At 69.8% G+C, this 113036-nt stretch carries 102 protein-coding genes, 2 tRNA genes, 2 pseudogenes and 1 riboswitch (2 of these 107 running past the window's edge); of the genes and pseudogenes, 46 read left to right on the top strand and 60 right to left on the bottom strand.

Going from position 1 to position 113036, the window contains the following annotated elements:
* The 3 genes from AC3ENX_RS02415 to AC3ENX_RS02405 all read right to left on the bottom strand — a co-directional run.
* A protein-coding gene (locus tag AC3ENX_RS02415) for an FtsB family cell division protein (RefSeq protein ID WP_434810238.1) crosses the window boundary here: on the bottom strand, window positions 1-117 show its 5' end (the start). The gene continues 384 nt to the left of window position 1, outside the view; only the first 117 of its 501 coding nucleotides appear in the window; its start codon is at window positions 115-117; its stop codon lies off the left edge, out of view.
* Between the two features lie 28 nt (window positions 118-145).
* A complete protein-coding gene (gene eno, locus AC3ENX_RS02410) occupies window positions 146-1426 on the bottom strand; it encodes a phosphopyruvate hydratase (protein ID WP_434810237.1) in 1281 nt (426 codons plus the stop codon).
* Between the two features lie 96 nt (window positions 1427-1522).
* Window positions 1523-2197 (bottom strand): O-methyltransferase, encoded by a 675-nt coding sequence (locus AC3ENX_RS02405; protein WP_434810236.1) that lies wholly within the window; start codon window positions 2195-2197, stop codon window positions 1523-1525.
* A gap of 129 nt (window positions 2198-2326) precedes the next feature.
* On the opposite strand from AC3ENX_RS02405, the gene AC3ENX_RS02400 reads away from it, so the two are divergent.
* Window positions 2327-2800 carry a DUF4442 domain-containing protein gene (locus AC3ENX_RS02400; protein ID WP_434810235.1) on the top strand — a complete coding sequence of 158 codons (474 nt, stop codon included), beginning with the start codon at window positions 2327-2329 and terminating at the stop codon, window positions 2798-2800.
* Window positions 2801-2840: 40 nt separating this feature from the next.
* Here the strand turns inward: AC3ENX_RS02400 and AC3ENX_RS02395 are convergent, their stop codons facing one another.
* The 5 genes from AC3ENX_RS02395 to nhaA all read right to left on the bottom strand — a co-directional run bounded on the left by AC3ENX_RS02395 (window position 2841) and on the right by nhaA (window position 7754).
* Entirely contained in the window at window positions 2841-3008 is a 168-nt protein-coding gene (locus tag AC3ENX_RS02395) for a methionine/alanine import family NSS transporter small subunit (protein ID WP_434810234.1), read from the bottom strand.
* Entirely contained in the window at window positions 3005-4564 is a 1560-nt protein-coding gene (locus tag AC3ENX_RS02390; protein WP_434810233.1) for a sodium-dependent transporter, read from the bottom strand. The genes AC3ENX_RS02395 and AC3ENX_RS02390 overlap by 4 nt, the downstream gene beginning before the upstream one ends.
* Window positions 4565-4658: 94 nt before the next feature.
* Window positions 4659-5912 (bottom strand): histidine--tRNA ligase, encoded by a 1254-nt coding sequence (gene hisS / locus AC3ENX_RS02385; RefSeq protein ID WP_434810382.1) that lies wholly within the window; start codon window positions 5910-5912, stop codon window positions 4659-4661.
* 31 nt (window positions 5913-5943) lie between these two features.
* Window positions 5944-6561: a nucleoside triphosphate pyrophosphohydrolase gene (locus tag AC3ENX_RS02380; protein WP_434810381.1), complete on the bottom strand. Its 618-nt coding sequence runs from the start codon at window positions 6559-6561 to the stop codon at window positions 5944-5946.
* Between the two features lie 29 nt (window positions 6562-6590).
* Window positions 6591-7754 carry a Na+/H+ antiporter NhaA gene (gene nhaA, locus AC3ENX_RS02375; RefSeq protein ID WP_434810380.1) on the bottom strand — a complete coding sequence of 388 codons (1164 nt, stop codon included), beginning with the start codon at window positions 7752-7754 and terminating at the stop codon, window positions 6591-6593.
* A 110-nt stretch (window positions 7755-7864) separates the two neighbouring features.
* Here nhaA and AC3ENX_RS02370 point away from each other — a divergent pair, with 110 nt between their 5' ends.
* Entirely contained in the window at window positions 7865-10534 is a 2670-nt protein-coding gene (locus tag AC3ENX_RS02370; RefSeq protein ID WP_434810232.1) for a phosphoenolpyruvate carboxylase, read from the top strand.
* A gap of 15 nt (window positions 10535-10549) precedes the next feature.
* Here AC3ENX_RS02370 and AC3ENX_RS02365 read toward each other — a convergent pair whose 3' ends face one another.
* Together AC3ENX_RS02365 and mfd are read right to left on the bottom strand one after the other, a co-directional pair.
* Window positions 10550-11149 (bottom strand): gamma carbonic anhydrase family protein, encoded by a 600-nt coding sequence (locus tag AC3ENX_RS02365; protein WP_434810231.1) that lies wholly within the window; start codon window positions 11147-11149, stop codon window positions 10550-10552.
* A 23-nt stretch (window positions 11150-11172) separates the two neighbouring features.
* The gene (mfd, locus tag AC3ENX_RS02360) at window positions 11173-14700 is read right to left on the bottom strand and encodes a transcription-repair coupling factor (protein ID WP_434810379.1); all 3528 of its coding nucleotides are present in this window, start codon (window positions 14698-14700) and stop codon (window positions 11173-11175) included.
* Window positions 14701-14826: 126 nt separating this feature from the next.
* On the opposite strand from mfd, the gene AC3ENX_RS02355 reads away from it, so the two are divergent.
* A complete protein-coding gene (locus tag AC3ENX_RS02355; protein ID WP_434810230.1) occupies window positions 14827-15312 on the top strand; it encodes a hypothetical protein in 486 nt (161 codons plus the stop codon).
* Between the two features lie 6 nt (window positions 15313-15318).
* Here the strand turns inward: AC3ENX_RS02355 and pth are convergent, their stop codons facing one another.
* On the bottom strand, window positions 15319-15903 hold the full coding sequence (pth, locus tag AC3ENX_RS02350; RefSeq protein ID WP_434810229.1) for an aminoacyl-tRNA hydrolase: 585 nt from the start codon (window positions 15901-15903) through the stop codon (window positions 15319-15321).
* Window positions 15904-15981: 78 nt separating this feature from the next.
* Window positions 15982-16611, bottom strand: coding sequence for a 50S ribosomal protein L25/general stress protein Ctc (locus AC3ENX_RS02345; protein ID WP_434810228.1), 630 nt, complete (start codon window positions 16609-16611; stop codon window positions 15982-15984).
* Window positions 16612-16809: 198 nt separating this feature from the next.
* Here AC3ENX_RS02345 and AC3ENX_RS02340 point away from each other — a divergent pair, with 198 nt between their 5' ends.
* A complete protein-coding gene (locus AC3ENX_RS02340) occupies window positions 16810-16932 on the top strand; it encodes a hypothetical protein (RefSeq protein WP_434810227.1) in 123 nt (40 codons plus the stop codon).
* Here the strand turns inward: AC3ENX_RS02340 and AC3ENX_RS02335 are convergent.
* Window positions 16920-17417, bottom strand: a complete 498-nt coding sequence (locus tag AC3ENX_RS02335) for a gluconokinase (RefSeq protein ID WP_434810226.1) — start codon at window positions 17415-17417, stop codon at window positions 16920-16922. The genes AC3ENX_RS02340 and AC3ENX_RS02335 overlap by 13 nt on opposite strands.
* Window positions 17418-17543: 126 nt before the next feature.
* On the opposite strand from AC3ENX_RS02335, the gene gndA reads away from it, so the two are divergent.
* The 3 genes from gndA (at window position 17544) to AC3ENX_RS02320 (ending at window position 21443) form a co-directional block, all read left to right on the top strand.
* Window positions 17544-18992, top strand: a complete 1449-nt coding sequence (gene gndA, locus AC3ENX_RS02330) for an NADP-dependent phosphogluconate dehydrogenase (protein ID WP_434810225.1) — start codon at window positions 17544-17546, stop codon at window positions 18990-18992.
* A 223-nt stretch (window positions 18993-19215) separates the two neighbouring features.
* Window positions 19216-19953 (top strand): response regulator transcription factor, encoded by a 738-nt coding sequence (locus AC3ENX_RS02325; RefSeq protein ID WP_434810224.1) that lies wholly within the window; start codon window positions 19216-19218, stop codon window positions 19951-19953.
* Window positions 19954-19964: 11 nt separating this feature from the next.
* Window positions 19965-21443 carry a sensor histidine kinase gene (locus tag AC3ENX_RS02320; RefSeq protein ID WP_434810223.1) on the top strand — a complete coding sequence of 493 codons (1479 nt, stop codon included), beginning with the start codon at window positions 19965-19967 and terminating at the stop codon, window positions 21441-21443.
* An 81-nt stretch (window positions 21444-21524) separates the two neighbouring features.
* On the opposite strand, the gene AC3ENX_RS02315 is transcribed toward AC3ENX_RS02320, so the two are convergent.
* From AC3ENX_RS02315 to AC3ENX_RS02285, 7 genes are all read right to left on the bottom strand, one after another.
* The gene (locus AC3ENX_RS02315) at window positions 21525-23078 is read right to left on the bottom strand and encodes an FAD-dependent oxidoreductase (RefSeq protein ID WP_434810222.1); all 1554 of its coding nucleotides are present in this window, start codon (window positions 23076-23078) and stop codon (window positions 21525-21527) included.
* A 9-nt stretch (window positions 23079-23087) separates the two neighbouring features.
* Complete coding sequence (locus AC3ENX_RS02310; RefSeq protein WP_434810221.1) at window positions 23088-23957, bottom strand: FAD:protein FMN transferase; 870 nt, start codon at window positions 23955-23957, stop codon at window positions 23088-23090.
* Window positions 23957-24445, bottom strand: coding sequence for an FMN-binding protein (locus AC3ENX_RS02305; RefSeq protein WP_434810220.1), 489 nt, complete (start codon window positions 24443-24445; stop codon window positions 23957-23959). Before AC3ENX_RS02305 ends, AC3ENX_RS02310 begins: the two co-directional genes overlap by 1 nt.
* Before the next feature lie 138 nt (window positions 24446-24583).
* Complete coding sequence (locus AC3ENX_RS02300; RefSeq protein ID WP_434810219.1) at window positions 24584-25612, bottom strand: ribose-phosphate diphosphokinase; 1029 nt, start codon at window positions 25610-25612, stop codon at window positions 24584-24586.
* A complete protein-coding gene (gene glmU, locus AC3ENX_RS02295) occupies window positions 25590-27059 on the bottom strand; it encodes a bifunctional UDP-N-acetylglucosamine diphosphorylase/glucosamine-1-phosphate N-acetyltransferase GlmU (RefSeq protein WP_434810218.1) in 1470 nt (489 codons plus the stop codon). Before glmU ends, AC3ENX_RS02300 begins: the two co-directional genes overlap by 23 nt.
* A gap of 1 nt (window position 27060) precedes the next feature.
* Window positions 27061-27132: transfer RNA gene (locus tag AC3ENX_RS02290), tRNA-Gln, on the bottom strand.
* Between the two features lie 75 nt (window positions 27133-27207).
* Window positions 27208-30825 (bottom strand): glycosyl hydrolase 53 family protein, encoded by a 3618-nt coding sequence (locus tag AC3ENX_RS02285; RefSeq protein WP_434810217.1) that lies wholly within the window; start codon window positions 30823-30825, stop codon window positions 27208-27210.
* A gap of 206 nt (window positions 30826-31031) precedes the next feature.
* Between AC3ENX_RS02285 and AC3ENX_RS02280 the strand changes: the two genes are divergently transcribed.
* Complete coding sequence (locus tag AC3ENX_RS02280; RefSeq protein WP_434810216.1) at window positions 31032-31529, top strand: MarR family winged helix-turn-helix transcriptional regulator; 498 nt, start codon at window positions 31032-31034, stop codon at window positions 31527-31529.
* A 94-nt stretch (window positions 31530-31623) separates the two neighbouring features.
* Here the strand turns inward: AC3ENX_RS02280 and AC3ENX_RS02275 are convergent, their stop codons facing one another.
* From AC3ENX_RS02275 to rsmA, 6 genes are all read right to left on the bottom strand, one after another.
* Window positions 31624-33441, bottom strand: coding sequence for an ABC-F family ATP-binding cassette domain-containing protein (locus AC3ENX_RS02275; protein ID WP_434810215.1), 1818 nt, complete (start codon window positions 33439-33441; stop codon window positions 31624-31626).
* 32 nt (window positions 33442-33473) lie between these two features.
* Entirely contained in the window at window positions 33474-33779 is a 306-nt protein-coding gene (locus AC3ENX_RS02270) for a WXG100 family type VII secretion target (protein WP_434810214.1), read from the bottom strand.
* Between the two features lie 121 nt (window positions 33780-33900).
* Window positions 33901-35193, bottom strand: coding sequence for a GNAT family N-acetyltransferase (locus tag AC3ENX_RS02265; protein WP_434810213.1), 1293 nt, complete (start codon window positions 35191-35193; stop codon window positions 33901-33903).
* Complete coding sequence (locus AC3ENX_RS02260) at window positions 35190-36149, bottom strand: 4-(cytidine 5'-diphospho)-2-C-methyl-D-erythritol kinase (RefSeq protein ID WP_434810212.1); 960 nt, start codon at window positions 36147-36149, stop codon at window positions 35190-35192. The genes AC3ENX_RS02265 and AC3ENX_RS02260 overlap by 4 nt, the downstream gene beginning before the upstream one ends.
* On the bottom strand, window positions 36125-37198 hold the full coding sequence (gene mgrA, locus AC3ENX_RS02255; RefSeq protein WP_434810211.1) for an L-glyceraldehyde 3-phosphate reductase: 1074 nt from the start codon (window positions 37196-37198) through the stop codon (window positions 36125-36127). Before mgrA ends, AC3ENX_RS02260 begins: the two co-directional genes overlap by 25 nt.
* Window positions 37199-37207: 9 nt before the next feature.
* A complete protein-coding gene (gene rsmA / locus AC3ENX_RS02250; protein WP_434810210.1) occupies window positions 37208-38059 on the bottom strand; it encodes a 16S rRNA (adenine(1518)-N(6)/adenine(1519)-N(6))-dimethyltransferase RsmA in 852 nt (283 codons plus the stop codon).
* A gap of 235 nt (window positions 38060-38294) precedes the next feature.
* Here rsmA and AC3ENX_RS02245 point away from each other — a divergent pair, with 235 nt between their 5' ends.
* From AC3ENX_RS02245 to AC3ENX_RS02235, 3 genes are read left to right on the top strand one after another with little or no spacing between them, the layout of a single operon-like run.
* Window positions 38295-39917: a glycosyltransferase family 2 protein gene (locus tag AC3ENX_RS02245; protein WP_434810209.1), complete on the top strand. Its 1623-nt coding sequence runs from the start codon at window positions 38295-38297 to the stop codon at window positions 39915-39917.
* Window positions 39914-40636 (top strand): HlyD family efflux transporter periplasmic adaptor subunit, encoded by a 723-nt coding sequence (locus AC3ENX_RS02240; protein WP_434810208.1) that lies wholly within the window; start codon window positions 39914-39916, stop codon window positions 40634-40636. The genes AC3ENX_RS02245 and AC3ENX_RS02240 overlap by 4 nt, the downstream gene beginning before the upstream one ends.
* On the top strand, window positions 40636-42630 hold the full coding sequence (locus AC3ENX_RS02235; RefSeq protein WP_434810378.1) for a glycosyl hydrolase: 1995 nt from the start codon (window positions 40636-40638) through the stop codon (window positions 42628-42630). The genes AC3ENX_RS02240 and AC3ENX_RS02235 overlap by 1 nt, the downstream gene beginning before the upstream one ends.
* On the opposite strand, the gene AC3ENX_RS02230 is transcribed toward AC3ENX_RS02235, so the two are convergent.
* From AC3ENX_RS02230 to AC3ENX_RS02220, 3 genes are all read right to left on the bottom strand, one after another.
* The gene (locus tag AC3ENX_RS02230; protein ID WP_434810207.1) at window positions 42609-43496 is read right to left on the bottom strand and encodes a TatD family hydrolase; all 888 of its coding nucleotides are present in this window, start codon (window positions 43494-43496) and stop codon (window positions 42609-42611) included. The genes AC3ENX_RS02235 and AC3ENX_RS02230 overlap by 22 nt on opposite strands.
* Window position 43497: 1 nt before the next feature.
* Window positions 43498-45066 carry a methionine--tRNA ligase gene (metG, locus tag AC3ENX_RS02225; protein ID WP_434810206.1) on the bottom strand — a complete coding sequence of 523 codons (1569 nt, stop codon included), beginning with the start codon at window positions 45064-45066 and terminating at the stop codon, window positions 43498-43500.
* A gap of 61 nt (window positions 45067-45127) precedes the next feature.
* Window positions 45128-46144: a LacI family DNA-binding transcriptional regulator gene (locus AC3ENX_RS02220; RefSeq protein ID WP_434810205.1), complete on the bottom strand. Its 1017-nt coding sequence runs from the start codon at window positions 46142-46144 to the stop codon at window positions 45128-45130.
* Between the two features lie 180 nt (window positions 46145-46324).
* Here AC3ENX_RS02220 and AC3ENX_RS02215 point away from each other — a divergent pair, with 180 nt between their 5' ends.
* The 4 genes from AC3ENX_RS02215 (at window position 46325) to AC3ENX_RS02200 (ending at window position 52340) form a co-directional block, all read left to right on the top strand.
* Window positions 46325-48346, top strand: coding sequence for a beta-galactosidase (locus AC3ENX_RS02215; RefSeq protein ID WP_434810204.1), 2022 nt, complete (start codon window positions 46325-46327; stop codon window positions 48344-48346).
* A 144-nt stretch (window positions 48347-48490) separates the two neighbouring features.
* Window positions 48491-49735: a sugar ABC transporter substrate-binding protein gene (locus AC3ENX_RS02210; protein ID WP_434810203.1), complete on the top strand. Its 1245-nt coding sequence runs from the start codon at window positions 48491-48493 to the stop codon at window positions 49733-49735.
* A 68-nt stretch (window positions 49736-49803) separates the two neighbouring features.
* The gene (locus AC3ENX_RS02205) at window positions 49804-51432 is read left to right on the top strand and encodes an ABC transporter permease subunit (RefSeq protein ID WP_434810202.1); all 1629 of its coding nucleotides are present in this window, start codon (window positions 49804-49806) and stop codon (window positions 51430-51432) included.
* Entirely contained in the window at window positions 51432-52340 is a 909-nt protein-coding gene (locus AC3ENX_RS02200) for a sugar ABC transporter permease (RefSeq protein ID WP_434810201.1), read from the top strand. Before AC3ENX_RS02205 ends, AC3ENX_RS02200 begins: the two co-directional genes overlap by 1 nt.
* Window positions 52341-52430: 90 nt before the next feature.
* On the opposite strand, the gene rsmI is transcribed toward AC3ENX_RS02200, so the two are convergent.
* A complete protein-coding gene (gene rsmI, locus AC3ENX_RS02195; protein WP_434810200.1) occupies window positions 52431-53252 on the bottom strand; it encodes a 16S rRNA (cytidine(1402)-2'-O)-methyltransferase in 822 nt (273 codons plus the stop codon).
* Window positions 53253-53274: 22 nt separating this feature from the next.
* Here rsmI and AC3ENX_RS02190 point away from each other — a divergent pair, with 22 nt between their 5' ends.
* Window positions 53275-54867, top strand: coding sequence for a dolichyl-phosphate-mannose--protein mannosyltransferase (locus AC3ENX_RS02190; protein ID WP_434810199.1), 1593 nt, complete (start codon window positions 53275-53277; stop codon window positions 54865-54867).
* A 20-nt stretch (window positions 54868-54887) separates the two neighbouring features.
* Here AC3ENX_RS02190 and AC3ENX_RS02185 read toward each other — a convergent pair whose 3' ends face one another.
* Complete coding sequence (locus tag AC3ENX_RS02185; RefSeq protein ID WP_434810198.1) at window positions 54888-55715, bottom strand: aldo/keto reductase; 828 nt, start codon at window positions 55713-55715, stop codon at window positions 54888-54890.
* 65 nt (window positions 55716-55780) lie between these two features.
* Between AC3ENX_RS02185 and hrpA the strand changes: the two genes are divergently transcribed.
* Entirely contained in the window at window positions 55781-59674 is a 3894-nt protein-coding gene (hrpA, locus tag AC3ENX_RS02180) for an ATP-dependent RNA helicase HrpA (RefSeq protein ID WP_434810197.1), read from the top strand.
* Window positions 59675-59711: 37 nt separating this feature from the next.
* On the top strand, window positions 59712-60662 hold the full coding sequence (locus tag AC3ENX_RS02175) for a quinone oxidoreductase family protein (protein ID WP_434810196.1): 951 nt from the start codon (window positions 59712-59714) through the stop codon (window positions 60660-60662).
* A gap of 13 nt (window positions 60663-60675) precedes the next feature.
* Here the strand turns inward: AC3ENX_RS02175 and AC3ENX_RS02170 are convergent, their stop codons facing one another.
* Window positions 60676-62007: a M20/M25/M40 family metallo-hydrolase gene (locus AC3ENX_RS02170; protein WP_434810195.1), complete on the bottom strand. Its 1332-nt coding sequence runs from the start codon at window positions 62005-62007 to the stop codon at window positions 60676-60678.
* A gap of 44 nt (window positions 62008-62051) precedes the next feature.
* Here AC3ENX_RS02170 and AC3ENX_RS02165 point away from each other — a divergent pair, with 44 nt between their 5' ends.
* The gene (locus AC3ENX_RS02165) at window positions 62052-63029 is read left to right on the top strand and encodes a Gfo/Idh/MocA family protein (protein ID WP_434810194.1); all 978 of its coding nucleotides are present in this window, start codon (window positions 62052-62054) and stop codon (window positions 63027-63029) included.
* Here AC3ENX_RS02165 and AC3ENX_RS02160 read toward each other — a convergent pair.
* Both AC3ENX_RS02160 and AC3ENX_RS02155 read right to left on the bottom strand, forming a co-directional pair.
* Entirely contained in the window at window positions 63017-63412 is a 396-nt protein-coding gene (locus AC3ENX_RS02160; protein ID WP_434810193.1) for a DoxX family protein, read from the bottom strand. The two genes, AC3ENX_RS02165 and AC3ENX_RS02160, sit on opposite strands and share 13 nt — an antisense overlap.
* Entirely contained in the window at window positions 63409-64143 is a 735-nt protein-coding gene (locus AC3ENX_RS02155; RefSeq protein WP_434810192.1) for an NAD-dependent deacylase, read from the bottom strand. Before AC3ENX_RS02155 ends, AC3ENX_RS02160 begins: the two co-directional genes overlap by 4 nt.
* A gap of 31 nt (window positions 64144-64174) precedes the next feature.
* On the opposite strand from AC3ENX_RS02155, the gene AC3ENX_RS02150 reads away from it, so the two are divergent.
* The gene (locus AC3ENX_RS02150) at window positions 64175-65473 is read left to right on the top strand and encodes a DUF4921 family protein (RefSeq protein ID WP_434810191.1); all 1299 of its coding nucleotides are present in this window, start codon (window positions 64175-64177) and stop codon (window positions 65471-65473) included.
* Window positions 65470-66672 carry a class I SAM-dependent methyltransferase gene (locus AC3ENX_RS02145; protein ID WP_434810190.1) on the top strand — a complete coding sequence of 401 codons (1203 nt, stop codon included), beginning with the start codon at window positions 65470-65472 and terminating at the stop codon, window positions 66670-66672. The genes AC3ENX_RS02150 and AC3ENX_RS02145 overlap by 4 nt, the downstream gene beginning before the upstream one ends.
* A 54-nt stretch (window positions 66673-66726) precedes the next feature.
* Here AC3ENX_RS02145 and AC3ENX_RS02140 read toward each other — a convergent pair whose 3' ends face one another.
* The 3 genes from AC3ENX_RS02140 to AC3ENX_RS02130 form a co-directional block, all read right to left on the bottom strand.
* On the bottom strand, window positions 66727-67185 hold the full coding sequence (locus AC3ENX_RS02140) for a DUF3817 domain-containing protein (RefSeq protein ID WP_434810189.1): 459 nt from the start codon (window positions 67183-67185) through the stop codon (window positions 66727-66729).
* Between the two features lie 203 nt (window positions 67186-67388).
* Window positions 67389-67790: a DoxX family protein gene (locus AC3ENX_RS02135; RefSeq protein WP_434810188.1), complete on the bottom strand. Its 402-nt coding sequence runs from the start codon at window positions 67788-67790 to the stop codon at window positions 67389-67391.
* Window positions 67787-68197 carry a MarR family winged helix-turn-helix transcriptional regulator gene (locus AC3ENX_RS02130; RefSeq protein WP_434810187.1) on the bottom strand — a complete coding sequence of 137 codons (411 nt, stop codon included), beginning with the start codon at window positions 68195-68197 and terminating at the stop codon, window positions 67787-67789. Before AC3ENX_RS02130 ends, AC3ENX_RS02135 begins: the two co-directional genes overlap by 4 nt.
* Window positions 68198-68300: 103 nt before the next feature.
* On the opposite strand from AC3ENX_RS02130, the pseudogene AC3ENX_RS02125 reads away from it, so the two are divergent.
* A pseudogene (locus AC3ENX_RS02125) lies at window positions 68301-68429 on the top strand (glyoxalase); the annotation flags it as partial.
* A 178-nt stretch (window positions 68430-68607) separates the two neighbouring features.
* Here the strand turns inward: AC3ENX_RS02125 and AC3ENX_RS02120 are convergent.
* The gene (locus AC3ENX_RS02120) at window positions 68608-69057 is read right to left on the bottom strand and encodes a VOC family protein (protein WP_434810186.1); all 450 of its coding nucleotides are present in this window, start codon (window positions 69055-69057) and stop codon (window positions 68608-68610) included.
* 102 nt (window positions 69058-69159) lie between these two features.
* On the opposite strand from AC3ENX_RS02120, the gene AC3ENX_RS02115 reads away from it, so the two are divergent.
* Window positions 69160-70137: a helix-turn-helix transcriptional regulator gene (locus AC3ENX_RS02115; protein ID WP_434810185.1), complete on the top strand. Its 978-nt coding sequence runs from the start codon at window positions 69160-69162 to the stop codon at window positions 70135-70137.
* A 641-nt stretch (window positions 70138-70778) separates the two neighbouring features.
* On the opposite strand, the gene nrdF is transcribed toward AC3ENX_RS02115, so the two are convergent.
* Genes nrdF through AC3ENX_RS02095 form a run of 4 tightly spaced genes read right to left on the bottom strand, consistent with a single transcriptional unit; the run spans window position 70779 to window position 74620 of the window.
* Window positions 70779-71756 carry a class 1b ribonucleoside-diphosphate reductase subunit beta gene (gene nrdF, locus AC3ENX_RS02110; RefSeq protein WP_434810184.1) on the bottom strand — a complete coding sequence of 326 codons (978 nt, stop codon included), beginning with the start codon at window positions 71754-71756 and terminating at the stop codon, window positions 70779-70781.
* Window positions 71757-71802: 46 nt separating this feature from the next.
* Window positions 71803-73935, bottom strand: coding sequence for a class 1b ribonucleoside-diphosphate reductase subunit alpha (gene nrdE, locus AC3ENX_RS02105; protein ID WP_434810183.1), 2133 nt, complete (start codon window positions 73933-73935; stop codon window positions 71803-71805).
* A gap of 5 nt (window positions 73936-73940) precedes the next feature.
* A complete protein-coding gene (gene nrdI, locus AC3ENX_RS02100; RefSeq protein WP_434810182.1) occupies window positions 73941-74372 on the bottom strand; it encodes a class Ib ribonucleoside-diphosphate reductase assembly flavoprotein NrdI in 432 nt (143 codons plus the stop codon).
* A gap of 17 nt (window positions 74373-74389) precedes the next feature.
* Window positions 74390-74620 carry a redoxin NrdH gene (locus AC3ENX_RS02095; protein WP_434810181.1) on the bottom strand — a complete coding sequence of 77 codons (231 nt, stop codon included), beginning with the start codon at window positions 74618-74620 and terminating at the stop codon, window positions 74390-74392.
* 386 nt (window positions 74621-75006) lie between these two features.
* Between AC3ENX_RS02095 and AC3ENX_RS02090 the strand changes: the two genes are divergently transcribed.
* Window positions 75007-76212, top strand: coding sequence for an MFS transporter (locus AC3ENX_RS02090; RefSeq protein ID WP_434810180.1), 1206 nt, complete (start codon window positions 75007-75009; stop codon window positions 76210-76212).
* A 132-nt stretch (window positions 76213-76344) separates the two neighbouring features.
* A complete protein-coding gene (locus AC3ENX_RS02085) occupies window positions 76345-77100 on the top strand; it encodes an alpha/beta fold hydrolase (RefSeq protein ID WP_434810179.1) in 756 nt (251 codons plus the stop codon).
* Window positions 77101-77104: 4 nt separating this feature from the next.
* On the opposite strand, the gene AC3ENX_RS02080 is transcribed toward AC3ENX_RS02085, so the two are convergent.
* Window positions 77105-77509: a pilus assembly protein CpaE gene (locus AC3ENX_RS02080; protein ID WP_434810178.1), complete on the bottom strand. Its 405-nt coding sequence runs from the start codon at window positions 77507-77509 to the stop codon at window positions 77105-77107.
* Window positions 77510-77570: 61 nt separating this feature from the next.
* Here AC3ENX_RS02080 and AC3ENX_RS02075 point away from each other — a divergent pair, with 61 nt between their 5' ends.
* Genes AC3ENX_RS02075 through AC3ENX_RS02065 form a run of 3 tightly spaced genes read left to right on the top strand, consistent with a single transcriptional unit; the run spans window position 77571 to window position 79683 of the window.
* The gene (locus AC3ENX_RS02075) at window positions 77571-77960 is read left to right on the top strand and encodes a DUF4260 family protein (RefSeq protein ID WP_434810177.1); all 390 of its coding nucleotides are present in this window, start codon (window positions 77571-77573) and stop codon (window positions 77958-77960) included.
* Window positions 77957-78496, top strand: coding sequence for a TetR/AcrR family transcriptional regulator (locus AC3ENX_RS02070; protein ID WP_434810176.1), 540 nt, complete (start codon window positions 77957-77959; stop codon window positions 78494-78496). Before AC3ENX_RS02075 ends, AC3ENX_RS02070 begins: the two co-directional genes overlap by 4 nt.
* Window positions 78497-78516: 20 nt before the next feature.
* Window positions 78517-79683, top strand: coding sequence for an acyl-CoA dehydrogenase family protein (locus AC3ENX_RS02065; RefSeq protein ID WP_434810175.1), 1167 nt, complete (start codon window positions 78517-78519; stop codon window positions 79681-79683).
* Window positions 79684-79692: 9 nt separating this feature from the next.
* On the opposite strand, the gene AC3ENX_RS02060 is transcribed toward AC3ENX_RS02065, so the two are convergent.
* Window positions 79693-80439 carry an NUDIX hydrolase gene (locus tag AC3ENX_RS02060; RefSeq protein WP_434810174.1) on the bottom strand — a complete coding sequence of 249 codons (747 nt, stop codon included), beginning with the start codon at window positions 80437-80439 and terminating at the stop codon, window positions 79693-79695.
* A gap of 4 nt (window positions 80440-80443) precedes the next feature.
* Entirely contained in the window at window positions 80444-80716 is a 273-nt protein-coding gene (locus tag AC3ENX_RS02055; RefSeq protein ID WP_434810173.1) for a metal-sensitive transcriptional regulator, read from the bottom strand.
* Between the two features lie 34 nt (window positions 80717-80750).
* Between AC3ENX_RS02055 and AC3ENX_RS02050 the strand changes: the two genes are divergently transcribed.
* The 4 genes from AC3ENX_RS02050 to AC3ENX_RS02035 are packed head-to-tail and all read left to right on the top strand — an operon-like array spanning window position 80751 to window position 83768.
* A complete protein-coding gene (locus AC3ENX_RS02050) occupies window positions 80751-82022 on the top strand; it encodes a DUF445 domain-containing protein (RefSeq protein WP_434810172.1) in 1272 nt (423 codons plus the stop codon).
* 41 nt (window positions 82023-82063) lie between these two features.
* Window positions 82064-82408, top strand: coding sequence for a gamma-glutamylcyclotransferase family protein (locus AC3ENX_RS02045; RefSeq protein ID WP_434810171.1), 345 nt, complete (start codon window positions 82064-82066; stop codon window positions 82406-82408).
* On the top strand, window positions 82408-83301 hold the full coding sequence (locus tag AC3ENX_RS02040; protein WP_434810170.1) for an arginase family protein: 894 nt from the start codon (window positions 82408-82410) through the stop codon (window positions 83299-83301). The genes AC3ENX_RS02045 and AC3ENX_RS02040 overlap by 1 nt, the downstream gene beginning before the upstream one ends.
* The gene (locus tag AC3ENX_RS02035; protein ID WP_434810169.1) at window positions 83298-83768 is read left to right on the top strand and encodes a SixA phosphatase family protein; all 471 of its coding nucleotides are present in this window, start codon (window positions 83298-83300) and stop codon (window positions 83766-83768) included. The genes AC3ENX_RS02040 and AC3ENX_RS02035 overlap by 4 nt, the downstream gene beginning before the upstream one ends.
* Before the next feature lie 15 nt (window positions 83769-83783).
* On the opposite strand, the gene hutI is transcribed toward AC3ENX_RS02035, so the two are convergent.
* From hutI to hutH, 3 genes are read right to left on the bottom strand one after another with little or no spacing between them, the layout of a single operon-like run.
* On the bottom strand, window positions 83784-85028 hold the full coding sequence (gene hutI, locus AC3ENX_RS02030) for an imidazolonepropionase (protein WP_434810168.1): 1245 nt from the start codon (window positions 85026-85028) through the stop codon (window positions 83784-83786).
* A complete protein-coding gene (gene hutU / locus AC3ENX_RS02025) occupies window positions 85025-86695 on the bottom strand; it encodes a urocanate hydratase (RefSeq protein ID WP_434810167.1) in 1671 nt (556 codons plus the stop codon). Before hutU ends, hutI begins: the two co-directional genes overlap by 4 nt.
* 59 nt (window positions 86696-86754) lie before the next feature.
* Window positions 86755-88335, bottom strand: a complete 1581-nt coding sequence (gene hutH, locus AC3ENX_RS02020) for a histidine ammonia-lyase (RefSeq protein WP_434810166.1) — start codon at window positions 88333-88335, stop codon at window positions 86755-86757.
* Window positions 88336-88442: 107 nt separating this feature from the next.
* On the opposite strand from hutH, the gene AC3ENX_RS02015 reads away from it, so the two are divergent.
* Window positions 88443-89159, top strand: coding sequence for an IclR family transcriptional regulator (locus AC3ENX_RS02015; RefSeq protein WP_434810377.1), 717 nt, complete (start codon window positions 88443-88445; stop codon window positions 89157-89159).
* 203 nt (window positions 89160-89362) lie between these two features.
* Here the strand turns inward: AC3ENX_RS02015 and AC3ENX_RS02010 are convergent, their stop codons facing one another.
* Window positions 89363-89845, bottom strand: a complete 483-nt coding sequence (locus AC3ENX_RS02010) for a YbaK/EbsC family protein (protein ID WP_434810165.1) — start codon at window positions 89843-89845, stop codon at window positions 89363-89365.
* A 16-nt stretch (window positions 89846-89861) separates the two neighbouring features.
* Here AC3ENX_RS02010 and AC3ENX_RS02005 point away from each other — a divergent pair, with 16 nt between their 5' ends.
* Window positions 89862-91157, top strand: coding sequence for an NAD(P)/FAD-dependent oxidoreductase (locus AC3ENX_RS02005; protein ID WP_434810376.1), 1296 nt, complete (start codon window positions 89862-89864; stop codon window positions 91155-91157).
* Window positions 91158-91164: 7 nt separating this feature from the next.
* On the opposite strand, the gene AC3ENX_RS02000 is transcribed toward AC3ENX_RS02005, so the two are convergent.
* Window positions 91165-92466 carry an MFS transporter gene (locus AC3ENX_RS02000; RefSeq protein ID WP_434810164.1) on the bottom strand — a complete coding sequence of 434 codons (1302 nt, stop codon included), beginning with the start codon at window positions 92464-92466 and terminating at the stop codon, window positions 91165-91167.
* Window positions 92458-92559: riboswitch (TPP riboswitch) on the bottom strand. It overlaps the preceding gene by 9 nt.
* A gap of 36 nt (window positions 92560-92595) precedes the next feature.
* On the opposite strand from AC3ENX_RS02000, the pseudogene AC3ENX_RS01995 reads away from it, so the two are divergent.
* From AC3ENX_RS01995 to AC3ENX_RS01980, 4 genes and pseudogenes are all read left to right on the top strand, one after another.
* Window positions 92596-92715: pseudogene (locus tag AC3ENX_RS01995) on the top strand (ubiquitin carboxyl-terminal hydrolase family protein); the annotation flags it as partial.
* Window positions 92716-92918: 203 nt separating this feature from the next.
* Entirely contained in the window at window positions 92919-93986 is a 1068-nt protein-coding gene (locus tag AC3ENX_RS01990; protein ID WP_434810163.1) for a Glu/Leu/Phe/Val dehydrogenase family protein, read from the top strand.
* Window positions 93987-94102: 116 nt separating this feature from the next.
* Window positions 94103-95689, top strand: a complete 1587-nt coding sequence (locus AC3ENX_RS01985) for an AMP-binding protein (protein ID WP_434810162.1) — start codon at window positions 94103-94105, stop codon at window positions 95687-95689.
* A 30-nt stretch (window positions 95690-95719) separates the two neighbouring features.
* Window positions 95720-96046, top strand: a complete 327-nt coding sequence (locus AC3ENX_RS01980; RefSeq protein WP_434810161.1) for a hypothetical protein — start codon at window positions 95720-95722, stop codon at window positions 96044-96046.
* Between the two features lie 21 nt (window positions 96047-96067).
* Here the strand turns inward: AC3ENX_RS01980 and AC3ENX_RS01975 are convergent, their stop codons facing one another.
* Entirely contained in the window at window positions 96068-97324 is a 1257-nt protein-coding gene (locus tag AC3ENX_RS01975; protein ID WP_434810160.1) for a glutamyl-tRNA reductase, read from the bottom strand.
* A 42-nt stretch (window positions 97325-97366) separates the two neighbouring features.
* On the opposite strand from AC3ENX_RS01975, the gene hemE reads away from it, so the two are divergent.
* From hemE to hemL, 5 genes are all read left to right on the top strand, one after another.
* On the top strand, window positions 97367-98416 hold the full coding sequence (gene hemE, locus AC3ENX_RS01970) for a uroporphyrinogen decarboxylase (protein WP_434810375.1): 1050 nt from the start codon (window positions 97367-97369) through the stop codon (window positions 98414-98416).
* An 11-nt stretch (window positions 98417-98427) separates the two neighbouring features.
* Window positions 98428-99660: a protoporphyrinogen/coproporphyrinogen oxidase gene (locus AC3ENX_RS01965; RefSeq protein ID WP_434810159.1), complete on the top strand. Its 1233-nt coding sequence runs from the start codon at window positions 98428-98430 to the stop codon at window positions 99658-99660.
* Window positions 99661-99951: 291 nt separating this feature from the next.
* The gene (hemC, locus tag AC3ENX_RS01960) at window positions 99952-100881 is read left to right on the top strand and encodes a hydroxymethylbilane synthase (protein WP_434810158.1); all 930 of its coding nucleotides are present in this window, start codon (window positions 99952-99954) and stop codon (window positions 100879-100881) included.
* Between the two features lies 1 nt (window position 100882).
* Window positions 100883-101848, top strand: coding sequence for a porphobilinogen synthase (gene hemB, locus AC3ENX_RS01955; protein ID WP_434810157.1), 966 nt, complete (start codon window positions 100883-100885; stop codon window positions 101846-101848).
* Window positions 101836-103155: a glutamate-1-semialdehyde 2,1-aminomutase gene (hemL, locus tag AC3ENX_RS01950; RefSeq protein ID WP_434810156.1), complete on the top strand. Its 1320-nt coding sequence runs from the start codon at window positions 101836-101838 to the stop codon at window positions 103153-103155. The genes hemB and hemL overlap by 13 nt, the downstream gene beginning before the upstream one ends.
* Before the next feature lie 112 nt (window positions 103156-103267).
* Here hemL and AC3ENX_RS01945 read toward each other — a convergent pair whose 3' ends face one another.
* From AC3ENX_RS01945 to galU, 8 genes are all read right to left on the bottom strand, one after another.
* On the bottom strand, window positions 103268-104545 hold the full coding sequence (locus AC3ENX_RS01945) for a DUF6895 family protein (protein ID WP_434810155.1): 1278 nt from the start codon (window positions 104543-104545) through the stop codon (window positions 103268-103270).
* Window positions 104542-104799 (bottom strand): hypothetical protein, encoded by a 258-nt coding sequence (locus AC3ENX_RS01940; protein ID WP_434810154.1) that lies wholly within the window; start codon window positions 104797-104799, stop codon window positions 104542-104544. The genes AC3ENX_RS01945 and AC3ENX_RS01940 overlap by 4 nt, the downstream gene beginning before the upstream one ends.
* A gap of 111 nt (window positions 104800-104910) precedes the next feature.
* Entirely contained in the window at window positions 104911-105459 is a 549-nt protein-coding gene (msrA, locus tag AC3ENX_RS01935) for a peptide-methionine (S)-S-oxide reductase MsrA (RefSeq protein ID WP_434810153.1), read from the bottom strand.
* A gap of 49 nt (window positions 105460-105508) precedes the next feature.
* Window positions 105509-105982, bottom strand: coding sequence for a magnetosome magnetite crystal formation protein family (locus tag AC3ENX_RS01930; protein WP_434810152.1), 474 nt, complete (start codon window positions 105980-105982; stop codon window positions 105509-105511).
* Between the two features lie 76 nt (window positions 105983-106058).
* Window positions 106059-106134 (bottom strand) — tRNA-Ala (locus AC3ENX_RS01925).
* A 52-nt stretch (window positions 106135-106186) separates the two neighbouring features.
* Window positions 106187-107137: a large exoprotein gene (locus AC3ENX_RS01920; RefSeq protein ID WP_434810151.1), complete on the bottom strand. Its 951-nt coding sequence runs from the start codon at window positions 107135-107137 to the stop codon at window positions 106187-106189.
* Between the two features lie 92 nt (window positions 107138-107229).
* Window positions 107230-107859, bottom strand: coding sequence for a GNAT family N-acetyltransferase (locus AC3ENX_RS01915; protein WP_434810150.1), 630 nt, complete (start codon window positions 107857-107859; stop codon window positions 107230-107232).
* Between the two features lie 37 nt (window positions 107860-107896).
* On the bottom strand, window positions 107897-108775 hold the full coding sequence (gene galU, locus AC3ENX_RS01910; RefSeq protein WP_434810149.1) for a UTP--glucose-1-phosphate uridylyltransferase GalU: 879 nt from the start codon (window positions 108773-108775) through the stop codon (window positions 107897-107899).
* 90 nt (window positions 108776-108865) lie between these two features.
* On the opposite strand from galU, the gene AC3ENX_RS01905 reads away from it, so the two are divergent.
* Genes AC3ENX_RS01905 through mscL form a run of 3 tightly spaced genes read left to right on the top strand, consistent with a single transcriptional unit; the run spans window position 108866 to window position 110249 of the window.
* Window positions 108866-109459, top strand: coding sequence for a 5-formyltetrahydrofolate cyclo-ligase (locus AC3ENX_RS01905; RefSeq protein WP_434810148.1), 594 nt, complete (start codon window positions 108866-108868; stop codon window positions 109457-109459).
* A gap of 15 nt (window positions 109460-109474) precedes the next feature.
* Window positions 109475-109786: an FmdB family zinc ribbon protein gene (locus AC3ENX_RS01900; protein ID WP_434810147.1), complete on the top strand. Its 312-nt coding sequence runs from the start codon at window positions 109475-109477 to the stop codon at window positions 109784-109786.
* A gap of 55 nt (window positions 109787-109841) precedes the next feature.
* A complete protein-coding gene (mscL, locus tag AC3ENX_RS01895; RefSeq protein ID WP_434810146.1) occupies window positions 109842-110249 on the top strand; it encodes a large conductance mechanosensitive channel protein MscL in 408 nt (135 codons plus the stop codon).
* Between the two features lie 249 nt (window positions 110250-110498).
* Here mscL and AC3ENX_RS01890 read toward each other — a convergent pair whose 3' ends face one another.
* A protein-coding gene (locus AC3ENX_RS01890; RefSeq protein WP_434810374.1) for an AAA family ATPase crosses the window boundary here: on the bottom strand, window positions 110499-113036 show its 3' portion. The gene runs 1104 nt beyond the window's last position; only the last 2538 of its 3642 coding nucleotides appear in the window; the start codon falls outside the window, past its right edge — the gene reads right to left on this strand; its stop codon occupies window positions 110499-110501.

Here is a 113036-nt window from a genome sequence, read left to right as displayed (position 1 = left end):
GAACGCCGAGAAGCGGATGCCGCCGACCCAGTCGCGCACGTCGACGCGGCGTCGCTCGTTCGACGGCGCGCCGGAACCGCTGCGGACAGCAGAAGGGGGAGCCGGTCGTCGTGTCACGGCTCCCCCTTCTGTCTGGTGCGGTCTGTCAGCCCTTGAAGCGCGGGAAGGCTGCGCGGCCGATGAACTCCGCCGCGTCACCCAGCTCTTCTTCGATGCGCAGAAGCTGATTGTATTTCGCGACGCGCTCGCTGCGTGCGGGCGCGCCGCTCTTGATCTGACCCGCGTTGACCGCGACCGACAGATCGGCGATCGTCGTGTCTTCGGTCTCACCCGAACGGTGCGAGAGCATCGTGGTGTACCCGGCGCGGTGCGCGACCGAGATCGCGTCGAGCGTCTCGGAGAGCGTGCCGATCTGGTTCACCTTGACCAGGAGCGAGTTGGCGGCACCGCGGGCGATGCCGTCGGCCAGACGCTGCGGGTTGGTGACGAACAGGTCGTCGCCCACGAGCTGGACCTTGCTGCCGAGCTTCTCGGTGAGCGCGGTCCAGTTGTCCCAGTCGTCCTCGGCGAGGGCGTCTTCGATCGTGACGATCGGGAAGCTGTCGACGAGGTCGATGTAGTAGTCGGTCAGCTCGTCGGCGTTCCAGTCCTTGTTGTCGAGGCGGTATACGCCGTCGTTGAAGAACTCCGTCGCCGCGACGTCCAGACCCAGGGCGATCTCGGAGCCCGGCTTGAAGCCGGCCTTCTCGATCGCCTTGACGAGGAACTCGAGGCCCTCACGGTTGCTGGGGAGGTCGGGGGCGAAGCCACCCTCGTCGCCGAGGCCCGTGGCGTAGCCCGCAGCCTTCAGCTCGCCCTTGAGGACGTGGTAGACCTCGGTGCCCCAGCGCAGCGACTCGGAGAAGCTCGACGCGCCGATGGGCGCGAGGAAGAACTCCTGCATGTCGATGCCGTTGTCGGCGTGCTCGCCACCGTTGATGACGTTGAACAGCGGAACGGGCAGCACGTGCGCGTTCGGGCCGCCCAGGTAGCGGAACAGCGGCAGGTCCGAGCTGTCAGCAGCGGCCTTCGCAACGGCGAGCGAGACGCCCAGGATCGCGTTGGCGCCGCAGCGGCCCTTGTTCTCGGTGCCGTCGACACCGATGAGGATCTCGTCGACGACGCGCTGCTCGCTGGCATCCACGCCCTCGATCGCCGGGCCGAGCTCGTCGATGACAGCCGCGACCGCCTTGAGCACGCCCTTGCCGCCGTAGCGGCTCTTGTCGCCGTCGCGCAGCTCGTACGCTTCGAATGCGCCGGTGGAGGCGCCGGAGGGGACGGCCGCGCGCTGGACGATGCCGTCGTCGAGCAGCACCTCCACCTCGACGGTCGGGTTGCCGCGCGAATCCAGGATTTCGCGGGCGCCTACAGCCTCGATCAATGCCACAGGGGACTCCTTGCTTGTGGAGGATGAATCTCGGAGCGTCGTCGGTCCGCACCCGAGTCTAGTGATCAGCGCGGCCCGCCGCAGTCCCGTGTCGCTTCAGCGCACGATGGCCACAGCGACGCCGTCCCACCCCTTCGCGTCGAGGGTCTGCAGCGCGGTCGCATCGAAGCGCGGATCGGTGCCGAGCATCTCGAGGCCCGCGCGCACGCCGACGATCTGCGAGTCGGTCGTGTGCGCGTCGGCGACCTTGCCAGAACGTGCCACGTTGTCGACGACGATGACGGTGCCGGGCCGCCCGAGCCTGGCCGCCCAGTCGAGGTAGATCGTGTTCGATTCCTTGTCGGCGTCGATGAAGACGAGGTCGAACGGCGCCTCCCCCGAAAGCCGCGGCAACACGTCGGCGGCGCGACCGATCTCGATGCGCACCCTGTGTGCGACGCCCGCGCGCTCGAGGCTGCGCCGCGCCACGGCCGCATTGTCGGGCTCGGCCTCGATCGTGACGACCTCGCCGCCCTCTGACACGGCCCGCGCCAGCCAGATCGTGGAGTACCCACCGAGCGTCCCGATCTCGAGCACGCGCCGTGCCCCTGCGATCCGCGCCAGGAGGTGCAGGAACTTCGCGTTCACCGGCGCGACTTCGATTGCCGGCATCCCCGCCTCGTGCTGGGCGGCGACGGCCGCTTCGAGGTCGGGGTCGTGCCCGACGAGCGTGTCGGCGAAGTAGCGGTCGACGGCCTGCCAGCCCGCAGGCGTGGGTGTCGGTTCGGTCATGGCACCAGCCAACCCGCCCCGCCTCGGACGCGTCAAGCTCCCAACGCGACGGCATCACGTCGGCATTCGCATTGTGGTTGTCACACAAGCGATGGCTCGAGAGACAGTGGACACCCGCACACTTGCGGCATGCGCATCACGCCCCGTCGTCTCGCCATCGGTATGAGCCTCTGGATCCCGAACCTCTGCGCGGGCATTCGCGTGCGCCGCTTCTCGGAGGACTGGACCGAGGCGGTCGTCGAGCTTCACGTGAACCTGCTCACCCGCAACTACGTGAAGACGGCGTTCGGCGGATCGATGTCGGCGATGACCGACCCGTACTTCTTCATGCTGGTCATGCATCAGCTCGGCCGCGACTACGTCGTGTGGGACACGAAGGGTGAGATCGAGTTCGTCAAGCCCGGCCGCGGCGTGCTGACGGCGCGCTTCGAGGTGTCCCCTGCGAAGGTCGCCGACCTGCGCGAACGCGCCCACGGCGGCGCGAAGGTGCTCGAGTGGTTCGAGACCGACATCACCGACAGCGACGGCGACGTCGTCGCGCGCGTTCGACGCGAGGTCTATGTGCGCGAGAAGCAGCGGGTCACGGCAGCGAAAGCCGCCTGAGCGTTCACCGGCTCCATCAGGCCCGGTTCCGTGAGGGCGCTCACGTGTCGTGCTGGATCACGCCGGCATCCTCACGGTGGTCGTCGGTGCCGCCCGGCGGGTAGTCGGTCAGCTCGGGGCGACGGGCGAGCATGAGTGCGCTCACCAGCAGCCCGCCCCACACGATCACGAGGGCGAGCACCAGGAAGGTGATGGCGATCGGGGTCATCGACGGACCTCCTTCTCGAACGCCGGCCAAGGCGTGAAGTCATCGGGCTTCCGGCGCCACGGCAGGAACGTCATGACGGCCGCCGCGATCACGAGGAACACCACGGTGCCCCAGCCGAAATACAGCAAATAGTCGGCGGGGTAGCCCTCGTAGCCGTCGACGACGAGTGTGATGATCCGCTGGATGAGCATGTAGCCCAGCACGATCGGTGCAACGACGGCCAGCAGCAGCACCCACACGCGACCGACGCGGAAGGTCGAGAGCCGGTTGAGGTGCGAACGCAGTTCCTCTCCCCGCCGGAACACCCAGATGACGAGGATCGTGACGAGGATCGCCGATGCGACGATGCCGATGTTGTTGGCCCACTGGTCGACGGTGTCGAGGGTGATGAGCCCCGTCGTGGTCGAGAAGCCGAGAATCGACAGCACGGCCGAGCCGCCGCCGATGATGAGAGCCGCCGAGCGGGGCGTCAGCCCGAACTTCTCCTGCACGGCGGCGGAGACCACCTGCAGCACCGAGACGAGCGATGTGAAGCCGGCGAGGGCGAGCGCGCCGAAGAACAGCACGCCGAAGATCGTGCCGCCCGGCATTTCGGACACGATCGCCGGGAAGGTGACGAACGAGAGGATGGGGCCTGCGATGCCGTCCAGCTCTGACACCTCCACGCCCTGCTCGAACGCGAAGAACCCGAGCGTCGCGAACACGCCGATGCCGGCGAGGATCTCGAACGACGAGTTCGAGAACGCGACGACCAGGCCCGGCGTGGTGAGGTTCGAACGGCGCTTGCGGTACGACGCGTAGGTGACCATGATGCCGAACGCGATCGACAGCGAGAAGAAGATCTGGCTGTACGCCGCGATCCACACGTTCGGATCAGCGAGTGCCGAGAAGTCGGGCGTGAACAAGGCGTTCAGGCCATCCGCCGCACCGTCGAGGAACAGGGCACGGACCACGAGCGCGACGAAGGCGATCAGCAGCACCGGCAGGGCGATCACGTTGACGCGCTGCAGCCCCTTGGCGACGCCGAGCGCGAGCACGATGATCGTCGCGATCCACACGAGTGCGAGCGGAATGAGCACGCTCGGCACGAACGTCATGCTCAGGCCGGGGTCGGAGACCTGCAGGTAGTCCTTGAGGAAGAACGCCTCGGGGTCGTCCCCCCAGCGCAGGTCGAACGAGAACACGAAGAAGCTCAGCGCCCAGGCGATGACGGCGGTGTAGTACAGCCCGATGACAAACGCGATCGCGACCTGGAACCACCCCAGCGATTCGAGCCAGCGGCCACGAGGGCCCCCGAGTCGGCGGAACGCCGTGGGTGCGGATCCGCGGAAGCGGTGACCGATCGCATAGTCGAGGAACAGGATCGGAATACCGGCGGTCAGCAGCGCGACGAGATACGGGATCAGGAACGCCCCGCCGCCGTTCTCGTACGCCACCCCCGGGAAGCGCCAGATGTTGCCGAGGCCGACTGCCGACCCGATGGCCGACAGGATGAACCCGACCTGCCCGGTCCACTGCTCACGTGCCTGCGGCGGGGCCGCATTGGTCTGACTCACGTCGCTCCTTCCGGCCGCCCAGACGACGCGACGGCGCGTGGACGCACGCTACCAGTCCTGCTGTGCCCGGTCGAGACGACCCGGGGCGGCAGCGTCAGTCCAGCGGCTTGACCTCGAGGTCAGCGCGTGCAGCGCCGGCACGGACGGTCGCGAACGCGGTGTAGCCGTCCTGGGCCGCCCGCTCCAGCAGCCCCTTCAGGTTCTTCGTGCGCTGCTCGAGCCGCACCCGCGCTCCCTCGGCCACCAAGGCGCTCTTCAGCGCGACCAGTTCGGCGACCGGAACGTCACGATCATGGACGAGCACGATCGCCGCGCTCCCCTGCTCGTCGCCCGCCGCGACGAGGTCGACGATGCGCTCGAAACCGATCGAGAAGCCGACGGCCGGAACGTCCTGGCCGAGGAACCGACCGATCATGCCGTCGTAGCGACCACCGCCGCCGAGCGAGGAGTCGACACTCGGGTGGGCGAGTTCGAAGATCGTGCCGGTGTAGTACCCCATGCCGCGCACGAGAAACGGATCGAACACGAGCGGAACATCGCCGCCCCGGGCTCCCGCCACCGCGTCTCCAATGGCGATGAGGGCGTCGACGGCCTCGTCGGCGATCCCATCAGGCAGGGCGGCGCGGATCTGCTCCGCACCGAACGGGCGCGCGATGAGCAGCTGCGGACGGGTCAGGAACGCATCGAAGGCGTCGACGGCGGCATCCGTCGCGCCGCGCTCGCGCAGCTCAGCGGTCACGCCGTCGGGACCGATCTTGTCGAGCTTGTCGATCGTGATCAGCACACCTGGGCGCTCGTCGGGCGAGAACCCGAACACGTCGAGCATCCCATCGAGCAGGCGGCGGTCGTTGATACGGATGCTGCCGCCTTCGAGCCCGAGCGCGTCGAGCGTGTCGAGGCTCGCGACGATGAGCTCGGCCTCCGCGCGACCGGACGCGTCACCGATGATGTCGATGTCGCACTGCATGAACTGGCGATAGCGCCCCTTCTGCGGGCGCTCTGCCCGCCAGACCGGTGCGATCTGGATCGACCGGAACACCGTCGGCAGCTGGCCGCGGTTGGTCGCGTAGAAGCGCGCCAGCGGCACCGTCAGGTCGTAGCGAAGACCCAGGTCGCTGAGCGCAGCCTGGTCGTCGGCGCCGGCGCGCACGGCGTCGGCATCCAGCCCTCGCTTGAGGATGTTGAAGGCGAGCTTCTCGTTGTCGCCGCCGATACCCGCGTGCAGTCGGGCGTGGTCCTCCATGACCGGGGTCTCGATCTCGTCGAAGCCGTGGGCGCGGTAGCGCTCGCGGATGACGGCGAGCACGCGCTCGCGGCGGGCCTTGTCGGCGGGGAGGAAGTCGCGCATGCCGCGCGGCGGGTTCACGGTGGGCACCGGACTATTGTTCCAGGTCGGCGGGCCGCTCCCCCGCTTCTGCCGTGCGCACGTCTCCCTCGAGGCCACGAAGTCGCTGCCGCAATGCGCGTTCGGCGTCCCAGCCGTTCGCGCGCGCCGTCGCCACGAGTGCCAGCAGCGCCTCGCCCAACTCCGCCTCGCTGCCGACCGGCTGCGTGGGCGTGGCGCCGACCCCGACAGCGGTCGCCTTGCCCAGCAGCTTCTGCGCGAGGGCGAGCGAAGGCATGTGATGCGAGACCCCGTCGAGCACGCTCGTGCGGGTGCGCTTCTCGGCCGCCTTCGCCGCGTTCCAGTGCACGAGTACCTCTTCGGGTGTCGTCGCCACGGCATCCGCGAAGACGTGCGGATGACGCCGCACCATCTTCTCGACGAGGCCGTCTGCGACGTCGTCGATGGTGAACGGCGCGGCCTCGTCGCGCGAGGCGATCTCGGCGTGGAAGAGCACCTGCCACAGGAGGTCGCCGAGCTCTTCGCGCAGATCGTCACGCGTGCCGGCTTCGACGGCGTCGATCAGCTCGGCCGCCTCCTCCTGCAGGTAGGGCACGAGATCTTCATGCGTGATCTGCTGCGACCACACGCACCGGTCGCGCACCGCGCGCATCGTCTCGGCGGCCTGCCGCAGCGGATCGGTCACGCCGGCTGCTCCTGCGCGACGGCGATCCGGCGGTGGTGCATCGCGCGCCACGACACCAGCACGCCCGACAGAATCAGCGAGACCATCGAGCCTGCGAGCACACCGAGCGTCGCCTGATCACGGATCTCCGCCTCGCCCGCGAATGCGAGCTCGGAGAGCAGCAGCGAGACGGTGAACCCGATTCCGCCGAGCGCGCCGGCCGCGAGCAGATCGCCGACGGCAAGTGGCGGCGGATCGCCCTCGTGGCGGCCGACGCGCTGCGAGATCCACCCTGCGGCGGTGATGCCGACGATCTTGCCGATGGGGAGCGCGACGAGCACGCCCCAGAACGCGGGCGACAGTTCGCTCGCGCGCACCGCGGGGATCGCGACGGATGCCGAGGCGAACGCGAACAGCGGCAGCACGATCGCATTGACCCACGGCTCGAGATGGTGACGCGCTTGCAGCGCCGGCTGCTGGATCATGACGAGTCCGAGGGCGACGCCCGCAATGGTCGCGTGCACGCCCGACTGGTACACGAAGTACCAGGTGAGGATACCGACGAGCACCAGCGCGATGCCGGCCGGGACGCGGCCGCGTGTGTCGAGCTGGCCGCTCAGGATGCGGAAGATGACGACGCCGACGACCGCGAGCCCCAGGTACAAGAAGTTCACGTCGCTCGTGAACAGCACCGCGATGAGCACGATGCCGACGATGTCGTCGAGGATCGCGAGCGCCAGCAGGAACACGCGCAAAGCCGACGGCAGCCCCTTGCCGAACACGGCGAGCACTCCCAGCGCGAACGCGATGTCGGTCGCCGTCGGGATCGGCCAGCCCGACGCGGCATCGGTGCCGTGTGCGAAGGCGAGGTAGGCAGCGATGGGCACGAGCACGCCGCCGGCAGCGGCGATCGCAGGACGGAGGGCCTTCTTGGCGGAATTGAGCTGACCGCTGGTCAACTCGAACTGCAACTCGACGGCCACGACGAAGAAGAAGACCGCGAGCAGTCCGTCGGCGATCCAGTGGCCGACATCCATCTGCAGCAGGCCGGGGATGCCGACGTACGCGTGTTTGACGGCCTGCACCCCGTCGGCGATCGGAGAGTTGGCGAGGATCAATCCCAGCGCCGCGGCGGCGAGGAGGATGATCGCGGGGAAACGTGCAGAGCGCAGCAGGCGCATAGGAGCCTTTCCAGGGTCGATGAGCAGGAATGCCGACCAGACTTCCCGGCGCACCAGCATCCAGCGTAACGCGTGATCGGCGGGAAACACGGGCGCACTAGCGTGGAGGGATGCGTGAACCCACCCCGACCGAAGCCCTCGATCTGGTCGGCCGTGCCGACGCCGAGCAGGAGCTGCCCGAGCAGATGCGCGCCGACGTCCGCCTGCTCGGCTCACTCCTGGGCCGCGTGCTGCGCGAGAGCGGATCGGCGGGACTGTACGAAGACGTCGAGCGACTCCGGCAGGCCACGATCGCCGCGTACACCGACGAGTCCCCCGAGGCGTTCGAGCATGCCGCCGCGATCGCCGATTCGTTCTCGGTCGACCGCGCCGACGAGGTCGCCCGCGCCTTCACCGCCTACTTCCACCTCGCGAACCTCGCCGAAGAGAGTCAGCGCGTCCGCGTCCTGCGCGAACGCGACGGACGGCCCGACCGGGAGCAGGTGACCGACTCGGTCGCCGCGGCCTTCGTACGGCTCGCCGCCGAAGTCGGCGACGACACCGCACTGCGTCGACTGCAGAACATGCGCTTCCACCCGGTCTTCACGGCGCACCCGACCGAAGCGCGCCGGCGTGCGGTCTCGACCAGCATCCGGCGCCTGGAGACGCTGCTGGGCGAGCACGACTCGGCGATCGACGGCGGCGCCGACCAGCGCCGCGCCGAGCGCCGCATGCTCGAAGAGATCGACACGCTGTGGCGCACTGCCCCGCTGCGCGCAGAGAAGCCGACGCCCGTCGACGAGGTGCGCTCGATCATGGCCGTCTTCGACGAAACGCTCTACACGGCGATCCCGCACGTGTACCGCCGTGTCGACGACGCCCTTCAGGGGCCCGGCGCCGGCAGCCGCTCCCCCGTCGTCCGCCCCTTCGTGCGCCTGGGTACCTGGGTCGGCGGCGACCGCGACGGCAACCCCTTCGTCACGGCGTCGGTCACCAAGAAGGCCGCCGCGATCGCGTCGGAGCATATCCTCATCGGACTCGAGCGCAGCGCCTCGCGTATCGCGCGAGGCCTCACCCTCGCCGCCGACACGACGCCACCGTCGGACGCCCTCGTGCTGCTGTGGGACCGCCTGGCGGCCGCCGACGAGGATGCCGCGAGCGACATCGTCACCCGAGCGCCCGGCGAGCCGCACAAGCGCGTCATGATGCTCATCGCCCGGCGCATCGCAGCAACCCGCGACCGTGACGCAGACCTCGCGTATCGCAACCCCGAGCACCTGCTCACCGACCTGCGCACCGTGCAGGCGTCGCTCGTCGCCGCGGGGGCGCCCCGACAGGCGTACGGGCATCTGCAGCAGCTGCTCTGGCAGGTGGAGACCTACGGCTTCCACCTCGCCGAACTCGAAGTGCGGCAGCACTCCGCCGTGCACGCGAAGGTGCTCGCCGAGTGCGAGGCAGGCGGCGCGCTCAGCGACCAGGCCCGCGAGGTGCTCGACGTCTTCCGGGCGATCGCGCAGATCCAGAAGCGCTACGGCCCGCGCGCCGCCGGTCGCTACATCGTCTCGTTCACGCAATCGGCCGAGGACCTCGTCACGGTGTACCGCCTCGCGCGTCATGCCGTCGGCGCAGAGGGCACCCTGCCCGTGCTCGACGTCATCCCGCTGTTCGAGACGTTCGCCGACCTCCAGGCGGCACCGCAGATCATGGCCGAGGTCGTGCAGCACGAAGCGTTCGCGCAGCGACTGGCCGAGACCGCCAACCGACTCGAAGTGATGCTCGGCTACTCCGACTCGTCGAAGGACGTCGGCCCCGTCGCCGCGAACCTCGCCCTGTACGACGCGCAGGCGAAGATCTCGGCGTGGGCGCAGGAACAGGGCATCGAACTCACCCTCTTCCACGGCCGCGGCGGAGCGCTCGGTCGCGGCGGCGGCCCGGCGAACTCCGCGATCCTCGCGCAGCCGCCGCACTCCGTCGACGGCCGCTTCAAGCTCACCGAGCAGGGCGAGGTGATCTTCGCGCGCTACGGCGACCCCGCCATCGCGATGCGCCACATCGACCAGGTCGCCGCGGCGACCCTGCTCGCATCGGCGCCCTCGAACGAGAAGCGCAACCGTCAAGCTGCGCAGCGCTACGCCGAGGTCGCATCCGCGATGGACAGCGCATCCCGCGAGCGCTTCTTCTCGCTCGTGAAGGCGGACGGGTTCGCGCAGTGGTTCGCGACGGTGACCCCCATGGAGGAGATCGGCCTGCTCGCGCTCGGTTCCCGCCCGGCCCGCCGCGGACTGTCGGTCGAGTCCCTCGAAGACCTCCGGGCGATTCCGTGGGTGTTCGCGTGGTCGCAGGCGCGCATCAACCTTGCCGGCTGGTTCGGGCTCGGCACGGCACTTGAGGCCGTCGGCGACGAGGCGCTGCTGCGGCGGGCGTACGAGGAATGGCCACTGCTTCGCACCATGATCGACAACGTCGGCATGTCGCTCGCGAAGGCCGACCCCCGCATCGCCCGCCGCTACCTGGCGCTCGGTGATCGCGACGACCTCGCCGACCTCGTGATGGACGAGATGCTGCTGACCCGCGACTGGGTGACCCGCATCGTCGGCGGCGACGGACTGCTCGCCAACAAGCCCGTGCTGCAACGCGCGGTCAAGATGCGCAGCCCCTACGTCGACGCGCTCTCGCTGCTGCAGTTGCGTGCCCTGCGCGCGCTGCGCTCCGACGAATCCGAGCAGGCGCCCCCGCACTGGCAGCGGCTGCTGCTGCTGTCGGTCAGCGGCGTGTCGGCGGGTCTGCAGAACACCGGGTGAGTCACCGAGTTCGGGTCAGTCGGCGGGGCGGTCGAGCGCGTGGCGCGAGAGCGCGGCAGCGTAGCGCTCGGTGAGCTGAACCATCAGGTCGGGGGTGTCGCGGTCGAGACCGAAGACGAACCCCGGAAAGTCGAGTTCCTGCTGCAGTTCCCAGATCTCGTCGTGCCGGTCGGGTGAGAGCATCCGCGCCGGGTCACCGACGGCGACCCAGCCGATCGGCACGACCGAGCCCTCCGGCAGCACCGTGCGCAGGTGCACGACCGCGTTGATGCGCACCTCGCTGCGCCGCCCGATGCGTGCACCGTTGAAGATGCGTGTGCCGGTCGCCAGGAACACTTCGTCGGCGATCGTCGCGCCCGCCACCGATGCCATCGGCCCGACGAGCACGTGCGACCCGATGTGCACGGGATGCACGGCGCTGGCGCGCACGAGTGCGTTCTCCATGACGATGACGTTCTCGCCGAGGGTCACGGGGCCGCCCTCGGCCGTGATCACGACGCCGTGCAACACCTGGCTGCCGGCGCCGACCGTCACGTCGCCCGAGATGACAGCCGTCGGTGCGATCACGGCGTCGGGGTGGATGCGGGGCCGCGCCCCGAGGTGCTCGTAGCGCATGGCGCCACAATAGCGGCTGCGGTTCAGGCCGCGGGCTCGGGATCGGCGACCGGCAGCGGGAACATCTGATCGAGCAGTTGCCTCACCCAGGCGATGAGGTCGGCGTCTGCGAGCGGCGCGCCGTCTGCCGTCGGCAACGGCACGATCATCGCCTCCCCACCCGAGAGCACCTTGGCCTTCGGGTGCAGGCGCTGCAGGCGGACGCGCATGGAATCGGGCAGTCGCGCGGGCGCGATCCGGAGGTTCGGTCCCATCGCGACGACATCGGTGAGCTGCGACTGGGCGACTCGACGACGAAGGCGAGCGACCGAGAAGAGACCCTCGACGGATGCCGGCGGTTCACCGTATCGGTCGCGCAGCTCTTCGATGACGAGGTCGATCGCATCGTCTTTCGCGCTGATCGCCGCGGCGGCCGACAGCTTCTGGTACGCCTCGAGGCGCAGTCGTTCGCTGTCGATGTACGACTCGGGCACGCGCGCCTCGACGGGAAGTTCGAGGCGCAGCTCGGCCGGGCCCTCGGTCTCTTCGCCGCGGAAGGTCGCGACGGCCTCCCCGATCATGCGCAGGTACAGGTCGAAGCCGACGCCGGCGATGTGACCGGCCTGCTCGGCGCCCAGCAGGTTGCCGGCGCCGCGGATCTCGAGGTCTTTCAGCGCGACCTGCATGCCGCTGCCGAGGTCGTTGTTGACCGCGATGGTCTCGAGTCGGTCGGCTGCCGTCTCACTGAGGGGTTTCATGTCGTCGTAGAGGAAGTAGGCGTAGGCGCGCTCGCGGCCACGCCCGACGCGGCCGCGCAGCTGGTGGAGTTGGCTGAGCCCGTACTTGTCGGCGCGATCGATGATGATCGTGTTCGCGTTGGAGATGTCGAGGCCGGTCTCGATGATCGTCGTCGAGACGAGGACGTCGGCCTTGCGCTCCCAGAAGTCGTCGACGACCTGTTCGAGCTGGTGCTCCCCCATCTGGCCGTGCGCGACGACGACCCGCGCCTCGGGCACGAGTTCGGCGAGCTGCGATGCGACGCGCTGAATCGACTGCACGCGATTGTGGACGTAGAAGACCTGCCCTTCACGCAGCAGCTCACGACGGATGGCCGCGGCGACCTGCTTGTCGTTGCGCGGTCCGACGTAGCTGAGAATGGGATGCCGGTCCTCGGGCGGGGTCTGGAGCGTCGACATCTCGCGGATGCCGGTGACGGCCATCTCGAGCGTGCGGGGAATGGGTGTCGCACTCATCGCGAGGATGTCGACGTTGGTCTTGAGCTTCTTCAGCGCATCCTTGTGTTCGACGCCGAAGCGCTGCTCCTCGTCGATGATCATGAGGCCGAGGTCTTTGAAGACCACCTTCTCGGTGAGGATGCGGTGGGTGCCGATGACCATGTCGACGCTGCCGTCGAGCAGCCCCGTGAGGGTGTCGCGCGCCTCCTTGTCGGTCTGGAAGCGCGAGAGCGGGCGCACTTTGACCGGGAATCCCGCGTAACGCTCCGTGAAGGTCTCGAGGTGCTGTTTGACCAGGAGGGTCGTGGGCACGAGCATCGCGACCTGTTTGCCTTCCTGAATGGCCTTGAACGCGGCGCGCACGGCGACCTCGGTCTTGCCGAAGCCGACATCGCCCGACAGGAGCCTGTCCATCGGAATCGGCCGCTCCATGTCTGCTTTGATCTCGTCGATCGTCTGGAGCTGATCGGCAGTCTCGGCGAACGGGAACGCTTCTTCGAGCTCGCGCTGCCACGGTGTATCGGGGCCGAAAGCATGCCCCTTCGACGACATGCGCGCCGAGTACAGCTTGACGAGTTCGACGGCGATGTCGCGCACGGCCTTGCGCGCCTTGCCCTTGGCCGCCGCCCAGTCGCTGCCGCCCATCTTCGACAGCACCGGGGCTTCGCCACCGACGTAGCGCGAGAGCTGGTCGAGCTGATCGGTGGGCACGAACAGCTTGTCGCCCGGGTACCCTCGCTTGGACGGCGCATATTCGAGCACGAGGTACTCGCGCGTGGTCTTGACCGCATTGCGTCCACCCGAGGACACCTCGCGCTGCACGAGTTCGACGAACTTGCCGATGCCGTGCGTGGCGTGCACGACAGGGTCGCCGGGATTCAGCTGCAGCGGGTCGACGACGTTGCGTCGGCGCGACGCGAGCTTCTTCACGACGCGTGTGTCGCCGCCGATCGTGCGCCCGTAGAACTCCGATTCGGTGAGCACGGCGAGCCGGGCCTGCGGAATCTGGAATCCGCGTTCGAGGCGCGCGACAGCCAGGTGGGCGACGCCCGGTTCTGGAGCGGCCTCAAGGCCGTCGACGACGCGCGAAGCGACGCCTCGCTCCGACAGGACATCGTGTGCGCGGTCGACGAGACCCGAGCCGGTCGCGGTGACGACGACGCGCCAGCCGTCGGCCAGCAGCGCCTGCACGTGCCCGACGGCGCCGTCCACGCTGCCCTGGAACGACGGCACCGGGGTGCCGGGAACGCGGAGCGTGCCGTCCTCGTCGCTGAGCCCTTCGGCGACGGCGTCGGCCGCGCCGGAGTCGAACGCGCTGAAGGACCACCAGCGCCCCCCGCGATCGGCCGCGGCCTGACGCAGGTCGGGCAGCGTCAAGAAGTCGCCCGCACCGAGGTCGACGGGCGTGTCGGCGCCGGCAGTGGCGGCGCTCCACGCGGCGTCGAGGAACTCACGGTTCGTTTCGCCGAGCGTGAGGGCGCGCGTCACGGCGCGCTCCGGATCGAGAAGCGCCACCGGCGCGCCATCGGGCAGGTAGTCCAGCAGGGGTACGACGCTGTCGACGAGTGCCGGCAGGAGCGACTCCATGCCCTCGACGGGGATGCCTTCGGACATCTTCTCGAGCATGCCGCGAAGGCCCGGGAATCGGTCCTGCAGCGCGAGTGCGCGCAGCCGGACGTCCTCGGTCAGCAGCAGTTCGCGGCTGGGCGGCAGCTCGACGAACTGCACGTCGCCTGGCAGGGAGCGTTGGTCGGCCACGGAGAAGGCGCGGATCTGATCGACCTCGTCGCCGAAGAACTCGACGCGGAACGGGTGGGCCGATGTCGGCGGGAACACGTCGAGGATCCCGCCGCGCACAGCGAACTCCCCGCGCCGCGCGACCATGTCGACGCGGTGGTACGCGAGTTCGACGAGCCGCTTGACGGTCTCCTCGAGTTCGAGGCCTCGCGCGCCCACGCGCAGTTCGACGACGCCTGCCGAGACGAGGCCTGCGGCGAGCGGTTGCAGCGCTGCGCGCACCGACGCGGTGACGACGACGGGGCGACCGGTGTCTGCGAGCCGTCGCAGCACTTCGAGGCGGCGGCCGACGGTCTCCGTGCTCGGACTCAACCGTTCGTGGGGCAAGGTCTCCCACGCCGGAAAATGCACGACGTCGACGCCCGGCAGCAGGGCCTCGAGCGCGGTTCCCAGTGCTTCGGCACGGCGTCCTGTGGGCGCGACGGCGAGCATCGTGGCGGTCTCGCCGGCTGCGCGACGTCGCTCGAGCAGTGCGGCGATGAGCGGTGCATCGAGCCCCTCGACGAGCGAGAATTCCGCATCGGTGCGGGATGCCGCCATCGCCGGATGCAGCGCGTCTTCCTGCGCGAGGGCGCGCACGATCCCGGGAACTGTCACCGCAGAAGTCTACGCGGCAGCCCCGACACCCGGCCCGACCGACCGTGCGGCGCCTCTTAAGATGGGCGCATGACCCAGCCTCCGCCGCCGAGCGGGCCCGCGCCGGGGTTCACCGCCCCCGCCGCGCCGTACACGTATCCGACCGCGGCCGCGCCCGCGCTGCCACCGGTCTACGCCCGTGTTCCCGAGCCCGCCGGCCCGGCGACGCTCGGCGTGATCGCGCTGGTGCTCGCGGCGCTCGCGACGATCGGCGCAGGGATCATCGGTGTGGTGGTCGCGCTTCGCGTCGCCGCGACGGTCGGGCCAGATCTGGCCGCCTCAGGCACGTTCGACCCACGCCTGTTCAGTCCCGTTGCGGGTGACGTGCTGGCGGGTGAGCTGGCGTTCTGGATCGGCACGGCACTCGGCGTGGCCGGGTTCGTGCTGGGGTGGGTCGCCGTGGCCCGGCGCCGCGGGCGCGCGTTCGGGGTGGTGGCGATCGTGATCGCCGCGCTGGGCCCCGTCCTGTTCATCGGCGCGGTCGCCGCGATCCTCGGCGTCGCCAGCGCCGGTTGATCCGGCTCAGTCGCGCGGCGCGTGGTAGCGCTGTTGCGCTGAGGTGAGCCCCTCGTCGATGAGCTGCTCGACGGCGTCGGCGGCATCGGCGATGAGGTGCGTGAGCGTTGCGCGCTCGGCGCTCGAGAAGGGGTCGAGCACCCAGTCGGCGGGGTCCTGGCGGCCGGGAGGCCTGCCGATCCCGACGCGCACCCGAGGAAAGTCCGGGGTGCCCAACGCTTTGGCGACGTCGCGCACGCCGTTGTGACCGCCGTGGCCGCCGCCGGTCTTGAGCTTGAGGGTGTCGAAGGGGATGTCGAGTTCGTCGTGCACGACGACGATGCGTTCCGCGGGCACCCCGTAGAACTTGGCCAGCGCCGAGACGGGGCCGCCCGACACGTTCATGAAGCTGTTCGGCTTGGCGAGCACCATCTTCGCCGCGCCGGGGCGCAGCCATGACTCGGCCGCGCGGGCGTTGCTCTTGTGGGCTCGCAGCGTTTCGCCGCGGCGGGAGGCGAGTTCGTCGACGACCATCTGACCGACGTTGTGCCTCGTCGCCTCATAGCGCTGGCCGGGGTTGCCCAGCCCGACGACGATCCAGGTGTCGACCATCGGCATCCTCTCGAAGACGACGCCCGCCGCCACCTGGTGCGGCGGCGACGGGCGTCGTGCGTGTGTGCGTGTCCGCGATTACTCGGCGGCCTCGGCCTCGGCCTCGGCTGCCTCGGACGCGTCGCCCTCGGTCTCCTCGGTCGCCTCATCCTCTTCGACCGGTGCCGGCGGCAGCGTGACGGCGACGATGAGGGTCTCGGGGTCGGCGACGAGCGCGGCGCCCTTGGGCAGGGTGAGGTCGGCGGCGGTGATGTGCGCGCCCTCCTCGAGGCCCTCGACGTCGACGACGACGTGCTCGGGGATGTGGGTGGCCTCGACCTCGAGCGTGACCGAGGTGTGCTCGAGGGTGGCGATCGTGCCGGAGAAGGGCTCACCGGTGACGGAGACGGGCACGTCGACCTGGATCTTCTCGCCCTTCTTCACGACGAGGAGGTCGATGTGCTCGATGATCTGGTGCACGGGGTCCTTCTGGACGTCCTTGACCAGCGTGAGCTGCTGCTTGCCGTCGATGACGAGCTCGAGCAAGGCGTTCGCGCGGCGCACCAGCAGGCTGACCTGGTGGCCGGGCAGCGCGACGTGCACGGGCGAGGTGCCGTGGCCGTAGATGACGGCGGGGATCTGACCTGCGGCGCGCAGGCGGCGGGCGAAGCCCTTGCCGAACTGCTCGCGCAGTTCGGCGACGACCTTGGTGTCGGTCTCAGTCGACATGTCTGTTTCTCCTTGCGGGCTGTTGCAGCCCAGATACGGGGTCTGTGGTTCGACTCGAACGCGTGCGCGTGAGGAAAGCCGCAAGTGCCTGCTTCACCGCGTCGATCACGGATGCAGATGCATCCCTCGCCGAAGTTCGTCCTCAGTCTACCAGCGACCCCGATACGATGAACACGCCCGATCGAGGAGGAGAACCCCATGGACTACGGCTGGATGTCGCACGCGCTCGGCTGGCTCATCGGCGTCATGTCGGTGTGCGCCACGATCGGCGCGTTCGGAGCGCTGTGGTCGCTCGGCCGTTCGGGCAGCTACAAGGACTGATTCGTCCGCACGCTGCGCACCGCTGCGACACGCGCGACGAGCCCTTCGAGGGCTCCGGTGCCGTCGATGCGCATCCCCGCTTCGTCCGTGGCGAGCGGTTCGAGCAGCTCGAGCTGCGATGCCAGGAGCGCCGGCGGCATGAAGTGGTCGCGTCGCGACATCCGCTCGTGCAGATCGGTCGCGGGCACGACCAGTTCGACGAACCACGCGTCGACGCAGGTCTGACGGATGCGGTCGCGATACGACCTGCGCAACGCCGAACACGCCACCACCGAGGGCGCCGTGCGCACGAGCGTGTGTGCGACGGCATCCAGCCACGGCTCGCGGTCCGCGTCTTCGAGCGGCACACCGGCCCGCATCTTGGCGATGTTCGCCTTCGGGTGCAGGTCGTCGCCGTCGGTGAAACGTGCCCCCAGCCGCGCCGCGAGCGCGGCTCCGACGAGCGACTTGCCCGATCCGCTCGGGCCCATCACGACGATCCGCATGGGGTCATGCTGTCACGTGGCTTCTGCTCACACGGCCTGCCGCGCCGCGGTGAGCGTCACGCCCCCGCGGTGTAACACGCACATGCCAGCATCTAGGCTGGAAAGCGACCGGAGACAGGAGTACGAGTGACCGAGAACGCAGCGAACATCGGCGTGGTCGGGCTTGCGGTGATGGGGTCGAACCTCGCCCGCAACCTGGCATCCCGCGAGGGCAACACGGTGGCGGTGTTCAACCGCAGCGCGGAGAAGACCGAGCACCTGGTGGCCGAGCACCCCGAGGCGGAGTTCGTCCCGGCCTTCTCGTACCAGGAGTTCGCCGCGTCGCTGCAGCAGCCGCGCACCGCGATCATCATGGTCAAGGCCGGCCGTCCGACGGATGCCGTCATCGATGAGCTCATGAACGTGTTCGAGCCCGGCGACATCATCATCGACGGCGGCAACGCGCTGTTCACCGACACGATCCGCCGTGAGCAGACCGTGCGCGAACGCGGCTTCAACTTCGTCGGCATGGGCGTCTCGGGCGGTGAAGAGGGCGCACTCCTCGGCCCGTCGCTGATGCCCGGCGGCCCGGACGAGGCGTGGGTCACGCTCGGTCCGATCCTGCGCTCGATCGCGGCCGTCGCCGAGGGCGAGCCGTGCGTCACGCACGTGGGCCACGACGGTGCCGGGCACTTCGTGAAGATGGTGCACAACGGCATCGAGTACGCCGACATGCAGCTCATCGCCGAGGCGTACGACCTCATCCGCCGCGGCACCGGCAAGACCCCGGCGGAGATCGCCGACATCTTCGCCGAGTGGAACACCGGCGAGCTGGAGAGCTACCTCATCGAGATCACCGCCGAGGTGCTGCGTCAGACCGACGCCGCCACCGGGCAGCCGCTGGTCGACATCATCCTCGACTCCGCCGGCGCCAAGGGCACCGGTGCGTGGACCGTGCAGACCGCGCTGGATCTCGGCGTGCCGGTCTCGGGCATCGCCGAGGCGACCTTCGCACGGTCGCTGTCGAGCCACCGCGAGCAGCGTGCCGTCTCGGGCGACCTGCCCGGCCCCGAGGGCGAGTTCACGGTCGCTGACGCCGACGCGTTCATCGAGCAGGTGCGCCTGGCCCTGTACGCGTCGAAGATCGTCGCGTACTCGCAGGGCTTCGACGAGATCCGCGCCGGCGCCGCCCAGTACGGCTGGACGATCGACCTCGGCGCCGTCAGCAAGATCTGGCGCGCCGGCTGCATCATCCGCGCCCAGTTCCTCAACCGCATCGCCGACGCCTACGCGGCCGAGCCCGAACTGCCGGTGCTGCTGACCGCCCCCTACTTCGTCGAGGCACTGCAGCGCGCCCAGTCGTCGTGGCGCGAGATCGTGCAGGTCGCCGCGGGCGCCGGCATCCCCGCCCCCGCGTTCAGCTCGTCGCTGTCGTACTACGACGGGCTGCGCGCCGAACGTCTGCCCGCGGCCCTCATCCAGGGCCAGCGCGACTTCTTCGGCGCCCACACCTACCGCCGCATCGACAAGGAAGGCACCTTCCACACCCTGTGGTCGGGCGACCGTTCCGAGATCGAGGCAGAGGACACGCACTGACGCTGCGATGACAGACACCACGAGGGCCGCCGGATGATCCGGCGGCCCTCGCTGCATGCACGGGGATGATCAGCGCGTGATGTCCTTCACCACGCCCTTGTCCGGTGGGCTCATCGGCGAGCAGCACGCGCGGGCGTGAGCTATGCGCGAGAGTGCGGGACTCTCAGCCCACGCATAGCCGATGCCATAGGCATCTCATAGATATGTGTCCACAATGGAGACCATGACCGCTCCCGCCGCCACAGCCACCGCCCTGCACCGTCCCGACGGGTCGCCCCTGCGCGTGCTCGTCGTCGACGACGAGCAGATGCTCACCGACCTGCTGTCGATGGCCTTGCGAATGGAGGGGTGGGAGGTCCGCACCGCGGGCTCGGGCTTCGACGCCCTCACCGCCGCGCGCGAATTCGACCCCGACGCCATGGTGCTCGACATCATGATGCCCGACCTCGACGGCATGGCGGTGCTGCAGCGACTGCGGCAGGGCGGCAACGAGGTGCCGGTGCTGTTCCTCACGGCGAAGGATGCCGTCGCCGACCGTGTCGCCGGTCTCACCGCCGGCGGTGACGACTACGTCACGAAGCCCTTCAGCCTCGAAGAGGTCGTCGCCCGGCTGCGCGGTCTCATGCGTCGCGCCGGCACCGCACTCGCAAGCGGCGCCGACCCGATCCTTCGGGTGGGAGACCTCACGCTGAACGAGGACTCGCACGAGGTCGAGCGCGACGGCGAGGAGATCGAACTGACGGCGACGGAGTTCGAGCTGCTCCGGTTCTTGATGCGCAACCAGCGTCGCGTCGTCTCGAAGGCGCAGATCCTCGACCGCGTCTGGAACTACGACTTCGGCGGCCGCTCCAGCGTCGTCGAACTGTACATCTCGTACCTGCGCAAGAAGCTCGACGCGGGCCGCGATCCGCTCATCCACACGGTCCGCGGCGTCGGCTACATGATCAAAGCCCCACAGTGACCGCGGTACCCGTGGCACGGCGTCGTCGCTGGAGCCTGCAGACACGCCTCATCGTCACCGTCGTGAGCTTCGTCTCACTCATCCTCATCGCGGTGGGCCTCGCGACCGGCGCCATTCTCGGCACGATCCTCCGCGAGAATCTCGATGCATCGGTGCAGGACATCCGGGTGCGCTGGACGGCGTACAACACGGCCGCCGAAGTCCTGGAGGCGAGTCCACAGGATGAGGGCACGCTGCTGGTCGGGCGCAATCTCGCCGGCACGACCGGCGCCTACATCAACGCCGACCGCGAAGTGGTCGAACTGACATCGGATCAGGTCGACCAAGTCGTCGACGGCGCGAAGGATCCGCGCATGAGCACCGTCACGATCGACGGCGTCGGTGAATACCGGGTCCAGTCCGACAGCGACCCCTCGGGCCTGTGGGTCATCACCGGCAAGCCGACCTCCGACCTGACCTCGACGATCGGACGCATCCTCACGACCGTGGCGCTGCTCACCGCGGGCGGCCTGCTGCTGCTCGCCGCCGTCATCTCGCTCGTCATCCGTCATTCCCTGCGGCCCCTGCGCGCCGTCGCCGAGACTGCGACGCGCGTCGCCTCGCAGCCGCTCGCGCAGGGCGCGGTGTCGATCGCGCACCGTGTGCCGGCCGAAGAGGCCGACGAACGCACCGAGATCGGCCGTGTCGGCGCCGCATTGAACACCCTGCTCGACCACGTCGACACCTCGCTCGCGGCAAGGCAGCGCAACGAAGAGCGGATGCGCGCGTTCGTCGCGGATGCCAGCCACGAACTGCGCACACCGCTGGCATCCATCCGCGGCTATTCGGAGCTGTCGCTGCGCGGCATCCGTCAGCAGCGCGAAGCGACCGGCACGGCGCGCGCCGTGAAGGCGCAGGCCGAAGCAACCGCGCAGAACACCGAGCAGTCGCTCGAACGCATCCAGGCGCAGTCGCTGCGCATGACGACACTCGTCGAAGATCTGCTGCTGCTGGCACGACTCGACGAGGGCAAAGAACTCGTCTATGGCGCGGTCGATCTGACCCGCCTCGCGATCGACGCCGTCGCCGATGCGCAGGCCGCGCGCCCCGACCACGAGTGGCTCATCGACGCCGGCGAAGAACCCGTTGTCGTCGCAGCCGACGCGGCGCGACTGCAGCAGGTGGCGGTGAACCTGCTCGCGAACGCCGGTGTGCACACGCCCCCGGGCACGCGGGTGACCGCCTCGGTCGCCGTGGAAGACGGCGAGGCCGTGCTGCGCGTGCACGACGACGGCCCCGGCATCGATCCCGCCGTCCGCGACGCCCTGTTCGAACGGTTCGCGCGCGCCGACGTGTCGCGGGCTCGGCAAACCGGCGGCACGGGACTCGGGCTGTCGATCGTGAAGGCGATCGTCGACGCGCACGGCGGACGGATCGACGTCACGAGCGAACCCGGGTCGACCACGTTCGAGGTCCGGCTGCCGGCACGCCCCGCAGATCCTTCGGCCTGACGGCCGGGGTCAGGCGCGCACCGATTCGGTCCAGGCGGCCAGGTCGGCAGCGAGCGCCTCGAGCTAGTGAGCCGGCCGGCATCAGTACCCGGAGAACGCGTCGGTCGTGATCGCGTGCGCCTTCTCAAGCGCGGGCGCGAGATCTGCGATCAGCCCGGGAGGTCCAGAGATGTAGGCGTGGCGGTGGGCGATGTCAGGCACGAGCTCGACGAGGCTGTCGGCGGTCAGGCGCCCACCTCCCGCCCAACGCCAGTGCCCGGGCAGGGAGGACGGCTCGGTCTTCGTGACGATGATCACCGGCACACCAGACGCCTCGAGGTCGTCGCGGAACGCGAGTTCTTCGGCACCGCCTGCGACGTACACGAACACCACATCGCGCTGCTGCGCGGCATGACGCAGGTGACGCAGCTGCGACACGAACGGTGTCACGCCGATGCCGGCAGCGACCATGAGGACCGGGGTCGAAGGCTTCGCGGGCAGGACGAAGTCCCCCCAGATGCCGGTCACCGGCAGCATCCGTCCTGCCTCGACCTGCGCAAGCGCCTTCTTGTAGCTGGACTGCGACCCTTCGCGCAGCGCGATCTTCACGAGCGGCAGCTCTTCGGGTGCCGACACGATGCTGAACTCGCGCCGCGTGCCGCGCGCGTCCGCGTGCGCATGCGGCACCTCGAGCTCGAGGTACTGCCCCGGAGCGAAGCGCACCCCGCGGCCGGCGCGGAAGGTGAGTTCACGCACGGTCGGCGTGAGCACGGTGCGCTCGACGAACTCGAGCCGCACGGCCGAGCGGAAGCAGAACAGGAACGCGACGAGATTGCCGATCAGCAAGGCATGCTCGGGGCTCACCCTGAAGAGGACAAACAGTCCCGGCCATCCGGCGAGCACACCGACGACCGCAGCGATGACGCACTGCTGCCAACGACGCGGCGGGAGCGTCAATGGCTCAGACAGCATGAACGCGCCGAGGAAAAGGTACGGCGAACTCCACACGAGCTGCGAGACGATCGTGCCGACGTCGAACGAGACGCCCGCGTCGACATACGCGAACGCCGTCGTCGCAAAGGAGACGACGAGCGCAATCACCACGAAGAGGCCGACGACGCGCACCTTCTCCGTGCGAAGCAGCACAATGAGCCCAGCGACGATCACCGGCGCGGCCAGCGCCGGAGTTCCCACCCACCAGGCGGAGGCGCCGAGCTCGGGGAGCCAGGTGCTGACGATCGTCAACACGGCGGCCCCGACCGCGGCCGGATTGAAGATGTGACGGCCCTGCCAGACCAGCAGGTACTTCGACGCCGATGCGACAACCGCCGCGATCGCAAGCCCGGTGAGTTCAAGCGGTTCCAGCGACGGTCGCAGCACGAACAGCAGGATGAGCGCGGTGATGAGCGACGACTCCAGCCGCCACGCTTTGCCGAGGATGCGATGCGCGACGGCATCGGTCGCAGCCGCGGCGACCGACAGCACGATCGCCGCGGCGATGAGCTCGAGCGGCCCGTACGCGATCGCCTGGAACAGCGAGAGTGCGAGGGCGAGCACCGCCAGCGCCCCGAGCAGCAGCAAGACCAGTCGGTACATCGAGACGCGACCGATGATCGCGTAGACGCGGTTCCAGACCGTCGTGAGCGTGCTCAGCATGATTCCACGCTATCGCCGCACGAACAGGTCGGCGCCGCAACCGGGCGACCATTCGACACTGCCGTCCGTCGTCATGCGCACCCACTCCACACCCCACTGGTGCGCAAGCTTCGGGCCCCCGTCGAAGAACAGCGCCGTCGCGATCGCATCGGCGTGCATCGCGTCGGGAGCGACTGCCCACGTCGCCGCGATCGTTCGCACCGGCTCGCCCGTGCGCGCATCGAGCACGTGGTGCAGTCCGTCACCCCACGCGCGCCGGTTCACGGCCGACGCGCACAGCGCCCGGTCGGTGACCTCCCAGACGCCGATCGCACGCGTCGCGTCGTACGGGTGCTCGAGCGCGACCCGCTCGGTGCCGGTGATGGCGAGGTCGCCGCTCGCGTCGATCGTGATGTCGCCGGCGATCCAGGACTCCAGCGCAGCGCCGACCACATCGACGAGGCGCCCCTTGCCGAGCGCGCCGACGTCGATCGTGGCGGGTCGTGCAACGGAGAGCTCGGCCGCACTCCAGGTGAGCAGATTGCGCCAGTCGGCGGGCGCCGGCTCTGCCCCGCGGTCGACGAGCGAATAACGCGCGTCGTAGCCGCGCCGGGCCAGCGCCTCGCCCACGAGCGGGTTCACTGCGCCGCCTGTCGCCTCGGACAGTGCGACGTAGGCGTCCAGCATCCCGGCGGTGTCGGACGGCGCAGGCACGGTGCCGCCCTCGCGCGCCAGCGCGGCGATGAGCGAGTCGTCGCGGAATCGCGACCAGTCACGGTCGAAGGCCTCGACGACCGTCGTGACGGCTGTCCGCGCGTCGCTCGGCAACGGCGCCTCGGTGTGGATCGTCCAGCCGGTGCCGATCGCGTCGAAGCGCCATTCGGATGCCGGCGCGCTCATCACGCGGCTGCTTCGGACTTGATCGTCTCGACCGCGTCGTTGAAGCCGCCGCTGGTGAGCGATGACCCGGCGACCTTGCTGACCGAGATCTCGTCGATGTCGACCCCGACGACGACGTCGGCGATGCCGCCGATGAACTCCGACTGATACTGCTCGGACTCACGGGCCTGCGGGTCGCCGGTCACCTCGACGGCGGTGATGACGTCGTCCTCGAGCGTGAGCGTGACCGAGATGGTCTCGATCGTGCCGGCCTGCGGCGAGTAGCTGCCCTCGGCCGTGTACGTGCCGTCGGCGTAGTCACTCTCACCCGAATCCGTCGTTGTCGACGAGTCGGTGGTTTCCGTCGTCGACGTGTCGCTGGAGGTGTCTGTGGTGTCACTCTCGGTGGCGGCTGCGCCGGCGCACCCGGCGAGCAACGCGACGCCGACGACGGATGCGGCGACTGCGCCGACGCGGACCTCGCCGGGTACGGCGGTGGTGCGGATCATGACGGTCCTCCTGAGGTCGTGCCCTGTCCGGCGGGATCTCCGGTGCGGGAATGCCCCCACGCTAACCGTGAAGTCACGGCATTCCCTATGGCATTCCTCTGCGTCAGCGTGGAAAGCCGAAGGGTGCAGTGGCGCTGATCAGGCCGCGCCGTCGAACATGCTGGTGACCGAGCCGTCCTCGAACACCTCGCGGATCGCGCGGGCCAGCAGCGGAGCGATCGGCAGGACCGTGAGCCCCGGGAACTGCTTCTCCTCCGGCAGCGGCAGCGTGTCGGTGACGACCACCTCGTCGACCGAGTCGTCTTGCAGACGCTCGGCGGCGGGGTGGCTGAACACGGCGTGGGTGGCGGCGACGATGACCCGCTCGGCACCGTTCGCCTTGAGCGCCTGCGCGGCCTTCACGATCGTGCCACCGGTGTCGATCATGTCGTCGACGAGCAGGCACACCCGGCCCTCGACGTTTCCGACGATGTCGGCGACGGTGACCTGGTTGGCGACGTTCGGGTCGCGGCGCTTGTGGATGATCGCCAGGGGTGCACCGAGACTGTCCGACCAGGTGTCAGCGACCCGCACACGACCGGTGTCGGGCGAGACGACGGTGAGCTTCTCACGGTCCTCGGGCGACAGGTTCTGCTCGAAGTAGTCGAGCAGCACGGGCTTGGCGAACAGGTGGTCGACGGGGCCGTCGAAGAAGCCCTGGATCTGCGCCGCGTGCAGGTCGACGCTCATGACGCGGTCGGCGCCGGCGGTCTTGAACAGGTCGGCGACCAGGCGTGCGCTGATCGGCTCACGACCGCGACCCTTCTTGTCCTGCCGCGAGTACGGGTAGTACGGCGCGACGACGGTGATGCGCTTGGCCGACGCACGCTTGGCCGCGTCGAGCATGATGAGCATCTCCATCATCCACTCGTTGACGGGCGGACCGAACGACTGGATGAGGAAGATGTCGCATCCGCGAACCGACCGCTCGAAGCGGGTGAGGATCTCGCCGGAGGCGAAGACGCGGTGCTCGGTGGGCGCCAGCTCCGTGCCGAGCTCCTGTGAGACCTGACGGGCGAGTTCGGGGTGCGAACTGCCCGAGGCGACGACGAGTCGCTTCTTGGTCTTGACCACGAGGCCCGGGGCGATGTCGTCCCGCTCGAGCTCAGCCTTCTTGTTGCGCGCCATCGTCCGCCTTCTGTGCGGACCGGGCTCGGGCTGCGACATCTGCCGCGCCCGTCCCCGGTCGGTTCTTCTCGACCCACCCCTCGACGTTGCGCTGAGGGGCGACGCTCAAGGCCAGTGCGCCGGCCGGGACGTCCTTGCGGATGACGGCTCCCGCGCCGGTCTTGGCGCCATCACCGATCCTAACGGGCGCGACGAACACGTTGTGCGAGCCGGAATGCACCTCGTCGCCGATCTCGGTGCGGTGCTTGGCGAGATCGTCGTAGTTCGCGGTGATCGCGCCGGCACCGAGGTTCACCCGCTCACCGATCGTCGTGTCGCCGATGTACGACAGGTGCGGCACCTTGCTGTCGGCGCCGATCGTCGAGTTCTTGATCTCGACGAACGTGCCCACCTTGCCGCCGTCGCCGAGCACGGCGCCCGGCCGCAGGTAGGCGAAGGGACCGACGGTCGCGCCGGCGCCGATGACGGCGAGCGTCGCGTCGGTGCGGGTGACACGCGCATCCTCGCCGACCTCGCAGTCGACGAGGCTCGTGTCGGGGCCCACCACCGCGCCCGCGGCGATCGTCGTCGCACGCTGGATGTGGGTGTTCGGCAGCACCGTGACGTCGGGGGCGAGCGTGGCGGTCACGTCGATCCACGTCGTGTCGGGGTCTTGGATCGTGACGCCGGCGAGCTGCCAGCGGCGCACCGTGCGGGCGTTGAGGCGCTTGCCGGCATCCGCCAGCTGGGCACGGTCGTTGACGCCGAGCGTGACCGCGACATCGGCCGCGACCGTGGCGGAGACCGTCAACCCGTCGCCGCGGAGCAGCCCGATGACGTCGGTGAGGTATTTCTCCCCCTGCGCGTTGGCGGTGCCGACGCGGGCGAGTTCGGTGCGCAGCTCGGTCGCGCGGAAGACGTAGACGCCGGCGTTGATCTCGCGCGCTGCGGCCTCCTCGGCGGTGGCATCCTTCTGCTCGACGATGCGGTCGACACCGCCGTCGGCATCGCGGATGACACGGCCGTAGCCGGTCGGGTCGTCGACGATCGCGCTCAGCAGGGTCGCTGCCGCGGCTGCGGTGCGGTGCGCGTCGATGAGCGCGGCGAGCGTGTCTGCGTCCAGCAGTGGCACGTCACCGCTGAGGACCAGCACGTCGCCGTCGAAGCCGTCGAGCTGATCGAGCGCGACCTCGACGGCACGGCCTGTGCCGGGAATCTCGTCCTGGTCGACGACGACCACCTCGGGCGAGACCCCGAGCACGGCTTCGGCGACCTGGTCGCGTTCATGGCGGACGACGACGAGCACGCGCTGCGGCGCGAGGTCGCGCGCGGTGTCGAGCACGTGACCGACGAGCGGGCGCCCGCCGATGCGGTGCAGCACCTTCGGCAGCGACGACTTCATGCGCGTGCCCTGCCCCGCGGCCAGGATGACGACCGCGAGCGAGCTGTCGAGCGTGTTCTGTGTCATGCTCCGCCGCCAGGACTCGAACCTAGACCTCACAGCTCCAAAGGCTGTCGTGCTGCCATTACACCACGGCGGAACGCGCCGCCCGCGGGCGGGCGGGCGCCCGACAAGTCTGCCATGCGCCCGCCCGTCCGCAGCGCGTCAGCGCCGGTCAGCGCCGCACGACGACCTCGAGGTCGCGGCTCGTGGTCTCCCCCGCCGCGTTCGCGAAGACGACACGGTAGGTGTGGGTGCCGACGGATGCCCCGTCGACCGTGAGCCGGGCACGCTGCGCTGCGGGCGTTGCCGCGGTCAGCGAGCCCTCGGAGACGAGTTCTCCGTCTTCGTAGAACCGATACGACGTCGCGTTGGTGCCCCACCACATGTCGGCCGTCACGGTGTAGGCGCCGTCGCGGTCGCGGTTGTCGTGGCTGAGCACGGGCATGCCGGGGTTCGCCGCCGTCACGCTGACGGTGACCGGCGTGACCGCCGTCTCGCCCTGCGTGTTGACGAGCACGCCCGTGTAGGCGTAGGTGCCGTTGGCGCGACCGGTGATCGGCACGGTCGCGAGCTGCGCCTTCGTTCCGCGGTACTCCAGCGGCACGGTCGCGATCAGCACGCCGTTCTCGTAGAGGCGGAACGACGAGGCGTTCTGCCCCCACCACAGGTTCATCGTGATGCGGTAGTCGCCGTCGCGAAGACCCGTGTCCCAGCCGTTGTCGTGCGAGAGCGCACCGCGCGCGGGCGCTGCGGTCGCGGTGTCGGCATCGGTTTGGACGAGTCCCGCGCGCACCTCGGCGAGGCGCGCCACGGCTGCCGCGACGGCTTCGGCTGCGGGCCAGTCGGCCGCGACGAGCACCTGCGCGACGGCGACGGCATCGGCCACCGGAGCGAACGACCACGGCGTGTAGTCGGAGGCGACGAGTGCGGCGAGTTGCGCGGCGTCGGCTGCGAGGGCGTCGGTGTCGACCCGTTCGCCCGCACGCTGCAGCCGGATCTCGTCGATCGTGCCCCATGCCCCTGCCGCAAGCGACGCCTCGACCGCGACCGTCAGGATGCCGTCGGCGCCCACGGTGATCGGTTCGGTCGTCGCGGTGTCGAACACCTGCCACCCCGTCAGGGCGAGGTCGGCGCCGGCCTCGGCGTCGCCGGCGCGGGCGACGACGCGGATGCTGTCGCCAGCCGCCTCACCGTCACCCTGCGCCGTCGCGCTGAGCGTGTAGGTGCCGGGCGTCACGGCGGTGATGCGCTGGCTGACCGTGAACGTGTAGGCGGCGTCCGCCCAGAACGAAACCGCTCGGTCTCCGGCTGCGGCATCCGCCGTCGCGCCTCTGCTCGCCCCCGCCCCGGCGATCGTCCAAGCCTCGCCGTCGGCATCTTCGAAGCCGGGGTCGACGACCCACTGCTTGGCCGTCACGGTCACGGTTGCGACCGCCGCGGCGCCGGTGTCGGTCGTGCCGGGGATCTCGTACACGCCAGAGCTTTCGATCGCGGCGAGCGCGGCATCCGACCAGCTCACCGGAACGGCCTCGACGACGCCGTTCCATCGGCGCACGTCGACGGTGTCGGGCAGCGCGATCGACTCCCCTTCGACCGCATCGATCGCGACCGGGAGCACGGTCGGGGCGGGTTCTGCCCCCACCAGTTCGAGCGCGTCGAGTGCGGCCTCGAGCCGCGTGAGTGCGGCGTCGACGAGATCGGCGTCAGGTCGCTGCGATGCGAGCACCGTGTCTGCGATGCGGAGCGCGGCGTCGAGGTCCGCCAGCGAGTCGGCCGTGACGATGTCGCGGTCGATCGCTTCGGCCCGGTCGACGGCGGCCTGCAGCGCCGAGGTGTCGACGCCGACTGCGGCCGCGCGCGTCAGGACGAGATCGTCGATCGTGCCCCACGCGCCGGCCGGCAGCGATGCCGAGATCTCGACCGTCACCGATCCGCCGTCTTGGACGCTCACGGCATCCGTCGTCGGGGTCGACCAGTTGCGCCAGCCGCGCAGTTGAAAGCCGGCATCCTGGGTCTGAGCACCGGAGCGCACCGTGAGCGTCACGCTGCCGGTGTCACCCTCACCGTCGCCCTGCAGCGCGCCCGACGCGGTGTAGTCACCGGCGGGCAGCCCCGTCACCGTCTGCGACAGCGTGAAGGTGTACGCGCTCGCGGCGTAGAAGTGCGCCGATCGGGTGCCCGACCGCGGGTCATCGGTGGCGCGCAACCGCAGCGCCGTGCCGCTGGACTGCCACATCGAGACGTCTGCGTCTTCGAACCCGGGGTTCCGCAGCGCGTTGACGGCCTGCACGATGACCGTCGCCGTCACAGCGTGGCCGGATGCCGTGGTGCCGCCGACGGTGTACTCGCCGGGACCGGAGATGTAGTCGGCCTCATCGGACCACGTGACCCGCTCGGCTTCGGTGCTGTCGTCGTTGTAGGTCACGTCGACCGTCTCGGGCAGCACGATCTGATCGCCGTCGGTGACGGTGATCGTCGGCGATGCGACCGACACCACCTCGCGGGGCGCGACGGCACCGGTGCGGGCGTAGGAGAAGACATTGAGCGATTCGAGCGGTGTGCCGTCGGCGGCGAACATCGCCTGGTTGTCCCAGGCCGACCCGCCGTACCAGTGGCCGGCATCCTCGGGGTCGTACTCCCCCGCGTAACTCGAGGCCCAGCCCGACCCGTCGCGCTCCCACAGCAGCTTGTTCTGCTCGAGCTGCGAGGGCGGACCGACCGGCAGCCAGGCCGGCTCCCAGTAGAAGACGCCGATGCCGGCCTCGCCCACGTCGGCGACTGCCTGGATGACATCGCGGACGGCGGTGGCCTGCCCCTGCACGCTGAGCGGATACTGGGTCGCCTCACTCGCCAGGTCGATCACGTTGCCGTGTCCGTCGCCGTCTTCGAGGGTCGTCGCCCACGACGTCTCGGCCACCATGACCTCCTTGCCGTAGGTCGTGGCGACCTGCGACAGGACCGAGGTGAGGTTCGTCGTCGTGCCGTGCCAATACGGGTAGTAGGACGAGGCGAACACGTCGTAGTCGACGTCGTAGTTGTCGAGCTGTGCCGCATACCCGGCGTAGCGACCGCTGGACTCGGGGTTGGTGAAGTGCACAGCGACCTTCGCGTCTGGCGTGACGTCGCGGACCGCCGCGGAGCCCGCTGCGAAGATCTGCGACATCCCCGCCCACCCGGTGACGCCTGCGACGGCGCCGTTGGTCTCGTTGCCGACCTGCACCATCTGCACGTCGACGCCGGCGGTCACGAACTGCTCGAGCGCGTCGGTCGTGAACGCGGTGACCGCGTCGGCCTTCGCTGCGACATCGAGCGATGCCCACGCCTTCGGCGCCTGCTGCTTGGCGGGGTCGGCCCAGAAGTCGGAGTAGTGGAAGTCGACGAGCACGCCCAGGCCGGCATCCGTCGCGCGCTCACCGATTTCGACGGCCCGGGCGACATCGACGTCGCCGCCGCCGTACCCGTTGCCGTCGGCGTCGAACGGGTCGTTCCAGACCCGCACCCGCACGTCGGTGATGCCGTGGTCGGCGAGCACGTCGAACAGGTCCGCGACCTGTCCGTCGGCATCGCGGAACACGACGCCGGACGCCTCGAGCGACAGCACGGACGAGACGTCGACACCGTTGATGAAGTCGGTGGGCAGGTTCTCGACCTTCTTCACGACGATGCCGGCCTCGACCGGCCCGTCGGCGGCGGATGCCGGGGTCGCTGCGATCAACGGTGCTGCGAGGGCTGCCGTCGCGAGCGCGGCGACGGCTGCGCGGCTGGGACGGTGGCCTGGGGTGGAACGCACGGGTGTCTCCGATCGTCGTCGATCCCCGCACGCGGCATCGCGCCCGGGAGAACTGTTACCGGTCACAGGGTGCCGTGCGCGAGCGCTTGCGCGGTACTGGTCGGCCGGTTCCGTTACCGAACTGTGACCGGTTCCAGGGGATCGGCCAGGGAATCAGCCACCGACACATCGCGCTGCGAATGCGCCTCCGGTGGGAGGATGGCGGGATGAGCGCCGAACACGACGAGGTCGATCGCATCGTCGGCGCGTGGGTGACTCAGCGCCCCGACCTAGACTTCTCCCCGCTCGAAGTGCTCTCGCGCGTCGACCGGCTCTCCCGGCACCTCGACCGCGCCCGTCGCGAGGCGTTCCGCCGCAGCGAGTTGGAGCCGTGGGAGTGGGACGTGCTCTCTGCGCTGCGCCGCGCGGGCGAGCCGTATCAGCTGAGCCCCAAGCAGCTGCTGCAGCAGACGCTGGTCTCCAGCGGCACGATGACGAACCGCATCGACCGACTCGTCGGGCGCCGTCTCGTGCGCCGCGAAGCCGACCCGGGCGACGGTCGCAGCGTGCTGGTCACCCTCACCGAAGACGGCCGCACGCGCGTGGATGCCGCGATCACGCGCCTCGTCGACGCCGAAGCGCACCTGCTCGGCGTGCTCGCCCGCGCCGACCGCGACCGGCTCGCCGGCCTGCTGCGCAAACTCAGCCTCGGCTTCGACGCCTGAGGCCACCCCGCGTCGATCGACCGCGACGCCGACTGCTCGCCCGTCACGATCACGGGCCGCAGCGCCGCGTTCGTGACAGGCGAGCGGCCCGCGGTCAGCCGAGCTGCTCGGACAGCTCCAGCCAGCGGTCCTCGAGCGCTGAGACCTCGGACTCGATCGCCTGGATCTCGGCCATCTTCTCGCCGAGTCCGACATAGTCGGCCTGGTCGTGGTCGGCGAGCCGGTCGCGGCGGGTCACGGCATCCTGCTGCAGCTTCTGCATGCGCCGTTCGGTCGCCGCGAGCTCCTTCTGCGCCGCGCGCAGGTCGGCGCCCGAGAGCGCGGGCACTGCGGGCTGCGTCGAACCGTTCGTGGATGGGCCGGATGCCACCGGACGCGCACGCTGCTCGGCGCGCCGCCGCAGGTACTCGTCGACGCCCCCCGGCAGGTGCCGCAGCCGCCCGACGCCGTCGGCACCTGGCAGGATCGCGTACTGCTGGTCGGTGACGCGCTCGAGGAAGTACCGGTCGTGCGAAACCACGATGAGGGTGCCCGGCCACGAGTCGAGCAGGTCTTCCATCGCCGCGAGCATGTCGGTGTCGAGGTCGTTGGTCGGCTCGTCGAGGATCAGCACGTTCGGCTGCTGCAACAGGATCAGCAGCAGCTGCAGGCGGCGCTTCTGCCCACCCGACAGATCCTTCACCGGGGTCGAGAGCTGCGCGCTCGAGAAGCCCATCCGCTCGAGAAGCTGACCCGGAGTCAGTTCAGTCGCCTTCGACCCCGATCCGAACGTGTAGGTCGTGCGCAGCCGCGAGATGACGACGCGCACCGGATCGTCGAGGTGCTCCTCCAGCTCATCGAGCCGCTGCGTGAGGGTTGCGACCTGCACCGTCTTCCCGCGTTTGACGCGGCCACCGGTCGGCTGCACCTCGCCGGAGATCAGCCCCAGCAGGGTGGACTTGCCGGCGCCGTTGACACCGAGGATGCCGGTGCGCTCCCCCGGCGCGAGCCGCCACTCGACATCCGCCAGCACGCGCGTCTCGCCGTAGGCGACGGAGGCATCCAGCAGGTCGACGACGTCTTTCCCGAGTCGGGAGACGGCAAGCGAGGCGAGGTCGACCTTGTCGCGGATCTCGGGAACGTCCTCGATGAGCACGTTCGCCGCGTCGATGCGGAACTTCGGCTTCGAGGTGCGCGCAGGCGCGCCGCGCCGCAGCCAGGCGAGCTCCTTGCGCGCGAGGTTCTGCCGGCGCTGTTCGATCACGGCCGCCTGCCGGTCGCGTTCGACGCGCTGCAGGATGTACGCGGCGTACCCGCCCTCGAACGGCTCGACAATGCGGTCGTGCACCTCCCACGTCGTCGTGCACACCTCGTCGAGAAACCAACGGTCGTGCGTGACGACAAGCAGCCCGCCCGCGTTCGCAGCCCACCGCGTCTTCAGGTGCGCGGCAAGCCAGGCGATCGCCTCGACGTCGAGGTGGTTGGTGGGCTCGTCGAGGAACAGCACGTCATGGTCGCCGACCAGCAAGGCGGCGAGCGACACGCGTCGTCGCTGCCCACCCGACAGGCCCTGCACCGGACCGTCCCACTCCAGGTCGCCGAGGAGGCCCGAGATGACGTCGCGGATGCGGGCACTGCCGGCCCATTCGTGGTCGGGGGTGTCACCGACGACCGCCTCGCGGATTGTGAGGGTGTCATCGAGCACGTCGGCCTGGTCGAGCACGCCGACGTGCACACCGCCGCGGACGGTCACACGACCGGCATCCGGTTCAGCGAGCCCCGCGAGCATGCGCAGCAGACTCGATTTGCCGTCGCCGTTGCGTCCGACGACGCCGATGCGGTCGCCCTCGTCGATGCCGAGACTCACGCCGTCGAAGACGACCTTGGTCGGATACTCGAGGTGCAGCCCCTCGGCGCCCAGCAGATGCGCCATGGGGACGCCCCTCCTTCGTTCGGGCTTCCAGTCTAGGGACGCGGGCCGGCGCTGCGGTCCACGGCGGGAGTCGGAGCGTCCTCAGCGTGGGCGTAGGCGTGGGCGTCGGCGTCGAGAAGTCGGCCGAGCTCTTCGAGGGATGCCGTCAACTGCCCGCCGGCGTCATCCCATTGGGTCGTGAGCTCGGTGAACCGGTCCGACGTGCCCAGTTCACCCGAGACGAGACCGTCGACGAGTGAGCGCAGATTGGCCAACTGCGAACGGATCGAGCGCGCCCCTGCCGTGAGCTGACCGGCGACACCGGCGAGCGATTCCGACGTGGCACGAATCTGCGTCATGGACTTCCTCCAGAGGTCGTCGGGTCGACCCTCGCGCGCCCGGGCGGACGCAGCGGGAACAACCAGCGTATGCACCCGCATGCACCGGGTCGATGGGGAGAAGTCCCCATCACAGCCTCGGTCAGTACCAGATGCCGAGCACGGCCGCCTCGGGCCATGACAGCAACGCCGCAGCCGCCGACACACCCGAACCGGTCACCCGGCCGGCACGTGCGAGCGTGCGCAGGTCGACCGAGCCGAGCACCGCCGAGGAGAGCTCGGAGACTCCCAGCCGCACGTCGGTCGCGGCATCATCCGGCGCGGCCGAAACGGAGCCGGCGCCGGACTCGTTCGTCTGCAACAGGTATCGGCCCTCGGCGATGCCGAGCGGATCTGTCACCTCGAGCACGACGCGGCCGACGCGGTCATACCGTCGCGCCTGCAAGACGGCCGGCACGTCGAGCACGCGCAGGTACTGATGGTCTTCGAGCGTGCGGGTCGCCGCGCGAACGTCGTCGATCATCCACACGACCGGATCGTCTGGTGAGCGCAGCGAGGCGCTGACCGTGCCGACGAGGTCGTGGTCGACGAGGTAGCGCCAGAGCGCCGCCGCCGCGTCGTCGGTCTCGGTGATGAGGGTCACGACGTCGATCTTCGCCTTTGTGAAATCGTCGTGGTTCTCGGACACCGTGTAGGTGAGGATGCCGCGTGCGGCACCGTCTGCGTCTGCGTAGCGCACGCAGCGCACCTTGCCGCCCTCCTTCGCGTCGGGCGCCGTGCCGGTGAAGCGGTCTTCGTGCCCCGGGGGCAGCGAGATGTCGCCGGGACGACTCAGCCTGACGCGGTCGTGCAGTTCGGCGACGAGGTCGCGTGCCGACTCGCGCGAGATGAGGTCGACGCGGCCACCTGGCCGCGGCCCGACCCAATCCGCACGCTTGACGTCGATCTCGATCGTGCAGGCCGTCGTCGCGACGCCGAACCCGTAGCGCCCGTAGAGGGTGGATTCGGAGACGGTGAGCATCGCGATCGGCACCCCGGCGCTGACGGCCGCGCGCAGTTCGCCTTCGAGCATGGCCCGGGCGATCCCACGACGGCGGTGCGTCTGGGCGACCGTGACGGCGCTGATGGCAGCAGCCGGCAGCGTCGTCCGACCCGGGAGCGTCAGCTCGCCGATCCACGAGTCGACCGTGCCCACGGGCACGTCAGGATGGGGCGCCGATGCGTCGTAGATGCCGGTGATCCGCTTGTCCGCGTTCCGAACCACCGACGCGTCGAGCTGCTCCTCGCTGGACTCGGGCCCCTGAAACCCACGCGCGACCGCCTGCAGCCAAGGCCGCACGGCGTCGCCGGTGACGAGGCGCATGTCGAGCCCTCCGTCCCGCAGTCGGGCAGCCGAGGTCTCATCGACGGGTCGCGTCGTCCAGTCCTGCGTCATGATGCGCTCACCACTCTCGTTCCACCGACGGGTCCGTGCACGTGCCGGACATCGTGTCCTTCTTCTGCGAGCCGCTCGCCGATCATGGCTGCGGCATCGGGATCTGCTGCGAGGAACGCGACCGTCGGGCCCGATCCCGACACGAGCCCCGTCAACGCGCCGTGCCCGATCCCGTCCGCGACGAGGTCGGCCAGCGCGGGGCGCAAGGCGCACGCGGCCGCTTGCAGATCGTTTCGGGCAGCGCGGGCCAGCGTTGCGGCATCCCCCGCGCGGAGCGCCTGCAGCACCTGCGGGTCGACGACGGGGTCGCCTGCATCGGGCGCGATGTCGGGGCGACGCTGCGCCCGCAGGCGATCGAGCTCGCCGTAGACGACGGGCGTCGACAGCCCCTCACCGTCGGTCACGAGCACCCAATCGAAGCGCCCACGCGCCAACGCCGGGCTGAGCTGGTCGCCGCGACCGGTGCCGACGGCAGTGCCCCCGAGCAGCGCGAACGGCACGTCTGCACCGAGCCGGGATGCCAGATCGTGCAGCCGCGCGACCGGCAGGCCCGTGCGCCACAGCGCGTCGCATGCGACCAGCGCGGCTGCGGCGTCGGCCGAACCGCCTCCCATGCCACCCGCAACCGGCACGTGTTTGTCGACCACGAGATGGACCCCGCCGGTGTAGCCGGTCTCGCTCGCCAGCAGCCGTGCCGCGCGGATCGCCAGGTTGCGGTCGTCGAGCGGCACACCTTCGACATCGACGGAGCCCGTCACCGCGATCGTGAAATCGTCGGATGGTGTCGCCACGACTTCTTCGACGGCCGAGACGGCCTGATAGACCGACGCGACATCGTGGTAGCCGTCAGGCTGCACGTCGCCGACCGCGAAGAACACGTTCAGCTTGCCGGGTGCCCGTACGAGCACCCGGTCAAGCGTCGCGCCGTGGCTCACAGTGCGGTCGAGTCCGCCCACAGATCGACATCGATGCCGTCGGACAGCGCGTCGATCTGCTCGAGTTCTTCGGTGTCGAACGCGGGCCCGTCGAGGGCTGCGAGGTTCTCGTCGAGCTGCGAGGCACGCGAGGCGCCGATGAGCGCAGAGGTGACCACAGGGTCGCGCAGCACCCACTGGATCGCCATCTGGGCGAGCGACTGTCCGCGACGCTGCGCGATGTCGTTGAGGCTGCGCAGCGTCGCGAGGCCCTTCTCGCTGAGCTGGTCGCGGCCCGACATCGACGACCGCTGCTGCGCACGCTCCGCGGTGCCGTCGCCGAGGTACTTGCCGGTGAGCAGTCCCTGCGCGAGCGGGGTGAAGGCGATCGCGCCCATGCCCTCCTGCCGCAGTACATCGATCAGTCCGTCCTCGACCCAGCGGTTGAGGACCGAGTACGCGGGCTGGTGGATCACCAGCGGTGTGCCCAGCTCGCGCGCGGCGGCCTGCGCCGCAGCGGTGCGTTCGGCGCTGTACGACGAGATGCCCACGTAGAGCGCCTTGCCCTGGCGCACGAGCGTGTCGAGGGCGCCCACGGTCTCTTCGATCGGGGTGTCGGCGTCGGGGCGGTGCGAGTAGAAGATGTCGACGTAGTCGACGCTCATGCGCTGCAGCGACTGCTCGGCGCTCGCGATCAGGTACTTGCGTGAGCCCTGGGTGCCGTAGGGACCCGGCCACATGTCGTAGCCGGCCTTCGACGAGATGATGAGCTCATCGCGGTACGGCGCGAAGTCCTCGCGCATCATGCGGCCGAAGTTCGTCTCGGCCGAGCCGTAGGGCGGCCCGTAGTTGTTCGCCAGGTCGAAGTGCGTGATGCCCCGGTCGAACGCGTGGCGCAGGAGGGCGCGCTGGTTGTCGAAGGGGATGTTGTCGCCGAAGTTCCACCACAGGCCGAGCGAGATCGGCGGCAGATACAGCCCCGATGAGCCCACCTGGCGGTACGAAGAACCCTCGTAGCGGTCGTCGGCTGCGGTGTAGGGGCGGTGCAGGTCGCCGCCGCGGGAGGGCGGGAAGCGTTCGGTGTCGGTCACCTGTCCAGGCTAGCGACCCGCGGCGACTTCGGCGATGCGGTGGAAGTCGTCGACGGTGAGCTGCTCGCCGCGCGCGGTCGGTGCCACGCCGGCCCGTTCGAGGATCTCGGATGCCGATGCCGCCGACCCGCCCAATACCAACGAGAGCGCCTGCCGCAGCATCTTGCGACGCTGCTGGAAGGCCGCATCGATGACGGCGAACGTGCGGCGGCGTTCGTCTTCTGTCCCTCGCGGTTCGGGGTTGCGGGTGAAGCCCACCAGCACGCTGTCGACGTTGGGCACCGGCCAGAACACCTGGCGAGAGACGGTGCCGGCGAGCCGCCACGGGCCATACCAGGCAGCCTTCGCGCTCGGCGCGCCGTAGACCTTCGAGCCTGGAGCTGCGGCCAGCCGCTCCCCCACCTCGGCCTGCACCATGACGACGCCGCGCTCGAGACCGGGGAAGGTCTCGAGGAAGTGCAGCAGCACCGGCACGCTGACGTTGTAGGGCAGGTTCGCAACCAGCACGTTCGGGTCCCCCGGCAGCTCGTGCACGTGCAGGGCGTCGGCGTCGACCACCGTGAGCGCGCCCGTCGCGACGCCATGCGCTGCTGCCGTGGCAGGCAGCCGTTCGGCCAGGCGATGGTCGATCTCGACGGCCGTGACGGGGGCTCCGGTCTCGAGGATCGCGAGGGTCAGCGACCCCAGCCCCGGACCGATCTCGACGACCCGGTCGTCGGCGGTGACCGATGCCGCCTGCACGATCTTGCGAACCGTGTTCGCATCGACGACGAAGTTCTGCCCCAGCTTCTTCGTCGGGGTCACGTCGAGCGCAGCGGCGAGCGTGCGGATTTCGGCGGCTCCGAGCAGGGTCACGGGCATGAAGATCACTGTACCCAGCAGACGGTCGGCACTCTGCCAGCCCGTCGTCACCAGTCGTTTACGTGCCCGGCACTCCCCTGTCTCATGTGGAGGCGAACATAGCGAGTGCGGCAACGAGGCTGCGGCTTTGATCGACCGAATGACTTTCTGGGGGAGTCCAATGGTCCAAACCGACAGCGACGCTATTCGCGTCATCCGGCGCAACAGTCACTATCGAGGTGCCGCCAGTCCCGTCATGGTGCTCCTGGTGATCATCGGAACGATCGGCATCCTCGCGTATGCGGCGTTCCTGCTCAATCCGGGCAACCGCGGCGACGCGATCCCGTACGTCATGGTCATCGTCGCCGAGACGATCCTCGTCTTCCACGCGCTCCTGGCGATGTGGACGATTCTCTCCAGTGGCTACGACCCGAGAGACTTCGCCTATCACGCCGCCCGTGCACTGCTGATGCCTCGCGCGGACGACGGCGACGATGCCGTGCATCTCGGCGGCCGCGAGGTGCTGATCGATGTGTTCATCACGGTCTACGGCGAAGACCTCGATGCCGTCCGCCGCACCGTCACGGCGGCCGTCGCGATGCGAGGCCGGCATCGCACCTGGATTCTCGACGACGGACGCTCCGACGAGGTGAAGGCGCTGGCCGCGGAGGTCGGAGCGTGGTACGTGCGACGACTGAGCTCGAACGGGGCGAAGGCAGGGAACGTGAATCACGCACTGTCGATCGCGAAGGGCGACTACTTCGTCATCCTCGATGCCGACTTCGTGCCCAAGCCCGACCTCCTGGTGGAGACGGTCCCGTTCTTCACCGACAGCACCGTCGCCTTCGTGCAGACGCCACAGGCGTACGGCAACTTGCACACCGTCATCGCCCGCGGGGCCGCCTATATGCAGACGGTGTTCTACCGCTTCATCCAGCCCGGTCGCAACCGGTTCAATGCGGCGTTCTGCGTCGGCACCAACGTGGTGTTCCGCCGCGCCGCGATCGACGAGATCGGCGGCATGTACACCGACTCGAAGTCGGAGGACGTGTGGACGGCGCTGATGCTGCACGAGCGTGGCTGGCGATCGGTGTTCATCCCCGATGTGCTCGCAGTCGGAGATGCACCCGAGACGGTCGAGGCGTACAGCAAGCAGCAGTTGCGGTGGGCGTCCGGTGGCTTCGAAATCCTGCTGCAGCACAATCCGCTGAGCATCCGCCGGCGACTGACCATGGACCAGCGCATCCAGTACCTCGTGACGGCCACCTTCTACCTCACCGGCATCTGTCCCCTGCTGCTGCTGCTCGTGCCGCCGCTGGAGATCTACTTCGATCTGCGGCCGATGCACCTGGACATCTCGGTGTTCACGTGGGCGCTGTACTACGCCGGGTTCTACGTCATCCAGATCCTGCTCGCGTGGTTCGCGGTGGGCTCGTTCCGATGGGAGACCCTGACACTCGCAACGGTGTCGTTCCCGATCTACACCAAGGCGCTGTGGAACGTGATCACGGGCAAGTCTGAGGGCTGGCATGTGACGGGGTCGGCATCCACCCGTTCGCCGTTCAACTTCATCATCCCGCAGACGCTGTGCTTCGTCTTCCTCGCCCTCACGACCGTCGTCGCGGTGTGGCGAGACATCGACAACGGCACCGTGACGCTCGCGATGGCCTGGAACGCGACGAACACCGTCATCCTCGGCGCCTTCCTCGGCGCAGCGCTGCGCGAACTGCATCTGCGCCGCCGACCCCGGCCGCTCCCCGACGTCTCAACCGAACCCACCCCCACAGATCCCATCACCGTCATCGCCCGACCGGCGCCGCGAGAGCAGGCCGCCTCCCGACGCCGGCACGCCGACGCCCGCCTCGGAGGTATCTCATGACCTGGGCCAGCAGACTCAAGCTCACCCTCGGACTCATCATCGTCGTCGCGCTCGTCGCCGTCGGCACGATCGTGTTCAACCAGCGTCAGAACTCGGCGCAGTCCACCAGCGCCGAGATCGTCGCCGACGCATACGCCGTCGGCACCGATTACGGCGGCACCGTCACCGAGCTGTACGTGCACGACGGCGACGCCGTCGCAGCGGGCGACCCGTTGTTCGCGGTGCAGTCGCTCGCACTGCAGCTCGACATCGCCTCGGGGTACACGGTCGATTCCGAGCACGTGGCCGACGACGGCACCACCACCGTGGTGGCCAGCGTCGCCGGCACCGTCACCGACGTCTCGGTCGTGCAGGGCGGGTTCGCGCCCGCCGGGAGCGTCCTGGCGACCATCGACCGCGAGCGCACGCTGTCCGTCGACGCGGATTTCGTGCTCACCGCGCGCGACTACGTCCGAATCGCCACCGACGCAGAGGCGGAGATCCTCCTGCCCAGCGGCGAGACACTCGTCGGCGCCGTGAGCAGTGTGGATGTCGCGACCGCCGACGGACAGGCACTGTCGACGGTGAGCATCGACAGCGCGGAACTCGCCGACGAAACGGCGACCGGGCTGTTCCAGTCGGGGACGCCCGTCACGGTCACGCTGAGGTTGCGCGACGACGGTCCGCTGGCCGGCATCTCCGACGCGTTCGGCGACCTGTTGCGGAAGATCGGCCTGTGATGCGGCGACCGCTCACCGTCATCTTGGCCGCGGCCGGCGTGCTGGCGCTGTGCGCGTCGTGCGTGTCGGCCCCCGATGACGACTGGAATCAGCCGACGCCGGCCCCGACCTCGTCCGTCTCGACGTTGCCGACCGAATCGGTCTCTGACGCCGCCCCGCTGCGACTCGCCGACCACGTCATCGTGCCCACCAGCCGGTGGTATTCGAGCATCGTGTTCGCCGACGAACTGCAGCCGGTGTTCCCCTACCCGCTCGCGGTCGCCCCTCGCACCGACGGATTCACGGTGGCGCTCCCCAGCGTCACCGCGAGCGCCACGACAATCGCAGCGCCGTTCGCCGACGGGGTATCGGTCGGCCTGGGCGCTGAGGAGGTCACCGTCGTCGCCGCCGACGCGGTCGCCGTAACCCTCGCCTACGCCGACGCCGACGGCGTCTCGGCCGAGGTCACACTCGCCGAAGGCTCGCCGGTCGCAGGAATCGTTTCGCAGCGCGATCTCACCCTCGCCATCGAGGCGCCGCTTGTCGAAGCAGGCGACGGTCTCTGGTCCACGACGGTGGCGGGCGTGGAGTACGGCATCCTCGCGCCCGGTGCACAACCCGATGGCGACGGGCTGCGCGTGGACGACGGCGCGACCGTGCAGGTGTTCCCGGTTCCCGCCGACGGCGCCATCGAGCAGTGGCGGGAGGCGCTGGACGATCCGATCACCGGAGTGGAGGTCTCGTACACCGTTGACGAGGAGACAGCCGCGACACGACTGCGGTACACGGGGACCGATGCCACGGTGCTGGTCCCGTTCGGCGGGCACGACGTGGGCCTCGAGTGTTCGCTGGGCACCTTCCAGACCGCGTACGGCGATGCGCCGGCGTGCGCCGCCACCGAGCTGGCATGGTCGGTGCCCTCCGTCGATCCCGCGGCCGGGTATGACCTCACCGGGATCGCCTCCGATGACCGAGAGGAGTTGCTCGGGCTCTTGCGCGCCGATCTGGCCGACACCGCCGACGTCCCGGCCGACACCTACTACGGCGGCAAGGCCCTCGCACGGTTGGGCACCATGCTCTCGCTCGCACGTGCCCTCGACGATGCCGATCTCGCCGCCGCGATCGCGGACGAACTGCAGGCCGAGCTGCTCCCGTGGCTCGACGCGGACGCGTGCACGCAGCGCGCGGAGCGGTGCTTCGTGTTCGACGACCGGCTCGACCTCGTGGTCGGGAAGATGCCGTCGTTCGGTTCGGAGGAGGGCAACGACCATCACTTCCACTACGGCTACTTCCTCACGGCCGGCGCAGCACTCGCCGCCGAACGCCCAGAACTGGTGGAAGAGATGGCAGCGGTGCTCGACGTGTTGGCCGCCGATGTGGCGGCGGGATCGGAGGAGATGCCCGCGCTCCGAGTGTTCGACCCCTATCGCGGTCACTCCTGGGCCGGCGGTCTCAGCGTGTTCGCCGACGGCAACAACCAGGAGTCCAGTTCTGAAGGGGTCGGCGCGTGGAACGGCCTCGCGCTGTGGGCGCAGGCGCGCGAGAACGACGAGCTCGCCTCACGTGCGACGTGGCTGCTGTCTGCCGAGGCGGACGCAGCCGCGCGGCTGTGGCTCGATCCCGACCTCAGCGGACTGCCGGACGGATTCGAGCACACGATGCTCTCCCTCAGTTGGGGCGGCAAGCGCGACTACGCGACGTGGTTCAGTCCAGAACCGTCGGCAATTCTCGGCATCCAGTTGCTGCCACTGTCGGCCGTGTCGCTCGAGTACCTCCCCACCGACGCGGAACGGGTCGCAGAGCTCGTGGCAGAAGCCGGCGGCGAGTCCGGATTCAGCGGCGCGCTGGGAGACTACGTGATGCTGTACTCGGCGATCATCGGCGAAGACGAGCTCGCGCGCGCCGAAGCGCTCGCGCGCGAGCGCACCGAGTGGGATGACGGACTGTCCGCATCGGCGGCAATGGCGTGGCTGACGGCCGTGCGGTTGAACGATCAGTCTTCGAACGCGCCGTAGACGGCGAGGGTGTTCGACGCGATCTGCGCGCAGAACTCGTCGAGGTCCGCTCCCAGCTCGGCGGCCATGAACCGCACCGTCACCGGCACCAGGTACGGCGCGTTGGGGCGACCGCGGTGCGGCGTGGGCGTGAGGAACGGCGCGTCGGTCTCGACGAGGATGCGCTCGATCGGTGTGACGGCCAGGGCGTCGCGCAGGTTCTGGGCGTTCTTGAACGTGACGTTTCCCGCGAAGCTGAGCCAATACCCGCGCTCACCCGCGATACGCGCCATCTCGGCATCGCCCGAGAAGCAGTGGAAGACGGTGCGCTCTGGCGCACCCACCCGCAACAGCGTCTCGAGCACGGCGTCATGCGCATCGCGGTCGTGGATCTGCATCGCGATGCCGTGGCGCTTGGCGAGGTCGATGTGCGCCTCGAAGCTCTCGAACTGTGCGGGCAGGCCGGCCTCGTCGGTGCGGAAGAAGTCGAGCCCGGTCTCGCCGATGGCACGAACACGAGGCTGTCCGGCGAGCTCGTCGATGACCCCGATCGCCTCATCGAGACGGCCGGCCGCCTGGTAAGCGGGCGCCTCATTCGGGTGGATCGCGACGGCGGCGAGCACCCGTGGATGCTGCTGCGCCGCCCACGCCGACCACCGACTCGAATCGATGTCGCCGCCGGCCTGCACGACCCCGGCGACACCCACCTCGGCGGCCCTGGCCAGCTGCTCGTCGAGCGAGAGCGGCTGCTCACCGTCCTCGATCTCGAGATGGGCGTGGTTGTCGTAGACGGCGACCGACAGCGGTTCGGGAGCGACCGGATAGGTCACGTCGCGCGCGCCCTTCTCCCGCTGACGCACGTACTGGCTCGGATCTGCCTCGGTCATCTCAGGCGGGCTGCTCGACGCGCGGGAACAGCGGCGCGAGGGCACCGACGGTCGTGCCCGCGGGCAGCTGGCCCCACATGCCGGCGTCACGGATCGGCTGCGCATCCAGCGCGCCGTCGATGCCGAGCGCATCCCACAGCTTCGCGGTCGCCTGCGGCATGAACGGCGACAGCAGGACAGCGAGCGCACGCAAGCCCTCGGCCGCCGTGTAGAGCACGGTGCCCAGACGTGCACGCTGCGCGTCGTCCTTCGCGAGCGCCCACGGCTCGTTCTCGGTGATGTAGCCGTTGAGGGCGTCGACGATCGTCCAGATCGCATCGATGGCCTCGTCGGGCCGGAACCGCTCCATGGCGGCATCCGCATCGCCTGCCGCCCGCGCCACGACGCGCTGGATGTGGATGTCAGCCTCAGTCGGCTCGCCCTGCTCGGGGACGACGCCGTCGAAGTAGCGGCTGATCATCGCGGTCGTACGGGAGGCGAGATTGCCGAAGCCGTTGGCGAGTTCGGCCTGGTAGCGCGCCGAGAGGTCTTCCCACGAGAACGATCCGTCCTGCCCGAACGCGATCGCCGAAAGGAAATAGAACCGGTAGGCGTCCGACCCGAACACGTCGGTGATCTCGGTCGGCGCGATGCCGGTCAGCTTCGACTTCGACATCTTCTCGCCGCCGACGAGCAGCCAGCCGTGCGCGAAGACGCCACGGGGCACCTCGACGCCCGCAGCCATGAGCATTGCGGGCCAGATCACCGCGTGGAAGCGCAGAATGTCCTTGCCGACCACATGGTATGCGGGCCAGCGGCGTGCGAACTGCTCCTCGTCGGTGCCGAAGCCGACGGCCGTCGCGTAGTTGAGCAGGGCGTCGACCCACACGTAGATGACGTGCGACTCGTCCCACGGCACGGTGATGCCCCAATCGAACGTCGATCGGGAGATCGACAGGTCCTTCAGGCCGTTCTTGACGAAGGAGATCACTTCGTTGCGCGCGGAGTCGGGGCGGACGAAGTCGGGCACCGAGCGGTAGAGCTCCAGCAACCGGTCCTGGAACTCGCTCAACTTGAAGAAGTAGTTCTTCTCCTGCAGCAGTTCGAGCGGCTTGGAGTGGATGGCGCAGACCTTGAGGCCCTCGAACTCACCGGTGCCAGGCAGCACCTCGGCCTCGGTCTTGAACTCTTCGCACCCGACGCAGTACAGCGCCTCGAACTCGCCCGCGTAGATGTAGCCGCGGTCGTAGATGGCCTGCACGAACTCCTTCACGCGCTCCTCGTGGCGGGGCTGCGTCGTGCGGATGAAGTCGTCGTTGGCGACGTCGAGGGTCTCGAGCACGGGGAACCACGACTCGGTGACCAGCTTGTCGACCCACTCCTGCGGCGTCGCGCCGTTCGCCGCGGCGGCGCGCATCATCTTCTGGCCGTGCTCGTCGGTGCCGGTCAGCATCCAGGTGTCGTCGCCGGCCTGGCGGTGCCAGCGCGCGAGCGCGTCGACGGCCACGGTCGTGTAGCCGTGCCCGATGTGGGGCACGTCGCTCGGGTAGTAGATCGGCGTCGTGATGTAGAAGCTGCTGGCGGTGCTCACCTGAGGATTCTAGTTCTCGGCGACGGGTGCCGAGAGCGTGTGACGGGTCTGGATGCCGGCTTCAGGCGCTGTCGCGGGCCACGAGCGTCGTGGGCAGCACGACCGAGGTGCGTGTCGTGCCGCCGATGACGTCGAGCACCATCTCGACCATGGTCGCGCTGATGTCGGCCCACGGCTGCCGCATCGTCGTCAGCGGGGGGTCGTGGGTCTCGGCGAGCCCCGAGTCGTCGAATCCGGCGACTGCGACGTCTTCGGGCACGCGACGCCCCGAACGGCGGATGGCAGCGATCGCGCCGACCGCCATCACGTCGGATGCCGCGAACACGGCGTCGATGTCGGGCTGCCGCTCGAGCAGCCGCGTCATGGCCGCGGCCCCCGCTTCGCTCGAGTAGACGTCCTGTTCGACGAGATCGGGATCGAAGCGGTCCCCCATGACCTCTCGGAACCCGAGCAGTCGGTAGCGGCCGCCGGGGGTGTCGTCGGGGCCGGTGATGACGGCGATGTGTTCGTGCCCGCGGTCGATGAGGTACCGGGTCATCTCCCGAGCGGAGGCCGCTTCGTCGACCGAGACCGTCGGCACGTGCGCGCGGTCACCCAGCGGCACACCGCTGCACACGGTCGGGACGCCGGCCGAGATGAGGGACGCCAGCAGCGGGTTCGATTCGTGCGACGAGATGAGCAGCACGCCATCGACGTGTCCGGCGCGCACGTATCGCTCGACGTTCGCCCGCTCGTCGGCGGAGTCGGCGATGAGCAGGACGAGGGTCATCCCCTTGCGGGCGAGCGCTTCGGTCGCACCGCGCAGCAGCAGGGCGAACGTCGGGTCGGCGAAGAGCAGATGCTGGGGCTCGGTCAGCAGGAAGGCGATCGATCCGGAGCGACCCGTGGCGAGCGAGCGCGCTGCGTGGTTGGCGGTGTATCCGGTCTCGCGGATCGCCGCTTCGACCGCGGCGCGCGCCTCTGCCGACACCCAGTGCCCGCCGTTGATGACGCGCGAGACCGTGCCGTGCGAAACACCCGCGACCGCCGCCACATCGCGGATCGTCGGTTTGCGAAGCGCGTCGCTGCTCCCATTCACGTCGGCGACTCTATCGCGCCGTCGACGCCGCGCACAGCACGAAGCTGTGACCGGTCACAGTTCGATAACGAAGGATGACACGAACGCCGGCCGGACGTATCGTGGACAGCACCCTGGAACCGGTAACAGTCCGATTCCGGGCGCGGACGACACCACCGACCCGAGGAAGCGTCAACCGACATGAGTTCAGCCGTCTGGCCCGACCTGCGATCGATGGCTTTCGGTGGTGACTACAACCCCGAGCAATGGCCTCGCGAGGTCTGGCGCGACGACGTGCGCCTCATGCGGGAGGCCGGCGTCAACCTCGTGAGCATCGGGATCTTCTCGTGGGCCCTCATCGAGGTGCGCGAGGGCGAGTTCGACTTCTCGTGGCTCGACGAGATCATCGAACTGCTGCACGAGAACGGCATCGCCGTCGACCTCGGCACCCCCACTGCCTCTCCCCCGGCATGGTTCTTCGCGAACCACCCCGATGCGCGCGCCGTGACCGCCGACGGCGTGCCGCTGGGCTTCGGCTCGCGCGGCATGGCCTCGCACTCCGCGCCCGCCTACCGTGACGCCGCCGTGCGCATCGCGACCGAACTGGCGCAGCGCTACGGCTCGCACCCCGCCGTCGTGCTGTGGCACGTGCACAACGAGTACGGTGTGCCGGTCGGCGAGGACTTCTCCGACCATTCGGTGCGCGAATGGCGGCTGTGGCTGCAGGAGCGGTACGGCACACTCGACGCCCTCAATGCCGCGTGGGGCACCGCGTTCTGGGGCCAGCACTACGGCGAATGGGCGCACGTGGGCGCCCCGGCGACCGCGCCGAGCGTCATCAACCCGGCCCAGCGCCTCGACTTCGCCCGCTTCACCGACTCCCAGCTGCGCGCTTGCTTCGTCGCCGAGCGCGACGCGATCCGCGCGCACAGCGACCGGCCGATCACGACCAACTTCATGGCCAACCAGCACAACGGCTGCGACCTGTGGGCGTGGGCACGCGAAGTCGACATCGTCTCCGACGACCACTACCTGTGGGCCGCCGACGAAGAGGGGGAGATCGGCCTGGCGATCGCCGCCGACCTCACGCGTTCGGTCGGCGGCGGCGCGCCGTGGATCCTCATGGAGCACTCCACCTCGGCTGTGAACTGGCAGCCCCGCAACGTCGCAAAGCGCCGCGGTGAGATGGCACGCAACTCGCTGTCGCACGTGGGACGCGGCGCGGACGGCATCCTCTTCTTCCAGTGGCGGGCGGGACGCTCGGGCGCCGAGAAGTTCCACTCCGCGATGTTGCCGCACGCCGGCGAGACCTCCCGGGTGTTCCGCGAGGTCGTCGACCTGGGAGCCAAGCTCGGCACCCTCGACGAGGTGCTCGGCTCGCGCGTGCACGCCGATGTCGCGGTGCTGTGGGACTTCGAGTCGTTCTGGGCGCAGGACCTCGAATGGCGCCCGTCGGTCGACGTCGGCCACGCCGAACGCATCCGCGCGTTCTACGAGCGACTGTGGCGCGACAACATCACCGTCGACTTCGCCCTCCCCGGTCATGACCTGAGCGGCTACAAGCTCGTGATCGCACCCGCGCAGTACCTGCTCAGCGGCGCTGATGCCGACAACCTCAACCGCTACGTCGAGCAGGGCGGCACCCTCGTCGTCTCGTTCTTCTCGGCCGTCGTCGACGAGAACGACGCCGTGCACTCGGGTGGTTTTCTCGCTCCCCTCGCCCCCGCGCTCGGCGTCACTGTCGAGGAGCACCTGCCGCTGCGCGAAGGCGACACCGGCGGTGTGGACTTCGGCGGCAGCACGCTCACGGTCGACGTGTGGCAGGAAGATCTCACCCTCGTCGGCGCCGAGACCCGCGGTGTCTACACCGACGGCCCGGGCACAGGCGGCGCCGCGATCACCCGTCACCGCCACGGCGCGGGCATCGGCTGGTACATCAGCACGCGCCCCGACGCAGACGGCCTCGCGGCCATCATGACCGAGGTGTACGCCGACGCGGGCATCGCGCCCGCGGAGCTTCCGACGGGGGTGGAGGCCATCCGTCGTCGCGGCGTCGATGCCGACTACCTCGTCGCCATCAACCACGGAACGGATGCCGTTTCGTTACCGACTTCGGGCGTCAACCTGCTGACACAGGACGACATCCGGGGCATGCTGGTGCTCCAGCCGGGCGACGTCGCCGTCGTCCGCGAACCGCACACAGCATCGGGAGGTGGTCGATGATCGACCGCTTCTCTGCGGGAACCCCCGCGAAGCAGCACTGAGAGAGACCCGCCGCGACCGTTCGGCCGCGGCATCCACCACCGGTCGTGACGGCGCGATCTCACCCGAGGCCCGCAGGATCGACCACCTCCGGAAGGAAAATCCATGCGCAAGATGGGCATCGGCGTCGCCGCTCTGGCGGCCACCACGCTCCTGCTCGCCGGCTGCGGCGGCGGCACCACCACCCCCACCGAGACCGAGTCCGAGGCACCTGCCGCCGACTACAGCGGCGTGACGCTGACGGTCTGGACCGACGAAAACCGTCAGCCGGCGATCGAAGCAGCCGCCGCGGTGTTCGAGGAGGAGACCGGCGCAACCGTCGAGCTCGTCCAGAAGAACTTCGAGGACATCCGCAACGACTTCATCAACCAGGTCCCCACCGGCGAAGGCCCCGACATCACGATCGGTGCACACGACTGGCTGGGCGCGCTCGTCCAGGCCGGTGTCGTCAACACGCTCGACCTCGGTGACACGGCGGGCTCGTTCGAGCAGGTCGCGCTCGACGCGATGACCTACGAGGGCCAGCTCTACGCACTGCCCTACTCGCTCGAGACGATCGCCCTCATCCAGAACACCGACCTCGTCGGCGAAGACGCTCCCGCGACCTTCGACGACATGATCGCGGCGGCTGAGGCCGGCGGCGCGGAGCGTCCGTTCGTCATCAACACGGGTGGCCAGACCGGCGACGCGTACACGATGTACGGCTTCCAGACCTCCTTCGGCGCTCCCGTCTTCGTGCAGGACGACTCCGGTTCGTACACGACCGAGATCGGCATGGGCGGCGACGCCGGCACCGCGTTCGCCGAGTGGCTCAAGGCCGAGGGCGAGACCGGCACCGGCAACATCTCCACGACGATCGACTACGACACCAACAACGAGCTGTTCGCGTCCGGCCAGGCCGCGTACACCGTCCAGGGTCCGTGGGCCGTCGAGACCCTCACCGCGCAGGGCGTCAACATCACGGTGAACCCGATCCCCTCGGCCGGCGGCGAAACCGCTTCGCCGTTCGTGGGCGTGCAGGGCTTCTACCTGAGCAGCCAGAGCCAGAACGCGCTGGTCGCCCAGGACTTCCTGGTGAGCTACCTCGCGACCGACGACGCGCAGAAGGCCCTCTACGAGGCCGACCCGCGCATCCCGGCGTGGAGCTCGCTGGCTGAAGAGGTCTCGTCCGACCCGGTCATCGCCGGCTTCCTCGCCTCGTCGCAGAACGGCGTGCCGATGCCGTCGATCCCCGAGATGGGCAACGTCTGGGACGTCTGGAACGCCGCCCAGGTGCAGATCATCAAGGGCGCCGACGCAGCCGGCACCTGGTCGAAGATGGTCACAGACCTCGAGGCCACGATCGGCTGATCCCCTTCCCGGGTCGGGAGGTTCGCCTCCCGACCCGGGACCCCACCCCTTTCCTGAAGGAGATGCACATGTCGGTCACGCAGGGCACCGTCGCGGAAAGCGCGACTCCCCCGGACCAGACGCCGCCGCGCTCGGCCGGGGCCGAGCCGCACGGACGGCGCTGGAGCGGACTCGGATGGGGCTTCCTCGTGAAGCTCGCCATCATGGGCGTGATCAACGCCTTCGGCCTCATGGGCATCTTCGCCGCGATCCAGGCAGAGTCCTGGATCATCGCCGGTGCTGCGATCGTCCTGCTGGTCGCCGCCGACATCATCTACTTCACCAAGCGGTCGCTGCCGCTGAAGTACCTGCTGCCGGGACTCGCGTTCCTGCTGATCTTCCAGGTCTTCATCTTCGGCTACACCGCATACATCGCCTTCACCAACTACGGCGCCGGGCACGTCGGTTCGCAGGAGCAGGCCGTCAGCGCCGCACTCAGCCAGGGTGAGCGCCGTGTCGAAGGCGGCGCGACCCTGCCGCTGGCCGTCGTCGAGCAGAACGGGGTTTACGGCTTCGCGGTCGTCGAAGACGGCGAAGTGAAGGTCGGCTCTGCCGACAGCCCCCTCGAATCCGTCGGCGATGCGCCCGCCAGCGGCGCCCCCACCGAGGTGCCCGGCTGGAACATCGTGCCCCGTGGCGAACTCGTCCAGCAGGACACCCAGGCGCTCGTCCTCGCCCTGCGCGTCCCCGTCTCGGACGACCCCAACGACGGGTCGATCCGCACCCGCGACGGCGCGAGCGGTGCCGTCTACCTGTCCACCCTGGAATGGGACGAGCAGGCCCAGACCATCACCGATACGGCGACCGGCAAGGTCTATCACGCGACCGACCGCGGCACCTTCGCCGCCGATGACGGCACGGAACTGAGCACCGGGTGGGTCGTCAACGTCGGCTTCGACAACTTCCTGCGCCTGTTCACCGACCGTGACATGGTCGAGCCGCTCGCCATGGTGACGCTCTGGACGTTCGTGTGGGCGGTGCTGTCGGTCGTCATCCCGTTCGCCTTGGGCCTCGTGTTCGCACTCATCTTCAACGACGAGCGCGTCAAGGGGCGCAAGATCCTGCGGACGCTGTTCATCCTCCCGTACGCGTTCCCCGCATTCATGTCGGCGCTGCTGTTCCGTGGCATGTTCAACGCCGAGTTCGGCGTCATCAACGAGTTCTTCTTCGGCGGCACCAACATCGACTGGCTCGGCGACCCGTGGCTCGCCCGCGGTGCCGTGCTGTTCGTCAACGTGTGGCTGACGTACCCGTACTACTTCCTCGTGTGCACCGGCGCGCTGCAGGCGCTTCCTGCCGACGCGCTCGAAGCGGCATCCATCGACGGCGCCGGTCGATTCCGCCAGCTGCGTTCGATCATCCTGCCGCTCGTGCTGGTGGCGACCGCTCCCCTGCTGATCTCGTCGTTCGCGTTCAGCTTCAACAACTTCACGATCATCTACATGTTCAACGCCGGTGGCCCGGCAATCCCCGGCGCACCGTACGCGCTCGGATCGACCGACATCCTCATCTCGGCGATCTGGGACATCTCGGGCGTCTCGGGCGGCGCGGCCGACTACGGTCTCGCGAGCGCACTGTCGATCCTCGTGTTCATCGTCGTCGGCGTGATCTCGGCGATCGCCTTCCGACAGACCAAGAAGCTGGAGGAGTACCAGTGATGTCGACAACGACGCAGGCTGCGCCCGCACGCACGAGACCTGCCCCCAATCGCACCGGTGCCCGCCGCAAGCGCTGGCTGTCGGAGGTGGGCTGGAAGTATTTGGTGGCCGCGGTCATCCTCTTCTACGCCATGTTCCCGCTCGTCTACGTCGTCTCGGCGGCGTTCAACCCCGGCGGCAGCCTCGCGGCGAGCAACACACTGTTCGCGACCTTCGACCTCTCGAACTTCAGTGCACTCGGCGGCACTGCGTACTGGACCTGGTACGGCAACACGCTGCTCGTCGGCGGCGCCTCGGCATTCGGCGCCGTCATCATGGGCGCCGCCGCCGCCTACGCGTTCTCACGCTTCCGCTTCAAGGGACGCCGTGCGAGCCTCACGGCGCTGCTCATCATCCAGATGTTCCCGCAGGCGCTCGCGTTCGTCGCGATCTTCCTCATGCTGCTTGCGCTCGGCGAGGTGTTCCCGTTCCTCGGACTCAACTCGAAGATCGCCCTCATCTGCGTGTACCTCGGTGGCGCGCTGGGTGTGAACACGTTCCTGATGTACGGGTTCTTCAACACGATCCCCATGGAGATCGACGAGTCGGCCAAGATCGACGGCGCGACCCACGCGCAGATCTTCTGGCGCCTCATCATGCCGCTCGTGACCCCGATCCTCGCGGTCGTGGCACTGCTCGCGTTCATCGCCGCATTCGGCGACTACATCATCTCGAAGATCATCCTGGTCTCCGAAGACAACTGGACCCTCGCGGTCGGCATGTACCAGTGGGTCTCGAATCAGCTCGCCAGCAACTGGGGACTGTTCGCGGCCGGTGCCCTGCTCGCGTCGATCCCCGTGCTCGTGCTGTTCCTGACGCTGCAGCGCTACATCATCGGCGGCTTGACCGCCGGATCGGTCAAGGGCTGACCCCGGGCGACGAGCCCTCACACTCTCGACGAGCCCTCACGATCTGCGCGCACAGATCGTGAGGGCTCGTCACAAACGTGAGGGCTCGCGTCACGCCTTTCGGGCGGCGAGCGCCGCCTGATACAGCTCTCGCGAGGACATCCCCGTCTGCGACGCCACTTCGCCGGCGGCATCCTTCAACCGGATGCCGTCGGCGACCAGTGCCAGCACCTGCGCGACCGCGTCCTCGGGCGCGACATCTCGTACCCCCGCACCGCCCACCACGACGACGATCTCCCCGCGCACGCCGCCCTGCGCCCAGCCGGCCAATTCGCCGAGCGGTCCGCGACGGACCTCCTCATGCAGCTTCGTGAGTTCGCGACACACCGCGGCCGGACGGTCCTCGCCGAAGGCCGCTGCCATCGCCTCGAGCGTGTCGGCCAGGCGTGATGGACCCTCGAAGAAGACCATCGTGCGCTGCTCGTGCTGCAACGCGGCGAACGTCTTGCGCCGCTCCCCCGGCTTGCGCGGCGGGAACCCCTCGAACGTGAACCGATCGGTGGGCAGCCCGGCGACCGCGAGCGCGGTCACGACGGCGCTCGGTCCGGGCAGCGCGGTCACCTCGACCCCTGCCGCAGCGGCAGCCGCCACCAGCCCGTAGCCGGGGTCGCTGACGGTGGGCATGCCGGCATCCGACAGCACGAGCAGATCCTGCTCGCGCGCGAGTTCGACGAGCTCTCCCGAGCGGGCCTTCTCGTTGTGGTCGTGCAGCGCGATCAGCCGGGGTCGGTTGTCGATGCCGAGCGCCTGCAGCAGTCGCTGCGTTGTGCGGGTGTCTTCGGCGGCGATCACGGTCGCCTCGGCGAGCGCCGTGCGCAGTCGTGCCGACGCGTCCGCCAGATTGCCGATCGGGGTCGCCGCGAGGATGATCACCGCCCCAGCATAGGCTGGGGTCGTGACCGCCTCCGCCCCGCCGCTGCTGCCGGCGCCGCGCCGCTCCCGGTACGACGCGTGGCGACGCCGCGTGCTCGACGACGCGACCCTGCTGGGGCGGTGGGAGTGGCTCACGCCGGTGCTCGTGACGATGCTGGCGGCCGTGCTGCGACTGTGGAATCTGGGGCACCCGCACACCCTCGTCTTCGACGAGACGTACTACGTGAAGGACGCCTGGAGCCAGTGGATGCTGGGCTTCGCGTCGACGTGGCCCGACGGCGCCGACGAACGCTTCGCCGCCGGCGAGACCGACATCTTCACCGGCGAGGGCAGTTTCGTCGTCCATCCCCCGCTCGGCAAGTACCTCATCGGGCTGGGCATGTGGCTGTTCGGACCGGAGTCGTCGTTCGGCTGGCGGATCTCGGCGGCCCTGGCCGGCACCGCGTGCGTGCTGGTGCTGTACCTGCTGGCGCGCACGCTCACCGGATCGTTCGTGTTCGCGGGTGTCGCGGCGGGACTGCTCGCGATCGACGGGCTCGGCATCGTGATGAGCCGGGTGTCACTGCTCGACATCTTCTTGACACTGTTCACGCTGCTGGCGGTGTGGTTCGCCGTGCGCGATCGGCAGTCGTACTTCCCACGGCTCCGGGAACGCGCCGACGCGACGGCTGCGCGCGCCGCGCTGTCGCCGGATCGGGGTCCCGTGCTGTGGGCACGCCCATGGGTCGTCGCCGCCGGGGTGGCCGCGGGCGCCGCGTGCGCCGTCAAATGGTCGGGCGTGTGGGTGCTCGCCGCGATCGGCCTGTGGCTCGTCATCACCGACGCACTGGAGCGTCGTCGTCTCGGTTTGCCGTGGTGGGCGTTGGATGCCGTGCGGCAGGGCGTCGTCGCCTTCATCCTCCTGGTGCCCGTCGCCCTCGCCGTCTACCTCGCGTCGTGGGCCGGGTGGTTCGCGACCGACGGCGGGTACCAGCGGCACGCCGTCGAAGCCGATACTGCGTCGGGGGTGTTCGGCTGGCTGCCGCTGTCGCTGCAGAGCCTGTGGCGGTACCACGAGACGATCTACAACTCGATGGCGCAGATGTCGACGGCGCACAGTTACATGAGCCCTGCGTGGCAGTGGCCACTGCTCGTGCGGCCAACCTCGATGTATGCCGCCAGCACGGCGGACGGGCAGAACGGGTGTGCGTCCGCGAGTGGATGCCTGGACATCCTCTACTCGATGCCGAATCCGATCGTGTGGTGGGCATCGATCGTCGCGCTCATCTGGCTCGTCTACCGGTTCGCGTTGCACCGTGACTGGCGTCACGCGCTCGTGCTCGTCGCCGTGGCGGCGACCTGGCTGCCGTGGCTGGCGTTCCCCGAGCGCACAGTGTTCCAGTTCTACACGGTCGTCATGTACCCGTTCCTGCTGCTGGGGCTCGTCTTCGCGCTGCGTGAGATCGCCGGCGCACCGACGCAGAGCCGCGAGCGACGCCAGTCGGGGCAGCGGGTCGTGCTGGTGTTCCTGGGTGTCGCGGTCGTGCTCGCGGTGTTCTGGTACCCGCTGTGGTCGGCGATACAGATTCCGTACGAGTTCTACCGCCTCCACAACTGGCTGCCCGGCTGGGTGTAGTCGCCGGGCAGCCGGCTGCGTCAGTTGACCTCGGAGGGGTGCGCCGAGACGCGGCCGCCGCGCTCGAGCGCGGTGATGGCCGCCTGCTCGTCGGCGGTCAGTTCGAAGTCGAACAGGTCGAGGTTCTCGCGGATGCGCGCCGGGCTGTTCGACTTGGGGAAGACGATGTTGCCCTCCTGGATGTGCCAGCGCAGCACGACCTGTGCCGGGGTCTTGCCGTGCGCGGCTGCCGCAGCCGCGACGGGGGTCTCGTCGAACAGCGGGTACTTGCCCTGCCCGAGCGGTCCCCACGCCTCGATGCGGATGCCGAGTTCTGCCGCGAAGTCGGTGACATCGCGCTGCTGGTACGCCGGGTGCAGCTCGATCTGGTCGACGGAGGGGGTCACACCGGTCGCCGCGATGATGTCGCGCAGGTGCTCGGGCAGGTGGTTGCTGACCCCGATCGACCGGGTCTTGCCGGCGTCGCGGATGGCGACCATCTTCTCCCACGCGTTGACGTAGTTGCCGCCTTTGGGTGCCGGCCAGTGCACGAGGTACAGGTCGACCTGCTCGAGGCCGAGCTTGGCTAGGCTCTCGTCGATCGCGGCCAACGGCTCGTCGCCGGCCTGCCGGTCGTTCCACAGTTTGGTGGTGATGAACAGCTCGTCCCTCGGGATGCCGCTGGCGGCGAGCGCGCGGCCCACCCCCTCTTCGTTGCCGTAGATGGCGGCCGTGTCGATGTGGCGGTAGCCGGCCTCGAGGGCGTCGGTGACGATGCGCTCGGTATCAGCCGGGTCGACCTTGAAGACGCCGAAGCCGAGCTGCGGAATGCGGACGCCGTCGTTGAGTTCAACAGTGGGGATGCTCATCCTTCCAGCGTAGGCGCGCAGGTGAGGGCCCGGGCCGCGGCGCCGGCTCGATACGATGGAACGCTATGCCTACGCCCGTGATCGCTTATCCCCCGGAGCTGCCCGTCAGTGCAGCGCGGGATGAGATCGCGCGCGCCATCGCAGACCACCAGGTCGTGATCGTCGCCGGGGCCACCGGGTCGGGCAAGACGACGCAGCTGCCGAAGATCTGCCTCGAACTCGGGCGCACGTCGATCGCGCACACCCAGCCCCGCCGGATCGCCGCGCGCACGATCGCCGAGCGCATCGCGCAGGAACTGCAGGTGCCGCTGGGCTCGACGGTCGGCTACAAGGTGCGCTTCACCGACCAGGTCTCCGCCGAGACACAGGTGGCGCTGGTGACCGACGGCATCCTGCTCAACGAGATCCACCGCGACCGGCTGCTGCGGCGCTACGACACGATCATCGTCGACGAGGCGCACGAGCGGTCGCTGAACATCGACTTCCTGCTCGGGTACCTGGCCCGCATCCTGCCAGAGCGCCCCGACCTGAAGGTCATCATCACCTCGGCGACGATCGACCCAGAGAGCTTCGCGAAGCACTTCGCCGCCGCCGATGAGACCCCGGCGCCGGTGATCGAGGTGTCGGGGCGCACGTACCCGGTCGAGATCCGGTATCGCCCGCTCGTCACTGAGAGCCAGGAAGGCGAGGAGCAGACCGAAGACGAGGTCGACGGCCTGCTCGCTGCTCTGCGCGAACTCGACCGCGAGGCCGACGGCGATGTGCTCGTGTTCCTGCCCGGTGAGGCCGAGATCCGGGATGCGGCGGATGCCGTTCGCGGCATGTACGCGAAGGATGCCCGACCGACCGAAGTGCTGCCGCTGTACGGGCGCCTCTCGGCCGCCGAACAGCACCGCGTGTTCGAGCCGTCGAAGCTCAGTGGCGTGCGGCGCCGGATCATCCTCGCCACGAACGTCGCCGAGACGAGCCTGACCGTCCCCGGCATCCGCTATGTCGTGGATGCCGGCACCGCGCGCATCTCGCGCTACAGCGCCCGCTCGAAGGTGCAGCAGCTGCCGATCGAGGCGATCTCGCAGGCCTCGGCGCAGCAGCGCTCGGGCCGGGCGGGACGCACGTCGGCGGGCATCGCGATCCGCCTGTACGCCGAAGACGACTTCGCTTCGCGGCCCGAGTTCACCCAGCCCGAGATCCTGCGCACCTCGCTCGCATCGGTCATCCTGCAGATGCTCGCGCTCGGGTTCGGCGACATCACCGCCTTCCCGTTCCTCACCCCGCCCGATTCGCGCGGCGTGAAGGCGGCGTTCGACCTGCTCGTCGAACTGCGTGCCGTCTCGCGCGGCCGCGGCGAGGCGACGCTCACCAAACTCGGGCGTGAGATCGCCCGCCTGCCGATCGACCCGCGCTTCGCGCGGATGCTGCTGGAGGCGCAGCGCCGCGGCGTGCTGCGCGAGGTCATGCCGATCGTGGCGGGCATGTCGATCCAGGATGTGCGGGAGCGCCCTGTCGAGCAGCGCGAGCAGGCCGACCGGTACCACGCCCGCTTCACGGATCCGACGAGCGACTTCCTGACGCTCCTGAACCTGTGGAACCACCTGCAGGAACAGCAGCGAGCGCTCGGCTCCAGCGCGTTCCGCAAGCTCTGCCGCTCGGAGCACCTGAACTATGTCCGGGTACGGGAGTGGTTCGACGTGCACCGGCAGCTGCGCGCACTGCTGAAGACGAAGGACCCCCAGCCCGCCGGTGGCGGCGCGGCCGACCCGGATGCCGTGCACCGCGCGATCCTGTCGGGGCTGCTGTCCCACATCGGCATCCTCGACACCCGGAGCCTCCGCACCGACACGAAGGGCAAGCGCAAGCCGCTGCCCGAGTTCCGCGGCGCCCGCGGCACCTCGTTCGCCGTCTTCCCCGGTTCGGGCCTGAAGAAGGCGACACCGGATGCCGTCATGGCAGCCGAGCTCGTCGAGACCTCCCGCCTGTTCGCGCGCACGGTCGCGCAGATCGACCCGGCGTGGGCTGAGGAGCTCGCCGGTGACCTCGCGAACCGGTCGCTCAGCGACCCGCACTGGTCGAAGGATGCCGGGGCGGCCGTCGCCGCCGAGAAGGTGACACTGTTCGGGGTCGAGATCATCCCGCGACGCCGCGTGCAGCTGGCCCGCATCGACCGGGAGCTCGCCCGCGAGCTGTTCCTGCGGCACGCGCTCGTGGAGGGCGAGTGGAACGTCGCGCACCTCGACAAGCGGCTGACCGCGTTCGAGCGGCGCAACCTCGAGCTGCGCCGCCGACTCGAGAAGGTCGAGGAGCGGGAGCGCCGCCGCGACCTGCTCGCCGGCGACGAGACCGTGTACGCGTTCTATGCCACCCGGGTGCCGCGCGACGTGTTCGACGTGCGCTCGTTCGAGACGTGGTGGCGGGAGGCGTCGACTCGCACGCCGAAGCTGCTCGACATGACCGAGGCCGACCTCGTCGGTGAGTCCGAGCGGGCGGATGAACGCGAGTTCCCGACGCGGTGGCGGCAGGGCGATCAGGTGCTGTCGCTGACGTACCGGTTCGAGCCGGGCGCGCCCGACGACGGCGTGAGCGTCGTCGTGCCCCTTGCCCTGCTCGCACAGCTGCGACCCGACGGGTTCGACTGGCAGGTGCCGGGCCTGCGCGACGAGCTCATCACAGGTCTGCTGCGGGCGCTGCCGAAGGCGATCCGCCGCAACGTCGTCCCTGCCGCGGACTGGGCGGCGACGTTCTCGGAGCAGCTCGCCGGCAGCGGCCCGGAGTCGCACGACGGTCTGCCCCCGACATCCCTCCGCGAAGCGCTCGCGGCCCGCGTGCAGCGCGTCGCGAACCAGCCCGTCACCGCCGCCGACTTCGAACTGGAGCGGGTGCCCGGACACCTCTCGGTCTCGTTCCGCGCCGTCGACGAACGCGGCCGCACCGTCGGCAGCTCGCGCGACCTCGCCGATCTACAGGCCCGCCTGTCGGGTCGTGCCCGGGCGTCGGTCGCGAAGAAGCTCGCCGCACCCGCCAGTCCCCGGTCATTGAGCGAGGAGCGCAGCGACGAGACGAAACGCCCCGTCCACACGGGCGGCACCGGCCCCTCCGTCACCGAACGCACGGGCCTCACCACCTGGGATCTCGGCGACCTCCCCACCGTCGTCGACACGAAGGTCGCCGGCGGTGTCGTGCGCGGCTATCCGGCGCTCGTCGACGAGAAGGAGTCGGTCGCCCTGCGCATCGAGGCGACGCCCGAGCGGGCCGCCCGTCTCACCCACGCGGGTGTGCGGCGCCTGCTGCTGCTGGCCGTCCCCTCCCCCGCCGCGTACGTGCTCGAGCACCTCACGTCGGCCGAAAAGCTGGCACTCGCGGCATCCCCGTACCCGTCCGCGAAGGCCCTCATCGAGGACGCCAGGGTCGCCGTCGCCGACGCCGTCATGGCCCGCACCGAACCCGACGTCCGCACGCCGGCGCAGTTCGATCGGGTACGCGACGCGCTGTCTTCGGCGGTCGTCGAGGAACTGTTCCAGACGGTGTCGCTCGTCGCCCGCATCCTCGTGCTGCAGCGCGACGTCGAACGCGCCGTGAAGTCGCAGAACTCGATGACGCTGCTCGCCGCGCTCGGCGACGTCAAGCAGCAGGTCGCCGGCCTCCTGCCTGCCGGGTTCGTCTCACGCACCGGCACCGCCCGGCTCGCTCACCTGCCTCGCTATCTGCAGGCCGCGGTCGAGCGGGTTGCGGGCCTGGCCGACAACCCCGGCCGCGACCGGCAGCGGATGACCGAGTTCGAGAAGGCCGCAGCATCCTTCACCGACGCCGGCGGCACCATCCCGCTGCCCGCCGACGCCCCCGCACACCTCGTGCACACCCGCTGGCTGCTCGAGGAGTACCGCGTGAGCCTGTTCGCCCAGCGCCTCGGCACCGCCGAACCCGTCTCCCCCCAGCGCATCGCCAAAGCCCTCGCCGGCGCCTGAGTGGAATAGCCGTCCGCAGGGTACGGTTGCGGTCACCATGAGCACCACCACGACCACCGCCATCACCCACCGCGAGCTGGGAGGACCCGAGGTCCTCACCGCCGGCGACGTCGAGCTCGCCCCGCCCGGCGACGGCGAGGTGACCGTGCGCGTGCAGGCGGCTGGTGTGAATCCGATCGACGCGAAGCTGCGCGCGGGCATCCGCCCCAGCGGCCCGTTCACCGAACCGCGCCGTGTCGGAGCCGACGCCGCCGGCATCGTCACGTCGGTCGGACCCGGTGTAGAGGGGTTGCGAGTCGGGGATGCCGTAGTCATCGCCTTCGCGGGCGGCACGTACGCGGCCGAGGTGACCCTCGACGCCGCGAAGGTCACGCCCAGACCCCCGCAGGTGAGTGCGGCGGAGGGCGCAGGCATCGGCATCCCGTTCGCGACCGCCTACCAGGCCCTGCGGTCGCTCGCGGTCGGCAGCGACGACACCCTGCTCGTGCACGGCGGATCGGGCGCGGTCGGGCAGGCCATCATCCAGTTCGCGGTGCTGTGGGGCGCCCGCGTGATCGCCACGACCAGCGATGCCCGGGCCGACCGGGTGCGGGCGCTCGGCGCCGAACCCGTGGCGTACGGCGACGGCCTCGCAGACCGGGTGCGGGACCTCGCAGAAGAGGTCACCGTCGCGATCGACGCCGCCGGCACTGACGAGGCCCTGCAGGTCTCGCTCGACCTCGTCGCCGACCGCGATCGCATTGCCACGATCGTGCGGGGCGCCGACGCCGACGACCTCGGCATCCGTGCCTTCAGCGGTGGCAGCCCTCATCCGCTCACGGCGCAGCAGCTCGCCTGGCGTACGGAGGCGATCCCCGTGACACTCGCGCTGCTGGCCGCGGGCCGCGCCTCGGTCGAGATCGGTCCGCACCTGCCGCTCGACCAGGCCGCCGAAGCGCACCGCCTGCTCGAAGCGGGCACGGTCGGCAAGATCGTCCTCGTCCCCTGACGGCTACGGGCCGTCAGCTGCCGCGCAGCAGCTCGCGGTAGAAGCCGATCCCCCGCAGCCACACGGCCACCCGGATGCGCTCGTTGTGCGAATGGAGCGCGTCGCGCTCGGCGCGGGTGAGGTGGAACGGGGTGAAGCGGTAGACGTGGTCGCTGATCGCGGTGAACCAGCGACTGTCGCTCGCGCCGAGCTGGATGTACGGCGTCGTCACGATCTGCTCGCCGAGCCCGTCGGCGACGGCCTGCGCGATCCGCAGCCACGCCTCGCCCTTCCACGGCGACACCTTCGACGGGTCGGAGCCGTGGCGCACCTCGATCTCCACGGCGGGGTCGGCGATGATGCGTCGCACGCGGGCGGCTGCACCGTCGACGGTATCGCCAGTGAGCAGACGGATGTTGACGGCAGCACGTGCTGTCGTCGCGAGCACGTTCTCGCCCGGCGCACCCGACAGCTGCGTGGCGACGGCGGTCGTGCGCACCATCGCGTTCATCTCGGGGCCGAGGCGCGGGAACGCCGCAGCGAGCGCCGGCCCCAGCAGCCCGAGGTTGGAGAACACCCAGCGCAGCGGCTGCGGGGCGTGCGGGGCGATCGTGGTGAACATGGCGCGGACCGGCGGCGCGAGCCGTGTCGGGAACGGATGCCGGTGCAGCCGGTCGATCGCACGCGCCAGCCGCGCGGTCGCGGGCACGGCGGGCGGGGTCGAGGCGTGCCCGCCGCCCTCGCGCGCAGTGAGCAGCACCGTCATGACGCCGCGCTCTGCGACCCCGACCATCGCGGTCGACACCGTCACCCCGGGAATCACCCCGTCGACGACGGCGCCGCCCTCGTCGAGTACCAGCCCGGGACGGATGCCGCGGCCCTGCAGCACTCGCACGATCTCCTGCGCCCCGTCGCCGGCAGTCTCTTCGTTGTGCCCGAACGCGAGGTACACGTCGCGCACCGGCGTGAAGCCGTCGATGACGAGCTGCTCGACGGCTTCGAGGATCGCGACGAGCGACCCCTTGTCGTCGATCGCGCCGCGCGCGTGGATCTCGGCATCCTCGCCCTCGCCGACGATCTCGGCGTCGAACGCGGGGCGATCCCACTCGTCGTCGACGACGGGCACGACGTCGATGTGCGCCATGAGCACGAGGGGTTCGCCGGAGGCCGATCCCGCCCAGCGGTACAACAGTGAATGACCCGCGATCACCTCGCGCTCCAGCACCCCGTGCAGGCGCGGGTAGAGGCGTTCGAGCGCCGCGTGGAACCGGTCGAACGGCTCCGGATCGATCAGGGTCTCGTCGGCGTGCGAGACGGTCGGGATCTGCAGCAGCTCGCGGAAGCGGTCGACGGATGCGGGGAACACGTTACGAGCGTACTTTCACCGCGCAGCACCCCTAGGCTCGAAGCATGACCGGTCTTCGTTGGGGAATCCTCGCCACGGGCGGCATCGCCCACGCGTTCACGAGCGATCTGCGCACCGCAGGGCTCTATGTCGCCGCCGTCGGCTCGCGTTCGGCCGCATCGGCGAACGCGTTCGCCCGCCAGTTCGAGATCCCGCGCGCGCACGCCTCGTATCAGGAGCTGGCCGAAGATCCCGGCGTCGACATCATCTACGTCGCGACGCCGCACCCGGCGCACCTCGAGAACGCGGCGCTGGCGATCGAGCACGGCAAGCACGTGCTCATCGAGAAGCCCGTCACCCTCGACGCCGACCAGGCCCGCGCGATCGGCGACCTCGCGGCCGACCGGGGCGTGCTGGCAATGGAGGCGATGTGGACGCGCTACCTGCCGCACATGCTGCGCATCCGCGAACTCCTCGCAGACGGCGCGCTCGGCGAGGTGCGGGCGCTGCACGCCGACCACACGCAGAAGATCACCGACGACCCGACCCACCGCCTGAACGCCCTCGAACTGGGCGGCGGGGCGCTGCTCGACCTCGGCATCTACCCGGTGTCGTTCGCGTGGGACGTGCTCGGCGCACCCGAGACGATCACCGCCGCGGGGCGTCTGGGCGAGACGGGGGCGGATGCCGAGGTCGCCACGATCTTCACGCACGCCGGTGGCGCCGTCTCGACGACCCTGTCGTCGGCGCGCGCCGCGGGGCCGAACACGGCGCACGTCATCGGCACGGAGGCGCGGATCGACATCGACCGGGTCTGGTACACGCCGACCTCGTTCCGTGTCACCGCGCCCGACGGCACGGTGCGCGAGACCTACGTGTCGCAGGTCGAGGGCCGGGGCATGCAGTATCAGGCGCTGTACGCCGAGCAGCTCATCGCGGACGGCAGGCACGACAGCGACCTGCTGCCGTTCGACGAGAGCATCCGCATCATGGGCACCCTCGACGAGGTGCGCCGCCAGATCGGCGTCGTCTACCCGCGCTGACGGTCAGGTCGCGTCGACCACCACGCCCACACGATCAGCACCGGCTGGAAGAACAGGCGGACGAACCGCTTTCGGTCGGTGTCCAGCCCGAACGCCGAACGGCGGCGTGCCCACTGGTCGACGTTGCCGGGGAACACGGCGACGAAGAATGCCGCGAGCAGTGCGCCGATGCGGCTGCGCTCCCGTGGCAGGGCGAGCAGGGCGGCACCGAAGGCCACTTCAACGACGCCCGAGACGACGACAACGTCGTCGGCGTCGAGCCCGAACTCCTGCGTGAGCACCTCTGGCACCTGCGCTTGGAAGTCCCGGCGGGCGAAGGTGAGGTGCGAGATGCCGGCGAACAGCATGGCGGCGGCGAGGGCGATGCGGGCAACCGTCTTCATCGCTCCATTCCATCTGACTCGGCGCGGCCTGTCGAGGCGGATGCCGCGGCGATGAGCTCATCGGCCCACGCGGGCACCGTGATCGACGCGGGCCCGGTGCGTACCTCGTCGAACGGTGTGAGCGCGTCGGTGGGCACGAGGTTCAGCTCGACCGTGTGCGCGCCGAAGGCCGCGGCCAGGGCGCTGTAGCCGGCCGCCGGGTAGACCGCGCCCGACGTGCCGATCGCCGCGAACACGTCGCATCCGATGACGGCCTGTTCGATGCGGTCGAGCCCGTACGGCATCTCGCCGAACCAGACGACGTCCGGTCGCAGTGCCGTGACGCCGCACGCCGGGCACGGCGGGGCGTCGATGAGATCGGCATCCCACATCGGCTGGGCGCCGCATGACGCGCACAGCGCCCGCAGCAGCTCGCCGTGCATGTGCACGAGGCGCTGCGATCCCGCCCGCTCGTGCAGGTCGTCGACGTTCTGTGTCACCAGCAGCAGGTCGTCGCCGAGGGCGCCTTCGAGCCGCGCGAGGGCCCGGTGGGCGGGGTTCGGTTCGACGGATGCCAGGGCGCGGCGCCGCGCGTCGTAGAACCGCTGCACGGTGTCGGGGTCGCGGTCGAACGCTTCGGGCGTCGCGACGTCTTCGACGGCGTGGCCCTCCCACAGCCCATCTGCATCACGAAAGGTGGGCACGCCGCTCTCGGCCGAGATCCCTGCCCCCGTCAGCACCACCACCCGCATGAGACCATTCTCACCTGAGTAGGGTGGAAGGGTGAGCGACGACGCGAAGCAGGCGATCGTGCGGATGCCCGACGGCACGGTCAAGCAGATCGGGCCGCTGACGGGCACCCGCGTCTGGACGGTACCCGGCCGGGCGCACCGCCCGCTCGCAGCACCACGTCCGACGCCGCGCAGGCTCGACACGGGCGATGCGGAGCAGCTATGCGCGTTCTGCAGCGACCGGTACCTCGAGACCACCCCCGAGAAGGCACGGCTGGTCGGGCCGGACTTCGAGGAGGTGCGGGCCGTCCCGGCGGCGAACCTCCACGACACGGTCGCCGAGTTCCGCCGGTTCGCGAACCTGTTCGAGATCGTCTCGGCGGAGTACTGGCGCGAGAACCACGGGTTCCGGCAGCCCGCGCGCGTGTTCGAGTGGGCGCAGGACTACCTGTCGACGCCGCAGGGCCGCGCCCATGTCGAGACGCTCGCCGCGATCCGCGCCGCTGCGTCAGGCGTCGCCCCGTCGCTCGAAGAGGCGGCGCTCGACTTACTCGGCGGGTCGCATGACGTGATCGTCGCTCGACGGCACGTCGTCGACGGCGCGACCCATGACGACCAGCTCGTCTCGTCCGGCGAGCTCACCCCCGACGAGCACGCCGCCTACATCGCGTTCACGGTGCGTTCGCTCGCCGAGATCCAGGCGGCGCAACCGCACGCCGCGTACGTCGCGGTCTTCCAGAACTGGTTGCGGCCGGCGGGCGCCTCGTTCGACCACCTGCACAAGCAGCTCGTCGCGATCGACGAACACGGGCCGCAGGTCGACCGTGAGCTGCGACTGCTGGCATCCGACCACAACCTGTACCAGCACCGCATCGCCGACCTCGCGGTCGAGCAGCGGCTGCTCGTCGCAGCCAACGGCGGGGCGGTCGCCTTCGCTGGAGTCGGGCACCGCTACCCGGCGTTCGAGGTCTACTCGACGTCGGACGCGAACCTGCCGCAAGAGCATTCGGATGCCGGCATCCGGGCCGTCTCCGACCTCGTGCACGCCCTGCATGCCGCGACCGGACCGCTCGTGCCGACCAACGAGGAGTGGCACTACCGGCCGCCGGAGGCCGCGTGGCCGATGCCGTGGCGTGTGGTGTTGAAGTGGCGCATCTCGAACCCTGCGGGTTTCGAGGGCGGCACGAAGGTGCACGTCAACACGATCGACCCGTGGGAGCTGCGCCGCCGGGCCGTGGTGGAGCTCGAACGCCTGCGCGGTGAGGGTCGCTTGGCCCGCGGCATCCGTATCGGCGATGAATGCGTCGCGTCTGACGCGCACCTGCGGTACGCCGAGGACGCGACCGAGTGAGCTTCGCGTTCGATCGGCTGCGACGCCGACCCGACATCGAAGCGCCCGATCTGCCGGCCTTCGACGCCGCCGACCGGCTGCTCCTCGACGAGTCTGCGGATGCGCGCGACGCTGTCGGCTCGGGCGAGGTCGTCGTCATCGGCGACGCGTACGGCGCCCTCGCGCTCGCGTCAGCGACCTCCCGATCGTTGAGCGAGCGCAGTGAGACGAAACGCGCACCCGCCCCCTTCCGGTCGTTGAGCGAGCGCAGCGAGACGAAACGCGCACCTATCCGGGTGCACCAGGACGCGCTCACCGGCGAACGTGCGCTCGCCCTCAACGCCGCCGACCTCGGGCTGACCGGCGCAACCGTGTCACTTCGGCTCGATGCCGAACTCGTCCGCGGTGCACGCGTCGTGCTGCTGCGACTGCCGCGCTCGCTCGATGCGCTGGCCGATATCGCAGGGCTCATCGCCGCACACGCCTCCCCCGACGTCGTCGTCTTCGCCGGCGGGCGCATCAAGCACATGAGCGTCGCCATGAACGACGTGCTGCGCGCCTCGTTCGGGCGGCTCGACGTCACCCATGCACGTCAGAAGTCCCGCGTGCTGATCGCGCGCGAACCGCGCGCCGGCCGCGACCCCGAGCCTCAGGCGGCACGGGTCGACGGGCTCGAGATCCGCGCGTTCGGCGGGGCGTTCGCGGGCGCCAAGCTGGATATCGGCACGCGGATGCTGCTCGCACATCTGCCCGCCGACCTGCCGGGCGGCACCGCCGATGATCCGTTCATCGACTTCGCGTGCGGCACCGGTGTCATCGCGGCGACGCTGGCGATGCGGCATCCGTCCGCGCGGGTGTACGCGTCGGATCAGTCGGCTGCCGCAGTCGCCTCTGCCATGGCGACGGTCACCGCGAACGGCGTCGCCGAGCGGGTTCGCGTCGTGCGCGACGACCTGCTGGGTGCCGTGCCGGATGGCAGCGCGTCATTCATCGCGCTGAACCCGCCGTTCCACTCGGGCGCAGCCGTCACCGACCTGCTGGCACCGCGCCTGTTCGCGGATGCGGCGCGCGTACTGCGACCCGATGGCCAGCTCTGGTGCGTGTGGAATTCGTCGCTGCGCTACCGCCCCGCCCTGGAGCGCCTGGTCGGCCCGACCGAGCAGATCGCCCGCGACCCGAAGTTCACCGTGACGGTCTCCACCCGACGATCCGGCGGTTGAGTGCCGCGGCGAAGTCGCGGTGTATCGAAACCACAACCCCCGCGACGTTGAGCGTCAGTGGTCGCCGCCCCCGGGTGGGCCGACCATCAGCAGCACGGAGTACAACGCAACGATCGCGCCGACGATGATGAGCGCAAGCGCCCACGGCCGGCGCAGAAACCAACGCAGCAGCGGGTCGTACCAGCGGTCGTCGCCGGTGGACTCGGTGCGCCAGTTTCCCTCGAGCAGCCCGCGGCGGTGCAGCCAGCGTTCGACCGGCACCGTCGCGTAGGGGATCACGGCCGAGGCGATCGCGAGGATCGTCGGGGCGACCTTCCACCGGTTGTTGAGGGCGACGAGGATCGCGGTGGCCCCGTAGCTGAGGAAGACGAACCCGTGGATGCCGCCGCCGATCGTGACGGCGAGCCCCCAGTCGGTGATGGCGCGGACGATGAGCGCCGCGATCAGCAGCGTCCACGAGAACATCTCGGCGATCGCGAGCGCGCGAAACAGCGTGTAGGGGGTTCGGAACATACCTTCAGCATACCTGAAGCTCTGATCGCGTCCCGACGCACCACGACCGCGCCAGTTCCCGGCATCCGCGCCATCGATCGATGCCGCAGCTGCTGATTGTTGGCGCAGTCGCGTGACGGCTCGCACCCGAGGATGCCGCCGCGCAGCGGCGCGTGCACCATCCGGTGGTTGAGTGCCGCCGCGCAGCGGCGGTGTATCGAAACCTAGCGCCGCGTCGACCAGGCGGCCCACACGACGAGCAGCGGCTGCAGGAACAGGCGCGCGAGTCGCTTCGCGTCGGTGTCGAGCCCGGGAGCGGAGCGTCCGGTGCGCCATTGGTGCACGTTGCCGGGGAAGACCGCGACGAAGAACGCCGCCACGGCAAGCCCGACCCGGCGCCGCTCCCCCGGCAGCACCAGCAGGGCTACCGCGAGCAGGATCTCGACGACGCCCGAGACGACGACGATCGTGTCCTTGTCTGTGCGCAGGAGCTTCGTCGCCCAATCGGGCACCGTGATGCGGAACCCGCGGCGCAGGGTGGTGAGGTGCGCGACGCCGGCCGCGCCGAGCAGGGCCGCGAGCTTGACCCGTGCCGCAGTGCGCGCGACCTCTCGGAACGAGGTCACACGATCCCCGCGCGGATCCCGTCGAGCGAGGTCGCGACGGCCGGCAACCGGTCCGACAACGCACGGTCGAGTTCTGCGAGCCGCTGTCGCGCCTGCGCGAGGACGCGGTCTCCCTTCTCGGTCACGCGCAGGTCTGAGGCGGCGCCGGCGTGCGCCGTGGCATCCGCGACGAGTCCATCGTCAACGAGCGTACGAACGGCGGTGTGGGCCGACTGCACCGTGATGTGCGAGCGGCGGGCGAGTTCGGAGAACGAGATGCCGGGCTCTGCGGCGACGTGGCCGAGGAGGCCGAATTTCCGCGTGGAGATACCCAGGTCTTTCAGGGCTGCGGCGAGTTGCCCCTCCCACATCGCCGAGACCGCCAGCAGCGCGATGACGGGGCTGAAGCGCGGTCTCTCCTGGGGCATAGGCACCATGGTAGTGACGGGTCGACTGTGTCGGTGGTCAGGCCTACCGCTGCGTTCACGCAAGGGCGCGAACAAGGGGGCAGCCATGGGTTGGAAGATCGAGCTCGCACTACTGCGTGAAGCCGGTGTCGAGGCCGACCGTGTCGACGAGCAGGCGTGGGGCCGCTTCGTGACCTTCGCCGACCCCGATGGCAACAGGTGGACGCTGCAGCAGTTGCCGAACTACGGCTGAACGCAATGAGGGCGGATGCCGAAGCATCCACCCTCACGCTGGTTCAACGCACCCGCTGGGTTTCGATACGCCGCCTCCGGCGGCTACTCAACCTTGACCCGGCGCGCATCAACGCCGCTGCGCGGCATTGATCCACCCCGCGTCAGAAGTCCCAGTCCTCGTCCGCCGGCGGTAGCGCTCAGGAGACCGAGATGCTCCAGGTGACACCGAAGCGGTCGGTGAGCATGCCAAAGCCGGCGCTCCAGGCGGATGCGGCGAGCGGCTCGACGATCTCGGCGTCGACCACGAGGCCCTTCCAGTAGCCCTGCAGTTCTTCGAGGCTGTCCGAGCTGATCGAGACGAACAGCGCCTGCTCCGTCACGGTGGTGTGGTTCTCGCGCCGGGTGGCACCCCCGCCCATAAGGCCTCCTTCGCTGGAACCCGGGACGTCGTAACCCATGATGCGGAAGCCGTTCGCGGCCGCGACGAGGCCGAACACGACATTGTCGGCACCGGGCAGTTCGGCCGGCATGCCGAACTCGGCGTACGTGTTGACGACGAGGTGGCCGCCGAAGATGGACTGATAGAACTCAAGAGCCGCCCGGGCGTCCCCGCGGAAGTTCAGGTGAGTGGTGGTCTGGATGGTCATGAATGCTCCTGTCGTCGGTGCGTGCCCGTCTGGCGTCCGCAACATCGACGATGCATCATGAGTAGGTCTGTTTCAGTCCTAGACTTTAGTTACTCTTCGAGCATGTCCACGACCACTCGCCTGCTGAATCTGCTGTCGCTGCTGCAGACCCAGCGTGACTGGCCGGGCTCGTTGCTTGCCGAGCGGTTGGAGATCAGCGACCGCACCGTGCGGCGCGACATCGAGCGCCTCCGCGAGATGGGCTACCGGATCGAGGCCACCATGGGCCCTGATGGTGGGTACCGGCTCGCCGCGGGCGCCGAACTGCCCCCGCTGCTGTTCGATGACGCTCAGGTCATCGCGGTCGCCATCGCGTTGCAGACCGCGAGCGTTGTCGGCGCCGACCTCGACGAACCAGCGGCTCGGGCACTGTCGACTATCCGGCAGGTCATGCCGTCGCGACTGCGGCATCGGCTCGATGCGCTCGCGATCGTCGCCGTCGCGCAACGGCCGGGCGGCCCCGCGCCGACCGCGGTGCCCCTCGAGCTGCTCGTCGAGCTCGCAAGAGCGATCCGCGACCGAGTCCTGCTGCGCTTCGACTATGCGCCACGCCAACAACCTGCCCCCGACGGGTTCGGTCCTCCGCGTCGCGTCGAGCCGCATCACCTCGTCAACGCGCAGGGACACTGGTACCTCCTCGCCTGGGACATCGAGCGAGACGACTGGCGACTGTTCAGCGTCGAACGAATCACCCCACGCACACCCACCGGGCCACACTTCCCGCAACGAGACGTTCCCGGCGGTGATGTCGAAGAGTTCGTCTCGGCCCGATTCAAGGGCTCCGAAACAAACAAATGGGCGTGCCAGGGTTCCGTGATCCTTGATCTCCCCATCGAGGCTGCCCTGCCATTCATCGGCGATGGGACCGCGCGCGCGGCCGGGCCGAGCCGAACGATCCTGGAATCCGGGTCCTGGTCCTGGGGTTCCCTCGCCGCCTCCTTCGGCCGGTTCGAAGTGCCGATTGAAGTCATCGGCCCACCCGAACTACGAGACGCTTTCGCCACGCTTGCTCACCGCTACCGAGCGACCGCCGCGACGTGACATCGGGATCCTCAAACGTGCATTGCGCGGTGAGCGTGCTTTGCGGGCACGCGTTGGCCGTCGGCGATCCCCGGTGGACCCGATCACGCGCAGCGCCACGGTCGCTCAAAGGAACTTCGAGAAGACCTCTCCGAGCGAGATGGACGTAGCGGTGAAACTGGGATTACCGCGCTCGGTCCAGAAATCGAAGTACCCACCTGCGCGACTCAGACGCGCTTCAAAGGCGTGATCATTTCGACGGTGGGACGATCCACCGACCAGGTCCGACGTTGGTGAATCGGTACGTGGACTCTGAGCTGCTCGTCCACTGAACGGACGCTTCCGGGTCTTCGGGCAGAGAAGGAATGAGGTACGTCATTCTTGATGACCTTTCCCTAGGAGAAGTCGCGGAGCCTACCCCACACACAGGCTCAAGGTCCTTGCCGTCGATCCCTATAGGGGCAACGCCCGTGAGCGGGAGATTGCGGGCTCCCCAAGCAGGTGGGCGCGTGCCACCCCCGTGCCACACCGAACGGACGTTCCTGTTCATTGCTGTCCTCCTCTGTCTCTCGAGAGAAGGCACGAGAGAGGCCCGAATCCGCAGAGTCCTGCGGTTCCGGGCCTCTCACCGGCCGTTTCGGGTCGGAGTCAGAAACTCGAGACTAGAAGTCCCAGTCGTCGTCCTCCGTCGCCACGGCCTTGCCGATGACGTAGGACGAGCCCGAGCCGCTGAAGAAGTCGTGGTTCTCGTCCGCGTTGGGCGAGAGCGCCGACAGGATGGCGGGGTTCACGTTCGTCACGCTCGAGGGGAACATCGCCTCGTAGCCGAGGTTCATGAGCGCCTTGTTGGCGTTGTAGTGCAGGAACTTCTTGACGTCTTCGGTGAGGCCGACGGCGTCGTAGAGGTCCTGCGTGTACTGCACCTCGTTGTCGTAGAGCTCGTACAGCAGCGAGAACGTGTAGTCCTTGAGTTCGTCGCGCTCGGCCTGGGTGACCTGCTCAAGTCCCTTCTGGAACTTGTAGCCGATGTAGTAGCCGTGCACGGCCTCGTCACGGATGATGAGGCGGATGAGGTCGGCCGTGTTCGTGAGCTTCGCGCGGCTCGACCAGTGCATCGGCAGGTAGAAGCCCGAGTAGAACAGGAACGACTCCAGCAGGGTCGAGGCCACCTTGCGCTTGAGGGGCTCGTCGCCGCGGTAGTAATCCATGACGATGGATGCCTTGCGCTGCAGGTTCGGGTTCTCGACCGACCAGCGGAACGCCTCGTCGATCTCCTTCGTCGAGCACAGCGTCGAGAAGATCGACGAGTAGCTCTTCGCGTGCACCGACTCCATGAAGGCGATGTTGGTGTACACGGCCTCCTCGTGCGGAGTGATGGCATCCGGAATGAGCGAGACGGCGCCGACCGTGCCCTGGATGGTGTCCAGGAGTGTCAGGCCGGTGAACACCCGCATCGTGAGGGTCTGCTCTTCGGGGGTGAGCGTGTTCCACGACTGGATGTCGTTGGACAGCGGCACCTTCTCGGGCAGCCAGAAGTTGTTCACGAGGCGGTTCCACACCTCGAGGTCCTTGTCGTCCTGGATGCGGTTCCAGTTGATCGCCTGGACGTGATCGATGAGCTTGAGCGGCTCGGGGGTCATTGCGTGTCCTTGGTCGTTGAGCGAGTGGAGGCAGGCGAAACGCAGCTCAGAGCATGCAGGAGACGCACTCGGTCATGTCGGTGCCCTCCAGTGCCAGCTGCCGCAGACGGATGTAGTAGATCGTCTTGATGCCCTTGCGCCAGGCGTAGATCTGGGCCTTGTTGATGTCGCGCGTGGTGGCGGTGTCCTTGAAGAACAGCGTCAGCGACAGGCCCTGGTCGACGTGCTGGGTGGCGGCGGCGTACGTGTCGATGACCTTCTCGTAGCCGATCTCGTACGCGTCCTGGTAGTACTCCAGGTTCTCGTTCGTCATGAACGGCGCCGGGTAGTAGACGCGGCCGAGCTTGCCTTCCTTGCGGATCTCGATCTTCGACGCGATCGGGTGGATCGAGCTCGTCGAGTTGTTGATGTACGAGATCGAACCGGTCGGCGGCACCGCCTGCAGGTTCTGGTTGTAGATGCCGTGCTCCTGGATGCTGGCCTTCAGCGCCGTCCAGTCCTCCTGCGTGGGGATGTGGATGCCGGCGAACAACTCCTTGACCTTCTCGGTCTGCGGCTCCCACGACTGCTCGATGTACTTGTCGAAGAACTCTCCCGACGCGTACGTCGAGTCGGCGAACCCGTCGAAGGTCGTGCCGCGCTCGATCGCGATCGCGTTCGACGCGCGCAGCGCGTGGAACAGGACCGTGTAGAAGTAGATGTTCGTGAAGTCCAGGCCCTCTTCCGAGCCGTAATGCACGTGCTCGCGGGCGAGGTAGCCGTGCAGGTTCATCTGCCCGAGGCCGATCGCGTGCGAGCGGTCGTTGCCGTCCTCGATGGAGCGGACCGAGCGGATGTGACTCTGGTCGCTCACCGCGGTCAGCGCCCTGATGCTGGTCTCGACGGTCTTGCCGAGGTCGCGGCCGTCCATCGCCAGGGCGATGTTCATCGAGCCCAGGTTGCAGGAGATGTCCTTGCCGATCTGGTCGTACGAGAGGTCTTCGTTGTACGTCGTCGGCGTGTTGACCTGCAGGATCTCCGAGCACAGGTTCGACATGTTGATCCGACCCTTGATCGGGTTGGCCTTGTTCACCGTGTCTTCGAACATGATGTACGGGTAGCCCGACTCGAACTGGATCTCGGCGAGGGTCTGGAAGAACTCGCGCGCGTTGATCTTCGTCTTCTTGATGCGCGCGTCGTCGACCATCTCGCGGTACTTCTCGGTGACCGAGACGTCGCCGAAGGGCACGCCGTAGACCTTCTCGACGTCGTACGGCGAGAACAGGTACATGTCCTCGTCATTCTTGGCGAGCTCGAAGGTGATGTCGGGCACGACGACACCGAGCGAGAGCGTCTTGATGCGGATCTTCTCGTCGGCGTTCTCACGCTTGGTGTCCAGGAACCGCATGATGTCGGGGTGGTGCGCGTTGAGGTAGACGGCACCGGCGCCCTGGCGGGCCCCGAGCTGGTTGGCGTAGCTGAAGCTGTCTTCGAGCAGCTTCATGACGGGGATGATGCCCGAGGACTGGTTCTCGATCTGCTTGATCGGCGCACCCGACTCGCGGATGTTGCTCAGCAGCAGGGCGACGCCGCCGCCGCGCTTGGACAGCTGCAGGGCGGAGTTGATGCCGCGGGCGATCGACTCCATGTTGTCTTCGATGCGCAGCAGGAAGCAGCTGACGAGCTCGCCGCGCTGGGCCTTGCCGGTGTTGAGGAAGGTCGGCGTCGCGGGCTGGAAGCGGCCGGCGATGATCTCGTCGACGAGCTCCATCGCGAGGTCCTGGTTGCCGTCGGCGAGGCCCAGGGCCGTCATCACGACGCGGTCCTCGAAGCGCTCGAGGTAGCGCTTGCCGTCGAACGTCTTCAGCGTGTAGCTCGTGTAGTACTTGAACGCGCCGAGGAAGGTCTCGAAACGGAACTTCTTCGAATAGGCGAAGTCGTTGAGCTTCTGGATGAACTTGAACGGGTACTTCTCGATGACGGCGCCCTCGTAGTACTCCTTGTCGACGAGGTAGTCGAGGCGCTCCTTGAGCGAGTGGAAGAACACGGTGTTCTGGTTCACGTGCTGCAGGAAGTACTCCCGCGCGGCACGCTTGTCGGCGTCGAACTGGATCTTGCCGTCCTCGCCGTACAGGTTGAGCATCGCGTTGAGGGCGTGGTAGTCCATGCCCTCGAAACGCGCCTCGCTCTTGAAGGCCATGTCGGTCACTGTCGCTTCCACCATCGTTCCAATCCGTCGCTCACAGCGGCGACGTCGTCGGGTGTGCCGAAAAGTTCAAGCCGGTACAAGTGGGGCACATCGCACTTGCGGCTGATGATGTCGCCGGCGAGACAGAAGTGCTCGCCGAAGTTGGTGTTGCCCGCGGAGATCACTCCGCGCAGATGCGTGCGGTTTCGCTCGTCGTTGAGGAACCTGATCACCTGCTTCGGGACGGCGCCCTTCTCTTCTCCTCTGCCCTGGCCGCCGCCGTACGTGGGGGTCACGAGCACGAACGGCTCGTCGACCACCACGGCCGGGTCGGTGGCATGCAGAGGGATGCGGACGGACGGCATCCCGAGCTTCTCGATGAAACGCGCCGTGTTTCCGGAGACGCTCGAGAAGTAGACGAGCAGCGGCGCGTGCGTTGCGGTGAGCATGTCTGCGCCGCCGCGGCTTACAGGCGCGAAGCCAGCTCGTCGATCTTGTCGGGACGGAAGCCCGACCAGTGGTCTTCGTCGGTGACGACGACCGGGGCCTGGAGGTAGCCCAGGCTCTTCACGTGCTCGAGCGCAGCCGGGTCCTCCGACAGGTCGAGAATCTCGTAATCGATGCCCTTCGAGTCCAGTGCCCGGTACGTCGCGTTGCACTGCACGCAAGACGGCTTCGTGTAGACGGTGATCGCCATGTCGACCCGTTTCTCCCCTCGAAATCTTGTTCATGTCCGGCAGGTGCCCGCCGGGAGTCCAATACTACATATGGGTACGGACATTGGGGTGCACCACAAGGGATAGTAGTTACATCACTGTAGTTTTCCCCCGCTTTCCCCATGTTCAACACAGGTTGTCCACCGATTCATCCACAGCCTCGGCACGCCGTCGCGAACCTGGAAAGGGCCTGAATCCGGGCCTTTTCGTCGAGCGCCTCTCGACCTGTCCACAGATTGGACGCTACGAGGGGGCTCCGACATCCGCCGGCCTGTGGAAATCGCGCTTCGGCGTGTCGTCGGCGTGTCGCGGATCACACCTCTCCGTCCGCACGGACTCGCCCCGTCCGAGGACTACCGTTGGAGTCGTGGCGGGATATCGGGAGCTGCTGCGCGCACCGGGCGTGGCGCGCATCATCGCGGCACAGTTGACGGCGCGATTCCCCAACGGCATGACGAGCCTCGCGATCCTGCTGCACGTCGAACAGGTCACCGGTTCGTACGGGGCTGCCGGCCTCGTGCTTGCGGCGGCATCCATCGGCCAGGCGGTCTCGGGGCCGGTGACGAGCCGCTGGATGGGCGTATGGGGCATCCGCCGCGTACTCACCCTCACCTCGGCCGTGTGCGTCGCCGCGATCCTCGCACTCGCGCTGCTTCCGATGGAACTGCCCGGCTACATCGTGTTCGGCCTCATCGCCGGCACCTCGACACCGCCCGTGCAGTCCGCGGTGCGCACGATCTATCCGAAGCTCGTGACCTCGCGCCAGCTCACACCGCTGTTCTCGCTGGATGCCAGTCTGCAAGAGATCATCTGGATTCTCGCGCCCGTCGTGATCACGCTCGTCGCGACGCAGGCGGGCACGGTGCCCGCGCTGCTGCTGATCGCCGTCATCCTGGCCGGGGGCGGCGCGTGGTTCATCCTCTCCCCCGAGGTCGGTCGAGTGCGCATCCCGCGCAGCCGCCGCGCGTTCGGCAAGGTGCTCGCCAAGCCCGTCGTGCTGCTGGCCACGATCGTCGGCTTCCTCCTGATCGGCGCGTGCGCGGCGGTCGAGGCGGGCGTCGTCGCGGCGTTCGGCCATGACGGGCTCGAGGCGGGGCTCGTGCTCGCGGTCTTCTCCGTCGGCAGCCTCGCCGGCGGCCTTGCCTTCGGGCACATCCCCATCGGGCGCTGGGCGATGGCGCGTCGCCTCGCGATCGTCGCGGTCGGCCTCAGCCTCACGATGATCTCGCTCACGGTGTGGTGGCTGGGCGCCTCCCTGTTCATCGCGGGCGTCGGCATCGCCCCCGCCCTCGCGGTCATGTTCGCGATGACGTCGGCGAGCGTGAAGTTCAGCGAGACGGCCGAGGCGTACGGCTGGATCGGCACCGGTCAGCTCATCGGCGCGGCGGCGGGGTCTGCGGTCGCGGGATTCCTCATCGACGGTGTCGGGCCGGTCGGCGCCTTCATCGCGGGCGCCGCGTTCGCCGTCGTCGGCGTGATCGTCGCCGTGACCTGCGTGCGCGGGTTCCCCGACCTCCGCGGCCGCGACGTGAGTCCCATCCCCGACACCGAACCGGTGCCCGTCATCACCTGACCCGGATGCTTCGGACCTCTCGCGAACCCTCACACCTTGCACGAACCCACACGGTTCCGCGCGCAAGATCGTGTGGGCTCGGCGAAATCGTGTGGTTTCGGCGGCGACTGGGTGGCCTCGTAGGCTGACAGCATGGTCGCACCCGTCACGCTCCCGCGCCTGTCCTGGGGTTCACCGCACGCCACCCGTCACGCACTGCTGGTGCACGGGCTCGGCTCGAACGGTGCGCTCATGTGGCGGTACGGCGTCGAGCTCGCAGGAGCCGGCTGGCGGGCGGATGCCGTCGACCTCCGCGGCCACGGCACGGCCCCCCGCACCCTCGACTACACGATCGACGCCTACGCGACCGACCTCGTGCACACGGCTCCGGCCGATGACGAGCCGTGGGATCTCGTGATCGCGCACTCCCTGGGCGGTGCGGCGGCGACCGTCGCGAGTGCGAGCACGCCGGCGTGGACGCGCCGGCTCATCCTCATCGACCCGGCGATCCATCTGAAGGGTCGCGACCGCAATGTCGTGCGCAACAGCCAGGAGCGTTCGTTCGCCGATCCATCGCAGGATGCCGTGCGCGCCGAACATCCCGACTGGCACCCGCACGACATCGAGTTGAAGGCGCTGTCGGCGCAGCAGGCGAGCCGGTGGGCGGTCGAGCAGACCAGTGCACAGAACCAGCCGTGGGACGTCCGGGCCGCGGCATCCCGTCTGACGGTGCCCACGCATGTCATCGCGAGCGACCCCGCGGTGTATTCGATCTTCCGTCCGAGCCTTGCCGACGAGGTGCGCGCGAACAGGGTCGTGACCGTCTCGACCGTGCTCGGCGCCGGGCACTCACCGCACCGCGATCGCCCCGAAGACACCATGCGCCACGTGCGCGACGCCCTGGCCTGAGCCTTCAGGCGATGCGGGTCAGCATCGCGAGCACGGCGAGCGCGTACGCATCTTCCGGCAGCGGATGCTCGAACCCCAGCGACGCTCCGTCGAGCTCGATCTCGACGACGTGGGTGTCGGGCAGTCGCCGCAGTGCGCGGAAGGCGCCGCGCAGCATGTCGCGCAGCTGATCCTCCCTCGGCAGCCACAGCGTGTCTTCGAGCGCGACCGAGTCGAGGGCCCATTCGGTGGTTCCGTTGAACGCGAGGATCGCGCCGGTCGGGTACGCCTTCGGCTCGATCGTCATCTCACTCACGGTGAAGACGTCGGCTTCGAATTCGGGTTCGTCGAGTTGGAAGCGATCGCCGGATGCCGGTCGCCACACGAGTCCTGCCGCACGTAGCCGCAGGGCGAGGTCGGTCGAGATCATGCATCCATCCTGCTCCTCCCCCGCCTTGACGGTCGAGAGGCGGGCTAATACTATTAGCCGTATGACGATTCCTCGCGTACTCTGGTCGCTCCTCGCGCTCGCCCTCCTCGGGTTCGCGATCTTCGAGTCGGTCAAGCACGGCTGGCTGTTCGGCGGCACCATCCTCGCCGCCGCGATCCTTCCCGACGTCGCACTGATCGGCGCGTTCGACCCGGGTCGCCCCGGTCGACTGCGCCCGAGCCGTGTCGCGTTCTACAACCTGCTCCACAATCCGTGGTTGCCCGTTGTGACGATGCTGGTCGGCATCGTGTTCTCGGCGCTCGCCTTCGTCGCGGGGTGCGCGTGGCTGCTCCACATCGCGATCGACCGCGTCGCCGGCTACGGGCCTCGCGAGCCCGACGGCAGCATCCGCTCGGCCCACCGCGCAGCGGCCGGGTCGGTGGCGCGATGACTGCGACCGACCGCCGAATCGCACTCACGACCCTCGCCGGCGACGTGCTCGAAGCCGTCGGACTCGAACGGTTCGGCGTCGGCGAACTCGCACGGGCGGCGGGCATCAAGCCGCCGAGCCTCTACAAGCACTTCGACGGGATCGCCGATGTCGAGGCGGCGCTCATCGCGGAAGCGTTCCGCGAGTTCGGCGCGGCGCTCGCACATGCGGACGGTGCGCGCGGGTTCGCGCAGGTGTACCGGGCGTACGCCGCGACCAAGCCCCAGCGGTACCGCCTCATGACGGCCCGACCTCTCGACCGGGAACGACTATCGGTCGCCGAGGATGAAGTTGCGGCGATGTTGCCGCTGTTGCGTCTGCTCGGCGAAGACGTCGACCACCACCCACGATCCCGCGCCCTGTGGGCGTGGGCGCACGGGCTGATCGTGCTCGAGATCGCCGACCGCTATCCGCCCGGCGCCGACCTCGACGCCTCATGGGACGTGCTCATCGACACCGCCGAACGCTGGGCGTCGGAGGCAGACCGGCGACCCTGACCGCCGCAGATGGGACGAAGATGGAGAGCGTGAGCACCTTCTCCCCGACCGACCACCTGCCAGACGACCTGCTCGAGCGCATCCGCGGTCGGGCTGCCGCCGTCGACCGCGACAACGTCTTTCCCGAGGAGGACCTCGCCGACCTGCGCGCCGCGGGGTATCTCTCAATCCTCGTTCCGACCGCGCGCGGCGGTGCGGGCCTCGGCCTGCGTGAAGCGGCGGTGCTGCAGCAGCGACTGGCCGGCGCCGCCCCCGCGACCGCCCTCGCGGTCAACATGCACCTGGTGTGGACCGGCGTCGCCAAGGTGCTCGAGGACCGCGGCATCGATGACCTCCGCTTCGTGCAGGAAGGCGCAGCGTCGGGCGAGGTGTTCGCGTTCGGCATCAGCGAGGCGGGCAACGACCTCGTCCTCTTCGGCAGCGACACGGATGCCGTCCCGCAGTCCGACGGCGGCTATGCGTTCACGGGAACGAAGATCTTCACATCGCTCGCACCCGTGTGGACCCAACTCGGCCTGCACGGCCTCGACACCACGAGCCCCGACAGCCCGAAGATGGTCTACGCGTTCGTTCCCCGCACCGATGCCGTCGTCACCCGCGACGATTGGGACACCCTCGGCATGCGCGGCACCCAATCGCGCACGACAGAACTGCACGGCGCTGTCGCCCCCGCTGACCGGGTCGTGCGCCGCATTGCACCAGGCCCGAATCCCGACCCGCTCGTGTTCGGCATTTTCAGCGTCTTCGAGGTGCTCCTGGCATCCGTCTACACCGGCATCGCGCGGCGGGCGCTCGAGGTCGCCGTGGCGACTGTCAAAACCCGCACGTCGAAGAAGACCGGATCCCCGTACAGCGAAGACCCCGACATCCGCTGGCGCATCGCCGACATGGCGCTCGCCTACGACGCGCTGCCGCCGCAGATCGACGCGATCGCCGGCGACGTGGATGGTCTCGTCGACCATGGCGGCCAGTGGTTCGCGAAGCTCAGCGGGCTCAAGCACCGCGCCGTCACCACCGCCAAGCGGGTCGTCGACGACGCGATGCTCGTCGCGGGCGGGTCGTCGTACTTCACCCGCAGCGAGCTCAGCCGTTTGTACCGCGACGTGCTGGCCGGCATGTTCCACCCCTCCGACCCGGAGTCGGCGCACAGCACGGTCGCGACCGCTTGGCTCGGCCCACTCCCCTGAGCGGCTCGGTCAGGTGCCGGTGTCGTCGGCTGAGGTGCCGACGCCGGGCGGCAGCGGGATCTCGCGGTCGGCATCCCACGGCTCGGTCCAGCCGAGGCGCGTGAACAGGCCGTCGAGCAGCATGCCCGTGAACCCCCACACCAGGTGCTCGGGTTCGGCGCCCCGTGCCGGCAGCAGGAACGCAGGCCCACGCCACTCCTGACCGTCTCGTCGGATGACCGTCACGCCGCGATTTTCGGGGTTCAGCAAGTCGGCCACCGGAGCGCGGAACACGGCCGAGGACTCGGCCTCGTCGACGACGCGCACCGCCGACGGATGCCGCCACCACGCGAGCACCGGCGTGACCAGGTGACCGGAGTAGGCAAGCGGCACGTCTTCGAGCGCGCCGAGCACCTCGACACCGCCGGCATCCAGGCCGGTCTCCTCGGTCGCCTCACGGAGCGCTGCCGCGACCGGGTCACGATCGCTCGGGTCGACGCGTCCGCCCGGAAAGGCGACCTGTCCCGGATGCGAGCGCAGCGACTCGGCGCGCGCGAGCAGCAGCACGTCGAGGTCGCGCGAGACGGCGGGATCGTCCGCGTCGCGACCTGCAGGCAGGTCGTCGAGCACACCGAACAGGATCAGCACCGCGGCCGCACGCGGATCCTCTGCCGTGGGAAGCGCTGCGAGTTCGGGCAGGGCCGCTCCCCCGCGGCGTACCCGCACGGCGAGGGCTGCGAGTTCGGCGCGGGCGCCGAGGGCAGGACTGTCGCTCATGGGTTCAGCGCGCGTCGAAGTCGTACGCCTTCAACAGTTCGGCGACGGCTTGCTCCCGCTGCTCGCCGCCCGCTTCGAACATGTGGGCGACGTGGGTGCGCAGGTGGTTCTCGACGAGCAGTTTGTCAAGCGAGGCGAGCGCCTTCTGCACAGCCCGGGACTGGGCGATGATGTCCATGCAGTAGTCCTCGTTCTCGATCATCTTCGCCAGCCCCCGCACCTGACCCTCGATGATGCTCGTTCGGTGCAGGGCGCGCTTGCGGATGTCGTCGATCACGCGGAAAGGATAACCCGCGTGCGAGGATGTCGGGATGCCGAGCACCCCGCCGCACCTGCTGAGTCCCGCCGACCAGGAGCGTCGACGTGGCCTGCGGGTGATGAAGGGCGTCGCGCTGGGCGCACTCGCGGCGATGGCGATCCTGTTCGTGATCGCGTTCGCGCTGCAGCAGACGATGCCCGCGTGGGCGTATGTGCGGGCCGCGGCTGAGGGCGGCATGGTCGGTGCACTGGCGGACTGGTTCGCGGTCACCGCATTGTTCCGGCATCCACTCGGGATTCCGATTCCGCACACCGCGATCATTCCCCGCCGCAAGGACGAGATCGGCCGGAGCCTCGGTGAATTCGTCGAGACGAACTTCCTCGCCTCCGATGTCGTGCGCGCGAAGCTCGAATCCACACGCATTGCGGCGAAGGCCGGCGAGTGGCTGCGCGAGCCCGGCAACGCCGAGAAGATCGCCGCCGAGGGCGCGACGGTCGCTTCGGGCATCCTCACCGCGCTCAGCGACGACGAGGTGCAAGACCTCATCAGCGACCTCGCCCGCGAGCACCTGCTGAGCCCGGAGTGGGGCCCGACACTGGGTGGCTGGCTGGACCGGGTGGTCACCGCCGACGCGCACCGCGGCGCTGTCGACCTCGGTGTCGACAGCATCGCGACGTGGCTCGCCGCGAACCGTGAGGCGTTCACGGGGCTCGTCTCGCGCCGTCTGCCCTCGTGGGTGCCGTCGGTCGCGATGCGGCTCGTCGACGACACGGTCTATCACGAGGCCGTCAAGTTCACGGCGGCCGTGCAGGCCGACCCGGACCACCCGGCTCGGCGAGCCGTCGACGGGTACCTGGCGCGCTTGGCCGACAATCTGCAGCACGACCCGGCGACGATCGGGCGTCTCGAAGACGCCAAGAGCGCCGTGTTCGACAGTCCGCGCGTGCGGGAACTCGCCGCGGAGGCGTGGAACACGGCGAAGAACGGCCTGCTCGCCTCGCTCGCCGACCCCGAGAGCGGTCTGCGTCGCCGCGCGGCCGCTGCGCTCGGTGAGATCGGCGAGCGCCTCGCCACCGACGAGGCGCTCCAGCGGCGCGTGGATGACAGGATCACCGACGCCGCCGTCTTCCTCGTCGACCGCTACCGCCACGACCTCGCCTCGATCATCACCGACACCGTCGAGAAGTGGGACCCGGCCGAGACCACCGAGAAGATCGAGCTCATGGTGGGCCGCGACCTGCAGTACATCCGCCTCAACGGCACCATCGTGGGCGCCCTGGCGGGCCTGGTGATCTTCACGATCGCACACGCATTCCTGGGCTGATCGCCCTCGTCTGCGGACCTGCTCCCGGGTAGCCTGGACCCATGGAGACCGGGCAGGGTGCACTGCTGTTCAGCTACGGAGCGCTCCAGCAGCCCGAGCTCCAGCTCGACACGTTCGGGCGCGTCGTTCAGACCGAGCCCGACGTGCTCCCCGGCTACACCGCCGACTACGTCGAGATCCGCGACACACGCTTCAGCGACCGCACCGGCATGACCGTGCATCCGATGCTGCGCCGCACCGGCACAGCCCGCGACAAGGTGACCGGCCGCGTGCTGCACCTCACCGACGACGAGGTCGACGCCGCCGACGAGTTCGAGATGTCGCTGTTCCACCGCGAGCGGGTCACGCTCGCCAGCGGCCGCGAAGCATGGGTGTATCTCGGCTGATGAACAGCATCCGTCCTGCACTCAGTGTCGATCCGCTCTGGCCGCGCGCCGGCGATTGGCCCCGCCCTTCGGGGCGGGCGGATGCCGTGATCCTCGGCATCCCGGCGTTCCGCACGTCGCTGTCGCCCACCGGTGCACACGCGACCCCCGGCGCCGTGCGCGAGGCGCTGCGCCGCTACAGCCCCACCGTCATGGGCCCGCCGCCGGTCGACCTGAACGAGGTTCTGACGATCGCCGACGCCGGCGATGTCGCCGATCCCGATGGGCACGCCGGCGAGGCGCGAGTGCGCGAGCGGGTGGGTGCGCTGGATGCCGGTCTGCTGATCGCGCTCGGCGGCGACAACTCGATCACCTTCGCGACGGCGCAAGGGCTCGGCGCGACGGGACTGATCACCCTCGACGCGCACTTCGATCTGCGTGACGGCGCATCCAACGGCTCCCCCGTCCGCCGCCTGATCGAGGAGGGCCTCGACCCGGCACGCATCGTGCAGATCGGCATTGCGGACTTCGCGAACTCAGCGGCCTACGCTCGCCGCGCGGCGGACTACGGCATCCGCGTCATCGGACTCGACGAGGTGCGACGCCGCGGGACCGCCGACGTCATGGCCGAAGCGCTCGACGTTGCCGGTTCGCGCGTTCATCTCGACATCGACGTGGACGTGTGCGACCGGTCGGTCGCGCCGGGCTGCCCTGCATCGGTGCCCGGCGGTCTGCAGGCGTGGGAACTGCGCGACCTGGTGCGCCGAGCCGCGGCAGATGCGCGCGTGGTCGGGGCAGACATCGTCGAGGTCGACGCGACCGCCGATGTGCCCGACGGACGTACGGTGCGGCTCGCCGCGCTCTGCGTGCTCGACCTGCTGGCGGGCCTCGGCGCCCGAAAGGAGACCGTGTGACCACGCTCGTGCTGATTCGCCACGCCAAGAGCGACTGGGGCGACCCCGGGCTCGACGACCACGACCGGCCGCTGAACGAGCGTGGGCTTCGAGATGCCCCCGTGATGGCAGCACGCCTGCACGGGACGGGCCTTCGCCTCGATGCGATCCTCGCCTCGACCGCAGTGCGCGCCCGCACCACTGCGGGCTACTTCGGCGACGCGTTCGGCCTTGACCCGGTGCTCGACGAGCAGTTGTACGGCGCCCCGGAGCGCACACTGCTCGCGGCAGCCGCGGCATCCGGTGCGGACGCCGTCGCCGTCGTCGCGCACGATCCCGGGATGACGGTGCTCGCCGAACGGCTGTCGGGTGGCGGCATCGGCCACATGCCGACGTGCGCCGTCGCGACATTCACGTGGACGAGTGACGACTGGGACGTCGCGTCAGCGATCGACCCCGACGAGTGGAGCTTCGACTCGCCGCGGTGAGGTGGCCGCGCGGCGTCAGACCGGCGCGCCGTCTTTGAAGACGTCGCGCACGAGCGGCACGCCGGGCCGGTAGGCCAGGTGCACGCGCGTCGGGGCATCGAGCACGACGAGGTCCGCCCGCGCGCCGACGCCGAGCTGGCCGACGTCGGTGCGGTTGAGTGCCCTCGCGCCGCCGGCGGTCGCAGCCCAGACCGCTTCGCCGGGCGTCATCCCCATCTCGCGCACGGCGAGGGCGATCATGAGCGGCATCGAGCTCGTGAAGCTGGTGCCGGGGTTGCAGTCGCTCGCGAGCGCCACCGTCACACCGGCATCGATGAGGCGACGCGCGGAGGGGTACGGGTGCTTCGTCGAGAACTCGACCCCCGGCAGCAGTGTCGCGACCGTGTCGGAGCCCGCGAGCGCTGCGACGTCGTCGTCGGACAGGTAGGTGCAGTGGTCGACCGACCACACCCCGTATTCGACGCCGATCGCGACCCCCTCGCCGTAGCCGAGCTGGTTCGCGTGCAGGCGCGGCAGGAGGTCGGCGCCGATGCCCGCGAGCAGGATGCGGTGGGTCTCGGCGGGGGTGAACGCACCCGTCTCGCAGAACACGTCGAACCACTTCGCGTACGGCTTCACGGCCTCGAGCATGGGACCGGTGACGAGGTCGACGTAGCCGTCGCGGTCGTCGGCGTACTCGGCCGGAACGACGTGCGCGCCGAGGAAGGTGACCTCGTCTGTCACCTCGCGGGCGAGTCGGGCGAGTCGCGCCTCCCCCTCGACGGTGAGGTCATAGCCCGTCTTCACCTCGAACGTCGTGGTGCCCTGCGCGTGGAGTTCGGCCACGAAGCCGAGCAGCCTGGCACGCAGCTCGTCGTCGGACGCGGCCCGTGTCGCCGCCACGGTGCGTCGTATGCCGCCGGCGACATACGGGATGCCGGCCATCCGCGACTCGAACTCGTCGGCCCGGTCGCCCCCGAACACGAGGTGCGTGTGGCTGTCGACGAACCCCGGGATGACCGCTCGACCGCCGACGTCGACGACCTCGAGCGGCGTTTCGTCTCGTCGCTGCGCTCCTCGCTCAACGACCGAGGTGACCCCACCGGTCGTTGAGCGAGCGAAGCGAGACGAAACGTCCCCCGCCTCGCTCGCCGGGCCGACCCACGCGACGCGGCCGTCCTCCATCAGCAGCGCCGCGTCGTGCAGCGTGCCGCACGGGTCGCCGTCGGCGGCGACGTTCGTCGTCAGCTCGCCGATGTTCGTCAGCAGCGTCGCGGTCACTGGGTCTCCGCCATCGGCACGTTGAGGCCGCGCTCGGCGGCGACTTCGCGGGCGCGGTCGTAGCCGGCATCCACGTGCCGCATGACGCCGGTGCCGGGGTCGTTGACGAGCACCCGCGCGAGCTTCTCGGCGGCCAACTCCGTGCCGTCGGCGACGGTGACTTGGCCGGCGTGGATCGAGCGGCCGATGCCGACCCCGCCGCCGTGGTGGATCGAGACCCACGATGCGCCGGATGCCGTGTTCAGCAGCGCGTTCAGCAGCGGCCAGTCGGCGATCGCATCTGATCCGTCGGCCATCGCCTCGGTCTCGCGGTACGGGGACGCCACCGAACCGGCGTCGAGGTGATCGCGGCCGATGACGACCGGACCCTTCAACTCGCCCGACGCGACCATCTCGTTGAACTTCAGCCCGGCGAGGTGCCGCTCCTGGTACCCGAGCCAGCAGATGCGGGCAGGGAGTCCCTCGAAGTGCACGGTCTCCCCCGCCTTCTCGAGCCACCGGACGAGCCCGGCGTTGTCGGGGAAGAGCTCTGCCACGGCGCGGTCGGTCTTGGCGATGTCCTCGGGATCACCCGACAGCGCCACCCAGCGAAACGGGCCGCGGCCTTCGGCGAACTGCGGCCGGATGTAGGCGGGCACGAACCCCGGAAAGGCGAACGCGTTCTCGAAGCCGCCGAGCTTCGCCTCGGCGCGGATCGAGTTGCCGTAGTCGAAGACGGCAGCCCCGGCATCCTGGAACCCGACCATCGCCTCGACGTGCTCGGCCATCGCCTCGCGGGCGCGGCGGGTGAAATCCTCCGCGTCGCGCTCGGCGTCGGCCTTCCAGTCGTCGAACGCGACGCCCACCGGCAGGTATGCGAGCGGGTCGTGGGCGCTGGTCTGGTCCGTGACGATGTCGATCTGCACGTCACCGGATGCCTGCCGGCGCAGCAGTTCGGGGAACACCTCGGCGGCGTTGCCGACGACCCCCACCGAGAGCGCCTCGCCGGCGTCGCGGGCAGCGCTGACGCGGGTGACCGCGGCATCCAGGTCGGTCGTGTACTCGTCGAGATACCCGTGCGCGACGCGGCGGGCCAGGCGCGATTCGTCGACGTCGACGATGAGCACGGCGCCGTCGTTGAGCTTGACCGCGAGTGGCTGCGCGCCGCCCATCCCGCCGCAGCCGGCGGTGAGGGTCAGTGTGCCGGCGAGCGAGTCGCGGCCGAGCGAGCGGGCGACGGCGGCGAAGGTCTCGTAGGTGCCCTGCAGAATGCCCTGCGTGCCGATGTAGATCCACGACCCGGCGGTCATCTGGCCGTACATCGTGAGGCCGAGCGATTCGAGGCGCCGGAACTCGGGCCACGTCGCCCAGTCGCCGACGAGGTTCGAGTTGGCGATGAGCACGCGCGGCGCCCACTCGTGCGTGCGGAACACGCCGACCGGCTTGCCGGACTGCACGAGCAGCGTCTCATCGGGCTCGAGCTCGTCGAGGGTGCGGATGATCGCGTCGTACGCCTCCCAGCTGCGGGCGGCGCGGCCGGTGCCGCCGTAGACGACGAGGTCTTCGGGGTGCTCGGCGACCTCGGGGTCGAGGTTGTTCATCAGCATCCGCTTGGCGGCCTCGGCACCCCAGCTCTTCGCCGTGCGCTCGGGTCCGCGCGGCGCGCGGACGGTGCGGGTCGTGGTCATGGCTGCCTCCCTTGGCGTCGCCGTTCGTTCTTCGGTGATCTGTACAGCGTCGGACGGATTCACGGCGTGGCCTCCGAAGTTGCGTGAATCTCCGAAGAAGTGGATGCCGCAGCCACCGCGGCCGCGGCGATAGCGCCCGACAGCACCAGGTCGGTTGCCGTCTCCAGGTCGGGCGAGACGAATCGGTCGGGGCCGGGGCCCGCGACGACGGTGCGCAGCAGGTCGCGGACGGCGCCGGTGGCGGGGCCGGGCTGCAGGGGGGCGCGCAGGTCGAGGGCGCGGCATCCGGTGATGACCTCGATCGCGAGCACACGGGCGAGCCCGTCGACGCCGCGGCGCAGCTTGCGGGCGGCCGACCAGCCCATCGACACGTGGTCCTCCTGCATCGCCGATGACGGGATCGAGTCGACGGATGCCGGCACCGCGAGGCGCTTGAGCTCGGAGACGATGCCGGCTGCGGCGTACTGCGCGATCATGAGACCCGAGTCGACGCCGACCTCGTCCGCGAGGAACGGCGGCAGGCCGTGGCTGCGGGTGCGGTCCAGCGCCCGGTCGGTGCGGCGCTCCGAGATCGAGGCGACGTCGGCGACGGCGATCGCGAGGAAGTCGAGCACGTACGCGACCGGCGCGCCGTGGAAGTTGCCGTTGGATTCGACCCGGCCGTCGGGGGTGATGACCGGGTTGTCGACGGCGGCCGACAGCTCTCGCACCGCGATCGTGCGGGCGTGGTCGATGGTGTCGCGGGCGGCGCCGTGCACCTGCGGCGAGCAGCGCAGTGAGTAGGCGTCCTGAACACGGGTGCACACGGCGGGGTCGCGGTGGCTCGCGACGACCGGCGAATCGGCGAGGAAGGCGCGGAGGTTCGCGGCGGAGTCGGCCTGGCCGAGCTGCGGGCGCAGCGCCATGAGGTCGGCGGCGAAGACGGCGTCGGTGCCGAGCTGGCTCTCGATCGAGAGGGCCGCTGCGACGTCGGCGGTCGTCAGCAGCACGTCGAGGTCGTGGAGGGCGAGCAGCAGCATCCCGAGCATGCCGTCGGTGCCGTTGATGAGGGCGAGGCCCTCCTTCTCCTCCAGCACGAGCGGGACGATCCCGGCTTCGTCGAGCACATCGGCGGCGGGACGCAGGTGCCCCTCGGCGTCGCGCACCTCGCCTTCGCCCATCGCCGCGAGCGCGATGTGCGAGAGCGGTGCGAGATCACCGGAGCAGCCCAGCGATCCGTACTCGCGCACGATGGGCGCGATGCCGGCGTTCAGGAGGGCGGCGTATGTCTCGACGACGACGGGGCGGACGCCGGTGCGGCCGGTCGCGAGGGTCTGCAGGCGCAGCAGCTGGATCGATCGCACGACCTCGCGCTCGACCTCAGCACCGGTGCCTGCGGCGTGGGACCGGATGAGGCTCGCCTGCAGCTGCCGGCGACGCTCCGGTGCGATGAAGGTCGTGGCGAGCGCGCCGAATCCGGTCGAGATGCCGTAGTGCGGTTCGGGGTCGTCGGCGAGGCGCTCGACGAGGGCGCGGGTCTCGGCGACACGGGCGAGCGCGGCGGGGTCGATGACGACGGTGGCGTCGTGGCGGGCGACGGTGACGAGCTCGGCCGGGGTGAGCGGGCGGGCGCCGACGGTGACGGTCTCGATCGGAGGCATGCTCCGATTCCACTCCCCCGCGGTGCGCGTCGCCACAGGGTGGATGGCATCATGTGTCTGTGATCCCAGACAAGCCGCAGGTGCCGGCCGCCGACCAGACGCTGCGAATGCTCGGCTACCTCGCGCGCCAGCGCGGCCCTGTCGCCGCGCGCACGATCGCCGATGCCCTCGGCATCCCTCGATCGACCGTTTATCACCTGCTGGCCGCGATGGCTGCCCACGGGTTCGTCGTGCACCTCGAGGCCGAGCGCCGCTGGGGACTCGGCACCGCCGCGTTCGAACTCGCCGGCGGGTTCGCCCGGCAAGAACCGCTCGCGCGCATCGGTCGACCGCTCGTCGCGGCGCTGGCCGACCGGGTCGGTGAGAGCGCGCACCTGGCCGTCATGACCGGGCGCGACGTGCTGTACATCGTCGAGGAGCGGGCGCCGCGCCGGCCCGCCCTCGTGACCGACGTGGGCGTGCGGCTGCCCGCGCATCTCACCGCGACGGGGCGGGCGATGCTCGCGCTGCTGCCCGCCGCGCAGGTGCGGGCGCTGTTCCCGGATGCCGGGGCCTTCGCCGACCGCACCGGCCGCGGGCCCCGGCGGCTGTCGGAGCTACGACCCGTTCTGCAGCGGGTCCGCGCCGCGGGGCACGCCGCCGAAGACGGCGAGGTCACAACGCGCCTGCGATCGGTCGGCGTTGCCGTGCGCGATCACGCCGGCTGGCCCGCCGCCGCCGTCGCCGTCACGTGGCCCGCTGACGCCGATCGCGATGAACAGGTGCTCGTCGCCGCGGTGACGGACGCGGCATCGACCCTCTCCCGTCGCCTGTACGCGCGATAGTGCCGCCCCGCCTCCACGCCACAGTCTCGTGAGGCGGCCGAGTCGTTCGAATATCGGATGCCGGAGCTCTACGCCGGGGACGCGTCCGGTGAAGCCGGTCGTCCGGCACCCGCGCCCTATCCGGCCGCGTGCCGTCCGCAGGCATGGTCGGCCGCTGCCGCCGTGACCTGCGCGCGCATCGCCGGGGGTGCGTGAGGGGGCGCTCAGGCGACGTCGGCGACGGTGGCACCGGTGAGCGCGACCAGCTCGTCGAACGTGAGCGGAACGACGGTGTGCGGTGTGCCGCCGGCAGCCCAGATCTCGTCGAACGCGCGCAGGTCGGCATCGACGACCGTGCGCAGCGGGGCGGGGTGGCCCGTGGGTGCGACGCCGCCGATCGCCTGCCCGGTCGCATCGCGCACCTGCTCGGGCGTCGCCCGGCGGATCGGACCGGTGCCGAGACGTTCGGCGAGCGCGGCCGTGTCGACGCGGTGCGCACCGCTGGTCATCACCAGCAGCGGTGCGTCGTCGCACTGGAAGACGAGGCTGTTGGCGATCGCGCCGACCTCGACGCCGAGGGCCTGCGCGGCCAGCACGGCGGTGGATGCGGCATCGGGCAGCATGACGATCTCACCGGCGATGCCCTTGGCGCGAAGCGCATCATGGACGAGTCGGCTGCGGGGCGAGAGGTCTTCGGGCGCGGTCACCGCTTCAGCCTAAGCCGTGTTCGCGCACGGCAGATCGGGCCCCGATCCCGGGCACGGGTCGGGTGACGAGTGTGTCGAACATGCACGAATCCGGCACCGTCATGAATCCCACGTTGACCGACGAGCAGTGGGACAAGCTGCGATCGCACGCGACGCCGCACGACGCCGAAGTCGGCGAGTTCTTGGTGCGTGCAGGGCAGGAGGGTCCGGCGCTCGTCGTCGTCGAATCAGCGCTCGTCGAGGTCGTGCGCGAGAAGCTGAAGTGGATCGACGAAGAGATCATCGGCACCGGCGGCCGCCGCACCTTCATCGGCGAACTCGGCGCGCTCAACGGGCAGCGTCCCTTCCTGTCGCTGCGGGTCGCCGAAGCGGGACTCGTGCACCTCGTCAGCCGCGCCGACCTGCGCGCGCTCATGGACGAGGACGACGAGCTGTGCGACCTGCTGCTGCACGCCCTGTGGGCGCGCCGCGAGGGGCTGCGCAACAGCACGGCGGCGATGACCTTGAAATTGATGGGCGGCGGCGACCTGATCGGCCAGGCGACGCTGCAGGCGCTGAAGTTCGGCGTGCGCGTGTACGCACCGTGCGCCGCCGTCTCGCTCGAGCAGTCCGGCGACAACCTCGACATCACCCTCGCCGACGGCCGCATCATCTGCGCACGGTCGGCGATCGTCACCTCGGGCGCCGCGTACCGCCGTCTGCAGCTGGATCGCTGGGACGAGTTCGAGCGCGCCGGCATCTACTACGCCGCCACCCCGCTCGAACTGCGGCAGGTCGCCGGCGACCGGTCGTCGTGGTCGGCGGTGCCAACTCCGCCGGGCAGGCGGCGCTGTATCTCGCTGCGAACGACTGCCCCGTCGACCTCGTGGTGCGCGGCGACGATCTCGGCGCGCGGATGTCGTCATACCTGGTCGGAAGGCTCACCGAAGACCCCCGCATCCGGGTGCGCATGGCCTTGAACGTCGTGTCGCTCGGCGGCGAACGGTCACTGGCATCCGTCGGCATCGACACAGTCGGCGAGGTCGACGCCCGCGGCCTGTTCTGCTTCATCGGTGCACAGCCCGCGACCGACTGGATCGCGCAGCTCGATCGCGACGCCGAGGGGTTCATCCGCACCGGCACCGATGTGCAGGTGCAGACCCTCGCACGTTGGCAGCACGTGGGCCGCGAGCCGCTGCCGTTCGAGACGTCGACGCCACGGGTGTTCGCCGCCGGTGACGTGCGCCGCGGGTCGATGAAGCGTGCCGCCGCCGCCGCCGGCGAAGTCTCGAGTGCCGTCGCCTCGGTGCACCGCGCGCTCGCGCTGGTCTGAGCCGACGTCAGCGGGTGACGGGGCGCGCGATGACCGCGCCGACCGCGCCCACGAGCGCCGCCAGTGCCATGAGCGTCGCGACGGGCCACCAGTGGCCGGTCGCCGCGACCATCGCGGTGGCCGCGAGCGGCGCGAGTCCGCCGCCGACGATTCCCGCCGCTTCGCGACCGATCGTCATGCCGGAGTAACGCACCGCGGGGTCGAACAGCGACGCGAGCCAGGCCGGCTGCACGCCGTCGGCAGCGGCGTTGACGATGCCGATCATGAGCGTGAGCACCGCGACGACGAGCGTCGCGTCACGGGTGTCGAGCACGACGAACAGCGGTGCCGCGAGCACTGCGAGCGCTGCGAGCGCTCCCCCGGTGACCCACGCGGCGCGCCGGATCAGCAGCGCCCACACCGGGCAGAGCGCGGCGGCGACGGCGGCGGCGACCATAAGCGCCGTGAGGGTGACGGTCTTCGGCATGCCGAGCACCGTGGTCGCGTAGCCGAGGCAGAACACCGAGACGACGTAGAAGCTCACGTTCTGGCCGAACCGGACGAGGAACACGGCGAACACGTTGCGCGGCGCCACGAGCGCGGCCCGCAGCGGCGCGCGCTCGCGGTCGCCGCCTTCGACGACCCGGTCGAACTCGGGGGTCTCGGCGACGCGTGTGCGCAGGTACAGTCCGAGCAGCACCAGGGCGCCGCCGGCGAGGAACGGCAGCCGCCATCCCCACGCGAGCAGGCCCTCGTCACCGACGGCGGCTGCGACGATCGTGAACGCGAGACTGCCCAGGATGAGCCCGACGTAGAGTCCGCTCGTCACGAGCGCGCCGGCCACGGCGCGGCGCGTGCCGACACTCTCGAGGGCGAGCAGCGCGGCACCGCTCCACTCCCCGCCGGCGGCAGCGCCCTGTGCGAATCGCAACACGACCAGCAGCACGGGGGCCGCGACGCCGATCTGCTCGTAGGTCGGAAGCACGCCGATGAGCGCGGTCGCTGTGCCCATGACGAAGAGGGTCGCGAGCAGTGTGCGCCGCCGGCCGATGCGGTCGCCGAAGTGCGCCGAGACGAGTCCGCCGATCGGTCGCGCGATGAAGCCGGTGGCGTAGACGGCGAACGACAGCAGGATCGCCGTCAGCGGCTCTTCACGCGTGAAGAACAGCGTCGGAAAGACGAGGGCTGCCGCGGTGCCGTAGAGGAAGAAGTCGTACCACTCCAGCACGGTCCCGATGGATGCCGCGGCGACTGCGCGTCGCGACCGGCCTTCCGGGGGCCCGGCGGGGGTGGCTGTATGGGTGGACGGTGTGGTCAGGTGCACGCTCATCGGCGACATCCCTTCGCTCGCATGATCGAGATCAGGTTCGACGGGTGTGATCTCAGCCGCCGCGCGAACGCATCGGCACCCCGTGTCGGGACCCGAGCATAGTGGCCGCCGGATGGGCAGCCTGACCACATGACGGACACACGATTCGACACGACGGCACCGCCTTCGGGCGATGGCTGCGCCGAATGCGACGCGGTGGACGGCTGGTGGGTGCATCTGCGCAGGTGCGCGGCGTGCGGGCACGTCGGCCTCGCCTGACCGCATCCACCCCGCCGCCGAGATTGCCGAAACTGTCGCCCGGAGGGCCGTTTCGCGACAGTTCGCGCAATCTCGCGAGCCATCGCGCAGCGAATCTGCTCGCAAATCGACGCGATCAGGCGCACAATGGTCATGGACCCGCAACGCCGCGGGCCGCGAGTGCACGCCCACAAGGCCGGCCGAAAGAGAACGCGATGACCCACGCTCTGCCCTTGCCCGATGTCACCCACGAGCGCGTGGAGGTGATCACCGGACGGCGCAGTGGCCTGTTCATCACCGTCGCCCTGCACTCGTCCGTCCTCGGCTCCGCCCTCGGTGGCGCCCGGCTGTGGACCTACCCGCACTGGAGCGATGCGCTCGGCGACGCCCTGCGACTGTCGGCCGCGATGACGCTGAAGAACGCGGCCGCGGGACTGGATGCCGGTGGCGGAAAGTCCGTCATCGCTCTGCCGCCCGGCACGGTGCTCGATGCCGAACGCCGTCGCGCCGCCTTCCTCGACCTCGGTGACGCGGTCGAGCTGATGGGCGGCCTGTACCGCACGGCGGAAGACGTGGGTTCGACCACGGGCGACATGCTCGTCGTCTCGGAGCGCACCGAGCACGTCGTGGGCCTGCCCGACACCGTCGGCGGTTCGGGCGAGCCTGCCGGCCCGACGAGCCTCGGCGTCTACGAGTCGCTGCGCGCGACGCTCGAGCGGGTGACCGGCTCCCCCGACGTCGCCGGTCGTCGCATCACGATCTCGGGCCTCGGCCAGGTCGGCAGCCGCCTCGCCGTGCGCCTGTCGACGGAGGGTGCCGCGCTCACGGTCACCGACGTCAATCCCGACAAACTGCACCTGGCCGCCGAGCTCGGCGCGACGTGGGTCGCACCCGGCACCGAGCACACGGTGCCCGCAGAGGTGTTCGTGCCCGCCGGCATCGGCGGGGTGCTCGACGACGAGACGATCGACGCGCTCGATGCGCGCGCGGTGTGCGGCCCGGCCAACAACCCGCTCGCCGCCCACAGCGGGGCGCAGCGTCTGGCAGACCGCGGCATCCTCTACGCCCCCGACTTCGTCGTGAACGCGGGCGGGGTCATCTACCTCGACCTGGTCGCCAAGCATCTCGGTTCGCGCGATGAGGTGTTCGCGCGCGTCGCAGGAATCGGCGACACGATCCGCACGATCTTCGACCGCGCCGAGCACGACGGCACGACGCCGCTCGCGGCGGCCGAAGCGCTCGCTGCGGCACGCCTCCAGGCAGGAGCCCACGCGCTGGTCTGACGCGCGGATCACACGGGTCGAAACCCAGTCCCGCGGCGGTTGATCCCGAGTGCCACCGGTGAGAGGATCGAATCCCGGCGACGAGGCCGGGGAGTGATCTTCGAGGGAGACGATCCGTGTTCACCAGCCCCTTCCCTGACGTCGAGATTCCGAACCAGGGCATCTACGACTTCCTGTTCGGCTCGCTCACCGATGACGAGCTCACACGGGTCGCACTGATCGATCCGGCAACGGCCGCAGAGACGACCTACGGTGCGCTGCGCGCCCAGGTGAACGCCTTCGCGGGGGCACTTGCCGCGCGCGGCGCCGAGGTCGGCACGGTCGTCGGGCTGCTGTGCCCGAACGTGCCGGCGTTCGCGACGGTGTTCCACGGCATCCTGCGCGTCGGCGGTGTCGTGACGACGATCAACTCGCTGTACACGGCGGGTGAGATCGCGAAGCAGTTGACGGATGCCGGCGCCACCTGGCTCATCACCGTGAGCCCGCTGCTCCCCCAGGCCAAGGAGGCCGCGGCATCCGTCGGCATCGCCGATGACCACCTCATCGTGCTCGACGGCGCCGAGGGACACCCGAACCTGCGTGAACTGCTCACCGAACAGCAGTCGCCACCGGAAGTGATCTTCGACCCGGCCACGCACGTCGCCGTCCTGCCGTACTCGTCGGGCACGACGGGCGTCCCGAAGGGCGTCATGCTGAACCACCGCAACCTCGTCGCGAACGTCGAGCAGTGCCGCGTGAACATCGACCTGAAAGGCAGCGACCGGGTGCTGGCGGTGCTGCCGTTCTTCCACATCTACGGCATGACGGTGCTGTTGAACCTGGCGCTGCGGCAACGGGCGAGCCTGGTCACGATGCCGCGGTTCGATCTGGAGCAGTTCCTCACCAACATCCAGGCCTTCGCGTGCACGTACCTCTACATCGCGCCCCCGATCGCGGTGGCGCTCGCCAAGCACCCCATCGTCGACACGTTCGACATCTCGACCGTGCATTCGGTGTTCTCGGGCGCGGCACCCCTCGACGGCGAGACGGCGGAGCTGGCGGGGAGCCGCATCCATGCGCGCATGTTCCAGGGGTACGGCATGAGTGAGCTCTCGCCGGTCTCGCACGCCATGCCCTACACGCGGGACGACGTGCCGGTGAGCTCGGTCGGTGTCGCGCTGCCGAACACGATCTGCAAGCTCGTCGACACCGAGACGGGGGCAGAGATCACCGAGTTCGGCGACGACGGTGTGACCGCACCGGGCGAACTGTGGGTCAAGGGTCCGCAGGTGATGCTCGGCTACCTGAACCGCCCCGATGCGACGGCCGAGACGATCGACGCCGACGGCTTCTTGCACACCGGTGATATCGCGACGCACGACGAACGCGGCTGGTACACGATCGTCGACCGACTCAAGGAGCTCATCAAGTACAAGGGCTACCAGATCGCTCCGGCTGAGCTCGAAGCGCTGCTGCTGGGGCACCCGAAGGTGATGGATGCCGCGGTCATCGGCGTCCTCGACGACGAGAAGCAGGAGATTCCGAAGGCGTTCATCGTTGCGGTGCCCGATTCGGGGCTGACCGCCGACGAGGTGATGGCGTTCGTGGCCGACAACGTCGCGCCGCACAAGAAGGTGCGCCGGGTAGAGTTCATCGACCAGGTGCCGAAGTCCGCCTCCGGCAAGATCCTCCGCAAGGATCTGCGGGCGCGCGAACAGGCCTGAACCGCCACAGTCCCGAGTCAGAGGAGCACGATGCCCGCGCAGGACGCCGCCGATCGGATGATGCACCAGGCCCATGAGGCCTTCGACCGCGGCGACACCGTGCTGCACCTGCAGTTCGAAGTGAGCGGGCTGGGCGGCGCGCAGTCATCGTGGGGGTCGAGCGAGAACCTCATCGGCAGCGACGACCACGTCGGCTACTTCCTCACGCACGTTGAGCAGATCGGCTGGCGCCTCGAGCACACCGGATACACGTTCGTGCAGACCGGGGCGTCCACCTCCCAGAAGATGTGGGGCACCGGCGAAGGTGTCGTCACACGGGGCGTCGTCGTCGGCTACTTCACGTTCCGCCGCGCCTGAACACCCCTGGCAAGAGCCGGGTCAGGCGGACTGTTCGCGCTCGTCGGGGCGGGTGACGGCGGGGGTCACGGCCGGCGGCACGGCGATGTCGTGCAGGGTTCGCATGGCCTGTTCGACCTCGGCGATGCGCCCCTGCAGCGCGAGGTCGCGGATGCGGACGGAGGGGCCGTGCAGCAGCACTCCCGCGAGGTGGCGCAGCGCCGCTTCGGTCTCGTCTCCGGCGCCACGGGCGCGGGCCCTGGCGATCTCGGCGTCGAGCAGGGCGTGCACTTCGCGGCGCAGTGCCGTGATGGCGGGGCCGGCGGCGATGTCGGCGGCGTATTCGGATGCCGCATCCCCCACGAGCGCGCGGGCGTGGGCGTGCGCGTCGAACTCGGCGAGCGGCTCGTGCAACTTGATGGTTTCGAGGTCGAGCAGTTCGACCCCGTCGACGGCGCCGACCTCGGCGTCGACGTTGCGGGGCAGCCCCAGGTCGATCACGAGCACGCGGTGGCCGGGTGCGAACGCGTCGGCGTGGACGACGGCATCGGTCGTGCAGGTGATGACCACGTCGGCTTGATGCGCGGCATCCGCGAAGGACGGCTCTGCGACGAGCCCGTGCGTCGATGCGAAGGCTGCGGCGCGGCCCGACGGCGAGTACACGCGCAGGTCGTCTGCGCCGAGGGCGCGGACGGCGCCGACCGTGCGGGCGGCGTAGCGGCCGGTGCCGACGACGAGCACGCGGGCCTTCGACCAGTCGGTGATGCGGCTGGAGGCGAGGTCGAGCGCGAGCCGCACGAGCGAGCGGTGCGCGCCGCGCAGCGACGTGCGGTTGCGTACGCCACGGCTCGTGTGCAGCGCCTTCTGGAACAGGCGCTCGAGGTCGCTCGACGACGTTCCCTCGGTGCGGGCGTCGTCGAGCGCGCGGCGCACCTGACCCGAGATCTCGTCTTCACCCACGGCCATCGATTCGAGCCCGCTCGTCACCGAGAACAGGTGTGAGATGACCCGATCGCCCTCGTGCACGTGCACGGAGGTCCGCAGCTCGTCAGGGGTGAGCCCGCTGGCTGCGGCCATGGCATCCACAACCGATTCCGACGCGACGGCGGCGCCACCGGTGAGCGGCTCATCGATGTCGAGGTAGGCCTCGAAGCGGTTGCAGGTCGCGAGGACGACGGCTCCCGAGACGAACGCGACGTCGTCGACGAGGGTGCGTGTGGCCTGCGGCGCACCGACGGAGAGGGCCTCGAGCACGTCGAGACCCGCATTCCGGTGGTTGGCGGAAAGGCACAGGAGCACGGAACTAATGTTAACGCTGTGTCGCTGAACGGGTCCCCAACGCTGTCCGATTCCCATCCCCTGCGTGATGGAAGGGTGGCCGGGTCCCCCCTTCTGGAGGCACTGCGCGGCAATCGCCCCGCGACCCTGCCGGTCTGGTTCATGCGGCAGGCGGGGCGTTCGCTGCCCGAGTATCGCGAACTGCGCATGGGTACCGACATGCTCGACGCGTGCCTCACCCCCGACATGGCGGCCGAGATCACGCTGCAGCCGGTTCGTCGGCACGGCGTGGATGCCGCGGTGTTCTTCAGCGACATCGTGATCCCGGTGCGACAGGCCGGTGTCGACGTGACGATCGTGCCCGGTCGCGGCCCCGTGCTCGCCGAGCCGGTGCGCGACGCCGCCGCGGTCGCCGCCCTGCCCGAACTCGACCCCGCAGCGCTCCAGCCGGTGCGGGATGCCGTGGCCCTCACCGTCGCATCCCTCGGCGCGACGCCGCTCATCGGGTTCGCCGGCGCCCCGTACACGCTCGCCTCCTACCTCGTGGAAGGCGGGCCGTCGAAGGAGCAGCTGCGCACCCGCGCGCTCATGCACTCCGACCCGGACACCTGGGCGGCGCTGCTGGCATGGTGCGCCCGCATCACCGGCGCGTTCCTGGCGGCACAGATCGAGGCGGGCGCTTCGGCCGGGCAGCTGTTCGACTCGTGGGCGGGGTCACTCAGCGTCCGCGACTACACCGAGCACGTCGTGCGGCACTCGGCCGATGCGATCGCTCACGCGAAGGCGCTCGGCGTGCCGATCGTGCACTTCGGCGTCGGCACCGGTGAGCTGCTGCCGACGATGCACGGCATCGGCGCCGATGTCATGGGCGTCGACTGGCGTCTGCCGCTCGATGAGGCCTCGCGTCGCCTCGGCGGTGGCGTGCCGTTGCAGGGCAACATCGACCCGGCGCTGCTCTTCGCGCCGTGGTCCGTGCTCGAAGCGCACGCGCGCGAGGTCGTCGAGCGCGGCAAGACGGCCCCGGCGCACATCGTGAACCTCGGTCACGGCGTGCCGCCCGAGACCGATCCGACGGTGCTGACCCGCCTGGTCGAACTCGTTCACTCGCTCTGAGCGGGGCGGTGGTGGGCGCAGTGCACGCGGACTTCGAGGTCATCGGCGGCGGTGTCGCCGGGCTCGTGACGGCGCGGGCGCTCGCCCGTGCTGGCGCGTCGGTCGTGCTGCACGAGGCCACCGATCGCCTCGGCGGCCCCGTCGCCGCCCACGAGGTCGCAGGCCTGGTGCTGGATGCCGGTGCCGAGAGCTTCGCGGTGCGTGGCGGGACGGTCGCGGCGCTCCTGGGCGAACTCGGTCTCGGCGACGACATCGTCGCGCCGCGGCCGGGACCCGCCTGGCTGCAACCGGCGGCCGGCGACGCGGTGCAGCTGCCGGCGACGGGTCTGCTCGGCATCCCCGTCGACCCGCTCGCGTCCGACGTGATCGCGGTGATCGGCGCGGATGCCGCGGCTCGCGCGGCGGCGTGGGATGCCGAGCCCGCAACCGACGAGCTGCCCGAATCTCTCGGCGAGCTCGTGCGGCAGCGCATGGGCGCCGACCTGCTCGACCGACTCGTCGCACCCGTCGTGCACGGCGTGCACTCGCTCCACCCCGACGAGCTGGCCGTCGCGCGCGCGCACCCCGGGCTGCCCGCCGCCCTCGCCGAGCACGGCCGCCTCGGCCCCGCCATCGCCGCCGTCCGCGCCGCGGCGCCCCCGGGATCGGCCGTCGCCGGCATCCGCGGCGGCATGCACCGACTCATCACCGCCCTCGCGGATGACGCGCGCCAGACGGGTGTGGAGATCCGTCTCAAATCCCGCGTCGACGACCCCACCGCGGTGGCCGGTCGCGCGATCGTCGCCGCGCCCGGGGTCGCCGCGCCGGCGGCACCCGGCCGGCGGATCGTGCTCGCGACGCTCGTCGTCGACGCGTCGTGGCTCGACGCGGCACCCCGCGGGTCTGGGCTGCTCGTCGCGCACGGGGCCCCCGGCATCCAGGCGCGGGCCCTCACCCATGCGACGACGAAGTGGGCGTGGCTGCGTGAGGCCGCGGGTGACCGGCACGTCGTGCGCCTGTCGTACGACGTCGAGCCCACGGGCCTCGAGGCTGTGGCGCGCGCCGACGCCGAAGCGTTGCTGGGCGGTCGATTCGACGCGGTCGACGGTTTCGCCCGCATCGAGTGGACCCGCCCGGCACCGGCCCCGGCATCCACCCTCCCCACGGCATCCGCCCTCCCCACGGTCGGCGAAACCGTCGCCGGCTCCGGCTTGGCCGGCATCATCGCGCACGCCCACCGCACCGTCATGGGCCTGCTCGTCTGACGCAACGCCGACTGCTCACCTGTCACAATCCACGCCCCGCGACCCGCGATCGTGACAGCTGAGCGGCACCGTGCTCTGCTCACCTGTCACAATCCACGCCCCGCGACCCGCGATCGTGACAGCTGAGCGGCACCGTGCCCCGCTCACCTGTCACAATCCACGCCCCGCGACCGCCGAACGTGACAGGCGAGCGGGCGGCGCCGCGCGCGAAGAGCGGCGGTGGGCCGCGGCGCCGGCCCGCCAGGCGCCGCCCGGTTTGCCGCCGCTCCCGCACCGGGGGAGGATGGATGCATGCACTCTGCTCCCCTGCGCATCGGCACCCGGGGCAGCGCCCTCGCCCTCACCCAGACGGGGCACGTCGCTGACGCGATCACGGCCGCGACGGGGCGCGCGACCGAGCTGATCACGATCACGACGCACGGCGACCGCTCCCGCGAGCCCCTCTCGAGGGCCGGCGGCACGGGGCTGTTCACGGGCGCCCTGCGCGACGCGCTCGAAGCGGGCGACGTCGACGTCATCGTCCACTCCTTCAAGGACCTGCCGACCGCGCCGCATCCGGCGTTCTCGGTCGCCGCCGTTCCCGCCCGCGAAGACGCACGCGATGCGCTTTGCGCCCGCGACGGCCTCACCCTCGACACCCTGCCGCCCGGCGCCCGCGTCGGCACCGGCTCGCCCCGCCGCGCCGCGCAGCTGCGCGCCAAGCGTCCTGACGTCGAGGTCGTCGACATCCGCGGCAACGTCGGCACCCGGCTCGCGTTCGTCGCCGACGGTGAACTGGATGCCGTGATCCTCGCCGCCGCCGGCCTCAGCCGCCTCGGCGAGACCGACGTGGTCACCGAATACCTCGACCTCGACGCGTGGCCCACCGCCCCGGCGCAGGGTGCGCTCGCGATCGAGGTGCGCCGCGGCGAGGAGCCCCTCGTCCGCGCGATCGACCACACCCCCACTCGCGCCGCAGCCGAAGCCGAGCGCGGCGTGCTCGCCCGACTGGAGGCGGGCTGCTCGGCACCGGTCGGCGCGCACGCGCTCATCGAGGATGAGCTGCTGTTCCTCTCCGCCCGCGTCTACAGCCACGACGGCACGACGGTGCTCACGGCATCCCACGCCGCTGCGTGGCCCGACCGCGACGCCCCGGCCGAGCTCGCCGTGCGTGCCGCTGACGAACTGCTCGCCGCGGGCGCCGCCGCACTCACGACTGCACCGAACACAACCGAGGCCTGACATGATCGACCGTCCCCGGCGCCTGCGCGCCACCCCCGCCATGCGGCGCCTCACCGCGGAGCACCGCCTGCACCCCGCCGACCTCATCCTGCCGATGTTCATCCGCGAGGGGGCGAGCGAGCCGGTGCCGATCTCGTCGATGCCGGGCGTCGTGCAGCACTCCCTCGACTCGTTCAAGCGGGCGATCACGGATGCCGCAGCTGCGGGCGTCGGCGGCATCATGCTGTTCGGGGTGCCCGAGCACAAAGATGCGACCGGGTCGGGTGCGACCGACCCCGGCGGCATCCTGAACGTCGCGACCCGGGTCGCGGTCGCCGAGGCGGGCGGCGCGCTCGTCGTGCAGACCGACCTGTGCCTGGATGAGTTCACCGACCACGGCCACTGCGGTGTGCTCGACGCCGACGGCCGCATCGACAACGACGCATCGCTCGTGCGCTACCGCGACATGGCGCTCGCACAGGCCGACGCCGGCTCCGAGCTGCTCGGCCTGTCGGGCATGATGGACGGCCAGGTCGCCGCCGTGCGCGACGCGCTGGAGGAGGCGGGCCACACCGACACCGCGATCCTCGGCTACGCGGCCAAGTACGCGTCGGCGTTCTACGGCCCGTTCCGCGAGGCGGTGCAGTCTTCGCTGGAGGGCGACCGCCGTACGTACCAGATGGACCCGGCGAACCGCCGCGAGGGGCTGCGCGAGATCGAACTCGACGTCGCCGAGGGTGCGGATGTCGTGATGGTCAAGCCTGCGATGAGCTACCTCGACGTGCTCGCCGACGCCGCTGCAGCCTCCCCCGTGCCGGTGTGGGCGTACCAGGTGTCGGGCGAATACGCGATGATCGAGGCCGCTGCCGCGCACGGCTGGATCGACCGCCGCCGGGCGATCGAGGAGTCGGTGCTCGGCATCAAGCGCGCGGGGGCCGATGCCGTGCTGACCTACTGGGCGACCGAGATTGCGGGATGGCTGCGATGACCACGAACGCCGAAGAATTCGCCCGCGCCCGCCAGGCCATGCCCGGCGGCGTCAACTCCCCCGTTCGCGCGTTCGGCTCGGTCGGCGCCGACCCCCGGTTCTTCACCTCCGCCCGCGGCGCGTACGTCACCGACGTTGAGGGTCGCGAATACGTCGACCTCGTCGGCTCGTGGGGCCCCGCGATTCTCGGGCACGCGCACCCGGCCGTCGTGGATGCCGTGCAGCAGGCAGCGGCCCACGGCCTCGGGTTCGGGGCCTCTACGCCGGGCGAGACGCAGCTGGCCGAGCTCATTCGCGCCCGGCTCGACCGCGACGGCGCCCGCCCGGTTGAGAAGCTCCGACTCGTCTCCACCGGCACCGAAGCCACCATGACGGCGCTCCGGCTCGCACGCGGCGCGACCGGTCGCGACCTTATCGTGAAGTTCGCCGGCCACTACCACGGCCACTCTGACGGGCTGCTGGCCGAGGCCGGCTCCGGGGTCGCGACCCTCGCGATGCCCGGTTCCGCCGGTGTCCCCGCCGCTGTCGCCGCGCAGACGCTCGTCCTGCCGTACAACGACCTCGACGCCGTGCGTGAGACCTTCGCGGCCCGCGGCGGCGAGATCGCCGCAGTCATCGTCGAAGCCGCGGCCGCCAACATGGGGCTCGTGCCGCCGGACGCCGGGTTCAACGCGGCCCTCGCCGATATCGTGCACGCCCACGGTGCGCTGCTGATCCTCGACGAGGTGCTCACCGGGTTCCGCGTGTCGTCCGCCGGCTGGTGGGGCATCGACCCGGTGGCGTTCACCCCCGACATCCTCACGTTCGGCAAGGTCGTCGGCGGCGGCCTGCCGCTTGCAGCCTTGGGCGGACGCGCCGAGCTGATGGACCTGCTCGCCCCGCTCGGCCCGGTGTACCAGGCGGGCACGCTCAGCGGCAATCCGCTCGCCGTCGCGGCGGGCCTCGCGACGCTGCAGCACCTCAACACCGATGCGTACGCCGTCATCGACGCGGCATCCGTCACTGTCGCCGACGCCGCCTCCACCGCGTTGACCGCCGAGGGCGTGGCCCACAGCATCCAGCGCGCCGGCAACCTGTTCTCGATCGCGTTCAGCGCCGACCCGCCGCGCGACTACGCGCAGGTGAAGGCGCAGGACGCGTTCCGCTACCCGCCGTTCTTCCGCGCGATGCTCGATGCCGGCGTCTCCCTGCCGCCGTCGGTGTTCGAGGCGTGGTTCCTCTCGGCATCCCACGACGACGGCGCCGTCGAGCGCATCCTCGACGCACTGCCCGCCGCGGCCCGGGCTGCGGCCGCCGCGTCGGCGTGAGGCGCGCGGAGAGCCCAGCCACGTCACACGACTGCGCCACATTCCGTCACCTGCGCCACCGATCGATGGCGCGGATGCCGCGAATTGGCGCAGTCGTGGGATCGCGACGCCGCTACGGCTCTCCCGCGAACCGCGCGGCGCCCGAAAGCGCGCCCATGAGGTCGACGGCCATCGCGCCGACCGGCCCGAGCGCGATGCCCTGACGCTCCGCGAGCGCCAGGAGTCGCTGGATCGACGGCGCGTCGGCGTTCCGAACGGCTCGCAGCAGCCCGAGTCTGACCAGCGCCGGCCCCAGCGCGGCACGTTCGGCGGGGTCGAGCTTCGCGAACTCGTCAGGCCAGTGCGCACCGTTGGGCGCCAGCAACGCGAAGACCTCGTCTGCGACGGCGGCACTCCCGGCATCCGCGCTGATCCGGCGGACGGGCGTCGCCCCGTCCCGCAGGCTGACGGCGCACAGCAGGCCCATCACGAGGGCCGTGTGGTACGACATCGCCCGGGCATACCGGGTCTGCTCGGCCGGTGCGAGCGCATCGAGACGATCGAGGTCGAGGTTGAAGCAGGGCAGCACGCCGACGGCATCCTCTGCCGCGGTGAGCACCCGCCACGCGAAGCGGGCCGTCGCCGACCACGGCTGCCGCAACATGGGCCAGGCGGTGAGGAGTTCTGCCACGAGGTCGTAGTCGGCGGCATCCAGATAGCGCAGCACGAGCGCGTCGACATCGCGCAGCAGCTCGTCGACGCGCCTGCCGAGGACGACCCCGGGCTCTCGGCCGAAGTCGGTCACGTAGAAGATCAGGTGGGTGAGGCCGTAGGCGAACTCGCGGGAGTGATCGGCGAGGTCGAACGGCTTCGAGAACGGGCCGTGCGGATCGACGAAGGCAGCGTCGGCGCCGGACCAGCGCCGGGCGATCCAGGCCCGCTCGGCCATGACGGGCTGCGGCGCTTCGCACGAGAACCGCAAGAGCCGCTCGAACCGCGGTGCCGCGACAGCGTCGAACGCGTCGTGCGGCAGGCCGAGCTCGCGCAGCAGCACGTGAGGCACCACGCGCTTGGTGACGCGAAACGGGTGCACGAGCAGATCCGCGAGCGCCTCGTCGGAGCGCGCAAGCGGCCCGAGAGCCGAGGTCAGTCTCGCCACCCTTGCGGCCACGCGTGGGTCGTCGGTCGACGTACCCGCCGCGTAGGCGAGCATCGCGGCCTCGGCCACGACCTTCTCGGGCCCGAACCCGAGCTCGGGGTGGACGGGGTCTTCGTAGCCGTCGTGACCGAACGCCTCGACGACGGTGAGTGCCAGGTCGAGGGCACGCAGCACCCGACGCAGCAGGTCGTCGACCGGCCACACGGCGGCATCCGTCGCGTGGCCGGCCGACAGTGTCGATGCTGCGGTCACTGCTGCCGCGTGACGTCGAGCACGTCCGAGATGCGCGCGATGTCGCGCAGCCCGATGACCTTGTCGAGGTCGCGCGCCGTCAGCATGCAGGCCAGCAGGTTGTAACGCCCGACCAGCACGCCGTGCAGCCCGTCGTCCTGCTGAGCGAGCACCGGCCCGATCTCGGCGAAGAACTTGCCTGCGGCGTTGAAGTCGATCGCCCCTGAATCTGCGAAGCGCTGCGCGATCTCATCGTGTGTGATGCGGTCAGCCATCGTGTCCCCCTTGTGTCGCGCCTTTCGGCGTGCGCCGGCCCAGCACCGGCGCACAAGGGAGGAGGGCGCGACACCGTGCGCTGATACCACGCACGGCATCGCGCCGAACCGTCAGGCCGACGCGGCCTCGTCGCGGGCGGGCAGCACCCAGCCGGGGCGCACGAAGTGGCACGTGTAGCCGTTGGGGATGCGCTGCAGGTAGTCCTGGTGCTCGGGCTCTGCCTCCCAGAACGGGCCGGATGCCTCGATCGTGGTGACGACGGGCGCCGGCCACAGCCCCGACGCGTCGACGTCGGCGATCGTGTCGCGGGCGACGGCGGCCTGCTCCGGTGTCGTCGGGAAGATCGCCGACCGGTAGCTCGTGCCGATGTCGTTGCCCTGACGGTTCAGCGTCGACGGGTCGTGGATCTGGAAGAAGAACGACAGGATGTCGCGGTACGTCGTCTGCGACGGATCGAAGACGATCTCGACCGCCTCGGCGTGGCCGGCATGGTTGCGGTAGGTGGCGTGGTCGTTCTGGCCGCCGGTGTAGCCGACGCGCGTCTGCAGGACGCCGGGCTGGCGGCGGATGAGCTCCTCGACGCCCCAGAAGCAGCCGCCCGCGAGCACTGCGGTCTCGGCGCCGTCGACGGTGGTGATGGTTCCGGTGTCGGTGGTCATGGCTTCATTCTCCTCGTTGTCACGAGGTATAGCGCTGACGGATTGCGTCTCATTCCGTGTCGGGGGTCTGCACGACCCGGAGGTACGGGATCGCGATCCACGAGCCGAAGACACGGCCTCGGCGTGCGAGCAGGATGCCGGCGATCGTGACGGCGAGGTGGATGCCGAAGAGCGCCGCACCGGCGGCGAGCGGCAGCAGCGGTGCCCAGCTGGGTTCGGGGTGGTCGCCGTGCACCGCGAAGTTCACGATGACCCAGATGCACAGCGCCGAGAGGACCGTCAGCACCGTGAGCCCCCAGTTGGCGGCGTTTCGGGCGTTGCGGGCCACGACGGTGTTCACCCGCTTCTTGATCGACCGGTACGACGCGAGCATCGCGACGGCGGCGATCACGAGCCCCACGACCGGGATCGGGATGAGGGCGAGCAAGCCGAGCGCCCACGACCCCTGCCCCGTCTCGGGGCGGCGCGGCGGCAACGGCGCCGACAGGATCGATTCGGTCGCGGTGGGTGCGGGCTCGCTCATCTCGGCCGATCCTACCGACCCGCATCAGGGCATCGAAGGAGGACGCAGAAAACCCCCGGCGAGCGGGGGTTTTCGGTGGTGGACCTGAGGGGATTCGAACCCCTGACCTCTTCATTGCGAACGAAGCGCGCTACCAACTGCGCCACAGGCCCGGACAACCCCACAACACTATCACGCGCATGACGGGCATCCGCGCGAACGGGGTCACATTCCGGCGGCGCGGCGCTCCAACAGGTCACGCACGTGCGCCTCGATGACCGAGTCGTCGGCGGCGGCCGTCACGGCTGCGGGCGCCTGCTCGGGGCGGGCGCGGCGGGCGGTGTCGATCGACGGCGGACGGTTCTGCTCGGCGCGGGCGCGCATCGCGTCGTCGAGGGCCACGCGGCGCAGCGCCTCGCGGGCGGCGGCCTGGTCGAGCACGGCGGCGGCGCGCGAACCGCTCGACGAGGCGAGCGGGCGCGGCAGCGGACGGGGCGTCCACGAGGCGCGCGGGTCGGAGACCTCGAGATCTTGGATGTCGGCGGCGATGCGCTCGGCGACGATCGGCGCGGCGACGCGTGCGGCGGCCTGCCGCTGCACGGTCGACATGCGACGCAGGGCGAGACCTGCAAGCGCGGCGACGGCGACCCCGGTCCAGAGCACGAGCTGCGCTCCCCCGGTGACGACGATGATCCCGCCCCAGACCCCGACGGCGGCACCGACGACACCGACAAGCGTCGCCACGAGCCGCACGCGTCGGCGGGTGCGTGCGCGGCGGGCGGCGGGAAGGGCCCGGGCGGCGGCTTCGTCGACGCGTGCCTGCTCACGGCGGGCGGCGGCTTCGGCGATCGCGGCGGCGGCCTGGGCGCGGGCGGTGGCCCGCTCGGTCTCAGCCTCGGCGCGCGAGGTCTGCAGCTGCGCCTCGTGCCGCTCGGTCTGCACCTGCTTGGCGAGCTTCTGCTGCGCGTGCGCGGTGCGGGCGTTCAGTTCGAAACGCACCTCGTCGGGGGTCTCGCTCGTCTCGGCGAGCACCCGCAGCGCCTGGTTGAGGCGCACGGCGTTGCGTTCGGCGGCCTCGTACTGGTGACGGCCGTGCCACGACGGCAGCAGGTACACGAGCCAGAGCGCCACCGCGACGAGCACGATCACACCACCGCCGAGCACCTGTCCGTCCATGGCGATAACGCTACGTCCCGACGTGTCCGCATCCGCGGCGCCACACCGCGTGTCTGACGTTCGAGTTGAACTCGAACCTTCACCGGTGCCGGTCAGATCGCCAGGCGGTCACCGGGCGGGATGGATGCGGCATCCGGCGGCACCTGTCCACTCACCCACCGGCCGAGCACCCCGTTCGGCACCTCTTCGCGCACGAGCGCGAACGCGTAGTGGTCGCGCCAGTCGCCGTCAATGTGGATGTAGCGACGGCGCAGGCCTTCGTAGCGGAAGCCGAGCTTCTCGACCACGCGCAGGCTGGCACGGTTCTCAGGACGGATGCAGATCTCCATGCGGTGGATGCGCATCTCGTTGAAGCAGAGGTCGGTCGCGAGCGCCACACTCACCGGCGTGATCTGGTGACCGGCGAACCGTTCGCTCACCCAGTACCCGATCGTGGCGGATGCCAGGGACCCGCGCGCGATGCCCCACACGTTGAGCTGCCCCGCGATCTCGCCCTCGTACTCCATGACGAGCGGCACGCCGCCACCGTCGCGGTACTGCTGCAGCAGTCGCCGGACGCCCGCGCGCATGTCGAACGAGACCGCGCCGTCGGGGTTGGTCGCCTCCCATGGCCGCAGCCAGGTGCGGTTGCTGAGCAGTTCGTTCTGCAGCGTGCGTGCGTCGCGCTGCCGCACGAGCCGGATCGAGATGGGGCCGTGCCGTCGGGGTACCGTCAGGTCCATCCGATCCCCTTCGAGCCGTGGCCGCATCGCGGCGGCGTCAGATTTCGGCCGCGAAGTCCTTCAGCCAGGGACGCAGGTCGGTGCCGAGGTCCTCGCGGTCCACGGCCAGCTGCACGATGGCCTTGATGTAGTCCAGCCTATCGCCGGTGTCGTACCGGCGGCCACGGAAGACGACGCCCAAAACGCCACTCGTCGTCGCAAGTTCCTGCAGCGCATCGGTGAGCTGGATCTCGCCGCCACGGCCGGGTTCGGTGCGCTCGAGCACCTCGAACACGTCGGGGGTGAGGACGTACCGGCCGATGACGGCGTAGTTGGAGGGAGCGTCCTCCTTTTTGGGCTTTTCGACGAGACCGGTGACCTTGACGACATCGGGGTTGTCGGTCGGCTCGACCGCCGCCGCGCCGTACATGTGGATGTTGTCGGGGTCGACCTCCATGAGGGCGACGACGGTGAGGCCGGTGCGCTCGTTCTCGTCGATCATGGTCGTGAGCAGTTCGTCGCGCTCGTCGATGAGGTCGTCACCGAGCATGACGGCGAAGGTCGCATCGCCGACGTGGCCCTTGGCGCGCAGCACGGCGTGGCCGAGCCCCTTGGGCTCGCCCTGACGCACGAAGTGGATGTCGGCGAGTTCGCTGGAGGCCTGCACGCGGCGCAGCCGGTCGAGGTCGCCCTTGTTGGTGAGGTTGTGCTCCAGTTCGGGCACCGAGTCGAAGTGGTTCGAGATGTTGTTCTTGTTGCGCCCGAGGATGATGAGGATGTCATCGATGTTCGCCGAGACGGCCTCTTCGACGACGTACTGGATGGCCGGCTTGTCGACGACCGGCAACATCTCCTTCGGCATCGCCTTGGTCGCGGGGAGGAACCGCGTCCCCAATCCTGCGGCGGGAATGACGGCCTTGATTCGCTTCTGGGGCATGGCGCTACCCTATCCACTCGATGTAACGCGTTCGTGAACGAGACGGCATACGAGTCGGGGGCGCGCCTGTAGCCCGCCTACAATCGACGCATGACCGGCGACATCGATGGTGCGAAGCGCGCATTGCGCGCCGACCTGCGGGAACGTCGCCAACAGCGCTCGGAACTGGCCCTCGAAGAAGCCGCCGCTGGGCTGAAGACCCAGCTCGACGCACTCGTCGATGCGCACGCCGCCCGTTCGATCTCGTGCTTCCTGTCGTCGCCGACCGAACCGGGCACACGCGAGTTCATCGCGGCGGCAACGGCCCGCGGCATCCGCGTGCTGCTGCCGATCACGCGCGCCGACGGCCTGCTCGACTGGGCGGTCGCCGAGCGCGACGGCGGCGAGGTGCAGGGCCTGGCCGGCGTGCCCGAGCCCGACAGCGAGGTGCTGAGCCCGCTCGCGCTCGACGACGTCGACCTGCTCGTGATTCCGGCCGCCGCCGTCGACCGCACCGGGATGCGGTTGGGCTGGGGCCGCGGCTACTTCGACAAGACCCTCGGCTCGATGCAGAGGCGCCCGCCCGTCTATGCCGTCATCTTCGACTCCGAGCTGCTGGACGAGGTCCCCCGCGACCTGCACGACCAGCCGGTGAACGGCGTCGTCACCCCCACCCGAACCCTCACGCTCGCCGACGCGACCTGATCCTTCAGAGGTCTCATGCCTACCTACGCCTATGCCTGCACGCAGTGCGGTCACGCTTTCGACGCCGTCCAGTCCTTCTCGGACGCCTCCCTCACCGAGTGCCCGCAGTGCGGCGGCCTGCTGCGCAAGCAGTACGGCTCGATCGGGGTCACCTTCAACGGGTCGGGCTTCTACCGCACCGATTCCCGCGGTGGATCGAGCGGCGGATCAGGAAGCGGCGCGGGCACCGGTTCGAGCAAAAACGGCACGCCTTCTGGTGAAAAGTCCAGTTCTTCGCCATCATCGAAGCCCGAGGCGACCGCCTCCCCCGCATCCGCGGGAACCTGACCCGGCGACCAGCCGGTATCCCCCCGGCTGCGGCCGGAGCACACAAGGAGGCGCCATGATCCAGGGCTTCAAGGACTTCATTCTTCGCGGCAACGTCATCGACCTCGCGGTCGCCGTCGTCATCGGTGGTGCCTTCACGGCCATCGTCAACGCGGTCGTCGCGAGCATCATCACGCCGCTCGTCGCACTGTTCTACGCACCGAGCGAAGACGGCACGGTCGGTCCGACCTTCATCGGCATCTACGGCCAGGAGGTCACCTTCCCGCTCGGCGACCTGATCACGGCGATCATCAGCTTCCTCGCCGTCGCGCTCGTCGTCTACTTCGCGTTCGTCATGCCGATGAACAAGTGGAAGGAACGCCAGGCTGCGAAGGCCGGCATCGTCGAGGAGGAGCCCGCTCCCACCGAGCAGGAGTTGCTGGTGCAGATCCGCGACCTGCTCGAGAAGAACAAGGCCGTCTGACCAGACGCACCGACTGCTCAGTAGTGGGGCGGAACCTCGTTCCGCATCCGCTCGTCATTCGGACCGGATGCCCCGGCTCCCCGCACCGCGGGAGTCGGGGCATTCGTCTGTCCCGGCGCGGCCGCAGGCGTGGGCGTGGATGCTGCCCGTCGCGCGCGTTCGTCGACGGGCGCGGGCTCGGCACTGGTGCCGGGTGCGGGCGTCAGCTGTGCGCGACGCGAACCCGCGACCCGCACGATGCGCTGACGGTCATTCGGTGACATCGATGGGCTGGGTGGCCGTGTCGGCGATCGGCGTCTGCGGCTCGATGCCGAGGATCGCGGCGACCCGCGACGCGACACCGGCCGGGTCACTGTAGAGGTCGAATGCGTGCACGCGCACGTAGTGCCAGCCCAGGCGGCGAAGGATCTGCGGGCGCAGGCGCAGCGATTCGCGCAGCGATTCGCCGGTCGCTTCGGGGTCGGACTCGACGACGACCGCCTTGCCGCGGTACTGCGCGACCAGCGGCAGCAACCCGCGGTAGTCGACATCGACCGAGGCCCCGAGCCCGCGCAGGTGCTGTGCGAGCGTAAGGGTGAGCGGGTCGGCGAGGTCTTCGAGGCGGGCCTCGCGGGCGCGGGCGGCGATGCCGCCGAGGATGCCCATGAGGGTGGAGGCGCCGTAATCGAGGCGCCCCTCATCGAACGCGGACGGGCGGATCGACGAGACGATCACCATCGAGCGGCGGGCGCGGGTCATGCCGACCGTGAGCAGCCGTTCGCCGTCGGGGGTCGACAGGTCGCCGAAGTCACTGAGCACGCGGCCGTGCTTGGTGAGGCCGAATCCGAGCGAGAAGATGACGCGGTCGCGGCTTTCGGCGACCGATTCTTCGAGGCCGAGGACGGCGAACGGTTCGGCGGTGTCACGACCGACGAAGTCGGCGACGTCGGAGCGGCCCGCGAAGGCTGCGTCGACGGCGGCGCGCACACGCGCTGCGTGTTTGGTCGAGGCGGTGACGACCATGAGCGATTCGGTCGGGCGGTTGACGGCGTGCTCGACGACGAGGTTGACGACGCGGGCGACCTCGGCATCCGGGCTTTCGACGGCACCCGTGACGGGGTCGGGTGCGCCGGTGCCGCCTTCGACGTAGTCGACGCTGAGGCTGCCGCGGCCGAGGTACGAGCCGGCCCACGGCAGCGAGACGATATTGCCGTCGTAGAAAGCGTCGTTGACGAGTTCGGCGAGATCTTCGCCGCCGGCACGGTAGCTGCGGGTGAGGGTCTCGACGGGCACGAGGTGCGAGAGGCGTTCGAAGACGCTCTCTTCGTCGGGTTCGATCTCGGGCTCGTCTTCGTTCGGCTCGACGTGCCCCGCCGCGACGCGGAACGGGGTCGGCTTCTGCGTGACGGGGTCGCCGAACAACACGACCTGCTCGGCGCGGCGCAGTGCGGGCGCGGCCTCTGCCAGGCACAGAGCGCCGGCGTCGGCGATGATGACGACGTCGAAGCGGGGCTGCGACGGAATCTGCCACACCTCGTAGGGCGAGGCGAGCCACACCGGCGCGAGGGTGCGCAGCAGGGTGGGCGCCGAGCCGATGAGTTCTGCGGGTGTCGCGGTGCCCCCGCGCAGGAGCTTTTTGAGGGCGTTCGCTTCACCGGCTTCGTCGACGATCGCGATCTTCCACCGCTTCGCGAGCTCTGATGCCAGCAGCGGCCCCGACGAGGCCGCGTGGGCTTCGTCGACGAGGCGGAAGTCGCGCTCGAGCCGGTCGACGACCGACGTATTGGCACCGAGCAGGGCGCGGTCGCCCCGCAGCATGGCTTCGAGCGCCGACTGCCACCAGGCGAACTCGAACTCGGTCGCGACCTGGTCCTCTGGCACGTGCCGCACCGACAGTTCGGTGAGCAGGCCCTCGAGCCCGAGGTCGGCGAGCTGGGTGCGCAGCGAGGCTCGCTCGACGAGATTGTCGAACACGTCGGATTCCGCGGCAAGGCCCGCGAGGGTGCGTAGCAGCTGCGGAATCGGCAGGCTCGCCAGGGGCACGGTGCGTCCGAGGGCGGCATCCAATTGGGCGAGGTCGCCGTCGACGCGCTGCCAGGCGTTGGCGACCTCGTCGAGGCCGATCGGGATCTCGGGCATGACGCCGGGTTCGACGAACTGCTGCCACTGCGCGCGCTGCTGCTGCACGCGCAGCAGCGATTCGTGCATGTCGGTGACGTGCATGCCGGGGCGCACGTACTCCTTCGACAGGCGCTTGAGGCGGCGACGGTTGGCGCCCGTCATGTTGGGTGCGTCGCGGCGGTGACCGTGCGCGTCGATGAGTTCGCCGAGGGGGCGTTCGAACACGGTGAGGCTGAACCGGTCGAGCGAGGCGCGGATGCCCTGCAGCAGGTGCACGTAGCCGCCGAGTTCGCTGACCGTCGTGAACGGGCGCATGCGGGTCTGCCCGATGAGTTCGTACCCGCGTTCGAGCACCCCCGGCACCGAGCTGCGGTGCAGGCGACCGGCCAGGGCGTGGGTGGCCTTGGCCTCTTCGGTCGTCGCGAACGCGACGCCGTACCAGGGCGAGTCGTCGGGGCCGAAGCGGAACTCGCCGAGGCGGGCTGCGGTCGCAAGCGCGGTCGCGGCTTCGGTGCGGCGGGTCGACAGGGTCTGCAGCGTCGAGCTGTCGAAGCGGGTCGCGGCTGCGGGCTGCGGGTCGCGGCGCGCGATCGTCGCGAGGGTGCGCACCGCTTCGAGCGGCGAGACGCCGATCTGGGGATGCGGCTGCGTGAGCGCGCCGCGGTAGTCGCGCAGCACGGTGCGAAG

The sequence above is a fragment of the Microbacterium sp. bgisy189 genome (assembly GCF_057707225.1).
The sequence above is the reverse complement of the archived record's forward strand: the minus strand, read 5'-3'. Positions and strand labels throughout refer to the sequence as shown.

Excerpts from the sequence above, each read along its gene's own strand:
- AC3ENX_RS02405 (WP_434810236.1), bottom strand. The coding sequence starts at position 2,197 with ATGACCGAACCGACACCCACGCCTGCGGGCTGGCAGGCCGTCGACCGC.
- AC3ENX_RS02400 (WP_434810235.1), top strand. The coding sequence starts at position 2,327 with ATGCGCATCACGCCCCGTCGTCTCGCCATCGGTATGAGCCTCTGGATC.
- AC3ENX_RS02395 (WP_434810234.1), bottom strand. The coding sequence starts at position 3,008 with ATGACCCCGATCGCCATCACCTTCCTGGTGCTCGCCCTCGTGATCGTG.
- hisS (WP_434810382.1), bottom strand. The coding sequence starts at position 5,912 with ATGCGCGACTTCCTCCCCGCCGACAAGGCCCGCCGCGAGCGCGTGCTC.
- AC3ENX_RS02380 (WP_434810381.1), bottom strand. The coding sequence starts at position 6,561 with ATGCGCGCGGTGCGCGACCGGTGCGTGTGGTCGCAGCAGATCACGCAT.
- nhaA (WP_434810380.1), bottom strand. The coding sequence starts at position 7,754 with ATGCGCCTGCTGCGCTCTGCACGTTTCCCCGCGATCATCCTCCTCGCC.
- AC3ENX_RS02370 (WP_434810232.1), top strand. The coding sequence starts at position 7,865 with ATGCGTGAACCCACCCCGACCGAAGCCCTCGATCTGGTCGGCCGTGCC.
- AC3ENX_RS02365 (WP_434810231.1), bottom strand. The coding sequence starts at position 11,149 with ATGCGCTACGAGCACCTCGGGGCGCGGCCCCGCATCCACCCCGACGCC.
- mfd (WP_434810379.1), bottom strand. The coding sequence starts at position 14,700 with ATGGCGGCATCCCGCACCGATGCGGAATTCTCGCTCGTCGAGGGGCTC.
- AC3ENX_RS02355 (WP_434810230.1), top strand. The coding sequence starts at position 14,827 with ATGACCCAGCCTCCGCCGCCGAGCGGGCCCGCGCCGGGGTTCACCGCC.
- pth (WP_434810229.1), bottom strand. The coding sequence starts at position 15,903 with ATGGTCGACACCTGGATCGTCGTCGGGCTGGGCAACCCCGGCCAGCGC.
- AC3ENX_RS02345 (WP_434810228.1), bottom strand. The coding sequence starts at position 16,611 with ATGTCGACTGAGACCGACACCAAGGTCGTCGCCGAACTGCGCGAGCAG.
- AC3ENX_RS02340 (WP_434810227.1), top strand. The coding sequence starts at position 16,810 with ATGGACTACGGCTGGATGTCGCACGCGCTCGGCTGGCTCATCGGCGTC.
- AC3ENX_RS02335 (WP_434810226.1), bottom strand. The coding sequence starts at position 17,417 with ATGCGGATCGTCGTGATGGGCCCGAGCGGATCGGGCAAGTCGCTCGTC.
- AC3ENX_RS02325 (WP_434810224.1), top strand. The coding sequence starts at position 19,216 with ATGACCGCTCCCGCCGCCACAGCCACCGCCCTGCACCGTCCCGACGGG.
- AC3ENX_RS02315 (WP_434810222.1), bottom strand. The coding sequence starts at position 23,078 with ATGCTGAGCACGCTCACGACGGTCTGGAACCGCGTCTACGCGATCATC.
- AC3ENX_RS02310 (WP_434810221.1), bottom strand. The coding sequence starts at position 23,957 with ATGAGCGCGCCGGCATCCGAATGGCGCTTCGACGCGATCGGCACCGGC.
- AC3ENX_RS02305 (WP_434810220.1), bottom strand. The coding sequence starts at position 24,445 with ATGATCCGCACCACCGCCGTACCCGGCGAGGTCCGCGTCGGCGCAGTC.
- AC3ENX_RS02300 (WP_434810219.1), bottom strand. The coding sequence starts at position 25,612 with ATGGCGCGCAACAAGAAGGCTGAGCTCGAGCGGGACGACATCGCCCCG.
- glmU (WP_434810218.1), bottom strand. The coding sequence starts at position 27,059 with ATGACACAGAACACGCTCGACAGCTCGCTCGCGGTCGTCATCCTGGCC.
- AC3ENX_RS02280 (WP_434810216.1), top strand. The coding sequence starts at position 31,032 with ATGAGCGCCGAACACGACGAGGTCGATCGCATCGTCGGCGCGTGGGTG.
- AC3ENX_RS02275 (WP_434810215.1), bottom strand. The coding sequence starts at position 33,441 with ATGGCGCATCTGCTGGGCGCCGAGGGGCTGCACCTCGAGTATCCGACC.
- AC3ENX_RS02270 (WP_434810214.1), bottom strand. The coding sequence starts at position 33,779 with ATGACGCAGATTCGTGCCACGTCGGAATCGCTCGCCGGTGTCGCCGGT.
- AC3ENX_RS02265 (WP_434810213.1), bottom strand. The coding sequence starts at position 35,193 with ATGACGCAGGACTGGACGACGCGACCCGTCGATGAGACCTCGGCTGCC.
- rsmA (WP_434810210.1), bottom strand. The coding sequence starts at position 38,059 with ATGCCCGTGACCCTGCTCGGAGCCGCCGAAATCCGCACGCTCGCCGCT.
- AC3ENX_RS02245 (WP_434810209.1), top strand. The coding sequence starts at position 38,295 with ATGGTGCTCCTGGTGATCATCGGAACGATCGGCATCCTCGCGTATGCG.
- AC3ENX_RS02240 (WP_434810208.1), top strand. The coding sequence starts at position 39,914 with ATGACCTGGGCCAGCAGACTCAAGCTCACCCTCGGACTCATCATCGTC.
- AC3ENX_RS02235 (WP_434810378.1), top strand. The coding sequence starts at position 40,636 with ATGCGGCGACCGCTCACCGTCATCTTGGCCGCGGCCGGCGTGCTGGCG.
- AC3ENX_RS02230 (WP_434810207.1), bottom strand. The coding sequence starts at position 43,496 with ATGACCGAGGCAGATCCGAGCCAGTACGTGCGTCAGCGGGAGAAGGGC.
- AC3ENX_RS02215 (WP_434810204.1), top strand. The coding sequence starts at position 46,325 with ATGAGTTCAGCCGTCTGGCCCGACCTGCGATCGATGGCTTTCGGTGGT.
- AC3ENX_RS02210 (WP_434810203.1), top strand. The coding sequence starts at position 48,491 with ATGCGCAAGATGGGCATCGGCGTCGCCGCTCTGGCGGCCACCACGCTC.
- AC3ENX_RS02205 (WP_434810202.1), top strand. The coding sequence starts at position 49,804 with ATGTCGGTCACGCAGGGCACCGTCGCGGAAAGCGCGACTCCCCCGGAC.
- AC3ENX_RS02200 (WP_434810201.1), top strand. The coding sequence starts at position 51,432 with ATGTCGACAACGACGCAGGCTGCGCCCGCACGCACGAGACCTGCCCCC.
- AC3ENX_RS02185 (WP_434810198.1), bottom strand. The coding sequence starts at position 55,715 with ATGAGCATCCCCACTGTTGAACTCAACGACGGCGTCCGCATTCCGCAG.
- hrpA (WP_434810197.1), top strand. The coding sequence starts at position 55,781 with ATGCCTACGCCCGTGATCGCTTATCCCCCGGAGCTGCCCGTCAGTGCA.
- AC3ENX_RS02175 (WP_434810196.1), top strand. The coding sequence starts at position 59,712 with ATGAGCACCACCACGACCACCGCCATCACCCACCGCGAGCTGGGAGGA.
- AC3ENX_RS02165 (WP_434810194.1), top strand. The coding sequence starts at position 62,052 with ATGACCGGTCTTCGTTGGGGAATCCTCGCCACGGGCGGCATCGCCCAC.
- AC3ENX_RS02160 (WP_434810193.1), bottom strand. The coding sequence starts at position 63,412 with ATGAAGACGGTTGCCCGCATCGCCCTCGCCGCCGCCATGCTGTTCGCC.
- AC3ENX_RS02155 (WP_434810192.1), bottom strand. The coding sequence starts at position 64,143 with ATGCGGGTGGTGGTGCTGACGGGGGCAGGGATCTCGGCCGAGAGCGGC.
- AC3ENX_RS02140 (WP_434810189.1), bottom strand. The coding sequence starts at position 67,185 with ATGTTCCGAACCCCCTACACGCTGTTTCGCGCGCTCGCGATCGCCGAG.
- AC3ENX_RS02130 (WP_434810187.1), bottom strand. The coding sequence starts at position 68,197 with ATGCCCCAGGAGAGACCGCGCTTCAGCCCCGTCATCGCGCTGCTGGCG.
- AC3ENX_RS02120 (WP_434810186.1), bottom strand. The coding sequence starts at position 69,057 with ATGACCATCCAGACCACCACTCACCTGAACTTCCGCGGGGACGCCCGG.
- AC3ENX_RS02115 (WP_434810185.1), top strand. The coding sequence starts at position 69,160 with ATGTCCACGACCACTCGCCTGCTGAATCTGCTGTCGCTGCTGCAGACC.
- nrdF (WP_434810184.1), bottom strand. The coding sequence starts at position 71,756 with ATGACCCCCGAGCCGCTCAAGCTCATCGATCACGTCCAGGCGATCAAC.
- nrdE (WP_434810183.1), bottom strand. The coding sequence starts at position 73,935 with ATGGCCTTCAAGAGCGAGGCGCGTTTCGAGGGCATGGACTACCACGCC.
- nrdI (WP_434810182.1), bottom strand. The coding sequence starts at position 74,372 with ATGCTCACCGCAACGCACGCGCCGCTGCTCGTCTACTTCTCGAGCGTC.
- AC3ENX_RS02095 (WP_434810181.1), bottom strand. The coding sequence starts at position 74,620 with ATGGCGATCACCGTCTACACGAAGCCGTCTTGCGTGCAGTGCAACGCG.
- AC3ENX_RS02085 (WP_434810179.1), top strand. The coding sequence starts at position 76,345 with ATGGTCGCACCCGTCACGCTCCCGCGCCTGTCCTGGGGTTCACCGCAC.
- AC3ENX_RS02080 (WP_434810178.1), bottom strand. The coding sequence starts at position 77,509 with ATGATCTCGACCGACCTCGCCCTGCGGCTACGTGCGGCAGGACTCGTG.
- AC3ENX_RS02075 (WP_434810177.1), top strand. The coding sequence starts at position 77,571 with ATGACGATTCCTCGCGTACTCTGGTCGCTCCTCGCGCTCGCCCTCCTC.
- AC3ENX_RS02070 (WP_434810176.1), top strand. The coding sequence starts at position 77,957 with ATGACTGCGACCGACCGCCGAATCGCACTCACGACCCTCGCCGGCGAC.
- AC3ENX_RS02065 (WP_434810175.1), top strand. The coding sequence starts at position 78,517 with ATGGAGAGCGTGAGCACCTTCTCCCCGACCGACCACCTGCCAGACGAC.
- AC3ENX_RS02060 (WP_434810174.1), bottom strand. The coding sequence starts at position 80,439 with ATGAGCGACAGTCCTGCCCTCGGCGCCCGCGCCGAACTCGCAGCCCTC.
- AC3ENX_RS02050 (WP_434810172.1), top strand. The coding sequence starts at position 80,751 with ATGCCGAGCACCCCGCCGCACCTGCTGAGTCCCGCCGACCAGGAGCGT.
- AC3ENX_RS02045 (WP_434810171.1), top strand. The coding sequence starts at position 82,064 with ATGGAGACCGGGCAGGGTGCACTGCTGTTCAGCTACGGAGCGCTCCAG.
- AC3ENX_RS02040 (WP_434810170.1), top strand. The coding sequence starts at position 82,408 with ATGAACAGCATCCGTCCTGCACTCAGTGTCGATCCGCTCTGGCCGCGC.
- hutU (WP_434810167.1), bottom strand. The coding sequence starts at position 86,695 with ATGACCACGACCCGCACCGTCCGCGCGCCGCGCGGACCCGAGCGCACG.
- hutH (WP_434810166.1), bottom strand. The coding sequence starts at position 88,335 with ATGCCTCCGATCGAGACCGTCACCGTCGGCGCCCGCCCGCTCACCCCG.
- AC3ENX_RS02015 (WP_434810377.1), top strand. The coding sequence starts at position 88,443 with ATGCTCGGCTACCTCGCGCGCCAGCGCGGCCCTGTCGCCGCGCGCACG.
- AC3ENX_RS02000 (WP_434810164.1), bottom strand. The coding sequence starts at position 92,466 with ATGAGCGTGCACCTGACCACACCGTCCACCCATACAGCCACCCCCGCC.
- AC3ENX_RS01990 (WP_434810163.1), top strand. The coding sequence starts at position 92,919 with ATGACCCACGCTCTGCCCTTGCCCGATGTCACCCACGAGCGCGTGGAG.
- AC3ENX_RS01980 (WP_434810161.1), top strand. The coding sequence starts at position 95,720 with ATGCCCGCGCAGGACGCCGCCGATCGGATGATGCACCAGGCCCATGAG.
- hemC (WP_434810158.1), top strand. The coding sequence starts at position 99,952 with ATGCACTCTGCTCCCCTGCGCATCGGCACCCGGGGCAGCGCCCTCGCC.
- hemB (WP_434810157.1), top strand. The coding sequence starts at position 100,883 with ATGATCGACCGTCCCCGGCGCCTGCGCGCCACCCCCGCCATGCGGCGC.
- hemL (WP_434810156.1), top strand. The coding sequence starts at position 101,836 with ATGGCTGCGATGACCACGAACGCCGAAGAATTCGCCCGCGCCCGCCAG.
- AC3ENX_RS01940 (WP_434810154.1), bottom strand. The coding sequence starts at position 104,799 with ATGGCTGACCGCATCACACACGATGAGATCGCGCAGCGCTTCGCAGAT.
- msrA (WP_434810153.1), bottom strand. The coding sequence starts at position 105,459 with ATGACCACCGACACCGGAACCATCACCACCGTCGACGGCGCCGAGACC.
- AC3ENX_RS01930 (WP_434810152.1), bottom strand. The coding sequence starts at position 105,982 with ATGAGCGAGCCCGCACCCACCGCGACCGAATCGATCCTGTCGGCGCCG.
- AC3ENX_RS01920 (WP_434810151.1), bottom strand. The coding sequence starts at position 107,137 with ATGGACGGACAGGTGCTCGGCGGTGGTGTGATCGTGCTCGTCGCGGTG.
- AC3ENX_RS01915 (WP_434810150.1), bottom strand. The coding sequence starts at position 107,859 with ATGGACCTGACGGTACCCCGACGGCACGGCCCCATCTCGATCCGGCTC.
- galU (WP_434810149.1), bottom strand. The coding sequence starts at position 108,775 with ATGCCCCAGAAGCGAATCAAGGCCGTCATTCCCGCCGCAGGATTGGGG.
- AC3ENX_RS01905 (WP_434810148.1), top strand. The coding sequence starts at position 108,866 with ATGACCGGCGACATCGATGGTGCGAAGCGCGCATTGCGCGCCGACCTG.
- AC3ENX_RS01900 (WP_434810147.1), top strand. The coding sequence starts at position 109,475 with ATGCCTACCTACGCCTATGCCTGCACGCAGTGCGGTCACGCTTTCGAC.
- mscL (WP_434810146.1), top strand. The coding sequence starts at position 109,842 with ATGATCCAGGGCTTCAAGGACTTCATTCTTCGCGGCAACGTCATCGAC.